This is a genomic window from Buttiauxella agrestis, from assembly GCF_900446255.1.
Lineage (GTDB): Bacteria > Pseudomonadota > Gammaproteobacteria > Enterobacterales > Enterobacteriaceae > Buttiauxella > Buttiauxella agrestis.
The window spans coordinates 1,033,466-1,148,808 of the sequence record NZ_UIGI01000001.1; the positions used below are offsets into that span (position 1 = coordinate 1,033,466).

General features: G+C 50.2%; 96 protein-coding genes, 7 tRNA genes, 3 rRNA genes, 1 other RNA gene, 3 pseudogenes and 1 other annotated feature (2 of these 111 running past the window's edge). Of the genes and pseudogenes, 52 read left to right on the forward strand and 58 right to left on the reverse strand.

What is annotated here, in order from left to right; all coding sequences use genetic code 11:
* Positions 1-89, forward strand: the 3' portion of a protein-coding gene (rpoS, locus tag DY231_RS04920; protein ID WP_115627494.1) for an RNA polymerase sigma factor RpoS. Its footprint begins 904 nt before the window's first position; only the last 89 of its 993 coding nucleotides appear in the window; its start codon lies beyond the left edge, outside the window; its stop codon occupies positions 87-89.
* Between the two features lie 106 nt (positions 90-195).
* Here the strand turns inward: rpoS and mutS are convergent, their stop codons facing one another.
* On the reverse strand, positions 196-2,757 hold the full coding sequence (gene mutS, locus DY231_RS04925) for a DNA mismatch repair protein MutS (protein WP_115627495.1): 2,562 nt from the start codon (positions 2,755-2,757) through the stop codon (positions 196-198).
* A gap of 250 nt (positions 2,758-3,007) precedes the next feature.
* Here mutS and mltB point away from each other — a divergent pair, with 250 nt between their 5' ends.
* From mltB to luxS, 18 genes are all read left to right on the forward strand, one after another.
* Entirely contained in the window at positions 3,008-4,081 is a 1,074-nt protein-coding gene (gene mltB, locus DY231_RS04930; RefSeq protein ID WP_034497930.1) for a lytic murein transglycosylase B, read from the forward strand.
* Between the two features lie 238 nt (positions 4,082-4,319).
* Positions 4,320-5,033 (forward strand): metal ABC transporter ATP-binding protein, encoded by a 714-nt coding sequence (locus tag DY231_RS04935; protein ID WP_256682640.1) that lies wholly within the window; start codon positions 4,320-4,322, stop codon positions 5,031-5,033.
* Positions 5,030-5,914 (forward strand): metal ABC transporter permease, encoded by an 885-nt coding sequence (locus tag DY231_RS04940; protein ID WP_115627496.1) that lies wholly within the window; start codon positions 5,030-5,032, stop codon positions 5,912-5,914. The genes DY231_RS04935 and DY231_RS04940 overlap by 4 nt, the downstream gene beginning before the upstream one ends.
* Positions 5,911-6,789 (forward strand): metal ABC transporter substrate-binding protein, encoded by an 879-nt coding sequence (locus DY231_RS04945; RefSeq protein ID WP_115627497.1) that lies wholly within the window; start codon positions 5,911-5,913, stop codon positions 6,787-6,789. The genes DY231_RS04940 and DY231_RS04945 overlap by 4 nt, the downstream gene beginning before the upstream one ends.
* Positions 6,790-6,919: 130 nt before the next feature.
* Complete coding sequence (gene pncC / locus DY231_RS04950; RefSeq protein WP_034497925.1) at positions 6,920-7,429, forward strand: nicotinamide-nucleotide amidase; 510 nt, start codon at positions 6,920-6,922, stop codon at positions 7,427-7,429.
* A gap of 83 nt (positions 7,430-7,512) precedes the next feature.
* Positions 7,513-8,577 carry a recombinase RecA gene (gene recA / locus DY231_RS04955; protein ID WP_034497924.1) on the forward strand — a complete coding sequence of 355 codons (1,065 nt, stop codon included), beginning with the start codon at positions 7,513-7,515 and terminating at the stop codon, positions 8,575-8,577.
* A gap of 75 nt (positions 8,578-8,652) precedes the next feature.
* The gene (locus tag DY231_RS04960; RefSeq protein ID WP_115627498.1) at positions 8,653-9,153 is read left to right on the forward strand and encodes a regulatory protein RecX; all 501 of its coding nucleotides are present in this window, start codon (positions 8,653-8,655) and stop codon (positions 9,151-9,153) included.
* A 161-nt stretch (positions 9,154-9,314) separates the two neighbouring features.
* A complete protein-coding gene (gene alaS / locus DY231_RS04965) occupies positions 9,315-11,942 on the forward strand; it encodes an alanine--tRNA ligase (protein ID WP_115627499.1) in 2,628 nt (875 codons plus the stop codon).
* Between the two features lie 249 nt (positions 11,943-12,191).
* Positions 12,192-12,377 (forward strand): carbon storage regulator CsrA, encoded by a 186-nt coding sequence (gene csrA / locus DY231_RS04970; protein WP_013574027.1) that lies wholly within the window; start codon positions 12,192-12,194, stop codon positions 12,375-12,377.
* Between the two features lie 326 nt (positions 12,378-12,703).
* Positions 12,704-12,796 (forward strand) — tRNA-Ser (locus DY231_RS04980).
* Between the two features lie 4 nt (positions 12,797-12,800).
* Positions 12,801-12,877, forward strand: a tRNA-Arg gene (locus DY231_RS04985).
* Positions 12,878-13,073: 196 nt separating this feature from the next.
* Positions 13,074-13,150, forward strand: a tRNA-Arg gene (locus DY231_RS04990).
* Positions 13,151-13,212: 62 nt separating this feature from the next.
* A tRNA-Arg gene (locus DY231_RS04995) sits at positions 13,213-13,289 on the forward strand.
* Positions 13,290-13,352: 63 nt separating this feature from the next.
* Positions 13,353-13,429: transfer RNA gene (locus tag DY231_RS05000), tRNA-Arg, on the forward strand.
* Between the two features lie 297 nt (positions 13,430-13,726).
* Positions 13,727-14,293: a fructose-1-phosphate/6-phosphogluconate phosphatase gene (yqaB, locus tag DY231_RS05005; protein ID WP_115627500.1), complete on the forward strand. Its 567-nt coding sequence runs from the start codon at positions 13,727-13,729 to the stop codon at positions 14,291-14,293.
* Positions 14,290-14,718, forward strand: a complete 429-nt coding sequence (locus DY231_RS05010; RefSeq protein WP_115627501.1) for a YqaA family protein — start codon at positions 14,290-14,292, stop codon at positions 14,716-14,718. Before yqaB ends, DY231_RS05010 begins: the two co-directional genes overlap by 4 nt.
* A 79-nt stretch (positions 14,719-14,797) precedes the next feature.
* Positions 14,798-16,354, forward strand: a complete 1,557-nt coding sequence (gene gshA / locus DY231_RS05015) for a glutamate--cysteine ligase (protein WP_115631768.1) — start codon at positions 14,798-14,800, stop codon at positions 16,352-16,354.
* 155 nt (positions 16,355-16,509) lie between these two features.
* On the forward strand, positions 16,510-17,025 hold the full coding sequence (luxS, locus tag DY231_RS05020; protein ID WP_115627502.1) for an S-ribosylhomocysteine lyase: 516 nt from the start codon (positions 16,510-16,512) through the stop codon (positions 17,023-17,025).
* 90 nt (positions 17,026-17,115) lie between these two features.
* On the opposite strand, the gene emrB is transcribed toward luxS, so the two are convergent.
* The 15 genes from emrB to DY231_RS05090 all read right to left on the reverse strand — a co-directional run bounded on the left by emrB (position 17,116) and on the right by DY231_RS05090 (position 32,355).
* The gene (gene emrB, locus DY231_RS05025) at positions 17,116-18,654 is read right to left on the reverse strand and encodes a multidrug efflux MFS transporter permease subunit EmrB (RefSeq protein WP_034497913.1); all 1,539 of its coding nucleotides are present in this window, start codon (positions 18,652-18,654) and stop codon (positions 17,116-17,118) included.
* Positions 18,655-18,669: 15 nt separating this feature from the next.
* On the reverse strand, positions 18,670-19,842 hold the full coding sequence (emrA, locus tag DY231_RS05030) for a multidrug efflux MFS transporter periplasmic adaptor subunit EmrA (protein WP_115627503.1): 1,173 nt from the start codon (positions 19,840-19,842) through the stop codon (positions 18,670-18,672).
* Between the two features lie 134 nt (positions 19,843-19,976).
* Positions 19,977-20,507, reverse strand: a complete 531-nt coding sequence (gene mprA / locus DY231_RS05035) for a transcriptional repressor MprA (RefSeq protein ID WP_034497909.1) — start codon at positions 20,505-20,507, stop codon at positions 19,977-19,979.
* A gap of 84 nt (positions 20,508-20,591) precedes the next feature.
* Positions 20,592-20,933, reverse strand: coding sequence for an L-valine transporter subunit YgaH (gene ygaH, locus DY231_RS05040; protein ID WP_115627504.1), 342 nt, complete (start codon positions 20,931-20,933; stop codon positions 20,592-20,594).
* The gene (locus DY231_RS05045) at positions 20,930-21,670 is read right to left on the reverse strand and encodes an AzlC family ABC transporter permease (protein WP_115627505.1); all 741 of its coding nucleotides are present in this window, start codon (positions 21,668-21,670) and stop codon (positions 20,930-20,932) included. The genes ygaH and DY231_RS05045 overlap by 4 nt, the downstream gene beginning before the upstream one ends.
* Before the next feature lie 124 nt (positions 21,671-21,794).
* Positions 21,795-22,970 (reverse strand): MFS transporter, encoded by a 1,176-nt coding sequence (locus DY231_RS05050; protein ID WP_115627506.1) that lies wholly within the window; start codon positions 22,968-22,970, stop codon positions 21,795-21,797.
* Positions 22,971-23,167: 197 nt separating this feature from the next.
* Positions 23,168-23,293 (reverse strand): hypothetical protein, encoded by a 126-nt coding sequence (locus DY231_RS25345; RefSeq protein ID WP_256682641.1) that lies wholly within the window; start codon positions 23,291-23,293, stop codon positions 23,168-23,170.
* Between the two features lie 385 nt (positions 23,294-23,678).
* A complete protein-coding gene (proX, locus tag DY231_RS05055; RefSeq protein WP_115627507.1) occupies positions 23,679-24,671 on the reverse strand; it encodes a glycine betaine/L-proline ABC transporter substrate-binding protein ProX in 993 nt (330 codons plus the stop codon).
* 59 nt (positions 24,672-24,730) lie between these two features.
* Positions 24,731-25,813, reverse strand: coding sequence for a glycine betaine/L-proline ABC transporter permease ProW (gene proW, locus DY231_RS05060; protein ID WP_115627508.1), 1,083 nt, complete (start codon positions 25,811-25,813; stop codon positions 24,731-24,733).
* On the reverse strand, positions 25,810-27,009 hold the full coding sequence (gene proV, locus DY231_RS05065; RefSeq protein WP_034497895.1) for a glycine betaine/L-proline ABC transporter ATP-binding protein ProV: 1,200 nt from the start codon (positions 27,007-27,009) through the stop codon (positions 25,810-25,812). The genes proW and proV overlap by 4 nt, the downstream gene beginning before the upstream one ends.
* Positions 27,010-27,351: 342 nt before the next feature.
* Entirely contained in the window at positions 27,352-28,314 is a 963-nt protein-coding gene (gene nrdF / locus DY231_RS05070) for a class 1b ribonucleoside-diphosphate reductase subunit beta (protein WP_115627509.1), read from the reverse strand.
* A 9-nt stretch (positions 28,315-28,323) separates the two neighbouring features.
* Positions 28,324-30,471 (reverse strand): class 1b ribonucleoside-diphosphate reductase subunit alpha, encoded by a 2,148-nt coding sequence (gene nrdE / locus DY231_RS05075; RefSeq protein ID WP_115627510.1) that lies wholly within the window; start codon positions 30,469-30,471, stop codon positions 28,324-28,326.
* A complete protein-coding gene (gene nrdI, locus DY231_RS05080) occupies positions 30,444-30,854 on the reverse strand; it encodes a class Ib ribonucleoside-diphosphate reductase assembly flavoprotein NrdI (RefSeq protein WP_115627511.1) in 411 nt (136 codons plus the stop codon). Before nrdI ends, nrdE begins: the two co-directional genes overlap by 28 nt.
* Complete coding sequence (gene nrdH / locus DY231_RS05085) at positions 30,851-31,087, reverse strand: glutaredoxin-like protein NrdH (protein WP_034497886.1); 237 nt, start codon at positions 31,085-31,087, stop codon at positions 30,851-30,853. Before nrdH ends, nrdI begins: the two co-directional genes overlap by 4 nt.
* A gap of 839 nt (positions 31,088-31,926) precedes the next feature.
* Positions 31,927-32,355, reverse strand: a complete 429-nt coding sequence (locus DY231_RS05090; RefSeq protein WP_115627512.1) for a carboxymuconolactone decarboxylase family protein — start codon at positions 32,353-32,355, stop codon at positions 31,927-31,929.
* A 132-nt stretch (positions 32,356-32,487) separates the two neighbouring features.
* On the opposite strand from DY231_RS05090, the gene pdxR reads away from it, so the two are divergent.
* Positions 32,488-33,819: a MocR-like pyridoxine biosynthesis transcription factor PdxR gene (gene pdxR, locus DY231_RS05095; protein WP_115631769.1), complete on the forward strand. Its 1,332-nt coding sequence runs from the start codon at positions 32,488-32,490 to the stop codon at positions 33,817-33,819.
* Positions 33,820-33,924: 105 nt separating this feature from the next.
* Here pdxR and DY231_RS05100 read toward each other — a convergent pair whose 3' ends face one another.
* Positions 33,925-34,251, reverse strand: coding sequence for an ElaB/YgaM/YqjD family protein (locus DY231_RS05100; RefSeq protein ID WP_034497868.1), 327 nt, complete (start codon positions 34,249-34,251; stop codon positions 33,925-33,927).
* Between the two features lie 159 nt (positions 34,252-34,410).
* Between DY231_RS05100 and DY231_RS05105 the strand changes: the two genes are divergently transcribed.
* The gene (locus DY231_RS05105) at positions 34,411-34,752 is read left to right on the forward strand and encodes a DUF2002 family protein (protein ID WP_034497867.1); all 342 of its coding nucleotides are present in this window, start codon (positions 34,411-34,413) and stop codon (positions 34,750-34,752) included.
* Positions 34,753-34,797: 45 nt separating this feature from the next.
* Here DY231_RS05105 and alaE read toward each other — a convergent pair whose 3' ends face one another.
* A complete protein-coding gene (gene alaE / locus DY231_RS05110) occupies positions 34,798-35,253 on the reverse strand; it encodes an L-alanine exporter AlaE (RefSeq protein WP_115627513.1) in 456 nt (151 codons plus the stop codon).
* A 332-nt stretch (positions 35,254-35,585) separates the two neighbouring features.
* Between alaE and DY231_RS05115 the strand changes: the two genes are divergently transcribed.
* Positions 35,586-35,873 (forward strand): DUF2623 family protein, encoded by a 288-nt coding sequence (locus DY231_RS05115; RefSeq protein ID WP_115627514.1) that lies wholly within the window; start codon positions 35,586-35,588, stop codon positions 35,871-35,873.
* Between the two features lie 50 nt (positions 35,874-35,923).
* Here the strand turns inward: DY231_RS05115 and DY231_RS05120 are convergent, their stop codons facing one another.
* From DY231_RS05120 to DY231_RS05140, 6 genes are all read right to left on the reverse strand, one after another.
* Positions 35,924-36,103: a GDFGVC terminal motif YodC-like protein gene (locus tag DY231_RS05120; protein WP_034497878.1), complete on the reverse strand. Its 180-nt coding sequence runs from the start codon at positions 36,101-36,103 to the stop codon at positions 35,924-35,926.
* 72 nt (positions 36,104-36,175) lie between these two features.
* Complete coding sequence (locus tag DY231_RS05125) at positions 36,176-36,700, reverse strand: rhodanese family protein (RefSeq protein WP_115627515.1); 525 nt, start codon at positions 36,698-36,700, stop codon at positions 36,176-36,178.
* 108 nt (positions 36,701-36,808) lie between these two features.
* Positions 36,809-37,954, reverse strand: coding sequence for a methionine adenosyltransferase (gene metK, locus DY231_RS05130; RefSeq protein ID WP_115627516.1), 1,146 nt, complete (start codon positions 37,952-37,954; stop codon positions 36,809-36,811).
* A 52-nt stretch (positions 37,955-38,006) separates the two neighbouring features.
* Complete coding sequence (gene cfa / locus DY231_RS05135; protein WP_115627517.1) at positions 38,007-39,155, reverse strand: cyclopropane fatty acyl phospholipid synthase; 1,149 nt, start codon at positions 39,153-39,155, stop codon at positions 38,007-38,009.
* 33 nt (positions 39,156-39,188) lie between these two features.
* Positions 39,189-39,458 (reverse strand): hypothetical protein, encoded by a 270-nt coding sequence (locus tag DY231_RS25120; RefSeq protein ID WP_147295629.1) that lies wholly within the window; start codon positions 39,456-39,458, stop codon positions 39,189-39,191.
* Entirely contained in the window at positions 39,398-39,793 is a 396-nt protein-coding gene (locus DY231_RS05140; RefSeq protein WP_115627518.1) for an FUSC family protein, read from the reverse strand. Before DY231_RS05140 ends, DY231_RS25120 begins: the two co-directional genes overlap by 61 nt.
* Before the next feature lie 367 nt (positions 39,794-40,160).
* Between DY231_RS05140 and DY231_RS05145 the strand changes: the two genes are divergently transcribed.
* On the forward strand, positions 40,161-40,997 hold the full coding sequence (locus tag DY231_RS05145) for a helix-turn-helix transcriptional regulator (RefSeq protein WP_051873734.1): 837 nt from the start codon (positions 40,161-40,163) through the stop codon (positions 40,995-40,997).
* Positions 40,998-41,060: 63 nt separating this feature from the next.
* On the opposite strand, the pseudogene DY231_RS05150 reads toward DY231_RS05145, so the two are convergent.
* Positions 41,061-42,650, reverse strand: a pseudogene (locus DY231_RS05150) (NAD-dependent malic enzyme); the annotation flags it as partial.
* Between the two features lie 648 nt (positions 42,651-43,298).
* On the opposite strand from DY231_RS05150, the gene DY231_RS05155 reads away from it, so the two are divergent.
* The gene (locus DY231_RS05155) at positions 43,299-43,790 is read left to right on the forward strand and encodes a hypothetical protein (protein ID WP_115627519.1); all 492 of its coding nucleotides are present in this window, start codon (positions 43,299-43,301) and stop codon (positions 43,788-43,790) included.
* 77 nt (positions 43,791-43,867) lie between these two features.
* Here the strand turns inward: DY231_RS05155 and DY231_RS05160 are convergent, their stop codons facing one another.
* The 4 genes from DY231_RS05160 to DY231_RS25550 form a co-directional block, all read right to left on the reverse strand.
* The gene (locus tag DY231_RS05160) at positions 43,868-44,728 is read right to left on the reverse strand and encodes a PA4780 family RIO1-like protein kinase (RefSeq protein ID WP_115627520.1); all 861 of its coding nucleotides are present in this window, start codon (positions 44,726-44,728) and stop codon (positions 43,868-43,870) included.
* Positions 44,729-44,895: 167 nt separating this feature from the next.
* Complete coding sequence (locus tag DY231_RS05165) at positions 44,896-45,540, reverse strand: Qnr family pentapeptide repeat protein (protein WP_115627521.1); 645 nt, start codon at positions 45,538-45,540, stop codon at positions 44,896-44,898.
* 135 nt (positions 45,541-45,675) lie between these two features.
* Positions 45,676-45,963 carry a helix-turn-helix domain-containing protein gene (locus tag DY231_RS05170; protein WP_115627522.1) on the reverse strand — a complete coding sequence of 96 codons (288 nt, stop codon included), beginning with the start codon at positions 45,961-45,963 and terminating at the stop codon, positions 45,676-45,678.
* Between the two features lie 85 nt (positions 45,964-46,048).
* Positions 46,049-46,150: an ash family protein gene (locus tag DY231_RS25550; protein WP_115627523.1), complete on the reverse strand. Its 102-nt coding sequence runs from the start codon at positions 46,148-46,150 to the stop codon at positions 46,049-46,051.
* Between the two features lie 291 nt (positions 46,151-46,441).
* On the opposite strand from DY231_RS25550, the gene uraH reads away from it, so the two are divergent.
* From uraH to DY231_RS05195, 4 genes are all read left to right on the forward strand, one after another.
* Positions 46,442-46,843: a hydroxyisourate hydrolase gene (uraH, locus tag DY231_RS05180; protein ID WP_115627524.1), complete on the forward strand. Its 402-nt coding sequence runs from the start codon at positions 46,442-46,444 to the stop codon at positions 46,841-46,843.
* Positions 46,844-47,228: 385 nt separating this feature from the next.
* Positions 47,229-47,579, forward strand: coding sequence for a hypothetical protein (locus tag DY231_RS05185; protein ID WP_115627525.1), 351 nt, complete (start codon positions 47,229-47,231; stop codon positions 47,577-47,579).
* Positions 47,580-47,981: 402 nt separating this feature from the next.
* Complete coding sequence (locus DY231_RS05190) at positions 47,982-49,235, forward strand: HlyD family secretion protein (protein ID WP_115631770.1); 1,254 nt, start codon at positions 47,982-47,984, stop codon at positions 49,233-49,235.
* Positions 49,235-51,409, forward strand: a complete 2,175-nt coding sequence (locus DY231_RS05195; protein WP_115627526.1) for a peptidase domain-containing ABC transporter — start codon at positions 49,235-49,237, stop codon at positions 51,407-51,409. The genes DY231_RS05190 and DY231_RS05195 overlap by 1 nt, the downstream gene beginning before the upstream one ends.
* Positions 51,410-51,468: 59 nt before the next feature.
* On the opposite strand, the gene DY231_RS25190 is transcribed toward DY231_RS05195, so the two are convergent.
* The 9 genes from DY231_RS25190 to DY231_RS05240 form a co-directional block, all read right to left on the reverse strand.
* Positions 51,469-51,687, reverse strand: coding sequence for a hypothetical protein (locus DY231_RS25190; protein ID WP_172588653.1), 219 nt, complete (start codon positions 51,685-51,687; stop codon positions 51,469-51,471).
* A gap of 196 nt (positions 51,688-51,883) precedes the next feature.
* On the reverse strand, positions 51,884-52,447 hold the full coding sequence (locus tag DY231_RS05205; protein ID WP_115627527.1) for a DUF8453 domain-containing protein: 564 nt from the start codon (positions 52,445-52,447) through the stop codon (positions 51,884-51,886).
* 103 nt (positions 52,448-52,550) lie between these two features.
* A complete protein-coding gene (locus DY231_RS05210; protein ID WP_115627528.1) occupies positions 52,551-54,881 on the reverse strand; it encodes a primase-like DNA-binding domain-containing protein in 2,331 nt (776 codons plus the stop codon).
* Positions 54,882-54,891: 10 nt separating this feature from the next.
* Positions 54,892-55,215: a DUF5375 family protein gene (locus DY231_RS05215; protein ID WP_115627529.1), complete on the reverse strand. Its 324-nt coding sequence runs from the start codon at positions 55,213-55,215 to the stop codon at positions 54,892-54,894.
* Positions 55,212-55,469, reverse strand: a complete 258-nt coding sequence (locus DY231_RS05220; protein WP_115627530.1) for a hypothetical protein — start codon at positions 55,467-55,469, stop codon at positions 55,212-55,214. Before DY231_RS05220 ends, DY231_RS05215 begins: the two co-directional genes overlap by 4 nt.
* A 67-nt stretch (positions 55,470-55,536) precedes the next feature.
* On the reverse strand, positions 55,537-55,974 hold the full coding sequence (locus tag DY231_RS05225; protein ID WP_115627531.1) for a hypothetical protein: 438 nt from the start codon (positions 55,972-55,974) through the stop codon (positions 55,537-55,539).
* 2 nt (positions 55,975-55,976) lie between these two features.
* Positions 55,977-56,216, reverse strand: a complete 240-nt coding sequence (locus DY231_RS05230) for a derepression protein (RefSeq protein ID WP_115631771.1) — start codon at positions 56,214-56,216, stop codon at positions 55,977-55,979.
* Positions 56,217-56,268: 52 nt separating this feature from the next.
* Positions 56,269-56,823, reverse strand: coding sequence for a host cell division inhibitor Icd-like protein (locus DY231_RS05235; protein ID WP_115627532.1), 555 nt, complete (start codon positions 56,821-56,823; stop codon positions 56,269-56,271).
* Positions 56,820-57,086, reverse strand: a complete 267-nt coding sequence (locus tag DY231_RS05240) for a helix-turn-helix transcriptional regulator (RefSeq protein ID WP_115627533.1) — start codon at positions 57,084-57,086, stop codon at positions 56,820-56,822. Before DY231_RS05240 ends, DY231_RS05235 begins: the two co-directional genes overlap by 4 nt.
* A gap of 562 nt (positions 57,087-57,648) precedes the next feature.
* On the opposite strand from DY231_RS05240, the gene sid reads away from it, so the two are divergent.
* The 4 genes from sid to DY231_RS05260 all read left to right on the forward strand — a co-directional run bounded on the left by sid (position 57,649) and on the right by DY231_RS05260 (position 62,424).
* Positions 57,649-58,389: a capsid size-determining scaffold Sid gene (sid, locus tag DY231_RS05245; protein ID WP_115627534.1), complete on the forward strand. Its 741-nt coding sequence runs from the start codon at positions 57,649-57,651 to the stop codon at positions 58,387-58,389.
* A complete protein-coding gene (locus DY231_RS05250) occupies positions 58,389-58,619 on the forward strand; it encodes an ogr/Delta-like zinc finger family protein (protein WP_115627535.1) in 231 nt (76 codons plus the stop codon). Before sid ends, DY231_RS05250 begins: the two co-directional genes overlap by 1 nt.
* On the forward strand, positions 58,612-58,878 hold the full coding sequence (locus DY231_RS05255) for an ogr/Delta-like zinc finger family protein (RefSeq protein WP_172588654.1): 267 nt from the start codon (positions 58,612-58,614) through the stop codon (positions 58,876-58,878). The genes DY231_RS05250 and DY231_RS05255 overlap by 8 nt, the downstream gene beginning before the upstream one ends.
* A gap of 660 nt (positions 58,879-59,538) precedes the next feature.
* Positions 59,539-62,424, forward strand: a complete 2,886-nt coding sequence (locus tag DY231_RS05260; protein WP_147295631.1) for a TrlF family AAA-like ATPase — start codon at positions 59,539-59,541, stop codon at positions 62,422-62,424.
* A 42-nt stretch (positions 62,425-62,466) separates the two neighbouring features.
* On the opposite strand, the gene DY231_RS05265 is transcribed toward DY231_RS05260, so the two are convergent.
* From DY231_RS05265 to smpB, 7 genes are all read right to left on the reverse strand, one after another.
* A complete protein-coding gene (locus tag DY231_RS05265) occupies positions 62,467-63,651 on the reverse strand; it encodes an integrase domain-containing protein (protein WP_115627538.1) in 1,185 nt (394 codons plus the stop codon).
* 205 nt (positions 63,652-63,856) lie between these two features.
* Positions 63,857-64,220: a transfer-messenger RNA gene (gene ssrA, locus DY231_RS05270) on the reverse strand.
* 57 nt (positions 64,221-64,277) lie between these two features.
* Positions 64,278-65,441 (reverse strand): HlyD family type I secretion periplasmic adaptor subunit, encoded by a 1,164-nt coding sequence (locus tag DY231_RS05275; RefSeq protein ID WP_115631772.1) that lies wholly within the window; start codon positions 65,439-65,441, stop codon positions 64,278-64,280.
* Positions 65,442-65,448: 7 nt separating this feature from the next.
* The gene (locus DY231_RS05280) at positions 65,449-67,644 is read right to left on the reverse strand and encodes a type I secretion system permease/ATPase (protein ID WP_115627539.1); all 2,196 of its coding nucleotides are present in this window, start codon (positions 67,642-67,644) and stop codon (positions 65,449-65,451) included.
* Positions 67,641-69,044, reverse strand: coding sequence for a TolC family outer membrane protein (locus DY231_RS05285; protein WP_115627540.1), 1,404 nt, complete (start codon positions 69,042-69,044; stop codon positions 67,641-67,643). The genes DY231_RS05280 and DY231_RS05285 overlap by 4 nt, the downstream gene beginning before the upstream one ends.
* Before the next feature lie 140 nt (positions 69,045-69,184).
* On the reverse strand, positions 69,185-82,240 hold the full coding sequence (locus DY231_RS05290; protein ID WP_115627541.1) for a BapA/Bap/LapF family large adhesin: 13,056 nt from the start codon (positions 82,238-82,240) through the stop codon (positions 69,185-69,187).
* 782 nt (positions 82,241-83,022) lie between these two features.
* Positions 83,023-83,505, reverse strand: a complete 483-nt coding sequence (gene smpB, locus DY231_RS05295; protein ID WP_115627542.1) for an SsrA-binding protein SmpB — start codon at positions 83,503-83,505, stop codon at positions 83,023-83,025.
* Positions 83,506-83,659: 154 nt separating this feature from the next.
* On the opposite strand from smpB, the gene DY231_RS05300 reads away from it, so the two are divergent.
* Entirely contained in the window at positions 83,660-84,097 is a 438-nt protein-coding gene (locus DY231_RS05300; RefSeq protein WP_034497807.1) for a type II toxin-antitoxin system RatA family toxin, read from the forward strand.
* Positions 84,087-84,377 (forward strand): RnfH family protein, encoded by a 291-nt coding sequence (locus DY231_RS05305; protein ID WP_115627543.1) that lies wholly within the window; start codon positions 84,087-84,089, stop codon positions 84,375-84,377. Before DY231_RS05300 ends, DY231_RS05305 begins: the two co-directional genes overlap by 11 nt.
* Before the next feature lie 61 nt (positions 84,378-84,438).
* Here the strand turns inward: DY231_RS05305 and bamE are convergent, their stop codons facing one another.
* The 3 genes from bamE to nadK all read right to left on the reverse strand — a co-directional run bounded on the left by bamE (position 84,439) and on the right by nadK (position 87,595).
* Positions 84,439-84,780: an outer membrane protein assembly factor BamE gene (gene bamE / locus DY231_RS05310; protein ID WP_034497803.1), complete on the reverse strand. Its 342-nt coding sequence runs from the start codon at positions 84,778-84,780 to the stop codon at positions 84,439-84,441.
* A gap of 188 nt (positions 84,781-84,968) precedes the next feature.
* Positions 84,969-86,630: a DNA repair protein RecN gene (gene recN, locus DY231_RS05315; RefSeq protein ID WP_115627544.1), complete on the reverse strand. Its 1,662-nt coding sequence runs from the start codon at positions 86,628-86,630 to the stop codon at positions 84,969-84,971.
* 86 nt (positions 86,631-86,716) lie between these two features.
* Complete coding sequence (nadK, locus tag DY231_RS05320; RefSeq protein ID WP_034497800.1) at positions 86,717-87,595, reverse strand: NAD(+) kinase; 879 nt, start codon at positions 87,593-87,595, stop codon at positions 86,717-86,719.
* Positions 87,596-87,725: 130 nt separating this feature from the next.
* Here nadK and grpE point away from each other — a divergent pair, with 130 nt between their 5' ends.
* Positions 87,726-88,310, forward strand: coding sequence for a nucleotide exchange factor GrpE (grpE, locus tag DY231_RS05330; RefSeq protein ID WP_034497825.1), 585 nt, complete (start codon positions 87,726-87,728; stop codon positions 88,308-88,310).
* Positions 88,311-88,380: 70 nt separating this feature from the next.
* Here grpE and DY231_RS05335 read toward each other — a convergent pair whose 3' ends face one another.
* Positions 88,381-89,667 (reverse strand): HlyC/CorC family transporter, encoded by a 1,287-nt coding sequence (locus DY231_RS05335; RefSeq protein WP_034497798.1) that lies wholly within the window; start codon positions 89,665-89,667, stop codon positions 88,381-88,383.
* Positions 89,668-89,692: 25 nt separating this feature from the next.
* Positions 89,693-90,481, reverse strand: a complete 789-nt coding sequence (locus DY231_RS05340) for a cytochrome C assembly family protein (RefSeq protein ID WP_034497796.1) — start codon at positions 90,479-90,481, stop codon at positions 89,693-89,695.
* A 296-nt stretch (positions 90,482-90,777) separates the two neighbouring features.
* On the opposite strand from DY231_RS05340, the gene ffh reads away from it, so the two are divergent.
* The 5 genes and pseudogenes from ffh (at position 90,778) to rplS (ending at position 94,297) form a co-directional block, all read left to right on the forward strand.
* Positions 90,778-92,139 carry a signal recognition particle protein gene (gene ffh / locus DY231_RS05350; protein ID WP_115627547.1) on the forward strand — a complete coding sequence of 454 codons (1,362 nt, stop codon included), beginning with the start codon at positions 90,778-90,780 and terminating at the stop codon, positions 92,137-92,139.
* Between the two features lie 137 nt (positions 92,140-92,276).
* The gene (gene rpsP / locus DY231_RS05355) at positions 92,277-92,525 is read left to right on the forward strand and encodes a 30S ribosomal protein S16 (protein ID WP_034457320.1); all 249 of its coding nucleotides are present in this window, start codon (positions 92,277-92,279) and stop codon (positions 92,523-92,525) included.
* An 18-nt stretch (positions 92,526-92,543) separates the two neighbouring features.
* Positions 92,544-93,092 carry a ribosome maturation factor RimM gene (gene rimM / locus DY231_RS05360; RefSeq protein ID WP_115627548.1) on the forward strand — a complete coding sequence of 183 codons (549 nt, stop codon included), beginning with the start codon at positions 92,544-92,546 and terminating at the stop codon, positions 93,090-93,092.
* 45 nt (positions 93,093-93,137) lie between these two features.
* A pseudogene (trmD, locus tag DY231_RS05365) lies at positions 93,138-93,906 on the forward strand (tRNA (guanosine(37)-N1)-methyltransferase TrmD).
* A 40-nt stretch (positions 93,907-93,946) separates the two neighbouring features.
* The gene (rplS, locus tag DY231_RS05370; protein WP_034457314.1) at positions 93,947-94,297 is read left to right on the forward strand and encodes a 50S ribosomal protein L19; all 351 of its coding nucleotides are present in this window, start codon (positions 93,947-93,949) and stop codon (positions 94,295-94,297) included.
* A 57-nt stretch (positions 94,298-94,354) separates the two neighbouring features.
* On the opposite strand, the gene DY231_RS05375 is transcribed toward rplS, so the two are convergent.
* Complete coding sequence (locus DY231_RS05375; RefSeq protein WP_172588655.1) at positions 94,355-94,726, reverse strand: DUF2799 domain-containing protein; 372 nt, start codon at positions 94,724-94,726, stop codon at positions 94,355-94,357.
* A gap of 289 nt (positions 94,727-95,015) precedes the next feature.
* Between DY231_RS05375 and aroF the strand changes: the two genes are divergently transcribed.
* The 3 genes from aroF to DY231_RS05390 all read left to right on the forward strand — a co-directional run bounded on the left by aroF (position 95,016) and on the right by DY231_RS05390 (position 98,169).
* Entirely contained in the window at positions 95,016-96,086 is a 1,071-nt protein-coding gene (gene aroF / locus DY231_RS05380) for a 3-deoxy-7-phosphoheptulonate synthase AroF (protein WP_034497787.1), read from the forward strand.
* An 11-nt stretch (positions 96,087-96,097) separates the two neighbouring features.
* Positions 96,098-97,219: a bifunctional chorismate mutase/prephenate dehydrogenase gene (gene tyrA, locus DY231_RS05385; RefSeq protein ID WP_115627551.1), complete on the forward strand. Its 1,122-nt coding sequence runs from the start codon at positions 96,098-96,100 to the stop codon at positions 97,217-97,219.
* Positions 97,220-97,293: 74 nt separating this feature from the next.
* Positions 97,294-98,169, forward strand: a complete 876-nt coding sequence (locus DY231_RS05390) for an SMP-30/gluconolactonase/LRE family protein (RefSeq protein WP_115627552.1) — start codon at positions 97,294-97,296, stop codon at positions 98,167-98,169.
* A 29-nt stretch (positions 98,170-98,198) separates the two neighbouring features.
* On the opposite strand, the gene pheA is transcribed toward DY231_RS05390, so the two are convergent.
* The 4 genes from pheA to bamD all read right to left on the reverse strand — a co-directional run bounded on the left by pheA (position 98,199) and on the right by bamD (position 100,960).
* Positions 98,199-99,359 carry a bifunctional chorismate mutase/prephenate dehydratase gene (pheA, locus tag DY231_RS05395; protein ID WP_115627553.1) on the reverse strand — a complete coding sequence of 387 codons (1,161 nt, stop codon included), beginning with the start codon at positions 99,357-99,359 and terminating at the stop codon, positions 98,199-98,201.
* Positions 99,360-99,380: 21 nt separating this feature from the next.
* Positions 99,381-99,507, reverse strand: a sequence feature (Phe leader region).
* The gene (gene pheL / locus DY231_RS25315) at positions 99,459-99,506 is read right to left on the reverse strand and encodes a pheA operon leader peptide PheL (RefSeq protein WP_193216298.1); all 48 of its coding nucleotides are present in this window, start codon (positions 99,504-99,506) and stop codon (positions 99,459-99,461) included. (Overlaps the previous feature by 48 nt.)
* Positions 99,508-99,611: 104 nt before the next feature.
* The gene (gene raiA, locus DY231_RS05400) at positions 99,612-99,950 is read right to left on the reverse strand and encodes a ribosome-associated translation inhibitor RaiA (protein WP_034457302.1); all 339 of its coding nucleotides are present in this window, start codon (positions 99,948-99,950) and stop codon (positions 99,612-99,614) included.
* A 272-nt stretch (positions 99,951-100,222) separates the two neighbouring features.
* Entirely contained in the window at positions 100,223-100,960 is a 738-nt protein-coding gene (gene bamD, locus DY231_RS05405) for an outer membrane protein assembly factor BamD (RefSeq protein ID WP_115627554.1), read from the reverse strand.
* A gap of 130 nt (positions 100,961-101,090) precedes the next feature.
* On the opposite strand from bamD, the gene rluD reads away from it, so the two are divergent.
* The 9 genes and pseudogenes from rluD to DY231_RS05455 all read left to right on the forward strand — a co-directional run bounded on the left by rluD (position 101,091) and on the right by DY231_RS05455 (position 112,788).
* Complete coding sequence (gene rluD, locus DY231_RS05410; RefSeq protein WP_034497779.1) at positions 101,091-102,071, forward strand: 23S rRNA pseudouridine(1911/1915/1917) synthase RluD; 981 nt, start codon at positions 101,091-101,093, stop codon at positions 102,069-102,071.
* Positions 102,068-102,799: a purine nucleoside phosphorylase YfiH gene (yfiH, locus tag DY231_RS05415; RefSeq protein ID WP_115627555.1), complete on the forward strand. Its 732-nt coding sequence runs from the start codon at positions 102,068-102,070 to the stop codon at positions 102,797-102,799. The genes rluD and yfiH overlap by 4 nt, the downstream gene beginning before the upstream one ends.
* A gap of 130 nt (positions 102,800-102,929) precedes the next feature.
* Positions 102,930-105,503, forward strand: coding sequence for an ATP-dependent chaperone ClpB (gene clpB / locus DY231_RS05420; RefSeq protein ID WP_115627556.1), 2,574 nt, complete (start codon positions 102,930-102,932; stop codon positions 105,501-105,503).
* Between the two features lie 474 nt (positions 105,504-105,977).
* A 16S ribosomal RNA gene (locus DY231_RS05425) occupies positions 105,978-107,517 on the forward strand.
* Positions 107,518-107,586: 69 nt separating this feature from the next.
* A tRNA-Ile gene (locus DY231_RS05430) sits at positions 107,587-107,663 on the forward strand.
* Between the two features lie 113 nt (positions 107,664-107,776).
* A tRNA-Ala gene (locus DY231_RS05435) sits at positions 107,777-107,852 on the forward strand.
* A gap of 206 nt (positions 107,853-108,058) precedes the next feature.
* Positions 108,059-110,967 (forward strand): 23S ribosomal RNA (locus DY231_RS05440).
* A 112-nt stretch (positions 110,968-111,079) separates the two neighbouring features.
* Positions 111,080-111,195: ribosomal RNA gene (gene rrf, locus DY231_RS05445) — 5S ribosomal RNA — on the forward strand.
* Together the 16S, 23S and 5S rRNA genes with 2 tRNA genes alongside form the textbook arrangement of a ribosomal RNA operon.
* Positions 111,196-111,483: 288 nt before the next feature.
* Positions 111,484-112,788, forward strand: a pseudogene (locus tag DY231_RS05455) (MFS transporter).
* On the opposite strand, the gene DY231_RS05460 reads toward DY231_RS05455, so the two are convergent.
* The 3 genes from DY231_RS05460 to DY231_RS05470 all read right to left on the reverse strand — a co-directional run.
* The gene (locus DY231_RS05460) at positions 112,785-113,108 is read right to left on the reverse strand and encodes a YfiM family lipoprotein (protein ID WP_115627558.1); all 324 of its coding nucleotides are present in this window, start codon (positions 113,106-113,108) and stop codon (positions 112,785-112,787) included. The pseudogene DY231_RS05455 and the gene DY231_RS05460 sit on opposite strands and share 4 nt — an antisense overlap.
* Positions 113,109-113,168: 60 nt before the next feature.
* Positions 113,169-114,524, reverse strand: a complete 1,356-nt coding sequence (pssA, locus tag DY231_RS05465) for a CDP-diacylglycerol--serine O-phosphatidyltransferase (protein WP_115627559.1) — start codon at positions 114,522-114,524, stop codon at positions 113,169-113,171.
* A gap of 114 nt (positions 114,525-114,638) precedes the next feature.
* Positions 114,639-115,343: the 3' portion of a bifunctional acetate--CoA ligase family protein/GNAT family N-acetyltransferase gene (locus tag DY231_RS05470; RefSeq protein WP_115627560.1), read on the reverse strand. It continues 1,956 nt past the right edge of the window; only the last 705 of its 2,661 coding nucleotides appear in the window; the start codon falls outside the window, past its right edge; its stop codon occupies positions 114,639-114,641.

The following is a 115,343-nucleotide window of genomic DNA, read 5'->3' on the forward strand; positions in this document are numbered from 1 at the left end:
TTCGTCAGATTCAGGTTGAAGGTCTGCGTCGTCTGCGTGAAATTTTGCAGACGCAAGGTCTGAATATCGAAGCATTGTTCCGCGAGTAAATGTTCCGCGAATAATCGACTGTTCAAATAAAGAAGCGGTGACCCAGGTCACCGCTTTTTTTATGTTTTTTGTAGGCCGGGTAAGCGCAGCGCCATCCGGCGTTTTCTACACCAGACTCTTCAAGCGATAAATCCACTCCAGCGCCTTACGCGGTGACAGCGAGTCCGGATCTAATGCTTCCAGCGCCTCAACCGCAGGCGAGGTTTCCTCTGCGACAGACAACAGCGACATCTGTGTTCCATCGACCTGTGTCGCGGCGGTGTTGTTAGAAAGCGTTTCCAGCTCGCGCAGTTTTTGACGCGCACGTTTGATCACTTCTTTTGGCACACCTGCCAGCGCGGCAACGGCCAGGCCATAACTTTTGCTCGCTGCACCGTCTTGCACGCTGTGCATAAACGCAATGGTGTCGCCATGTTCAATCGCATCAAGGTGAACGTTCGCTACACCTTCCATTTTTTCAGGCAGCGTTGTCAGCTCAAAATAGTGCGTGGCGAACAGCGTCATGGCTTTGATGCGATTAGCCAGGCTTTCTGCGCACGCCCAGGCGAGCGACAAGCCATCATACGTGGACGTTCCACGGCCAATTTCATCCATCAGCACCAGACTATGTTCGGTGGCGTTATGCAGAATATTGGCGGTTTCGGTCATTTCCACCATAAAGGTCGAACGCCCGGATGCCAGGTCATCTGCGGCACCGACACGGGTGAAGATACGGTCGATTGGGCCAATTTCCGCCTGCTGTGCGGGAACAAAACTGCCGATGTAAGCCAGCAACACAATCAGCGCAGACTGGCGCATATAGGTACTTTTACCGCCCATGTTCGGGCCAGTAATAATCAGCATACGGCGTTGCGGAGCAAGGCTCAGCGGATTAGCGATAAACGGTTCGCTCAGCACTTGTTCAACTACCGGATGGCGGCCCCCGACGACTTTAATACCAGGCTTATCGCTTAATTGCGGACAGGTGTAGTTCAGGCTGTAGGCACGTTCAGCAAGGTTCACCAGCACATCGAGTTCCGCGAGAGCGGTCGCACTTTGTTGCAACGCTTCAAGATGAGGCAACAACGCGTCGAACAGTTGATCGTAGAGTTGTTTTTCGAGCGCTAATGCTTTCCCTTTGGAAGTCAGAACTTTGTCTTCGTACTCTTTCAGTTCAGGAATGATATAGCGTTCGGCATTTTTCAGCGTCTGGCGGCGCACGTAGTGAATCGGCGCGTGGTGACTCTGGCTGCGGCTAATCTGAATGTAATAACCGTGCACGCCGTTGAAACCGACCTTCAACGTATCCAGACCGAGTTTTTCACGCTCGCGGATTTCCAGTTTATCGAGATAATCTGTCGCGCCATCCGCCAGCGCACGCCACTCGTCTAACTCTTCGTGATAACCCGGCGCAATCACGCCGCCATCGCGCACCAGCACAGGAGGCGACTCCACCACCGCGCGCTCGAGCAATTCACGCAATTCGGTGAATTCGCCCATGTTTTCACGCAGCGTTTGTACATAATCAGTCGGGACGTCGGCCAGTAACTGACGCAGTTCCGGTAACTGTTGGAATGCGTGGCGCATACGCGCTAAATCACGCGGACGCGCGGTGCGTAACGCCAGGCGCGCCAGAATACGTTCGAGATCGCCGACCTGACGCAATACCGGCTGAATTTCAGCGCTACGGTCTTGCAGAGCGGCGATGGTCTGCTGGCGTTTTTGCAGCACATCAACATTACGAATCGGCATATGCAGCCAGCGTTTCAGCATACGGCTGCCCATCGGCGTGACGGTGCAATCCAGCACTGAGGCGAGCGTGTTTTCAAAGCCGCCAGACAGGTTCTGGGTAATCTCCAGATTACGGCGCGTGGCGGCATCCATAATAATGCTGTCTTGCTGGCGATCCATGGTCACTGAACGGATGTGCGGCAGTGAAGTACGCTGCGTGTCTTTGACGTATTGCAACAGGCAACCAGCAGCACATAACGCGTGATGGGCATTTTCGACGCCAAAACCGGTGAGGTCGCGGGTGCCGAATTGCATATTCATCTGCTGACGGGCTGTAGAGATTTCAAATTCCCACAGCGGGCGGCGACGTAAACCGCGGCGGCCTTCAATCAAACGCGTTTCGGCAAAATCCTCTGCGTACAGCAGTTCAGCAGGATTGGTTCGCTGAAGTTCGGCGGCCATGGTTTCGATATCTTCTGGCTCGGACAGGCGAAAACGCCCGGAGCTGATATCGAGCGTGGCATACCCGAAGCCTTTGCCGTCTTGCCAGATGGCGGCTAGCAGGTTGTCCTGGCGCTCTTGCAGCAGGGCTTCATCGCTGATAGTGCCTGGCGTAACGATGCGCACGACTTTGCGCTCGACAGGCCCTTTGCTGGTGGCCGGATCGCCAATCTGTTCGCAAATGGCGGCAGATTCACCCAGATTCACAAGCTTAGCTAAATAGTTTTCGATGGCGTGATGTGGCACGCCAGCCATAGGAATCGGTTCCCCGGCGGATGCGCCGCGTTTGGTCAGGGAAATATCAAGCAGTTGAGACGCACGTTTTGCATCGTCATAAAACAACTCGTAAAAGTCACCCATGCGATAGAACAACAAGATGTCGCGATGTTCTGCTTTGAGGCGCAGGTACTGCTGCATCATTGGGGTATGGGCGTCGAAGTTTTCCGTTGTACTCATAATGTTTTTCTTTTTAATCCATTGAATTAAAAGTTAATTGCGATTTTTTATTATTGTTAGGGGTCACATTATCGCATGAAGCTGATTCACCGTGAAAAGCTTCGCTATTACACCATAGAACCACTCGATGACATATCGCCAAACCGCAGGAAAACTTCGCGTCGGCTCGCAGAGTCTGTTACTCCCGCTGTGATTTTGATTTACCATAAGGAATACACATTCGTCGTTAGTCATATGGATATCTCAACACATGCGTTACTCCGTCGCGTTACTTCCGCTTATTGTTTTGCTGGCCGCATGTAGCAGCAAACCGAAAACTGAAACTCCGCAGCAGCAAGCCGGCACGCCTTCGGGTGGTTTCCTGTTGCAGCCGCAGCATGATGTCTTTATGCAGACGGGGGATTTTGCCAATAATCCTGAAGCCGAGAAGTTCATCAATAAAATGGTGAGCGAGCATGGCTTTGACCGCCAGCAATTGCATGAAGTGCTTTCTCAGGCGAAAAGATTAGATTACGTGCTGCGTTTGATGGATCAACAAGCGCCAACCACCGCGCCGCCTCCGGGTCCAAATGGCGCATGGTTACGTTATCGCGCTAAGTTCATTACGCCAGATAACGTGCAAAATGGCGTCGCGTTCTGGAATCAATATGATGACGCGCTGAAACGTGCTTTCCAGGTTTACGGCGTGCCACCGGAAATTATCGTCGGAATTATCGGTGTGGAAACCCGCTGGGGCCGCGTGATGGGTAAAACGCGCATCATTGATGCACTGGCGACGTTGTCATTTGCTTATCCGCGTCGTGCGCAATACTTCTCGGGCGAACTGGAAACCTTCCTGCTGATGGCACGTAATGAAGGCGATGATCCGCTGGCATTGAAAGGTTCGTTTGCCGGGGCGATGGGCTACGGTCAGTTTATGCCATCCTCCTTTAAAGAATACGCGGTTGATTTCAACGGCGACGGCCATGTGAATTTATGGGATCCGGAAGACGCCATCGGCAGCGTCGCGAATTACTTTAAAGGTCACGGTTGGGTGAAGGGCGATTTAGTTGCGGTTCCGGCCAACGGCCAGGTCCCTGGGCTGGCGAACGGTTTCAAAACCAAATATTCGGTTTCTGCGTTGCAGCAGTCCGGACTTACCCCACAAAGTTCCCTGGGGAATCATCAGGAAGCCAGTTTGTTGCGCCTGGATATGGGTGACAGATACCAGTACTGGTACGGCATGCCGAACTTCTACACCATCACGCGCTACAACCACAGCACGCATTATGCGATGGCGGTCTGGCAGCTCGGTCAGGCAGTAGCGCTGGCTCGCGTTCAGTAAGCTTTTCCCCGCCTTATTCTGAGGCGGGGTTTTCCCCTCGTTTATATCGTGTAGGTTTTTCCTGATCGTCGATCAGGAATTTACATCGCATTCAATTTGATTTATGTTATGTTATAACAAATCAAGATTGAATGGTTTATCCCGCAATGCTTCCTTCACGGACACTCTTTACCATGGCTGCTCCGGTACGATTTTGTGCCGTCTTAATTTTGCTTGCTGGTTTATGGCTGGCAATTTTATGGGCGATAGCACTGCCATGATCTCGCTAAATCAATTAGTGCTGGGCTACCAGGGACAGGGCGTAACAGCGCCATTAACCGGCCATATTACGCAAGGCAGCATGACTGCCATCATCGGTGCGAACGGCACTGGGAAATCGACCTTACTCAAAACGCTGCTGAAGCTTCAGCCACCGGTCTCCGGGCAATTATTATTTACGGATGGATGCGCCCCCCGCATTGCGTGGTTGCCGCAGCTCGCCGAGATGGAACGGCAGTTCCCTACCACCGTTTACGATGTGGTTTGCATGGGGGCATGGCCTGCGCGTGGTCTGTTTTCTGCGTTGAATCGCAAAAATCGTCTGCAAGTAACCGATGCTATTGAGCGTGTTGGTTTAGGCGCTTACAGCAAAAAACCTATCGAAATGCTGTCCGGCGGTCAGTTTCAAAGAATGTTATTCGCGCGGCTGTTGGTGCAAAACGCGCCGCTGGTATTGCTGGATGAACCCTTTACCGGCGTTGATTCACAGACCAGTGATTTTTTGATGACGTTAATCTGCCAGATGCACCAGGCAGGGCAAACGGTAATGGCGGTATTGCACGATAACGAACGTGTCAGCAGGCATTTCCCGCAAGTTTTACTGCTTGAGCAAGAAAATTTCCATTGGGGGGATGCTGCTCAAGTGTTGCCTCGTTACTCGCAAACAGGCACACCTCTGGCGTTATCCGCATGATTTATCACTTTTTAATCGAACCATTTATCGACTACGGCTTTATGCGCCGGGCGCTGGTGGCGTGCCTGGCGTTATCTATTAGTACCGCGCCGTTGGGGATTTTCCTCTTACTACGACGCATGAGCCTGGTGGGCGATGCGCTGTCGCACGCGATTCTACCCGGTGTTGCCGTGGGGTATTTATTGGCAGGTATGTCGTTGATCGCCATGGGTATTGGTGGTTTTGTGGCGGGCGTGCTGGTGGCGTTAATCTCAGGCCTGGTGAGTTCACGAACCAATCTAAAAGAAGATGCCAGTTTTGCCGGGTTCTATCTCGGCTCGCTGGCGCTGGGCGTCACGCTGATATCGCTACGGGGTTCCAGTGTCGATTTACTGCATCTATTGTTCGGTTCCATTCTGGCGGTGGATAGTCAGGCCACTCTCTTTGTTGGCGTGATTGCGAGCGTGACGTTGCTTATTCTGGCCGGGTTGTATCGAGGGCTGGTGATGGAAACCTTTGACCGCAGCTTTTTGCAGGTTAATAACCGCTTTGCTCCCCATCTTATACACGGTGTTTTTCTCGCGTTGCTGGTGCTTAATCTGGTCGCGGGATTTCAAATTCTCGGCACGCTGATGTCTGTCGGATTGATGATGCTGCCCGCTGTTTCTGCGCGTTGCTGGGCGAAAACGTTACCAGGCGCGATGCTGATTGCCGTGATTTGCGGCCTGTTATCTGCCTGGCTTGGGCTGGCGTGGTCTTTTGCTGCAGCACTTCCCGCAGGCCCGGCTATCGTATTAACGGCGAGCATAGGCTTCTTTATCTCAATACTTTTTGGTTCGCGTAGCGGACTGGTTCGGAGCCTTGGTAGAGGCTGGATAACAACAAGCAAGGGGATTAAATGAAACGTTTTGGGATGATGATTGCATTGGTGCTGGCTTGCTCCAGCCAGGCGACACTCGCTAAAAACCTCAATGTGGTTGCCAGTTTTACGGTGCTGGCTGATATGGCAAAACAGGTTGGCGGTGAGCATGTGACGGTGAAAAGTCTGGTGGGGCCAGATGGTGATCCCCATAGCTTTGAACCTTCACCACAAGACAGCGTCGCGTTAAGCAAAGCTGACGTGGTTATTGTGAGCGGGCTGGGTATGGAAGGGTGGATGGACCGCCTGGTGAGTGCGTCAGGATATAAAGGCAAAGTGATTGTCGCTTCCGAAGGCGTTTCCACTCGTAAAATGGAGGAGGAGGGTAAGCAAGTTACCGACCCGCACGCCTGGAACAGTGCCGAAAACGGAGCTATCTACGCACAAAATATTACTAAAGCGCTGATGGCTGCCGACCCTGAAGATGCGGCAACAATTAGCGAGAGCGGCACCGAGTATGTCACCCGCTTGAAGCTGCTGGATAGTTGGGCGAAAACGTGTTTTGAGTCTATTCCAAAATCACACCGCAAAGTGCTCACCAGCCACGATGCATTCGGGTATTTTGGCCAGGAGTATGGCGTCACTTTCCTGGCGCCAGTGGGTTTTTCAACAGAAGCTGAAGCGAGCGCCAGCGATGTTGCGACACTCATTAAGCAGCTTAAAAACCAGCACATCAAAACTTACTTTATTGAGAATCAGACCGACCCTCGCCTGGTAAAACAAATTGCTGCGGCCAGTGGCGCGCAGCCGGGTGGCGAGCTTTATCCTGAAGCACTTTCACCCGCAGGCGGCCCAGCCAGCACCTATGAAATGGCGTTTAAACACAATGTGGACGCCATCGCTAACAGCATGAAGTGATTTAATCGGCCAGCAATCGCTGGCCGTTCTGTTTTTTCTGGAACCGCCTCGTATTATCTAATGTAATCCTCTGAAAGCGTCGTTAAGTGCTATCGTGTAAGCCTGCGATATGTCTACAATCGGAGCCAACATGACAGAGAAAACATTGCGTCAATTAAGTCACCAGGTCGGTGAAGCACTGGGTCAGCTCGGTGCCACTCTTACCACTGCTGAATCTTGTACTGGTGGCTGGATTGCGAAAGTGATTACTGATGTTTCGGGCAGTTCCGCCTGGTTTGAACGCGGCTTTGTTACCTACAGTAATGAAGCAAAACATCAGATGATTGGTGTTGACAGCGGCACCCTGGAAACTCACGGCGCAGTGAGTGAAGCCGTAGTGCGCGAAATGGCGCAAGGGGCGTTATACGCGGCCGCAGCTGACTTCGCGGTTGCCGTCAGCGGAATTGCCGGGCCAAATGGCGGCAGTGCTGAAAAACCAGTCGGTACGGTGTGGTTTGGTTTTGCTTCAAAGAAAGATGGAACGGTTGCACACCATCAATGTTTTGATGGCGACCGTGACTCAGTTCGCCGCCAGGCCACGGAATACGCACTGCAAACTCTGTGGGAAGAATTTCTCAAAAATAAGCTTGATACTGTATGACCATACAGTATAATTGGCACAACAAAACAGCATAGTAAGCAGTGTGGCACATCCGTGTATCACCCTGCATGACAGGAGTAAAAATGGCTATCGACGAAAACAAACAGAAGGCGTTAGCGGCAGCACTTGGCCAAATTGAAAAACAATTTGGTAAAGGCTCCATCATGCGTCTGGGTGAAGACCGTACCATGGACGTGGAAACGATCTCTACCGGTTCACTTTCACTGGATATCGCTCTGGGGGCCGGTGGCCTGCCAATGGGTCGTATCGTTGAAATCTACGGGCCAGAGTCTTCTGGTAAAACGACGCTGACTTTGCAAGTTATCGCCGCCGCTCAACGTGAAGGTAAAACGTGTGCGTTTATCGATGCCGAGCACGCTCTGGACCCGGTTTACGCTAAAAAACTGGGCGTAGATATCGACAACCTGCTGTGCTCCCAGCCAGATACTGGTGAGCAAGCGTTGGAAATCTGTGATGCCCTGGCACGTTCTGGTGCTGTAGACGTACTGGTTGTTGACTCCGTTGCTGCACTGACGCCGAAAGCTGAAATTGAAGGCGAAATCGGTGACTCTCACATGGGTCTTGCGGCACGTATGATGAGCCAGGCCATGCGTAAACTGGCAGGCAACCTTAAGCAATCCAACACCCTGCTTATCTTCATCAACCAGATTCGTATGAAAATTGGTGTGATGTTTGGTAACCCAGAAACCACTACGGGTGGTAACGCGCTGAAGTTCTACGCTTCTGTCCGTCTGGATATCCGTCGCATTGGCGCGGTGAAAGATGGTGATAACGTGGTAGGTAGTGAAACCCGCGTCAAAGTCGTTAAAAACAAAATTGCTGCACCGTTTAAACAAGCTGAATTCCAGATCATGTACGGCGAAGGTATTAACTTCTACGGCGAACTGGTTGATCTGGGCGTGAAGCACAAGCTGATTGAAAAAGCGGGTGCATGGTACAGCTATAATGGTGAGAAGATTGGGCAGGGCAAATCAAATTCCAGTAACTTCCTGAAAGAGAACAAGCCAATGGCTGTCGAAATCGAGAAGAAACTGCGTGACATGCTGCTCAATAACCAGGATGGCACACCAGACTTCGTCGTTGATGACCACGACAAAGACGTTGCCGAAACCAAAGAAGACTTCTAAATCCCATAAGGGCTGCTACGGCAGCCCTTGTTTGTTTCTGCGTAACAACATTTTCTTTTAAACAGGTTATCCGCTATGCCTGCTGAATCTACTTCCCGCCGCAGCCCATATTCCCGATTATTAGACAAAGCCACTCGCATTTTGGCGATGCGCGATCACAGCGAACAAGAACTTCGTCGCAAACTGACGGCCCAGCCGACTTTTCCCGGAAAACCAAAAACAGACGAAGATCCTTTTACGCCAGAAGATATCGAAAAGGTAATTGCCTGGTGTTATGAACATCGCTGGCTGGATGACGAACTTTTCGCAACACGCTTTATCGCCAGTCGTGGCCGCAAAGGTTATGGCCCGCAGCGTATTCGCCAGGAATTACAAAGCAAAGGTATTTCGCGAGAGACGGGGGAAGCCGCTATGCTGAATTGCGAAATAGACTGGCAGGTGATGGCACAAGAAATTGCTGAGCGAAAATTTGGTGAGCCGCTTCCAACAGAATGGAAAGAACGAGCCAGGGTGCAGCGCTTTCTTCTATACCGCGGATTCTTCATGGAAGATATCCAGGGCGTTTATTCACGGTAAATATCTAAATTTTGCCGATTAGGGCCACGCGGGATTTTACTTCCCCGATAAGAAAACTTATCTTATTCCCACTTTTTCCAGGCAAACAGGTCAAGACCAAAGCACCAAAATTGGCTATGACCGGTTTGCTAACTCCTCGTTAGCTTGATTTCAGGATAATTATGAGCAAGAGCACCGCTGAGATCCGTCAGGCGTTTCTCGATTTTTTCCATAGTAAAGGTCACCAGGTTGTAGCGAGTAGCTCCCTGGTTCCGAATAACGATCCTACTTTGCTGTTTACCAATGCCGGGATGAACCAGTTCAAGGATGTATTCCTTGGTCTCGACAAACGTAATTATTCCCGTGCAACAACGTCCCAACGTTGTGTCCGCGCAGGTGGTAAACACAACGATCTGGAAAACGTCGGTTACACTGCCCGTCACCACACTTTCTTTGAGATGCTGGGTAACTTCAGCTTCGGCGATTACTTCAAGCATGACGCCATCAATTTCGCATGGGAATTATTGACCGGCGAGCAGTGGTTTAACCTGCCAAAAGACCGTTTGTGGGTCACGGTATACGAGACTGACGACGAAGCGTTTGAAATCTGGGAAAAAGAAGTCGGTGTTCCGCGCGAGCGCATTATCCGCATTGGCGATAATAAAGGCGGCGCTTACGCATCTGACAACTTCTGGCAGATGGGTGACACCGGTCCGTGCGGCCCATGTACCGAAATCTTCTTTGACCATGGCGACCACATTTGGGGCGGCCCTCCGGGCAGCCCTGAAGAAGATGGTGACCGCTATATCGAAATCTGGAACCTCGTGTTCATGCAGTTCAACCGTCAGCAGGATGGCACTATGCTGCCACTGCCGAAGCCGTCTGTTGATACCGGTATGGGTCTGGAGCGTATTGCCGCTGTGCTGCAACACGTTAATTCCAACTACGAAATCGACTTGTTCAGCAAGCTGATTCAGTCTGTTGCCAAAGTCACTGGCGCAACCGATCTGACCAGCAAGTCGCTGCGTGTTATCGCTGACCATATTCGTTCTTGCGCATTCCTGGTTGCTGATGGCGTTACTCCGTCGAACGAAGGCCGTGGCTATGTGCTGCGCCGCATCATTCGTCGTGCGATTCGTCATGGCAACATGTTGGGTGCGAAAGAAACCTTCTTCTACAAACTGGTTGGCCCATTGGTTGAAGTAATGGGTGCGGCGGGCGAAGAACTGCAACGCCAGCAAGCGCTGGTTGAGCAAGTTCTGAAAACTGAAGAAGAGCAATTTGCTCGTACACTTGAGCGTGGCCTGGCGCTGCTGGATGAAGAACTGGCAAAACTGACCGGCGACACTCTGGATGGCGAAACCGCTTTCCGCCTGTACGACACCTACGGTTTCCCGGTTGACCTGACAGCAGATGTTTGCCGTGAACGTAACCTCAAGGTAGACGAAGCAGGCTTTGAAGCTGCTATGGAAGAGCAACGCCGTCGTGCACGTGAGTCCAGCGGTTTTGGCGCTGACTACAACAGCATGATTCGCGTGGATTCTGCTTCTGAGTTCAAAGGCTACGATCACACCGATTTGACTGCGAAAGTCACCGCGCTGTTTGTTGACGGTAAAGCGGTAGAGCAAATTACTGCCGGACAAGAAGCGGTTATCGTACTCAACGAGACGCCATTCTATGCAGAATCTGGCGGCCAGGTTGGCGACAAAGGTGCGATTAAAGCGAACGGCGTAGATTTTGCTGTCAGCGATACGCAGAAGTATGGCCAGGCTATCGGCCATCTGGGCAAGTTAATTGCGGGCGTTGTGAAAGTCGGCGATAGCGTAAAAGCTGAAGTTGATGAAGAGCGTCGTTCTCGCATTCGTCTGAATCACTCTGCGACTCACTTGCTGCATGCGGCATTGCGCCAGGTTCTGGGCACTCACGTTGCGCAGAAAGGTTCACTGGTAAACGACAAAGGCCTGCGTTTTGACTTCTCTCATTTTGAAGGGATGAAACCAGCTGAAGTGCGTGCAGTAGAAGATATCGTGAACGCCCAGATTCGCCGCAACTTGCCAATCGAAACCAACGTCATGGACCTGGAGTCGGCTAAAGCGAAAGGTGCGATGGCCCTGTTTGGTGAGAAATATGATGATCACGTGCGTGTTCTGAGCATGGGTGATTTCTCAACCGAACTCTGTGGCGGTATTCACGCCAGACGTACTGGCGATATTGGCCTGTTCCGTATCGTTGCTGAATCAGGTACTGCTGCGGGTGTTCGTCGTATTGAAGCTGTTACGGGTGAGGGCGCGCTGGCAAATCTTCATGCGCAGAGCGAACAGTTGCAGGATATTGCGCAGTTGCTTAAAGGTGACAGCCAGAATCTGAATGAGAAAGTGCGTTCAGTACTGGAGCGTACCCGTCAGCTTGAAAAAGAATTGCAGCAGTTGAAAGAACAGCAGGCGGTGCAGGAGAGTGCAAACCTTTCCAGCAAAGCTGTCGATGTGAAAGGCGTTAAACTCCTTGTGAGTGAGCTTGCCAACGTTGAACCGAAGATGTTGCGTACCATGGTTGATGACCTCAAAAATCAGCTTGGCTCGGCAATTATTGTTCTGGCGACGGTATCAGAAGGCAAAGTTTCTTTGATTGCTGGTGTATCTAAAGATGTGACCGACCGCGTCAAGGCGGGGGAACTGATTGGAGTCATTGCCCAGCAAGTTGGAGGCAAAGGGGGCGGTCGTCCAGATATGGCTCAAGCAGGTGGTACAGACGCGGCAGCATTGCCAGGCGCTCTGGCCGGTGTGGAAGCCTGGGTCTCGGCGAAGCTCTAAGTAAAAAAATAAAGTGCAGACAGACGCCATAGCTCATTCAGGTTATGGCGTCTTACTAATTTGCACACACTCAATAATGATAAAGTCAGGTTAAAGTCCCGTATATCGGCTAGACTTAGTCATAACAGAATGTAGTGTCGTGGCCGTTCACACTTTATGTGTTTGTCACTACTTACTTTTTGGCGTATATGATGGAGAATGCCGGGATACAGAGAGACCCGACTCTTTTAATCTTTCAAGGAGCAAAGAATGCTGATTCTAACTCGTCGAGTTGGTGAGACCCTCATGATTGGGGATGAGGTGACCGTGACAGTACTTGGGGTAAAAGGTAACCAGGTTCGTATTGGTGTTAACGCCCCTAAGGAAGTTTCTGTTCACCGTGAAGAGATCTACCAACGTATCCAGGCTGAAAAATCGCAACAAACGAGTTACTAAAGTTACTGCGTCTCGCTAACCACTAGCGAGACGCTTCGTTTTACAGGCTTATTTTCTTCGCATTACCTCGCAATACCTCCCATGTTTCCTGTCATCATCATAAATTCTCACTTGCCCTAATCGCTTTCTTTTCGCCATTACCCCTATCTTGCTTGTTGATAAAACACTCTTTTTGCCGTGAATTCGCCCGAATTGTGTGTGAAGTGTGCAATTAAAAATTAGTTGGGAAAAATTGTTTGACTTATAAGTGCGGGAAAGTAATATGTGCGCCACGCAGTGCCGATGAGCAGAAACAAGTTCAACGGTACACCTCGAAAGAGGCGTGTGGTGAGGTGGCCGAGAGGCTGAAGGCGCTCCCCTGCTAAGGGAGTATGCGGTCAAAAGCTGCATCCGGGGTTCGAATCCCCGCCTCACCGCCATTTTGCACCCATAGCTCAGCTGGATAGAGTACTCGGCTACGAACCGAGCGGTCGGAAGTTCGAATCTTCCTGGGTGCACCATTCTTCCTCCTACCACGTAGCACTGGTAGTGTTCCAAAGAAAGGTAATTTCTTAGCGAGCAGCAGGGAGAAAAACGTTGCTCACGCAACGGCCCGTCAGGGCAAGCACCGCGAGTAACGCTCCGGATGCACCATCTTGTTGATGTTGTTTAGAACAACAAACAGCATTAAGTCAGCAGTAAAAGAAGTAATCCTGTGCACCCATAGCTCAGCTGGATAGAGTACTCGGCTACGAACCGAGCGGTCGGAAGTTCGAATCTTCCTGGGTGCACCATCTTCTTCGATGTTACGGCAAGTTCAGTGACATTGATTCAGAAGTCAAAGCAGTAACCCGATGCACCCATAGCTCAGCTGGATAGAGTACTCGGCTACGAACCGAGCGGTCGGAAGTTCGAATCTTCCTGGGTGCACCATTCTTTTTCGATGTTACGGCAAGTTCAGTGGCATTGATTCAGAAGTCAAAGCAGTAACCTGATGCACCCATAGCTCAGCTGGATAGAGTACTCGGCTACGAACCGAGCGGTCGGAAGTTCGAATCTTCCTGGGTGCACCATATTCCCCCCAAATACCAGCAATGGTAGCGCTTCAGAGAAATTCAATTTCTCAGCAAGCACAAGGGAAGATAACGTTGCTTCAGCAACGGCCCGAAGGGCGAGCCTTCGGCGAGTAATCCTCCTGGGTGCACCATATTCCCCCCAAGTTTTACCTCCTGAGTTTCAAAAACAAAATCCCCAGTAACACCACACAAAACCATTAGTTACCTTCTGAACTATCTCAATTACAAATAAGCGACAATATTATTGGTTTACGCTAAAGTAACGCCTCAATATTGTGTGATGTGAGGGATGAGATGTACGAACGTTACGACGGTCTGATTTTCGATATGGACGGAACCATCCTCGATACCGAGCCAACACATCGTAAGGCGTGGCGTGAAACGCTAGCGGGTTATGGTATGCAGTTCGACGAACAGGCAATGGTTGCGTTGAATGGCTCCCCAACCTGGCGTATTGCGCAGGCGATTATCGAACTCAATCGTGCAGATCTTGATCCCCACCGTCTTGCGCAGGAAAAAACGCAGGCCGTAAGAGCTATGCTTCTTGATACGGTACGCCCACTTCCCCTCATTGATGTCGTTAAATCCTGGCATGGTCGTCGGCCAATGGCCGTGGGAACAGGCAGCGAAAGCGATATTGCCGAGGCGCTGCTAAACCACTTAGGTTTACGTCAGTATTTCTCCGCAGTTGTCGCGGCCGATCATGTTAAAAATCACAAACCCGCTCCTGATACTTTTTTGCTATGCGCTGAATTAATGGGCGTTGCGCCGCAAAAATGTGTGGTGTTTGAAGATGCCGATTTCGGCCTCGATGCTGCGCGAGCGGCTGGAATGGATGGTGTGGACGTCCGTTTGCTGTGAGTGAGGCGCTTTCGCTTTTTTCGTTATTTACCAGCAGTTTTCTTAGCGCTACTTTATTGCCAGGAAGTTCAGAGGCGGTGCTGATTGCGCTATTAGTTTCAGGCTCAGGGCCGACCTGGTTACTCATCGTGATAGCAACAATGGGTAATAGCCTTGGAGGCCTGACTAACGTTATTCTGGGGCGGTTTTTCCCGTTACGGGAAACGTCGCGCTGGCACGGAAAGGCAAGTGCGTGGCTGGAGCGTTTTGGCCCGGTAACATTATTACTCAGTTGGATGCCTGTAGTCGGCGATCTGCTGTGCCTGTTAGCTGGCTTATTAAGAATGAGCTGGGGACCGGTAATCTTTTTTTTATGCCTTGGTAAAGCGCTTCGTTATATCGTTGTAGCGGCTGCAACGGTTCAAGGCATGGCGTGGTGGCACTAATTGAGTGGAATGATAATTATCACCCCCACCTAAAACAATTATGCTTAATAAAAATGAATTCGACAGGCGGGAGGTCAATTTGATCCCGAACGTATCACAGGCGCTGGCCTGGCTGGAAAAGCATCCTCAGGCAGTAAAAGGTATTCATCGTGGTCTTGAGCGTGAAACGCTACGAGTCACCCCAGATGGCCAGTTGGCAACAACCGGACACCCGGAAAGCCTTGGTTCAGCGCTGACACACAAATGGATAACCACCGATTTCGCCGAAGCACTGCTGGAGTTTATCACTCCAGTTGATGGCGACATCGACCATATGCTGACGTTTATGCGCGATCTCCATCGCCATACGGCCCGTGAACTGGGTGACGAGCGCATGTGGCCGTTGAGCATGCCGTGTTACATCAACGATGGTCAGAACATTGAGCTTGCGCAGTATGGCTCATCCAACAACGGTCGTTTAAAAACGTTATATCGTGAAGGTTTGAAAAACCGTTACGGTGCGTTGATGCAGACCATCTCTGGCGTTCACTACAACTTCTCGTTGCCGCTGGAGTTCTGGCAGGCACGTCTGGGCGTAGAAGATGCGCAGAGCGGTAAAGAAGCGATTTCTGCCGGATACTTCCGCCTGATTCGTAACTACTACCGTTTTGGTTGGGTCATTCCTTATTTATTCGGTGCATCGCCTGCAATCTGTTCATCCTTCCTGCAAGGGAAGGAAAGCGCATTGCCGTTTGAAAAAACCGAATGCGGCATGAATTACTTACCGTATGCGACTTCATTGCGCCTGAGCGATTTGGGTTACACCAATAAATCCCAGAGCAATCTTGGCATCACGTTTAACGATTTGGAGACTTATGTCGCCGGATTGAAACGTGCCATTAAGACGCCATCGGAAGAATACGAGCAGATGGGGTTAGAGAAGGACGGCAAGCGTCTTCAAATCAACACCAACGTGCTGCAAATTGAAAATGAACTCTATGCACCGATTCGCCCGAAACGCGTCACAGGGCCGGGTGAGTCGCCTTCTGATGCGCTGATGCGTGGCGGGATTGAATATATCGAAGTGCGTTCCCTCGATATCAACCCATTCTCGCCAATTGGCGTTGACGAGCAGCAGGTTCGTTTCCTTGATCTGTTTATGATTTGGTGTGTGTTGGCTGACGCACCTGAAATGAGCAGCGACGAATTGTTATGTACCCGCAAAAACTGGAATCGTGTGATTCTTGAAGGCCGCAAACCGGGCCTGACGCTGGGTATGGGTTGTGAAACTGCGCAACATCCGCTGCCAAAAGTGGGTAAAGATCTGTTTGCAGATTTACGCCGCGTTGCCGAAACGCTCGATGGCATTGCCGGAAATACAGAATATCAGGATGTGTGCGACCAACTGGTTGCTTGTTTTGACGATCCAGAATTAACGTACTCAGCACGTATTCTGCGGTCTATGATTGATAATGGTATTGGTGGTACAGGGCTTGCGTTAGCAGAGCAGTACCGTCAGGTTCTGGTACAAGAGCCGCTGGAGATTTTGACTGAAGAAGTATTACAGAAAGAGTGTGATGCTTCATGGCAGCGCCAGCGCGATATCGAGGCCAGTGATACTGAGCCGTTTGATGTCTGGCTTGAAAGTCACTCTTGATACAAAAGAAAAAGGCCACAATGAGTGTGGCCAAAATATTCATCTCTGAATCAGGGATGATGATAACAAATGCGCGTCTTTCATATACTCAGAGTAGCGTAGGAAAGAATGGTTCATTTTATTTTTAAAAAAAATCACTTATCGGAGGTTGTCAGATGCCGTTGTTGGATAGCTTCACCGTTGACCATACCCGCATGGGCGCACCAGCAGTGCGTGTGGCCAAAACGATGCATACGCCTCATGGCGATACTATCACTGTATTTGATCTGCGCTTTTGTATCCCGAACAAGGAAGTGATGCCAGAAAAAGGGATTCATACTCTTGAGCACCTTTTTGCTGGATTTATGCGTGACCACCTGAACGGGAATGGCGTAGAGATTATAGATATTTCACCAATGGGCTGCCGTACAGGCTTCTACATGAGCCTGATTGGTGTGCCTGAAGAGACTCGCGTTGCTGATGCATGGAAAGCGGCAATGGAAGATGTACTGAAGGTGAAAGAGCAAAACCAGATCCCTGAGCTGAACGTTTACCAGTGTGGTACTTACCACATGCACTCGCTGCAAGAGGCGCAGGATATCGCGCGTCATATCCTTGAGCATGGCGTGAGCGTAAACAGCAACGAAGAGCTGGCTCTGCCGAAAGAGACACTCAAAGAGCTGCACCTGTAGGTCGGATAAGCAACGCGTCATCTGACAATAATGAGTAAATGCAAAAAGGGGCCAATCGGCCCCTTTTGTATTTCTGACATTCTGTCTGACTTAGTGCGCTCCACCGCCGCCGCCACCGGCACCAAACGGTGGTTTGGCAAACCACACCAACCCCAACAGCAGAATAAAGACTCCCGCTGAGAACCAGAAAATCTCATTGGCCGAAATAATCAGCCCCTGGTTGGTAATCTGCTGCGCAATATAGCCAGAGGCTTGTTGCGGCGACATACCGAGATTTTCGAGCTGCGAATACATCTGCTGCGCATTCGGGTTAAATGGCGTGACCGACTCCGTTAACTGCGCGTGGTGCAACGCTTCGCGGTTAGTCCAAAGCGTCGTGGTTATCGACGTACCAATCGAACCGGCAAGGGTTCGGGTAAAGTTCGACAAACTTGATGCTGCCGCCATGCGCTCAGGCGGTAAACCGGAAAGGGTAATCGTCGTCAAGGGCATAAAGAAACAGGCCACAGCGAAGCCCTGAATGAATTGCGGCCAGGCTGACCCGCCAAAATCCATTCCCGGTTCAAAGGTATAAGCACGCCAGTAGAAACAGACGGCGTACATAATAAAGCTGAACGTCACCAGCCGCCGCATATCGAGCTTGTGAGCAAAGCGCCCGATAATCGGCGATAGCAGAACCGGAATGATCCCGACCGGTGCCGACGCCAGACCCGCCCAGGTTGCCGTGTAGCCATATACCTCCTGCAATAGCTGCGGCAGCAAAACAATTGCGCCGAAGTAGAGCATATAGGCGAGACTGATACACAGACACCCGATGGTAAAGTTTCGCGATTTAAACAGCGACAAATCAACGATCGGATTGTCGTCCGTCAGCTCCCAGACAATCAAGAAGCTTATCGCCACCACCGCGACGACAGTCAGAACCACCACTTCGGTTGAGTTAAACCAATCCAGCTCTTTACCACGGTCGAGCATGATTTGCAGGCTACCAATGCCCACAACCAACAGCGCAAGGCCGATGGCATCAATGCGACGATGCTCGGTTTTAGTTTCGCGCCCACGAAGCGTTTGCAGCGTCAGCAGAACCACCACCGCACCGATCGGCACGTTGATAAAGAAGATCCAACCCCAGTGGTAGTTATCACTGATATAACCACCGAGAATTGGCCCACAAATTGGCGCTACGATAACCGTCATCGACCACAGCGCCAGAGCGATACTTCGCTTAGCAGGCGGATAGTTGTTCAGCAGCAGACTTTGTGAGAGCGGAATCAACGGCCCGGCAACAATCCCCTGGATAACGCGGAAGAAAATCAGCATCTCCAGGCTTTTGGACACGCCGCATGCCCATGATGCCAACACGAACAGAATCGTTGACCACATGAACAGCTTCACTTCACCAAGGCGCTTGGCGAGCCACCCGGTTATTGGAATGGAGATGGCGTTCGCTACCCCAAACGAGGTAATAACCCAGGTTCCCTGGCTCAATGATGAGCCAAGGTTCCCGGCGATAGTCGGAATTGCCACGTTGGCGATGGTAGAGTCCAGCACCTGCATAAAGGTCGCCAATGACAAGGCGATGGTCATAATGACCAGTGGAGCACCTTCCAGCGGTTTCTGCTGTTTCATACAAGCTCCGCTTTGTTAACCCGCATTGGCCTGGATGATGTTATTGATAAGCTCGTTGGCAGGCGCAAGATTCAGCTCGCGCGCATTGCTTTCATACACCGGAGAGTGACGAGTTGTGTTTGCCAGCATACTGCCTTCGCGATTACTGGTATCCACAGTCACCAGCGTCGACAAACCGATACGCAGCGGATGTTGCTCAAGCTGCCTGGCATCCAGTTCAATACGCACAGGCAAACGCTGAACGACTTTGATCCAGTTACCCGTCGCATTTTGTGCCGGGAGCAAAGAGAACGCGCTGCCGGTGCCCATATCCAGGCCGACAACTTTACCGGTGTACTCAACTTTATCGCCGTAAATATCACTGACGACAGTCGCCGGTTGGCCGATACGCATATGCGCAAGTTGGGTCTCTTTGAAGTTTGCATCCACCCACAAACCGCTCGCAGGCACGATGGCCATCAACGGAGTCGTTGGGCTAATTTGCGCGCCAACTTGCACGACACGGCGTGAAACATAGCCGGTCATTGGGCTGACGATTTTGGTACGTTGCAGCGCCATCCAGGCATTACGCAACTCGGCTGCGGCCTGCTTAACGCTTGGCTGCTCTTCGAGTTTTGTGCCCAGGATCATCGCCTGATTGGCATTATATTGCTGAACGGCAACATCCAGTTGCGCTTGAGCCGATGCGACGGCATCACGGGCGTGTTGCAATTCCTCACGACCAATCAGGTTGGCATTCCCCAACGGTACGCGGCGATTCAGGTCGCTTTGAGCTTGTGCAAGAGAAGTCTTTTGCAGCTCAATATTGGCCTGATATTGCTTGCTGTTAATCATTAACTGACGTGTCTGACGAACACTTGAAGCCAACACGGTTTGTGCTTGCTCAAAGGCTTGCTCTGCATCAGCCTGGTCCAGCGTCACCAGCACATCGCCTTGTTTAACGAAGTCGGTATTATCAGCCCAAACCTTGGTTACGCTTCCGGAAACCTGGGACATTATCTGTACCTGATTACCGGCCACATACGCATCATCCGTATTTTCGTAGTGACGTAATACTAAAAACCAGTAAATCCCATATGCCACAGCAATAATGACAAACAGCAGGGTCAACAGGAGTAAGGCACCTTTACGTTTGCCTTTCTTGTTACCCGGCTGCTGCGGGGTTTGAGTCTCCGCATGTGCGCTCATGCTTATCTCCACACTTTTTTATTATAGTGATCGGCTGAGCCGACCTGTTAGACCCAACAGGCCAGCAAGGTGAGTTGCTGGCCTGTCGGTATTCATCTTTTTTGGGGCACTACGATTTCACGCGATGACGGCACTTAGCGCACGGCTTCAAGTACGGTCTGGTTCTCATCCATTTCATCCAGGCGGGTCAGCAGTTTGCGGGTAATATTTTCCAACTGCTCTTTCTCTGTACCGCTCAGTGAAGACCACAGCTCATGCAAGCAGCGGTGTTGCGGCGGTAACACCTGACGTAAGAATTCGTGACCTTTTTCGGTCAAATGCAGATGCAGGCAGCGGCGATCGTTATCGCTTTCACGGCGTTCAATCCAGCCACGCTTTTCCAGTTCATCAGCAATACGGGTCGCGTTGGTACGGGAAGAACCCAGAGCACAGCTCAATTCTGAAGGCTGAATGCTATGGCTTTCCTGCGACTCAAGAGTGATCAACGCCATAAATAGCGTCTCGTTAATCCCTTGAGCTTTCAGCATTTTATTGCGGTTTTCCAAAAGCTTGCCCTGCATATGCATGCACAGGCGGGTCAGAAGAACTTCCTGGTATGGGAATTCCTCGTAGCGTTTGGCGCGAAATTTTAGCATTTGTTCAATGGGCGTAAACGAACTATCCATTTTGGCATAACCTCATTAGTTGCGGTCGATATAATAACGATGGTGACAAATAAAGTAAATGTATTGTTTATACGTTTTTCATCGTCAGACGGTGATCACCATCATGAGTTTCCAGGTTAATCCATAACCCAGAGCACTTAATAACGTCGGGATAATAATGCTGCGAGTTTTGTAAAAGCTCAGCCCGAGAATGATAAATCCCATTAACGTCGGGACCAGACGCTGCGCGTCATGCATGATTTCAGGCACGCTGGAAACCACCAGCAAAGCGCAAATTGACGCAATGCCAATGCTATCGAGCAGAACACCTGTCGCCCCACGTTTTGCCGGGCGTGTCGAATTTGCCCGGATGCGCAGAGGCAAATAGCGAAACATATAGTTGGCAAAGCCGACCAGCAGACCCAGCAAAAGCACTTGTGTACTCATTCTGGTTCTCCCTGATAAAACGCCTGCACTAATGCCGCCAGGCATCCACACGCAATGCCCGCAAAAATCGCCGCAGGAATAGAAATCAGCGTGACGCCCAGTAATGCGCCCGCAAGCGAAGCGGTCACCGTCCATGACTGCTTACGCTGGAACGATGCCAGTAAGAAGCTCATAAAAAGGGCGGGTAACATAAAGGTTAACGCCGCTTCCACAGCAGGGAAGTTATCCAGCAAACCATTCCCGGACCATGAACCTAGCGCGGTGCCCAGTATCCACGAAAACCAGGAGCTGAATGCGATGCCGATCATCCAGTTTTCGCTCCAGCGGCGGTTATCGCGCACCAGTTTCGCAGTGGCTGCGGCAAAAACTTCGTCGGTCAGGCCAAAAGCCCAAATCGCGGTTTTAGGTTTGCTCAACTGACGGGGAATTCGTTGGCGCAGGGAAGGGCCGTATAAGACGTGGCGCACATCCATTGCCATTACTGTTAATGCGGCCACCCACAAAGAACTGCCAGCAGCCAATAATGCGGTAATCACAAACTGGCTGGCACCAGCATAAATAATGCAGGAGAAAAACAGGCTTTCAAATGGCGTGAATCCCAGCTTGGTCGCATTCAATCCAAATGCGAATGCTACCGGAATATAGCTGATGACAATCGGTAAACTGTCTTTCAGCCCTTCAACCCAGGTAGCATCGTTTTGTTTGTTATTTAGTGGAACTGTTGCAGGACTATCCATATTAACTATTTATCTATTTCTGACGTTAATGTCACTCGAATGAACAAACAGGGATAACCTTAACAGACTGGTACGACCCTTAATACCCCAAATTATCCGCAGGGTTTGTAAAGGATTAGTGGCATCACGGCTGACGGTGATAACCGCGCCACCACACTACCAAATTTAGTAGGGCAATGATGGCACCCGCCGCGCACACGCCATTCCATCCAGCATGTTGATAGGCGCTGGCAGAAATAATCGAACCTGCGGCCCCGCCAATAAAGTAGCTGGTCATATAACCGGCGGTCAGGCGATTTCGCGCGTCCGGCATCATGCGGTAGATAACGGTTTGGTTGGTGATGTGCACGCCCTGCACCGTTAAGTCCAGAACCAGAATGCCAATGATAAGTGCGATGATTGAATACTGCCCCATCGCGATAGCAATCCACGACAGCAACAACAGCACAAGCCCGATGGTCGTCGTAAGATGTGCTTTGCCTTTATCGGCAAAACCGCCCGCCGGACGCGCACCCAAAGCACCCGCCGCACCAGCCAGGCCAAACAGGCCAATCATCCCGTCCGAGAAGTTAAACGGCGGTGATGCCAGCAGAAATGCCATTGATGTCCAGAGAATGCTGAAGTTCGCAAACGTCAGGCAGCCCAACAATGCACGGGTACGCAATAGCGGGTTTTTGATAAACAGGCCGAATACCGAAGAGAGCAATTGCGGGTAATTCAGGTGCGTTTCAGACTTCACTTTCGGCAGTCCGCGCCACAGCGCTATAGCCATAAAGATCATGAGTACACTCGCCACCCAGTACACCGTCCGCCAGCCACCGAGACTTGCCAGTAATCCGGCAACAGTACGTGCCAGTAAGATGCCGAGCAACAGCCCGCTCATAATCGTGCCGACGACCTTGCCGCGCTTTTCTGGCTCGGCAAGCGTAGCCGCCAGGGGCACGAGAATTTGCGCCACCACCGAGAACAACCCGGTCAGTGCAGTGCCGAGGATCATCACCCACAGCGTTTGGCTTAGTGCCGTGATGACCATACCGCCAGCCGCCAGCAACGTCATAAACACAATCAGCCCGCGGCGCTCAAACATATCACCCAGCGGCACCAGCAGCAGTAAACCTGCGGCATAGCCAAGCTGTGCGGCGGTCACAATAAATCCGGCCTGATTGATGGAGAGCGAAAACGCATTCGCGATAGTGTCGAGCAGGGGTTGTGCGTAGTAGTTGCTTGCAACGGCCAGACCCGTGGCGATAGACATCAGGACGATGAGCGCTGGGCTAAGTCCCTGGGAGGTTTTATTCATTCTTATTCTTCGGTTGGAAATGACAGGACGGGAATAATAGCGAAAATTAATGGGATTAGGGGACGGATTGTGCGGTTTGATTTGATTGGAATGACTTGCCACTTTCCTTATCGCGCAGGGAGATCTGTGAGTATCGCTGAATTTCCGTTCACCCGCGCGTGCAGTTATCTCTTTAATTCCAGAAAACGGTGAACGTATCAAGGAGATAACGCCATCTCCTTGATAATCCTGGCGTCCGGCAAGTCAATCGCCGCTGCGCGGTAAACACCGTTTTTCACCCAACATTCGCGGTCGTTCGCGACTCGCTCCCGGCGATCGCTCACTCACGTGGTTCCAGACCACGTGACCCCGACTGATGAGTAAAAACCGGCGCGATTGAGGCCGGGATCAAGGTCAAAACCGGTTTGGCTTTTGACTTTAGCTTTTGAAGTTGACCTTTGAGTCCGGCATAAATCGCTTCCATTTTGACAGTAACGAGCGGGTCTCGTCGTCAGGAACGGCGAGAGGTTGTGAGCGCAGGGAGCGCGTCGCAACCGACCCAGGGAGTGAAAAGAAAAATGGAGGTTTACCGCGAAGCGGCGATTTAAACGCCGGGAGTCAGGGTTCTTAGGGTGACGACGGTGGTCACCCTAAGTCGTTCACCGTTTCGGTGATAACAGGGATCACTGAACGTTTAGTGAACGGAACCTTCTCTGCTTCGGCAAAGACTTACTTAACTGCCAGTGCCTCATTCACCCAGCCATCGAACTCGGCCTGGTGAGCTTTAATCCAGCCATCAACGTGACCCTGAATATCAGCTTCTGAAGCATGACCGCTGTGCATCATCGCATTCTGAGCATTAATATCCGCCAGCGGTAATTTCATCAGGCTGAACAATTTCGCGGCCTGCGGGTTTTTCGCAGCCCAGGCTTTGTTCGCCACAATGTGCATGGTATTCACCGGGAAACCGTAGTTCGCGCCATTCGGCAGTTTGGTATCAATGTCTTTTTGCTCACCCGGCAAAGAAGAGAACGGTACTTGCAACCACACCACATCTTTCCCCGGCTTGAGCACATCGCTTACCCAATATGGCGTCCAGGTGTAATACAGCACCGGCTTGCCTTCTTTGAAGCGCGCAATCGTGTCAGCCATCATGGCGGAATAGTTACCGTGATTCACCGTGACGGTATCAGCCAGTTTATACGCTTCGTTCTGGTGATTAATGACCGCTTCACAACCCCAACCCGGTGTGCAGCCCATCATGTCGGCTTTGCCGTCGCCGTTGCTGTCGAACAGTTTGGCGATTTTGGGATCTTTTAGCTGCTCAACATTGGTAATGTGATACTGGTCAGCGGTTTTTTTATCAATCAAATAACCCTGTGCAGCGCCGGTAACATACACACCTTCACGATAGAATTTCTTATCGCCACCCGCCGCGGCATACATATCGTCATGCAAAGGCTGCCAGTTCACTGCGGTAAATGTAGCATCGCCAGAGGCAATTGAGGTGTAACCGACGTTGTAATCGACTTCACTTGGCTTATTGACGGTGTAACCCATTTTTTCCAGCGCCCGGCTGACCAGTTCAGTCTGGAACGTTTCTTCAGAAATGGTGCTTTGAATGGGCTGAACGGTAATGCCTTTACCCGGCAAATCAGCAGCAAAAGTGGTGGTAGTAACGAGTGTGGCAAGAGCTGTAGCTAATAGAGTTGTGTGTCGCATCGTCGTTATTCCTGATTGTGGTGATGGGGCGAGGGGCGGCACGAATGCCGCCGCCAGGCTTATTTAATGAAGGGACGGGTCACTAAACCAATTGGACCTGAGTTGTACCAACGGCGGTTGCCACGGCTGCGTGAATCGCGGCCAATGGACTGAGTTAAGCGGTCGAGAATAATGGCAAGTATGACAATACCGACGCCGCCGACGGTCGCAAGACCCATATCGAGACGGCCAATCCCGCGCAGTACCATCTGACCCAGACCGCCAACGGCAATCATCGAGGCGATAACGACCATTGAAAGTGCGAGCATCAGCGTCTGGTTCACACCGGCCATAATGGTTGGCATTGCCAGCGGAAGCTGAACCTTGAACAGCATCTGGCGCGGGCTTGCGCCAAACGAGCGTGAAGCTTCAATCAAATCTTCCGGCACCTGCTTAATGCCCAGGATCGTCAGACGCACGATTGGCGGCAGGGCAAAGATAATCGTGACCACCACGCCCGGCACATTACCGATACCGAACAACATCACAATCGGCACCAGATAAACAAACGCCGGAGTGGTTTGCATCGCATCAAGCAATGGACGAATGATCTTCGCGGCACGTTCGCTGCGGGCAAGCCAAATCCCAAGCGGCAGGCCGATTATCATGCAGAACAGCAGGGCGGTGAGCACCAGCGCCAGCGTCACCATGGCTTGCGACCAGGCACCAATCGCGCCAATCGCCACCAGCGAAACCAGTGTTGCGATACCCATCCCGAGGCTCGACATCTGCCACGCAATCAGCGCGAACAAAATGATGGCGACGGGGGCCGGCATGCCCAGCAAGAAGTGCTGGAAACCGCTCAGGATGTAATCCACCGGGACGCGGATCCCCTGGAACACCGGGCGGAAATGCATAACGACCCAATCGATGCCGCTTGTCACCCAGCTATCGAGCGGAATAAGCGTCTTATGAAAGGGATCGAGAATATTAAAATGCTCGGCTTGCGGAGCAGGCGCTGAATTCAGCCAGTCTGCGCTGCTGCTTGCTGCGGGTGTTGAAGCGGCCTGGCTTCCCCACGCATCGGCAGTTGAAGCCGCTTGTTGTGTTGTTGCGTCGGCAGCCGCTGCGCTGCCGGTATCCCACGGATTTGATGCACTCATTGACTTACCCCTTCACGATCTAACGCCTGTAGCAGCACCCCTTTTGAGATGATGCCCACGTACTGACTCTCTTCCCCAATAACCGGAACCGCGCACGGAGCCTGGCCGACATGGGTAAGTAAGTCACTCAGTGACGTTTCTGCGGAAACGGCCGCAGGAGATTCGAGGTAAGCTCCATCCAGACCTTCACCCTTAGCGAGTGCGGCTTTCAGAGAATCGGTTGAGACAATGCCGAGGAATTTTTGCCCGCGCTCGATGACATAACCATATTCACGGTCTTCATCCTGGAGCAGTTTAAGTGCAGAACGAGGACCAAAACCTGCGGTTTTACGCAACAGCCCTGCCGGGCTACGACGGGCAATATCTTTGGCACTAAATACCTGGCTAATATCCACACCACGGAAGAAGGTGCGCACATAATCGTTCGCCGGGTTATTCAGAATTTCATCCGGTGTCCCGACCTGCACCACTTCGCCGCCCTGCATAATGGCAATTCGGTCGCCAATACGCATCGCTTCATCCAGATCGTGAGAAATAAATACAATGGTACGCTGATGTTTCGCCTGCAATTTAATTAACTCGTCCTGCATTTCAGTACGAATTAAAGGATCAAGTGCGGAGAAGGCTTCATCCATCAATAATATATCCGGATTAATAGCCAAAGCACGGGCCAAACCCACACGTTGACGCATACCACCAGAAAGCTCATCAGGGTAAGCATGGGAATAATTTTCAAGCCCCACCTGACGTAACGCATCAAGCGCTTTTTCCTGACGTTCTTTAACCGGGATGCCAGCTAATTCCATGCCGAATGCGGCGTTATTTAACACCGTCATATGGGGCATCAGAGCAAATGACTGGAATACCATAGAGATTTTATTTTTGCGGACTTCACGAAGTTCTGCGTCGGATATTTTAGCAATATCAACGCCGTCAATGAGTACCTGCCCACGGGTTGGTTCAATCAGGCGATTGAGAAGGCGAACCATGGTGGATTTACCGGAACCCGATAACCCCATGATGACAAAAATCTCGCCTTCTTCAATGGCCAGACTGGCGTCTTTTACGCCAAGCGACAGCCCTGTTTTCTCCAATAATTCAGACTTTGAAATACCTTTCTCTATATATTTGAATGCACGCTGTGGATGCTCGCCAAATACCTTATATAAATTCTTTACTTCAAGTTTAATTGCCATGCAATAAAGTTATTCCTGTATTTATATATTTATACACAATTCCTGATGGAAATATTCACTGCATATACCCTAACATACTCAGAATCTGAGACAACCCTCGATTTCCGATATATCCAATATCCATGTGGCTTGAGTGGGCAGAATTTCCCATGAGTAAAGGGCTGAGGGCAAATCAGAGAAAGATGATATTTTTTGTAAGCGGATGGGGAATTCGGTTGAATGAGAGGCGATCATCAATAATATGTAGGGTGGATAAGCGACAGCGTCATCCACCAATTTTTACATTTATTAATGTCGGATGACGCGATGCTTATCCGACCTACATTAAGGTTATATGCTTATTTAAAAATCCCAATCCTCATCAGCGGTTTCCACCGCTTTCCCCATCACATACGACGAACCTGAACCTGAGAAAAAGTCATGGTTTTCATCTGCATTAGGCGAAAGAGCGGCCAGTATCGCCGGGTTAACCTCTGCCATTTCTGGTGGGAACAGCGCGTGATAGCCCAGGTTCATCAATGCTTTATTGGCGTTGTAGCACAGGAATGCTTTCACCTCTTCTTGCCAGCCCACGCCACCATATAGCGCATCGGTATACGCCACTTCGTTATCGTAAAGATCCATCAGCAAATCGAGGGCGAAATTCTGTAACTCAGTCTGGCGTTCAGCGCTTTGTTGGGTCAGCACTTTCTGGAATTTATAGCCGATATAATAACCATGCACCGCTTCGTCGCGAATAATTAAGCGAATGAGATCTGCGGTGTTGGTCAGCTTGCCGCGACTCGACCAATACATCGGCAAATAAAAGCCTGAATAAAAGAGGAATGACTCCAGAAATACACTGGCGATTTTCTTCTTCAATGGGTCATCGGCATGATAATGGGCGAGGATAATTTGTGCTTTGCGCTGCAAGGGTTCGTTCTCTTCACTCCACGCATAAGCCGCATCCACATCTTTGCTCTGGCAAAGTGTCGAGAAAATCGAACTATAAGAACGCGCGTGCACCGCCTCCATAAAGCTGATGTTCGACAATACCGCTTCTTCATGTGGCGTAATCGCATCACTCATCAGTACCGGCGCGCCAACCGTATTCTGAATCGTGTCGAGTAACGTCAGGCCGGTAAACACGCGAATAGTGAGCTGCTGCTCATCGTGACTTAATGATTGCCAGGCCGGAATGTCATTCGACAACGGCACTTTCTCTGGCAGCCAAAAATTACTGGTCAGGCGATTCCAGACTTCGAGGTCTTTTTCATCCTCAATAATGTTCCAGTTGATGGCGCGCACGCGGGTTAACTGATTCATCTTCTCTCCTTATAAAGCGCAGGACACGCAGCCCTGGACCTCTGTTCCTTCCAGCGCCATCTGGCGTAAGCGAATGTAATACAGTGTTTTAATGCCTTTTTTCCAGGCGTAAATCTGCGCCTTATTAATATCGCGGGTGGTGGCGGTATCACGGAAAAACAGCGTCAGCGACAAGCCCTGGTCGACATGGCGCGTGGCCTCGGCGTAGGTATCGATGATTTTTTCCGGGCCGATGTCATACGCATCCTGATAAAACTCCAGATTGTCATTGGTCATAAACGGGGCGGGGTAGTAAACACGCCCGGTTTTGCCTTCTTTGCGGATCTCAATACGCGAGACAATCGGGTGAATGCTCGAGGTCGCGTGGTTGATATAAGAGATAGAACCGGTCGGCGGAATGGCTTGCAAATTCTGGTTATACAGCCCGAACTCCATCACATCATCACGCAACTGCTGCCACTGCTCGCGGGTGGGAATGGCGACTCCGGCCCTGGCAAATAAAGCGCGCACTTTCTCGGTTTTTGGCTGCCAGTTTTCTTGCAGATATTGGTGGAAATATTCACCACTGGCATAACGCGATTGCTCGAAGCCTGCGAAGCGCTGTTTACGTTCGCGAGCCAGCAAATTCGAGGCGCGGACGGCGTGCCATGTGACGGTGTAGAAATAGAAGTTAGTGAAATCCAGCCCTTCCGTCGAGCCATAAGCAATGCCTTCCCGGGCCAGATAACCATGCAAATTCATCTGCCCAAGGCCGATGGCGTGGGACGCGGCATTTCCGGCTTCAATCGACGGCACCGAGCGAATGTGGCTCATATCAGAAACCGCCGTCAGGCCGCGAATCGCGGTTTCGATGGTCCTGGCAAAATCAGGCGAGTCCATGGTGTGAGCGATATTCAGCGAGCCGAGGTTACAGGAAATATCCTTCCCAACTTGCGCATAATCGAGATTTTCGTCGTACGTCGATGCGCTATTAACCTGGAGAATTTCCGAGCATAAATTGCTCATGTTGATGCGGCCAGCAATCGGGTTTGCACGGTTTACCGTATCTTCAAACATGATGTACGGATAGCCAGATTCAAACTGAATTTCCGCCAGGCGCTGAAAGAATTCGCGGGCATTAATAAAGGTTTTGCGGATGCGCTCATCCGCCAGCATTTCTTCATAGCATTCGCTAATCGAAATATCGCTATAGGGCTTGCCGTAAATCCGCTCGACATCGTAAGGCGAAAACAGCGCCATCGGCTGATTATCTTTAGCCAACTGGAAAGTGATATCTGGGATCACAACACCTAGCGAAAGCGATTTAATCCGGATTTTTTCGTCAGCGTTTTCGCGCTTGGTATCGAGGAAACGCAAAATATCCGGGTGATGGGCGTGGAGATAAACCGCCCCCGCGCCCTGGCGAGCACCCAGTTGATTAGCATAAGAAAATGCATCTTCTAGCATTTTCATCACCGGGATCACGCCGGATGACTGGTTTTCGATGCGTTTAATCGGCGCGCCCACTTCGCGTAAATTTGAGAGTAAAAACGCTACGCCTCCACCGCGTTTTGAAAGCTGCAACGCAGAATTTACCGCACGCCCAATGGACTCCATATTGTCTTCAATACGCAGCAAGAAACAGGAAACCAGCTCACCACGCTGCATCTTTCCGCAGTTAAGAAATGTCGGTGTCGCAGGCTGAAAGCGTCCGCTGAGCATTTCATCCATTAATTGCACAGCCAGCTTTTCGTCACCCTGAGCCAGCGTTAACGCCACCATACACACACGGTCGGGGAAGTGTTCCAGATACTCTTTGCCATCGTAAGATTTCAGCGTGTAGCTGGTGTAATACTTCCACGCGCCGAGGAAAGTCTGGAACCGGAACCCACTGTGGTGTGCTTTCTCAAACAGGCCGACCACAAAACTTCTCGGGTAGCGTTGCAGTACCGCATTGTCGTAATAGCCCTCAGCCACCAGACACTCCAGGCGCGCCTGCGGATTGGCAAACTGGCGCGAGCGGGGCAGCACATATTGCTGATGGAATTGCTCCACCGCCAGGTGGTCTTTCTCGAACTGAATGCGCCCCTGGGAATCATAAAGATTCAGCATGGCGTTGAGCGCGTGATAATCCGCGCTTTCGTTCGCCGTCAGGCGGATAGCTTCTGTCGTTGCCAAAATTCGTTGACTCCCTTACGCACGTTTTCAATGTCCTGGTCGGTGCCGAGTAACTCAAAACGATAGAGATACGGCACCTGGCATTTTTGGGCTATCACATCGCCCGCCCGGCAAAACCCTTCGCCGAAGTTTCGATTACCGCTGGCGATGACGCCGCGCAGTAATGCCCGATTGTTGGGGTTATTTAAAAATCGGATCACCTGCGCGGGTACGGCCCCGGCAATTCCGCCACCGCCATAACTCGGCACAATCAGGATGTAAGGCTCCGTCACTTCCAACCGTTGTTTGAAATCCAACGGAATGCGCAACGCGGGCAATCCCAGGCGTTCGATAAAACGCAGAGTATTTTCCGAGGTGCTGGAGAAGTAGACGAGATGACTCATGCTGTGGCTCGGGTTTGCAGGCGGTTAATCATATCCGGGCGAAATCCGCTCCAGCTTTCCTGCTCGGTGATCACAACCGGCAACTGGCGATAACCCAAAGCACGCAAATCGTCGGCCGCCTCCGGGTTTACGTCGAGATTAATCATCTCAAACGTGAACCCACGGCTTTCGATAGCACGCCTGGTAGCATGGCACTGAACACAGTCATTTCGAGTGTATATGGTAATGCGCATGATTCTTATTCTCTCTGTGGTTGAGAATATGAATACTAGATGTGGGCGAGAAAATTATCAACCATACAAGATATAGTATTTTTAGATAAGGGAGGAATTGGCTCTCACCACAGCTTTCTCCCCCTGAGAGGGAGAAAACCGAGCGCGTATCCCTCCCCAGGGAGCTGTCTCTTAGTCACATCTCTGTGAGTCGCGGGACAGTTCCGTTCACCCGGTGTTCAGTGTTTTATATAGCCACTGAACCGGTGAACGACTTAGGGTGGCCACCGTCGCCACCCTAAGAACCCGGACTCCCGGCAAATCAATCGCCGCAAGCGGTAAACCTCCATTTTGCCTCCGTGTCCAGGTCGGTTGCGATTCGCTCCGGGCGATCGCGCCCTCCAGCCGTTCCCGACGGCTGGACCCGGCCACCTGGAGTCAAAATGGAGGCGATTGAAGCCGGAACCAGAGGTCAACGTCAAAACCGAAAGATCACACCGAGCCGGTTTTGACCTTGTTCCCGGTATAAATTGCCCCAGTGTTCCCCATAAGTCAGGGTTGAGCTGCCGGGAGCAGCGAAAGAGAGCGATCGTCGGGAACGAATCGCGAACGACCCTGATGTTGGGGATAAGCTGGGGTTTACCGCGCAGCGGCAATTTAATGGCCGGGCGCCTGGATTATCAAGGAGAGGGCGTTCTCTCCTTGATACGTTCACCGTTTTCGGGAAATAAAGAGATAACTGAACACACGGGTGAACGGAAAATCAGCGAGGCTTAAAGATCTCACCCTGACAAAATTACCAGGGCGAGTTGTGACTAAGAGACAGCCCCGAGGGAGAAGGCCGGGGTGAGGGCGATAAACTACATACGCATACCGATCGCTAAACGGTTAAACGCATTCATCAGGCTCGCCGTAAACGTCAAATCACTGATCTCTTGTGCCGTAAAGAATTGCAGCAGCGGCTGATACACCGCATCTTCCGCCCCTTCGGTAATCAGCGTCACCGCTTCGGCCCAGGCCAGCGCTGCACGCTCTTTGTCGCTGAAGTGATTACTCACCTTCCAGCCTGCAAGGGCATCCAGTTTGGTCTGCTCCACGCCATCTTTGCGCAAGGCTTTAGAATGCATTTCCAGGCAATAGGCGCAGCCGTTAATTTGCGAGACGCGCAGGAAAACCAGTTCAATCAGAGTTGAGCCGAGCGAGCTGGATTCCAGACCTTTCAGTGCCTGAAGCATTGGCTTAAACACGGCAGGAGAAAGGTCGTAGTAAGGTTGGCGTAATTCAATCATGGTTTTATTCCTCGTGTTGGTATGCCGATAATTTAGCACTATGATGGACTACTAAAGAGAGCCATAAATTAACTAATAAAGCAGGCCATAATGGCAAAGTCGATCGAACCGATAGTAAGCGCTCACCACGCAATCCCGCGTTACCAGCAAATAGCACGGCAACTAAAACAAGCCATTAGTGATGGGGAACTCGCCGCCGGTAGCCGCCTGCCTTCCAGCCGGACAATGGCGCTTGAACTTGGTGTCGCGCGGGCAACCGTCGAAAATGCTTATGGTGAATTAGTCGCGCAAGGTTGGCTGGAAAGACGTGGCCAGGCGGGAACATTCGTTAGCCCGTCCGCCACCAGTGGAGCCAATAATCTCGCGACGCCAGCCAGCCAACCACAAGGCGCACCGCGCCCATTCCAGATGGGATTACCGGCTCTGGACGCTTTTCCTCGCGCACTCTGGTCGCGCGTTATGGGGCGACGACTGCGCCTGCAAACGCGTTTCGATTTGCTCTTGCCGGAAGCGAATGGCGAATCGACATTGCGCCAGGCGATTGCAGATTACCTGCGTTTTTCGCGCAGTATCGACTGCCAGCCAGAACAGGTTTTCATCACGTCAGGATTTCAGGCCGCCATGCGTCTGGTGGCCCATACGCTGGCAAAACCCGGAGATGGCATCTGGCTGGAAGATCCCGGCTACCGCTATGTGCGCCCGGTTTTTGCTGAAGCGGGAATGTCGTTGCATCCGGTTCCGGTCGATAGCGAAGGGATGCACATTGACTACGGCATTAACCATTTCCCGGATGCTCGTTTTGCATTGCTGACGCCCGCGCATCAAAGCCCATTGGGGGTTGCGCTGTCGCTTAATCGCCGTCACCAGTTGCTCGACTGGGCAGCGGAAAATCAAAGTTGGGTGATAGAAGACGATTATGACAGTGAGTTTCGCTACCACGGCAAACCGCTGCCACCGATAAAAAGTCTGGATGGGCCGCAGCGCGTTATTTATGCAGGAACATTCAGCAAATCGCTCTTTCCCGCGCTACGCGTTGCCTGGCTGGTGGTGCCGCAGCAACAGGTCGAGGCATTCTCGCAACACACGCATTTCTTGCCCTGCACCGCGCCGTTACTTGTTCAGCAGACCATTGCCGATTTCCTTCGCGAAGGCCACTTCTGGCGGCATCTGAAAAAGATGCGGTCGTGCTACAGCGAGCGGCGGTTATGGCTCGAACACGCACTGCAACAGCAGGGGTTTGATGTCGTTCCCCAGGCGGGAGGTATTCAGATGGTGATGCGTGTAAACGGTGATGACCGTGCGTTAGTTGCAAAAGCGAGGGCATCGGGGCTTGCGGTGCAGGCGTTAAGTGACTGGCGCATAGTTTCAAACGGGGAAGGGGGAATATTGATGAGTTTTACTAATCTGACATCGCAGGCCATGGCGCTGAAAGCCGCAAAACAGTTACGTGACGCGATAGCGTGACCCCAGAAACTAAAAACCCCGGGCTGATATCACCCGGGGTCAGACGCATATTTATTATCACTACACTTTATGAAAGCCGAAGTGACTCTGTAACAGTCAAACTGACTATCGACGCGACGCTAACAGAGCGCCGATGAAAATACCGACAGCGGCGCTAATACCCACGCTCTGCCACGGTTTATCGCGGACATAGGTGTCGGCGCAACCGACCGCGTCGCAGGCGGCCTGTTTGACTCGAGTGCGACCCTGAAGGCGAGCGCGCGTCTCTTTCAATAGAGACTCCGCTTTTTTGCGGGCGGCTTCCCCTTCCTCTTTAACATCGCTACCGAATGATTTAAGAACCTCTTCCAGCGTATCGGCCAGTTGGTTCACGTCATGGTTGATATCGTCAACACCTTCATCTACATCATTTCGATTTACTCGGTTAAACATTGTTTTCTCCTTTTTGCGATGTACTTTTCAGTGTAGACCATAATTTTTAGTAATGACTGAGTTCACGCTCTTACCTGGTCTTTATGGACTAATCTGAAAGCGTTGCTAATGCTGGTTATTGTAAGGTTGCGCTGCAATAGAAGATGACGAGGAAAAATTATGTATTTACGACCTGATGAGGTGGCCCGCGTTCTTGAAAAAGCCGGTTTTACCATGGATATCGTGACACCAAAAACCTACGGCTATCGCCGTGGCGAAAACTACGTTTACGTCAATCGCGAAGCGCGCATGGGGCGCACCGCTCTGATTATTCACCCAACATTAAAAGAACGAAGCCAGACCCTTGCAGATCCTGCGACCGACGTGAAAACCTGCGACCATTACCAGCAATTTCCGCTCTATCTGGCGGGTGAAACGCACCAACATTACGGCATTCCACATGGTTTTAGCTCACGCATTGCGCTGGAGCGTTATCTTTCAGGCTTGTTTGGCGAGCACTAATTGGAAGAGGCGTTGTGGTGAGCCACGCCTCCATACTGCTAAATATCAAACTCCCGCTTTTGCATTCCGATAACCACTGATGCGGAATAAGCGGCGGCAATAATCGAGAAAATAGCCGTAAGCCGCGCCCATCAGCATTGAAACCACAATATTCGAGCTGACCGCTGCGACGATTTGGTTCCAGTCCGCACCCACCGACCACAGAATGACGACATAAACGGGTGACTGAAACGTAATGTAAGCCAACACATCGGCGAGATTCTTCGCCCAGCTTGCGTTGCTGTAGCGTTTGGTGAAACGCATAAATGCATCACGATAAAAGCCATACGGCCAGGCAATCAAAATATTGACCGGAATAGCGACCAGACGCGAAGAGAGTGACTGTTCAAAGCTCATGCCTGAGAGAAATATCTCAATCACCATGTTCACAACCGAGCAATACACTACCATCGCGAAAGTATCAGCGACGGCATGGCGCAAGCGTGACTCAGGAGAAAACATTATTCTGGCTCCGAACGGAAAGTAGCGATAAACACTGAATTAACATGTTAATTACAGTGTGAATGGTCAGGTTGTTGATCGTGAGTAGGTTATATCTCTGCAAGTAAACAGGCAATTAGCGATAAATTTTTATTTAATCGCATTTGGTCGATAAAATGCGCTAAATGAGACATAACAGGCAGTGTTTCCTGATTTTGTCGCTCCACTATTGTTTTTTTATTTTAAATCATAGGGTTAAAAATTCATTTGTTGCCGATGTTTTTGGCTTTCTCTGGCCAGAAAAAACGTTATATAATTATTTATATAGCGATGTGGAAAACAGGAGCATTTAAGTGGAAAACCATTTTGGTAAGGGATTGATGGCAGGGCTTAAAGCCCGTGAAGCTGGCAGTGTCACCATTGTGGCTCGCTTCTGCCCCGACTATAAGCGCGGGTTTGTGCTTGGATTCACCCATCGCATCTCAGAGCAGACCGGCGACCGCCAGCGTGCGGCATGGGAAGCGGGCGTTTTGACGCGCCGCTACAATCTCGATAAAGAGCTGGTGGCTGACTTTTTTAAAGAAGTGAATGCGGACACTGCGGTGAAATGCTTCTTCGCAGGATATGAAAGGGGTTACTGATTTTTCGGCGTATTCAGGCGGAAAAAAGTACCCGCCTGAATAAATGGCCTCTAGCAAACACCGAAATCACCGTCTTCTTTATATAGCGCAACGTCTTCAGCTTTTAGTGTGACGGTTTCACCGGTCAAAATACTTCTGGGCGTGCAGAACAACATATCTCCCTGGACATCCAGAACTTCGTATTTCGGGCCGCCTTTTTTCGGTTGCACCAAATCGCCTGCTTTAAACACGCTTGTTTTAGACATAGCCAACCTCGTTATGATGAACATCTATAAGGTTAACCATAGTCGAAAGCAGTCGAGTTAACGCTGATTCCAGGGCATTTTTTCCAGTAAGCGAGCCATACCGCAAAAGCCACTGATCCCTGCAAACAGCAAGCCCGCACCGACAAAACCGGACAGTAAAAAGAACCCCTGATGAATGCTAAAGCCGAGTACCACACCGGCCAGCACCAGTGACCCTGCGGCGATTTGCACCTGGCGCATTAACGGCAGGGGTTGTGATTTATCCGCATGTATTTCCTGCCCGTCTTTTTTCCAGGCATTAAGACCGCCCTCGAGCAGAAAGACTTTTGCCGGTGCTACGGCATCAACCAGCTTCTGCGCATTTTGCGCAGTTCGCGCACCAGACTGGCAATGAAAAATCACGGTATCGAAGGGATCGAACGGGCCGAGGCGGTCGCCATTTTCAATAGCGGAAAGCGACAGTAAATGGGCCTGCGCAATATTCTCGCGGGCATATTCATCACGTTCACGGATATCAATCAGCGCGGCACCTTGCGCGACCAGAATCCTGGCTTGTGCCGGGGAAATACTCTCAATAGTCATGCTGCTCCTTGCTGCCACTCAGTAACCTTACACGCGCAGATAATCCCCCGATTTTGACGTGGCAGCAAATAAACTAGCGAAAATTCTGATCGTATAGCGCTGGAATATTCAAAGGAAACGGCACAGCAGGTCCGCTTTATCGGTCTGTTCCCAGCTAAAAATATCGCGTCCAAAATGGCCGTAGGCCGCGGTTTGCTGATATATCGGTTGCAGCAAATTCAACGAGCGAATTAACCCATGTGGGCGAAGATCGAAAAACTCGCGAATAAGCATAATGAGTTTTTCATTATCCAGTTTCCCGGTACCGAATGTTTCCACCATGATAGAAGTCGGCTCTGCAACACCAATGGCATAAGAAATCTGAATTTCACAGCGGTCAGCTAAGCCTGCGGCAACAATATTTTTGGCGACGTAGCGGGCAACATACGCGGCTGAACGATCCACTTTTGAAGGATCTTTACCGGAAAATGCACCGCCGCCGTGGCGCGCCATACCACCGTAAGTATCAACAATAATTTTGCGACCCGTCAGCCCGCAGTCACCCATTGGCCCACCAATGACAAATCGACCGGTTGGATTGATAAAATATTTGGTATTACGCGTTAGCCACTCAGGCGGCAAAACAGGCTTGATGATCTCTTCCATCACGCCTTCACGCAGAATTTGCTGAGTGACGGCTTCACTGTGTTGCGTGGAAATAACCACGGTATCAATACCGATTATTTTGCCGTTCTCATAAGCAAAGGTGACCTGGCTTTTCGCATCAGGGCGTAACCATGGCAATAAACCGTTTTTGCGCACTTGCGCCTGACGTGCCATTAAACGGTGAGCAAAGGTGATAGGTGCGGGCATTAACGCATCGGTTTCGTTGGACGCATATCCAAACATAAGTCCTTGATCACCCGCGCCTTGATTCGCTTCATTGTCACGATCTACGCCACGATTAATATCAGGAGACTGTTTGCCAATCGCACTTAAAACCGCACACGTGTTGGCATCAAAACCCATTTCTGAGCTGTTATAGCCGATGTCGTGAATCGTGCGACGCACAATCTCTTCTATATCCACCCACGTGTCGGTGGTAATTTCCCCACCAACTAAAACCATGCCCGTTTTTACCAGCGTTTCACAGGCCACGCGTGCTTTGGGGTCTTGTTCAATAATCGCATCGAGAATGGCATCAGAAATTTGGTCGGCTATTTTGTCGGGATGCCCTTCAGAAACAGATTCTGAAGTGAATAATTGTTGTGACATACGAAGATCCTTAAATTAATAACGTAGTGATTCAGTCGGGATAATGAAAATTTCAGCGATAAACGTACATGCCGCCTTCGACGCCGCGGCTAAATAAGACTTGCCAGAGCTGAATATCACGCGCACGGAAAGCACCCGCGCATGTCATCAGGTAATAATTGAACATGCGTTTAAACGACTCGGAATAATTATCCTGAATCTCTGGCCAGAAACTATTAAAACGCTGGTGCCACGCCATTAATGTCAGGTCGTAATCCGAGCCGATATTGTGCCAGTCTTCGACGACAAAATATGGCTCAGATGCGCTGGCGATTTGTTTTACCGAAGGCAGACATCCGTTAGGGAAAATATATTTGTTAATCCACGGATCGACATTGGTATTTGATTTATTTGCTCCGATGGTATGCAGTAGGAACATTCCGTCCGGTTTAAGGCAACGGTTCACCACTTCAAAATAGGTATCGTAATTTTTTGGCCCGACATGCTCGAACATGCCGACGGAAACGATGCGGTCAAAATGACTGTCGAGGTCGCGATAATCCATCAGCTTGATGGAGACATCCAGCCAGGTGCAACGGTCCTGCGCCATTTTCTGCTGTTCTTCCGAGATGGTCACGCCAGTCACATGGACGTTGTAATGTTCGGCGGCGTACTCCGCCAGACCGCCCCAACCGCAGCCAATATCCAGCAGTTTCATACCGGGTTGAAGCTGCAATTTTTCGCATAACATTTTTAATTTTGCTTCTTGAGCCTGGCGTAAGTTAGCGGCTTCTTTCCAGTAACCGCAGGAATACTGCATATACGGATCGAGCATTTTAGCGAACAGATCGTTGCCGATATCGTAATGCTCTTTGCCGACAATCCAGGCACGTTTACGTGTCTGTAAATTAAACAAACGCATCCCGGCGATGCGAGCTAAATCCCTGAAGTTTTTTGGTGCTTTCTCATCGAGTTTTGCACGAAGGATTTTCTCGAATAACACTTCCAGTGCAGCGCAGTCCCACCAACCTTCCATGTAGGATTCACCCAGGCCAATAGAACCTTCCTGCAAAACTCGTTTATAAAAGTCAGGATTGTTGACTTGAATATCCCAGCGGCGGCTGCCGTTAAAACGGACATCAGCCTGATTTACAAGATCTTCTGCAATCCGATACCAGTTGTCTTTGTGTACAACAGGTGCATTTTCAACTTCAACACTCATATCTCATCCTCAGTAAAAGCCTAAGTCAGTTTTCTACTCGACTATCAGAACTCGTTTATATTTCGTTAAAAGGGCGGCCAGGCGTTCCACGTTTTCCACAATTTCGGTGGCGACGCCATGGACATAAAGTTTGTCGCGGTAAATACAAATATCCTTTTTCAGGCGCTCGATATGCAGACGCCGCGCCGGTTCATCTTCCGCCTTCAATATGAGCTGCGCGGCTTCACGCAGGCGCTCATGAATCAGAGATAAATCTTCGTCCTGGGGTAATTCGCACTCAAGACTTCTGAGACGCGGAACCATGCCAGAATTGCCCCCATTTCCGGGCGCAGATAAATGGCGCTGACAATGGTTAGTGCGGTGATGCCTGCAAGCCCCAACGCGTAAGAGTTTTCGATGCGTATTACGGTGGCGGCATAACAGCAAACTCCAGTCCATACCGCGCCTATTATTAACATTGTGAGCGGAGACCAGATAAACACCCAGACGATAATCAGCGCGGATGAGCAGCCGATTATTGTTCCTGCAAAACGTAATAATCCACGATGGCGCAGCGCTCCAGTTAAGGGTTCGCCGCCTGCAATAAACGCCGGAGCGGTGGTAATAATAATTGCAGTCACTACCGCCCAGCGCGGCATATCCAAATCAAATCCAATCCAAAACCAATAGCCAAAGAAAGCGCAATGGCAAAAGTCAGTTTGAAAGCGAAACGCAAATGATGTAGTGATATGCGATAAAAAGGACGGCTCATTAACGGGGGTCCCGGGTTGTTATTAATTCACAATTCATTGTTAAGAAAATACAGGTATTTCAATTTGTTCTTTTATTTTAAAAATAGCTATCCCGCTCGATTTAAATATATCCGAGTGTTGATTGGGTTAATCGTTATTTAAATAGGGTCATTAATCTGCTGGGCTTATGAATTAATTATCGCAGCAAACACGGTTTGTGTATCATGAAGGGATGCCAAGTTGTGTCGATCAAGCGTCAATTTAGGTGGGATAGATGGTTAAAGCAAAAAAGATACTGCACTCGTTCCGCTACGAAGGCGATGCTGAAGGGGCTAAACTCGCTCGTCCCGTTTTCTTCCGTTCGTTTATGCTAGCTGAGAATGTGCAATCCGAGCTTCATTCTCACCCTTTCATTCAGTTCCACTATGCGCGTGAAGGCTCCTTATACATTTCCGTGGAGAATAATTCGTACATCATTCCGGCCTGCTACGGTTTGTGGATACCGGCTTTTATGCCTCATAGGGTGCAAACCGCCAGTGAAGTGATGCTGGAAAACCTGGATATTGACCCTGACTATTACGCGTCCACGGGATTTAAAGCCGAACTGAAGTTAGTGACAGTCTCTGATTTTGCCCGCAGCTTCATCCACCATGCTACGCATACTATCCCTGAATTTTATGATGCCGATGGCAAAGAAGGGCGGCTGGTTTCCACATTGATCGATGTGCTAAACGATCTCCCGGCCGCAGGCTTTGCCATGACCTGGCCTACGGCACCGGCACTGCTGGAAATGTGTCAGATAATCAGTGAATCACCAGATTTACCGCATTTAATGGAAGACTGGGCTGAGAAAGTGGGTATGTCGCCACGCACCTTTTCACGACATTTCATCAAAGAAACGGGCATAACGTTTAGTAACTGGAAACAACGGCATCGTTTGCTGCATTCCATTATTTTATTACGCCAGTCGCGCAGCGTGACCGAAATTGCATTAATGCTGGGATATGGCAGTACATCAGCTTATACCTACGCATTCCGCCAGTTATTTGGTGTTTCACCTTCACGCTATGAAGCCGCACCTCCACCACCGGATGCGATTTTATATGATTAAAACTACGGATAATAAAAAACCGGAAATCAGAGAACATTTCCGGTTTTAGTTTTTTCTAATCTATCAGAACGAAATACGTCTGTAATTCTGATATTCGGGTTTCCAGAACATATCCTCTAGCTTATCTTCTAATTCAGATTCCATCATTCTTGTTGCCACACCATCTTCTGCCCCGGCAAGTGCAACGGCAATGGCAATTTTCTTAGATATTTCATGGATATTGGTCAGTTCAGGTAACAGCGCGCCATGTGGGTCTTTGAGTAAAGGTGATGAGAGCGCAAGGACTTTACTGGCGGCCAGGAACATATTTTCGGTCACACGTTTAGCATTTGACAGCAAAACTCCCAATCCAAGGCCTGGGAAGATATAAGAGTTATTGCACTGGGAAATAATGTGACGATGGCCTTTGTACATGACCGGCGCGAATGGGCTTCCCGTAGCAATGATTACATTACCTTCGGTCCACTCAATAATATCCTCAGGTAACGCTTCCACGCGGGATGTTGGGTTCGATAGGGGGAAAATAATCGGCGTGGAAGCGCAAGAATGCATCGATTTAACCACTTCCTCCGTAAACAGACCAGGTACACCGGATACCCCAATTAATATCGATGGTTGAATGCAATTAATCAGCGCCGCGATATTTTTGCCATCAGGCGAAAACGGCAAGGTTTCTCTTGCATGAGCGAGTCGATACTGGAAATCAGTTAATGCAGGTGTATCTTTTAATACCAGGCCATCTTTGTCGACAAGGAATATATGGCTTCTGGCAACGTCCTCATCGACTCCATCAGCTTTAAGCGCAGAAACAATGAGTTCGGCAATACCGCAACCTGCGGATCCTGCTCCCACGAACATAATACGTTGATCAGAAAGTGATGTCTTATTATGCAGGCAAGCCGCGAGAATAGAGCCTAATGCGACGGCCGCTGTTCCCTGGATATCATCATTAAAACAACATAATTTATCCTGATATTCTTTGAGCAATGGTGTGGCGTGTTGCAGTGCAAAATCTTCAAACTGCAACAAAACGCCAGGCCAACGGCGTTCAATTGCAGAAACCACAATATCAATAAACTCAAAATATTCTGCTTCTGAAACGCGCGAGTGGCGAGCACCCATATACAATGGATTGTTTAATAACTCTTTATTATTGGTGCCCACATCTAACATGATAGGGAGACACTGGTGTGGCGCGATGCCGCCGCATGCGGTGTACAGAGACAATTTTCCGATAGGAATGCCCATCCCACCGATTCCCTGGTCACCCAGCCCAAGAATGCGCTCACCATCGGTCACGACAATGATCTTAATATCATCACTCAGGACATTTCGCAGGATGCTTTCAATATTGTTGCGGTCCTCCCAGGCGATAAAGACGCCTCGGTTTTTACGCCATATCTCTGAAAAGTGTTGGCAGGCATAGCCCACCGTCGGGGTATAAATTAACGGCAGCGAAGCCTCAATGTTAGATGTGATGTAATGATAAAAAAGAACCTCATTTGTATCTTGCAGGTTACGCAAAAAAACATGTTTGTCTTCATCAGTAATGAAGTTATTTAGCTGGAAACGTATCCGATCGCTTTGCTCGCCTATAGTTTCTACAATGGTCGGGATAAGCCCATGTAAATTAAATTCATTACGTTCACTATCACTAAATGCGCTTCACTTATTAAAGGTCGTGTTACTTAGCAGGGATTGCCCGGAAAGATGGGTGTATCGCATTTTACTCTCACTTGGTTTAATGGCTGACTGGTGAACATTGCCGGGAGGTATATTCCTAATTATTTTTTGATGCAAGTGAGCTAAATGACTCCTCGAATAGCTTATTCAAATAGGTTATATGCTTTTCGCAATACTGAAATGGTTGAGAATAATAAAAACAAAAAACTAACAACTATAATTCTCAAAGAATTTATCTGAAACAATGTGCTGCACAAAAGAAACAACATTAAGACAGGTGTATTATTTTAAGGCGAAGTGCAACAAAATATAACTGGAAGGTGAGCGTTTATTTAATCAACAGCAGTAGCACCTTTCATTATGTGGAGTATTAATTTGCACTGGTCAGCCTGCACGCATAGCTAATGCTTTACTGACGACAACATTGTGCACTTTTTTGTCTATTGCGCTTTTAACGCTATGTCCATTTTTGTCTATTTCAGGGAATGTATTTAATATTTTAGTGGGCGTATGATTAATATTCAGAATAAATCCCTAAGTTGATGCATTTTTATTTTATAAATGTATCCCGTGGTTACTTTAACGGCTATCTAACTGTATTGCGAGGATGTCATCAATATGTTTAAAAAAATCTCTTTTCACATTATCCCGATACAAATTTTTCTTGGTATCTTTTGGTTTAAAAACGGATTCATTGATAAGGTTTGCGGTATTTTCAATGGACTGATGTCGCCAGAAACGGCTTACCATGGGGATACCTGGGCAGGCTGGAAGGAGTATATCGTTGGTACCTGGGACAAGAGCCAGGTGGGTCATATTGTATTAAGCCCGCTGTTTGATGCACTTTTCCCGGTCTTAATTATTCTTCAGTGCCTTCCTTTCATCTTCATTATTGTTTCTATTTTGAAACTGGAGTTTTTGACAGATGCCAAAGCCCGTCCATGGTTGATGAAGAGTGCTGTAGCTTCATTATTTGTTACCAGCGTGATGTTGTTTAGCCAGACACTGTCCGGCGCAAGCGATGGTGAATATCTCTGGCATCTTCTGGCTGCGGGAATGGTTCTGATCATGTATATCAAAAATATTAATACGATCACCGGCAAAGCATAAGCACTGCGCTGTAAATTAAGCGCCTATCAGACACAAAAAAGCCCGCCTGATTTACACCTGGCGGGCTTTCAATTTCATTATTCGTATTGCTGATCGCGCTCTTTGGCTGCTCGCTGACGGTCGTAATATTCATCTTCTGCTGTGATGATCTCATCCATCAGAGAATCCATATCCACGTCATGCTGTTCTTCAACGAAGAGACCGGTTAACACGGTTTCTGGCGTGAGCTTTCCATCTTCATACAACGCCCAAATTTCTTTCGCATATCGCGTTTTCAATAATTGCGGGGCGAACTGGCCATAGTATTCGGTGATGTTATTCACATCGCGTTCAAACATGGACTCGGCGTGGTTATTGGCGGCGGCGTCAACGGCTTGTGGCAAGTCGATAATGACCGGGCCGTGGGCATCGAGCAGCACGTTAAATTCCGATAAATCACCATGCACCAAACCTGCGCACAACATGCGTACGATATTGCCGATCATGGTGTTGAAATCCGCAATCGCGCTTTCTTCGTCGAGGGTGACGTCGCTCAGACGTGGTGCGACTGCGCCGTCAGCATCGGTGACCAACTCCATCAACAACACACCGTCGATACACAGGTAGGGCTGCGGCACGCGAACCCCCGCGTTTGCCAGACGGAACAACGCCTCGACCTCTGCCGTTTGCCAGGTTTCTTCCTGTTGCTTGCGCCCGAACTTCGAGCCTTTTTGCATAGCACGAGCATTACGGCTATTCCGGACTTTACGCCCTTCCTGGTATTGCACCGCCTGCTTAAAGCTACGTTGCGTCGCTTCTTTGTACACTTTGGCGCATTGGATTTTGTCACCGCATAAAACAGTGTAAACGTCAGCTTCTTTACCGCTTTTCAGGCGCTGAAGAACATCGTCTATCAGCCCGTCATCAACCAGCGGTTGGATTCTATTTGGGATTTTCATGCCGCTTTATACCTTATTTCTGACGCTTTTCGTACCAATAGCACCGTTGAGGATACGAGAAAATGTGGGAGATTTTCAGGCCGCATCGGTAGGAATACCGTAACTATATGTATTTTATTGCTTGTCCGCAGGTGAGCATTTAATTGAACAGGTGCCATGAAATGAACCTAGCCGATAATTGTGATCCCCAAGCGATCCATTATCTGTATTACCTGATAATTATCCAGCTTAACGCCTTGTAAATCGGTGCCTCGCACGTCCAGGTCACCCAGTTCTGAATTGGTCAAATCGCAATGGGTAAAATTGGCTGCGCGCCAGTCAAATGAAGAAAATTCACCGCCGGAGAGATCGGAACCGCTAAATGTCGCGCCGAGTATCTGAGCGCCATTCCAGCGGTTTTCCCATAGCTCGCACTTCTCAAGCACCACCTTTGAAAAGTTGGCGTAGCTCAAGTTGGTTTTGGTGATATAGGCACTGCAAAACCAGCTGCGAGTTGTGATCATATTCATAAAACTTGCGCCGCGAAAGTCCGCGCCCTGCGCCCGACACTCGCGGATTTCAATACCCAGTGCGCTGGCGTTTCTGAAATCTGCCATTGATAAATCACAGCTTTTGAAGGCCGCATCTTTCAGGATTGCCCGGTTAAAATTGCCACCTTGCTGGCTTTCTCTGTCATAAAACTGGCAGCCAATAAACTCGGTACCGGTCAGGTCCGAGCCTGAAAAGTCACAATTAAAGAAAGTGCTGTTCTCAATTTTCGCACCGGTAAACTGATTACGACCCACTTTTTCGCCATTCAAAGCCAGATTCATTGCAATTAACCTGTTTATTTATACAGTCAATGATTGATTGTAACTGAATTGAGAGAGGGGGAAAACGGTTTGAGGGACGTTTTTTGTATGGAGCGTTGCGCCACTCGCAATAGACTGGTGAATGGCGCCAATCGTTTATTTCGGATGACGTGCGCGCATTAGCCTTGTGACAGGCGCGTGGGTCTGCGGATCAAAATAGCGGCTCGGCCAGATGGTTTCGGCGGGCACGCCAATCGCTTTGCTTATTAGCAGTTCCCCTTTTGCCCACGGGCGTGTCAGTGCGTTGGCGAGCGTCGATGAACTTAAACCCGCGGCGCGGGATTCGGCTGCCAGTGAGGTGCCTTTTTTACGCAGTGCGGCGATGATGTCGGCTGGGTGCCAGTCCTGAAAGGGCAGGAAAGTGGGGCTGTGTGAAAGTGTCATTTACATCTCCTTGTAGTGATAACGACTACCACCGGAGCTGCGAAACTCTTTTGGTGGTAGCTCAGACAAGGTTCGCAGTACCGGCCTACAAGGACACCGGCCAGCCCGAAGGCTGCCCTGCCTGAGCCACCATTGAAGTTGTGAGTACAGTTTTTGAACTGTGCATCCAACAGGTGTGCGGAGACATTCACACTCAATGTAGAACATTAAGTGATCCTTGTAGGTTTGACCGGGCTGCGAAACCCGGCTGCGGATTTTGCCGCAGCGGTGGCGACTATATCGTAAATCAAAGATGTTAACCAACCCGCTAATAGACGGAATGCGAGTTGTTTTCCAAAGAATTTTTCTGCGTTGCAGGAATTGCAAGGGAGTCGCGCCAGTCGCAGGCTGCAAGCCGCAGACATATAACAAAAAGTTTAATTTTATTATATGGATAGGTTCATATAATCCGTTAACAAATTCACAACAGGTTAACGCGATGAAAATTTTAGCGGCTTCTATCCTCTCCTTGATCAGCTTCAGCGTACTTGCAGCACCCGAAGGAACGCTTAGTGTTCATATTCTCAACCAACAGACTGGTTTACCTTCGCAAGGCGTAGTCGTCGAGTTGGACAAACAAGAGAGTTCTTCCTGGAAGCACCTTGCGACTTCGAAAACGGATACCGGCGGCAGAATCAAATCACTTTTCCCGGACGCTGGTGATATGGAACCTGGCATCTATAAAGTGACCTTTAAGGTGGGGGATTATTTCAAAGCAAATAATCAGGAAACATTCTTCCCGTCAGTTCCTGTGATTTTTAACGTCACAAAGACGAATCAAAAGCTCCATATCCCTTTGCTGTTGAGTCAATACGGTTACTCAACTTACCGGGGGAGTTAAGATCAGTTATCGTTAATTGCCTGAGTTTATTGATGGCCACTGGCATTTGCTGGTGGCTTTTTTATGGGAGGGAATCTATTCCGATCACAATCTTAACTAGAAATCTGTCATGGTTATAATTGAATGTCGTGATCCGATGCGCATTTTAAAGATATTTACCCTGGAAAAAGCTCACTGCTGAGATTGTTCCTGCTTCGAGAAAATCAATAAATAAGATATTTCATTTGAAAATCTGTGATGCTTGTTCATTTAATTATTAATAATGCTAAATTACATAACTTTACATTTAATGCGTAAAAAAATACAAAAAATATACTTTCCCTTACATTTTTTGTGTGTGATATTCAGATAGCACTTTTTGCACAATTTAATTGAGAGGGATTTTATGTCTGGAATCAGAGAATTAAGTTTTGATGAGATTGCATTAGTAAGCGGTGGTAGCGCGAATGGTCAGGATGCGGGTGAACGCAGCAACTACGGGAATAATAATGCCCGAACTAGCTACGGCGGTCAGGCTAACGGTTTTCAGCCTAACTATGCAGCAAGCGGACATGGCTTACTCGATGGTGTATCCCGTGACTGTTTAACTTCTATGGCTATTGGTACTGCAAATGTAGTTGCCGCAGGTGCAAGCCGTAGCATTACTGGTTTTGGCACCGCAGCTGCATCAGCACTAAATGATATTGGTAAAACCTGTAACGATAATAATTCACGCAGTGGGCCTCCGTTTCATTAAATGTATTGAATGTTAAAATGGGAAGTATAATGAATATTAGCAATTGCATAAGATTTTCAGTGAAGGTTATTATAGGGTGCGTGCTTATATCATATTTATTTGAAATTACTGGATATAACCATGTGAATAACTTCGTTAACAAACTAGCTTTGTCATTATTTGTTACTTATGGCTCAATTAAGCTAGCAAAAGAAATATATGATTGGTCACTTTCTCTTTTGAAATGGTTAACTAAATCGCCAGTTTCAAAACCTTTTAATTAATTAAAAATAAATAGTTAGTGAGTTTGTCTCACTAACTATTTACAGTGGTTTCATGCCTAGCCTTCAAGATAATCACAAGAGTTAGTTATTTTGCAGTCATAGTTTTCCTTTAAAGAAAACAAGAAAATTATAAATGAAAATGAGTCTGTTTCGAAAGGAAGCTGTAGACCATCAAAACGATGCAGGACATGGAGATATCATTATTCCGACATCGTTTGGTATATCGTTCAGCGCAACAGCAACGATCGGACTGATAGCTTTAATTTTTACTTTCCTTTATTGGGGTCAGTATACCCGTAAAGCACACCTGTCCGGCATTGTAATGCCCTCAACCGGGCTGATAAAAATAACACCTCAATATCCCGGATACATCACGGACTTAACGGTTTCGGAAGGTCAGCACGTAGCTGCCAGCGCCCCTCTTTATCACATCAGTGGTGAACGCTATAACGGGCAAGGAGCTGGAACGCTGGCAGCCATGAGCCTGTCACTGAAAACACAGTATTCGATGCTGACTTCACAGCAGACACTCGAGCAGCGTGATAACAGTCAGCAACAGCAGGCCACCCGGCAACGCATTTCCTCCCAGCAGCCACAGCTAAAAAGTGCAGAAGAACGTCTCACTCATGCTGAACATCAGGTGCAGTTATCCGCTTCCGTTATGAGTCGCTATCAGAAACTCGTCGCCACCCATTACGTTTCAGATATCGAGTATCAACAGAAACAAATCGAGGTCTCTGCAGCACAGGAAAACGTCGAAAACCAGCGTCAGCAGCTTCTACAGCTACACACCACGCTGGATACGGCCGAAGACGATCTGAAGCACCTCATCACACAGGGCGAAAGCCGGCAGGCAGAGCTCGACAGACAACTTCAGGGGATCCGACAACAACAGCTTGAGCTGGCGGGCCAGGCAAATTTCACACTGACCTCACCAGTATCCGGCACCGTGGCCGCCATACTCGTCAGACAGGGGCAGTCAGCCAAAGCGGCAGAGCCGGTCATGACTCTGATACCGGATAATGCCCGCCTGCAGATAGAACTCTATGCATCCAGCCAGCATGCCGGCTTTATCCAGCCGGGGCAGCGCGTGGCCCTCCGGTTTGCGGCTTTCCCTTACCAGAAGTTCGGTGTTCAGTATGGAACTATCCGCGAAATCAGCCGGACGACGCTGACCGCCTCCGATTTACTCTCCGTATCCCCGGTAACCTGGAAGGAAAACGAAGGCCACTATCGTGTGATTGTGGTGCCTGAACATACGTTTATCCTGGCTTACGGGCGAAACGAACCGCTGAGACCCGGCATGACCCTTGAAGGGGATGTCAGCCTTGATACCCGCCACCTGTGGGAATGGCTGACCGAGCCACTCTGGAGCCTTAAAGGAAAACTGTAATGGATGTACTGAAATGGACGGGAAGAAAGCATCTTCCGGTGATCCGCCAGACGGAATCGGCCGAGTGTGGTTTAGCCTGTCTGGCGATGCTGGCCTGCTGGCACGGTCTGCAAACCGATTTACCCACACTACGTGAACGTTTCAGCATTAGTACGCAGGGAATGACCCTTCAGCGTCTCATAGAGTGTGCTTCCGGTATTCGCCTGTCTCCCCGCGCTGTCAGGCTTGAGCCTGACGATCTGAAATCCCTGACGCTGCCCTGCATTCTCCACTGGAACATGAACCATTTTGTCGTGCTTAGCCAGGTTCGGGGAAACAAGCTGGTAATACACGATCCTGACCGGGGAAAACTCACACTTTCCCTCCGAGAAGTGGGTAAATACTTTACCGGGATCGCCGTGGAGATGACGCCAGCTGGCGATTTTTCGCCACGTAATGAAAAGAAAAAAATCCGCCTCCGCCAGCTCACCGGGAAAACCCCCGGTTTATTTCCGGCAATGTTACGGATCATCGTTTTTGCCCTGGCGCTGGAAATATTAGCGCTTGGTACCCCTTTACTTAACCAGATGGTGATTGATGAAGTGCTGGTTGCGGCCGACCAGAGTCTGCTGACCATTATCATTATCGCCCTGCTGCTGCTGTCCCTGACACAGCTGCTGTTATCACTGGCCCGCCAGTGGGCCAGTATCACCTTATCCGTCAATTTTAATATGCAGTGGACCGCCCGGGTGTTTCATCATCTGATACGCCTTCCCCTGACCTGGTTCGATGCCAGAAGCAAAGGGAGTATCAGTGCCCGCTTTGACGCTGTAGATACCATACAGCAGGCTTTAACCACACAGATTCTCGAGGGGATTCTGGATGTGCTTCTTGTTGTGACATCCCTCGGCATGATGTTGCTGTACAGCCCGGAAATGACACTGATAGCCGCTGTGGTGTCTGTTATCTATGCCCTGCTGCGAGCGCTCTGGTATCCGTCTCTGCGACAGTCCGCAGAAGATACCTGGGATGCCGGTGCCCGGGAGTCCGGCCATTTTCTGGAAACCCTGAACGGGATCCTGAGCCTGAGGATCAACGGTGTGATTGCCCAGCGTGAAGCCGCCTGGCTTAACCTCAATGTCACACGCAGGAACACGCAGCTACGTCAGAACAGACTGACCATGTGCTATGACATTGCACATACGCTGACAGCCAGTCTGGTATCCGCGATTATTCTGTGTAAAGGGGCCGGTGAAGTCCTTAACGGGACATTTACGGTCGGCATGCTCGTTGCTTATTTATCCTATCAGGGGCGTTTTTCTGCCAGCATCAGCAGCCTGACAGACAAATTTTTTTCGTGGCGCATGCTGGATATCTATAATGAACGGCTGGCCGATATTGTGATGAGCCCTGCGGAAGGGCATCAGCCACATGACGAGTCGCTTGATAACAACATGCATGACATAACACCGAAAGTTCAGAGGGTTGTCTCAGATGAGACACTTCCCCCGTTGTCGCTGGAACACATTATTTTCAGCCATAAAGGCAGTAATACTCAGATTATCAGTGATATATCACTGACTCTGAATCCGGGTGAGGTCGTGGCCATCACGGGGAAGTCCGGTTGTGGGAAATCGACACTGGTCAAACTTATCCTGGGTATTCATACCCCTGACGAAGGTGTGATCCGGACTTTCGGTATTCCTCACAACCATCCGGATTATTTTCAGGTTCGCCAACGGATCGGAACGGTACTGCAGGATGATCACCTCTTCCGGGGCTCTGTCGCGGACAACATCATTTTCTTCAGTGAAGAGCGCTGTCAGGAACGCATGATGCAGTGTGCCCGGCTTGCACTGATTGACAGCGATATTATGGCCATGCCAATGGGTTACCAGACATTAATTGGTGAAACCGGTGGTGGGCTTTCAGGAGGACAAAAGCAACGGATCCTGCTGGCCCGGGCATTGTATAAGCAACCCGGTTTTTTATTGCTGGATGAAGCCACCAGTCATCTGGATGTGGAAAGCGAAATCATCATCAGCCAGACACTGAGACAGTCCGGCATATCGGTGCTGCTCATTGCCCACCGACCAGAAACACTGGCTTCTGCTGATCGCATCCTCATTATGGATAAAGGCACTATTTTTCAAGAAATCGCAGGAAATCACACATTCATTGTTAGAAAAAAATGAATAGTATTTTAGGTTCGGCGGATTAGATTTCCTTTTATCGCAGACACAAAAAAGCCCGCTTAACTTTCGTTAAGCGGGCTTTCGACTTCATCATATGGCTCTGGTAACCACTGACGGAGATTTTGGTGGGCTGGGGGAATCTGAATAATTCTCTTAATTTCTTGTTTATATTGAATTTTTATTAATTCAACTTTCAATGGTATACCTAAGCGTATACCAATGGCGTATCCCAGTGAGTCTGATGTTTGTTTTTCAACCAGTTTACGTTGTTCATACATTTTGAATTTCAGAAAAAAACTTTTTTTTGGTTTAACTACTCACTCTGTTCACCATGAGTATTTATGTTTTAAAATCATATTGTTAGGTGATGATTAGACGGTGAAGGGTGAATAATCCATTCTTCACCCGATCAGAAGGTATTCTCTAGCTAAAATGCGTTCTGAGCTTAGTTCAATCAAAATATTTAATGCTAGGTTAAGTCTGTTTTGTGATTTTTGTTATTGATTTATTTATGTTTTTTAGCTCGGAAACAATCTTGCTTCCTGAGCTATTATCTCCCGCTGAATTTCTTGCGAAAGAATGAACTTCAAGATAACTAGTATTTACAATGGCGGATTTGCGGAAAGACCTACTATTTGCTTTGTAAAAGGTTGTCTTAACACTGACGACTTCACCCTTAAGCCAATCTTTCAATCCTTGATAATTTCCTAGCATGGATACTCTTGATGCGCCGGGGGCCAGGAAAGGAATTCCAGTGATTAAGGCTCCCTCAGTCATTTCTGGAGGTAACTCGCCAGCATATGCTCTCTGAGGAAGTTTTTTGTCTGTACTAAACTTGACGTCCTTAGCTGGACTTTTACCAATATTTTTAATAACAAGATTGATAACAGTTTTAGCATCTTTATCTTGTTCAAGATAAACGATTATGTCAGGGCTTGAATTGTCTTTATATATTAAGTAACTGATAAATGAAGAAATTATTGCAACTAGCATCATCAATAAATTAACTATCAAACCGCCTGTTTGAATACTATCCATTTAATAATTCCCGACGTTTTAAAAATGTAGTTATTTTAATATGTTACCTCTGTAAAGCACAAAATACGATCCTAAAAAAACCGGCTTGTGCCGGTTTGTCAGGTTAAATCGCGAGTGTGTCATCGCACTTGGGTAGCCAGTCGGAGTTACTTTCATCCGTCAGCGTGATGTTAGTTTGTGTCCCCTGTCGGGTATGGCGTTTCTCGTAGTTCACCCCGTACTCTTTGAGCATCATCGGCAGTCCCAGCCCGAACATTTTCAGGCTCAGCACATTCTTGTAGCCGTTCGCCTCCATATAAGTCAGGTAGGCATGGTAAAGATAGTTACGGGGCTGTCGCGGGACGATATTGGCGTTACCCATATACATGCCGTTCGGCTGTTCCAGTGCTTCGAGGTAGCCGCAAAAATCAAATACCGGATCAGCATCGCGCTTGATGTTAATCGCCTCGTCAGAGTTCTGCTGTGCCTGGAGCAAGTTGCGCGCCGTCGCCGGTTGGCTGAACTGCTGCATAAGCTGGCGCACGATAACAGCCAGCTCCCGCGAGATTTTATCCCTGAGTTGCGGGTCGCGTTCTTCCGGGGCAATCTGCTCCGGGAAATGCAGAATGACACGACGACGGGAAACACCGCCGCTGCGGTCGGTAAAACGCATCGGGTTGTTGTTCACGGCCAGTATCACCGCCGGGATATGCGTCGAATAGGCGTCGCGGTATTTCGGGTCGACTGAGACCGCATCCCCGCCGGTGATGGCTTTAATCCCGGCACCGTCACCGCTCCATTTCTCCTGGTCAGGAAGAATAATCAACGAGTAGCCAATGACCGCCGCACGTTCGCGGGATGATTCCAGCGTCTCGATGGTGGCTGAGGTGGTGTTGTCCTTCCCGGCGAGCATAGTGGCAATTTCGGCCATGATACTTTTCCCGCTGCCCCCTGGTCCGGTCACTTCGAGAAATAGTTGCCAGTCGTAGCGGTTCGCCAGCACCATAAACAGGGCGGCGAGAATAATGTCGCGCTTCTGTGCGTTCCGTCCTGCGGCACGGTCGAGCCACTGCCAGAAATGGGGTGCATCGCGCTCCAGCGTTTCACCGGCCACCGGCGGGGTGAAATCCACATCACACAGGGTGCGCAGCCAGTGCGTTTTGCTGTGCGGATTAAAGATGCCGCTGGTCGTATCGAGTACGCCATTACGAAAACCGATTAAACGCCGTGCCGGGGCTTCGTGCTGGGCGAGAATCAGTTTCAGCGTATCGACCACCGCCGAGATTTTCCCCGATGAGAAACCGGCGCCGATACGCTGGAACAGTGCCGCCACATCGCGGGCAAACTGCGTGGACGGCAGCACTTTCCATGCCCCGGCGTCATAGCGGGAAATAATCTCGCCATTCGGATCAACCGCCAGCGCGTGGCCGTAATGCTCTGATACCCGCATCGCCTTTTCACTGGTACTCATGGCGGTAAATTCGGCCTCGCTCATTTGCTCGAACGGGCTGACCGCCGGTGCTTTTACGGTTTCCTGCAATGCGCTGCGGGTAGCTTCTTCCCCGTGCTGCATAAATGCATCATTCCAGTCACCAAATACCGGCGGCAGCGCGACAATTCCCTGACAGGCACTGGCGGCGGCTGCGGCTTTGGTCTGTCCGTCGCCGTTGAGGTCACGGTCGGCGGCAATGATGAGCTGCTGCGCCGGGTGGCGCTCCCGGACAAGGCTTGCCAGAGAAAGAAGGTTCACGGACGAAAGCGCCACCAGAACGGTATCGCCGGTGAGCTGGTTCACCGTCAGGCCGGTGGCGTAACCCTCCACTAACCAGAGCCGTTTTGAGGCGGTGTTTTTCCCCTCGATGGTGTGGCAGGTGCCTTTCACCTGACCGCCTTTGAGCGTGCGTTTGGTGCCACCGGCGTTGATGAGCTGGAGGTTAACCAGTTCCCCCTCCGGGGTGTGCAGCGGCACAAGCACATCACCGGCGCGGTAAGTGATGGTCGCCACTTTATGCGTGGTGGTCAGCACCTGACAGGCTCGCTGTGCTAACCCCTTGCGGGTGAGATAGGCATTGCCGGTGGTCGTGCGGCTCGCTTCCAGTAAACGGGCGGCCAGCGCGGCGGCCTCTTTCATCGCTTTCTCGCTGTCCGGGGCACTGGCGACTTCATCCGCTGGCACCGGCGGCAGATTGCCGGTCACGCTGTTGACCTGGCTTGCCGCTTCCGCAACCGACACGGCCAGCGCTTTTGAGACCAGACTCAGGCCGTCACCGGCTCCGCACTGGTTACAGTACCAGGTGCCGCGCCCGTCTTTGTCGTCAAAGCGAAAACGGTCTTTACCCTGACACACCGGACAGGGCTGATGGCGGTTAAGCACCACATTCACGCCCAGCGCCGGGAGGATGTGCGGCCACTGACCTTTAGCGGCGTTCACGGCTTCGGTAACTTTCATGTTCATTGTTTTTTCCTTACGGCTGCGCCGGTTGCGTTAAGTGGCGGGTGCAGAGTTCATCCATGACGGCCAGCCCGAGAAACGACAGCGCCGGTGTGGTTTTCAGTGCGCCGCTTTCCAGTAAGTCCTCCAGTAACGCACAGGCAATTTCCCGGCCTTTCTCCAGTCCGTGCTGGCGCAGATAAAACCCCTCCAGTTCACCGGCAATGGCATCCTCCACCACGCCGAGCGTGAGCTGTGGAAAGCGTTTCTGACACTGGCAGACGGTCAGCCAGGCACAGGCCACGGCGCGACGGTAAAGCGCTGCACGCAGAACGGGTGACAGTGGCATTCTTTTCATTGGTTTTTCTCCGGAGCCATCCAGCTCATATTGCAGCGTTCAACCACACCGTCGAGCTGGGTAGTCATCAGAAACAGCAGGGAAGCGAGTTGCGTCTGCTGTGCGGGTGGTTGTTTCAACACGGTGCATTCCTGATGCTCCAGCAAATCACCGGCGAACTGGCCGACACGTAATAAATGCTCAAGGCAACGCAGGTCATCATGCGTAATGGTGGCGTTAATTCCTGATGGTGTTACCGGCTGCGTGATATCCATGATTCGGTCTCCTGAGGGGGTGCGAAGCCCTGTGCAGATACGCACATAAATTGAATGAGTGATTTAATTACAGATAATGGCGGTAGCTGGTATCCGGTTCCGGGCGGGGAATATCACGCCACGAATACGCCACCGGTTTATTTTTAATAACCGGTCTGTTCTCTTCCGGATAAATATCAATATTCCGTTTACGCCAGATTTGTAATACCGTGTCATTCGTTATTATTTTCAGCACGGTATAACGGTTCTCAGGGTTTCGCTTAAACACGTCAGGACGAATACAGGTAAATTCCCGCAAAAAACGCCCGAGCGGTATTTCAATCACCTGCCCGTCAGACTCAATACGGATAAGGATGGTGTAAGGCTTGCGGAACGGGTTCCAGACCATATCCGGGCAGCGGTAAGGCAAATCCCACGGAATGCCATCGGCCAGAATGCCCACCACCGTCACAGCGGCATAAATATCCGTGCGGTATCTTTCGCCCGGCTGAGGAAAATCAAACATGTTTATTCCCCGCCGTGTATTTCAGTTAAACCGCTTTGCGACAGAAATTCCTGGCACAACCCTTTCGCTTTTAATTCCTCCAGCACAAAACTGATGTCCTCGTGCAGATAGCTGAATATCTGCGGAATATAGAGCTGGTGTAAGCCATTCATTTCCCGACGCTGTAAATCACCGCCGACAAACTGCGATACGGCACTGGCGCGGTTGAGTTTGTGGTACGCCTCGATACTCAGATGAGCCATGACTTTTTTTTCGTTATCACGACAGGCAGAGACATTTTTAATGGGGGTTGCGTTATGCATGCGCCACCTCCGCAACAGGCAGACGGGCGGCAAAGGAAAGAATGTAATCACGGACAAGGGAAAGACGGGCGGCTTGCTCATCACCGGCGACAGTGCGGAGCATGGAAACACGGGGCTTGCGCTCGGTACGACGAACGGCGGCAAAGACAAAGACGAACTGTGGGTGAGTCGGGGCGAGGGTCGAAGCCATAAGGGCAACCTCCAATAAGTAGCGGTTATTGCCACCACCGGAGTTCCTACACTCATGGGTGGTAGCCCGGACGGGGGTAGGAATACCGGCCTTATTGGAAACCGGCCAGCCCGAAGGCTGCCCCGCCCGGGCCACCATTATTTGACCTGAACCAGGGTGTAAACACCACAGTTCAAAAAATGGGTATGCCTGAGCAACGACGTAAAAAAAGACGCATGGCGCGTCTGGTGTCGCCAATAAGTAACACGGGTTCCTACGCCCGACTGTCGATTTTGCGACAGCGAGAAAACTATAACCGCAAACCTGGAAGGGATGCAAGCCAGGGAAAGGGGCTTTTTGAAAACGGGGCTGATTCATGCGTCACATCCCCGGTTACGTTCTGCGATACGTTCTGACATCCACACGGTGACTTCTGACTGAAGCCAGGCGACATTTTTACCGCCGAGGGAGACCTGCGCCGGGAACGCATTGCGGGCGATTAAATCGTAGAGGGTGGAGCGGGACAGACCGCACTGGTGAATGACTTCCGGGAGGCGTAAAAAACGCTCCTGAGTCGGGGCAAAAACAGGTGGCAGATGCGCGGTTGGCGCGGAAGATGGTGCGGAAAAAGCGGTGTGCATAAAGCTACCTCATAACAGTCCATAGAGATCCGGTCGTGTCCGTCCGGTTTCGGGTAGCTCTCTATTTTGTGAATATTTTCCCTCAATGCAACAAGGGCTTTTGTGTCATGCCACCACACAACATTGATGAAAAAAACACCACCTGCTGAATACTGTTGAATATGAGTCAATATTGGGGAGCTGACTGTGTTTTGAGAAAGTAAAACTACTTTTATCAATTGATTACAGGATTATTAAAAGGAATAAACATTCAAAAAGAGAATGAATTAGCAGGGAACATTTATCAAAGGGTGAACAGTGGTGAACAGACGGTGAACAGTCAGACTTCGATTGTTCACCCTCTAATATACTGTATTACTTATCTTTTTTTTAAAGGTGAACAGAGTGAATAGTTAATAGTAAAAAAATAATAAAAGAGGGGGGGTATGTTCCTGCGACCTTTCCTCTGGCAAGCCGCTTTAGGGTCTTTCTGTGTCGCGGCTGGTACATCCTCAATCGCTCCTCTTGTTGTCTGAGCGCTCGCATAATCGAAATCACTTCCTGACAACGAGAGCAGAGCATTATGCAAAATAAAACAACCCGCCAGCAGCGCGTACAACAGGCCATTGAGCATTACGATACGGCCAAAAAAGAACACACCAAAGTTGTGACTGAGATGGAAAATATTGTCGCCTCCATTACCAGTTGCCGGGAGCAAAAACAGACTGCCGAGGCGCAAAGTCAGCAGGATGATACCGGCTGGCGCGAGCTGTTCCGTAAGGCGCGTGGAGTGATGACCGGCGAGCTTAAACAGCAACACATCGAGCGTATTGCTAACCGTGAAATGATCACCGAACTGGATTCTCTGATTCAGGAGCTGGAACTGGATGAAGAGAAACATAAAATTATGTGCAGTGGTTACGGTGCTTCTTTGCGCGGTGCGCATACCAATGCGCTTGTCGCACTGGCAGACAAGGAAATGAGTCAGTCACTTAGCGCACTGGATGGCGTCGTGCGTGCCGTAAAATTAAAACGCATGGCGCTGTCGGCAGAACAAGCCCGTACGACGCACAATGGCCGTTTCAGCGAGTACGAAATCGATATTGATAAAAGTGTTTATGCGGAGATCCGGGCGTACCTGGAGCCACGTGTGACGAAGTATGCCTTTGATATGGCCAGTGAGCCGGAGTTGTCAGTTATCGGCCTTTCGCCAGCGCTGAGCAAATACATGGATGAGGCACTGGCCTCACCGGCGAAACGCCAAGTTGCCTTTAACGAAATTAAGCGTAAGGAGAGCCTGCTTAAAGAAAAAGGGGCGCTCTGATGATGCGCTGTCCTCTGTGCAGCACCGTCGGGCATACGCGGGAAGCCACGTATCTGGAGGATGGCAGCAAGGAGACAATAGTGCAGTGCCAGAATGTTTACTGTTCCGCGACCTTCATAACTCATGAGTGCTTTTATATGGCCCTGGAAAATTCCCCTCTGAAAGCAGACTACAAATCTCGTCTGGTGCAGGCTGATGCGGGAGCTGAGCAAGGGAGCAATAATGGCTAAAGTGAAAATTGGGTTTAAATGCCCCCGCTGTCAGGGAAACTCTTATATAAGAACGTCGAAAATTGAATCCAGCGAGACAGTCGTTCGTTATTACATCTGTCAGGAAGCTGCATGCGGATTTGTGTTTAAAACGTTTCATGTATTTACCCGGTTTATTTGCAGACCTGTTCCATCCGACAGCATTGAGCAGGCACCAGAGCAGCCAGTCACACGGCCTGCACCGGAAAAAACGGTGAGTCACACCATGCGACTTGAATAATAAAAACCGCCGTGTTTAGTGTTGTTTTACTGGCTCTAAATGCGGCGTTTTATCGCATTAAAATCCCTGCATTAACACCGCCATTTAACGTCATCCATCCCTGCAAAAAACACACTATTTTCTGATTATTTGTCTGCATTTCTGTGCATGGGTTTGCATGCAAAATCCCGTATTTTTCACACGCGACGACCCCAGAGCTGGCGTGGCTCCGGGGTGGTCAGGCACCTGCATTAAAACCGACCCATGAAGCGGGCAGGCGTGGCGGGGAGAGCATTGCGCGCGAATAGTAAAATCTATTTTCATTTTAAACGTTTTGAGGTCGCAGTTTAATAGCCATCCTAAAGTACAAATCTCAGCACCTAGGGCTAGTCTCTGGGTCGGGGATACTCTTAGGTTGTGGACACGTACAGAATAGTAGTCTCACCCTCTTTTCAAGTTGATTCTAATGATTTAAGTCTTTGCTTATTCGAATGATTTCAAAAAAATTAGCTATTACACTGATGAAGAAATAAATCGCATTCTTGTACATGAGGATGTAAGGTTATTCCTATTCAGTGTGTACTGAATACTGTTTATATAAACAGTGCATTGGGATGTGCATCTAAAAGAGAAGTAGAGCAATTCTGATGCATCAAATTCATCTTTTTTTGGGAATTCATTATGGAATTATCAAGAGGGTCTGAATGGCGGAAATGGGATCTTCATGTGCATACGCCAGCATCAGTGTTAAATAACCAATTTGGAGATTGGGATTCATATGTAAAAGAATTGTTTAAAGCAGCCATTAGGGAGGATATACAAGCAATAGGTATAACAGACTATTATATACCTGAAGGATATAGAAAATTAAAAAAAGATTACCTTCAAAATGAGAGTAAATTAAAAGAGTTATTTACAGCCTCTGAAATAGAAGCTATAAGTAAAATTTATTTATTCCCAAACATTGAATTCCGGATAAGTAAGTTACTTACAAATGATAATAAAGTTAAAGATTGGGGCAATAAATTTAACTACCATCTTTTGTTATGTGGGGATTTAGATATTGATGATATAGAAAGTGATATAATATCTCAGCTCAGCATTGAATATAATGCGAATATAGGCGAAGGAACAGAAAAAAGACCTTTGACTAAAAGAAATATAGAAGAGTTTGGTCGGCGTCTGAAAGCTGAGCATTCTGGATTCAAAGGGAGTGATTTTTTTATTGGGGCATGCAATGCTTCAATTAATGAGTCTGATTTGGCATGTATATTAAAGAACAATAGTCGATTTAATAATAAATATATGTTAGGAATTCCCAGCGATGAAGATCTTAGTGAAGTTAGCTGGAACTCTCAAGGTCACAGCATAAGAAAAAATCTAATTAAGCAATGTCATTTTATTTTTAGCTCAAATGCTAAAACAATTAGTTTTATGCTAGGAGAGTACAATAAAGAACAACATTTAAATGAATTTGGTGCAATTAAGCCATGCCTATGGGGGTCAGATGCACATTCTCTGGAGCAACTCTTTAAGCCAGATTTAAATAGATATACTTGGATTAAGGCTGATCTTAGTTTTTCGGGATTGAAACAAGTTGTTTATGATCCTGAGTCTAGAGTAAAAATTCAAGAAAACAACCCACAGCAGAAAAGTGATTATCAAATTATAAAACGGGCTAGATTTGTTGAGAGAACATCAAATAAGATTTTTACTGATGAATGGATTAATTTCAATGCTGATTTGACTACCATAATTGGAGGTAAATCATCTGGCAAGTCCCTGTTGTTATATAATCTAGCAAAAGCTAACAATAAAAATGAAGTTCGTGAAAAACTGGCACTTGCTAAGATGCAACCTTACTCGCAATCCCATCATTATGATTTTGAAGTTGAATGGAACAACGGTGATGTATGTAAATTATCTGATGAGATAACAAAACCCATAACTTATATACCACAATTATATATCAATCAGCTTGCAGAAAGAGAAGGGAAAAATGATTTAAATGAATTAATTAGCAAGGTTTTATGTCAGAGAGAAGCCTTTAAATCAGAGTCGGATTTAATTCACAATACAATTTATGAACATAATATTAATATTTCGACTAGATTAAGTGAGCTTTTTTCATGTATAGAACAATATAATAAATTGAAAAAAGAATCTCTTGAAATAGGTGTTAAGGCTGATATAGAAAAAGAAATTAAGGAGTTAAATAGACAGGTAGAGGATCTTAGAAAAAAATCAGGCTTTACAGATCACGAGCAGGAAATATATTCCAAGCTGATTGTTCGTAAATTAAACATATCGAATCGCAAAGACTTTTTAATAGATTTTGATAAAATTACAAATGAATTTATTGCATCGTACGAAAAGAATTCTTCAATTTCATTTTCAAATTTGATGTCATCTATTAAGAAAGATATTGCTTATGACACTAGCTCTAAAGCAATGGATAGTTATTTTGAGTTTGTGAATTCCTCCTTAGACTCTGTATACACAATTATACAGGCAAAACTCAAAAATAAAATTATTAAAATCCCTTACTGGCTAGATAAAATTACAACTGAAAATGCCAAGCTAGAGGAAAAATTGCTTCCTTTTACCGCGAAAATAAAGGAGCAGTCTAAGCTAAAAGATATAACAGAAAAAGTTACCGCTGAAAATGCTAAGTTGAAGCGTATAAGTGAAAAAGATTCTGAAATCAATAAGCAAACTCAAATTGGAATAGATGTAAAGACGTCTCTTCAGGCTAGTTATCAATCAGTAATGGAATGTTATGGTTCTATTGTTACTCTAGTAAATGATCCTGTTAATTCATTCGACAATGAAATTACAGTTCGAGCCGAGGTTACTTATGATAATGAGCAGTTTAATGCTTTCGTAGATTTATTTGACCGTAGGGCTAATTTAGTTGATTTCATGGAAGGGCTATTAGATGTAAAAGGAAATATTCAATATAATCATGAAAAGCATGCTCAAAAAATAACGACAATTTATGATAAGATTAGATTAGGAAAAGATTTACCTAATCTAAAAAGCGGCGTGACGACGCAAGATCTTTTGAATAAATTGTATTCTGATTGTTTTAGAATTGATTATTTCGTTTTCTATAAGAATGATGAAATACTCCAAATGTCACCTGGCAAAAGGGGTTTGGTTCTTATGAGTATTTTGTTGCATTTAAGTAACTCTAAACATCCTATTTTAATAGATCAGCCTGAAGATAATCTAGATAACAGGACTATTTATGATCAGCTTAAAAATTATATTAGAAGTAAAAAAAATGACAGGCAAATAATTATGGTTACACATAATGCAAATCTAGTCGTCTCGACTGATTCTGAATGTATCATTGTAGCTAATCAAGCCGGTCAGCAAGCTGGGAATGAGAATGAGAAATATCAATTCGAATACTGTTTCGGTGCTTTGGAAAATAATGCAATAAATAAGCATCGGAAAGGAATTCTTTTTGAAAGCACAATTAAAGATCATGTGTGTCATATTCTTGAGGGGGGTGTAACCGCTTTTAAAGAAAGAGAAATTAAATATGGCATGAAACACTAATTAGAGAAAGTGACTATGAATAATAGTCACTTTTTTTTCATTTTACCTAACGAAGCTTCCCCACCAGTTCATTAACTCGATTCTTTTATTTAGATAGGTGGAGCGATTGTAAGCTCGTCTGACTTCATTTTTATCGCTATGTGCCAGAGCAGCCTCGATTACATCCGCATTAAAGCCAGCCTCATTCATTGCGGTACTAGCAATAGATCGTAATCCATGAGCAACTAGCTTTCCACCATATCCAATGCGCTTAATAGCAGCATTAGCCGTCTGGCTATTCATCGCTTGTTTTGGATCATTTCTACTTGGGAATACATGTTCTCGGTGAGAGCTAATAGGCCTCATTACCTCCAGAATCTCTAATGTCTGAGGAGATAAAGGAACAACGTGCTCGCGTTTGCCCTTCATTCGTTCTGCTGGAATAGTCCACAGCTTGGTATCGAGATCGATTTCCTCCCATCTAGTACCGGAAGCCTCCGCAGGGCGCACAAGTGTCAGGAGCTGCCATTCAATCAAACAACGAGTCGAAACCGAAAGGTTAGACATCACTAGTGAGCGCATCAGCTTTGGAAGTTCTTCCGGTCGTAAGGTTGGCATGTTTTGCTTTTTAGGCCGCTCAAAAGCCATACCAACACCGGATGCCGGGTTTGAATCAATCAAACCGGTGTTAACCGCATATATCATTATTTCATTAATGCGCTGTACCAAACGGCGAACTGTCTCAAGTGCTCCACGCGCTTTGATGGGTTCAAGTGCTTCAACTAACGTTCTGGCTTTGATTTCCTGAACAGGGATCTCACCAATGGCTGGGAACACGTCTTTATCCAGAGAACGCCAAATATCCTTCGCGTAATCTGCTGTGACGCTTTTGCTTTTGAGCTGGAACCAGTTAGCGGCCACGGTGGAGAAAATACTGTCGAGGGCTATTTGCTGCTGTTCCTCTGTGACCTCTGCTTGAACCTGTGGGTCGATGCCTTTGGCTAACAATGAAAGATATTCAGCTCGTAATGCTCGGGCATCCGCAAGCGAAAGGGCAGGGAAGGAACCTAAACCAACCATCGTTCTTTTTTTGGTGGTCGGTCTTTGATACCGAAAACGCCATAGCTTTTTTCCGCTCGTCTTAACGATAAGGAATAAACCTTCGCCGTCATGAAGCGTCAGCTCTTTCTCGCCTGCTTTAGCTCGTAGAACTTCGGTGTTAGTGAGGGGGCGCGTTGTCCGTGCCATATGGCCGCTCCTTCGTGAATTGGTATACGTTTTTAGGCCTACATCTTACCGTATACCTAAACGTATACCAATTATCACTGGATTCAGGCGGATCTTCTCGGATGGTTGCGGACATATAACAGATACAAAAAAGCCCGCAAGGCTTACGCTGTGCGGGCTTTCAGGACTTCCTCGGACGACTCTGGTAATCGTTGAGGGAGAATTTTGGTGGAGCTGGGGGGAGTTGAACCCCCGTCCGAAATTACTACGCCGTCGGTACTACATGCTTAGTCTATCTTTACATTCGCCGGGCAACTGCGGGTAGACACGCCATTACCAAACTATCCTGATTAGTTTTAATGCTTCAACCCCAGGCAAGGTATCCACACGATCTCTTTTGGGTTTGACTTCTCTTTGATCCCCGTCTTAAGAGCGGAAGCTAGGGAGAGAAGGCTCTTAGCAGGTTATTAAGCTGCTAGGGCGTAGTTTTCGTCGTTTGCGACTATTTTTTTGCGGCTTTTTACGAGGCAAACCGCCCCTCGGCATGCACCTTGGGTTTCGCGAATCCCGTCGAATCCAGAATCAGCCCCACAAGTGTTTTGTAAGTATAACAGAGTTGTAGCGCCACTTACCACCCCTCATGTGCGCTAACGTTCACGCAGCGCTTCGCGGGCGCGGTTAAACGGTTTTATCAGGTAATCGACGATGGTTTTTTGCCCGGTTTTGATGTCCACGGTGGCGACCATCCCCGGCGATATTGAAAAATGATGCCCGGCTTTGTTCACCAGATAATCCTGATGGGTGCGGATAAATACCCGGTAATAAACGATTTCTGGCTTAACTTTGTCCTGAATGGTGTCCGGTGAAATGGTTTCAACTTCGCCCTCCAGCCCACCGTAAATGGCGTAATCGTAGGCGGTGACTTTCACCAGCGCACGCTGGCCGGGGTGGATAAACGCAATATCGCGCGGGGAGAGACGAGCTTCAATCAGCAAATGATCATCTACCGGCACGATCTCCATCATTTCACCGTTGGGTGGGATAACGCCGCCGATTGTAGTGACCTGGATGTTTTTCACGATGCCACGCATCGGCGAGCGCACGGTCATGCGGCTCACGGAGTCTTCACGGCCTTTGATAATGGCCGATAACATATCGACTTCAGCGTTCGCTTTGGAAAGTGCCTCGCGAGCCTGGACGTAATATTGCGAGCGCAGGTCGGTGATTTTGAGTTGCAGATCGCTTTTTTGCCGCTGTAAACGCAGCACTTCGACGTTACTCGCCGCGCCGCTTTTCGCCAGCCGTTGCGTAATCGCCAGTTCCTTGTTCACCGAAACCAGCGCATCCTGGATGTCGGATGCGGAGTCGTTGAGCTGTGCGCGGCGGCTTTTATACAGGCGCGTTTCGGATGCGATAAGTTCCGGCCAGGCTTTGAGCGAATCGGGGAAAACCAGCGGCAAATCGTTCACTTCCGCGTTAAGCCGCACGCTGGAGGCCAGGGAAGCGCGGTAGCGCGCAGCACTTTCGCCCACGTTTGATTCCGAGCGGGTCGGGTCGAGGCGGGCGACGATTTGCCCGGCTTCAACTTTGTCGCCTTCGTGGACCAATACTTCGGTGACGATGCCGCCATCCATCGACTGAAGTACCTGTTCACGCGAACTCGGCACCACTTTACCGGTGCCGGTCGAGACTTCATCGAGTGTGCCAAACCACGCCCACACGCCGAGCAAAATAAACAGCAGCACGCTGATGATGATGATACGGCTGGCACCGGAAAACTCGCGCTCGCGCTGAATATCCGGGTCGTCCATGGCGACGTCACGCTGATTGGTTTTCATTTTTCCACTCCCGCCCATTTGGCTGTACGGTGGCGCGGCTGTTGTTACTGTTACTGAGCGCCTGAGCTTTCGGTGCATCCATCACCAGTTGGCCTTCCTTGAGAACCAGCACGCGCTCGACCAGTTCAAGCATCGGCACGCGGTGAGTGGCGACAATCAATGTGCGATGCCCAAGCCAAAGACCCAGGCGCTGAATGAACTCGCGTTCGGTGTGGTCGTCGAGCGAGGCCGTCGGTTCATCGAGCAGCACAATGTTGGGCGAGCGTAACAGCATTCTAGCGAGCAAAATCGACTGCCGCTGTCCGCCGGATAAACCGGTTCCGCCTTCCATAATGGCGTGGTCGAGTCCTTTTGGCAGGCTCTTAACAAAGTTGCCTGCACCGCTGATTTCCAGCACCTCGAAGATATTTTCGTCGCTGGCATTCGGTGCGCCAAGCGTGAGGTTTTCGCGCAGCGTGCCGTAAAACAGACGGGCGTTCTGGCTCATAAAGCCGATGTTGCGGCGTAAATCCGCCATATCAATTTGCGTCATGCTCAGGTTGTCGAGCCGCGCATCACCGCTGATTAAATCGACGCCGCCCGCTAACGCCTGCAATAGCGTGGATTTCCCCGCGCCGTTGCGCCCTAAAACTGCCACGCGCTCGCCTTGCTGGATCTCGAGGCGAGTAATGCGTAAAGGGATGCGCTGGTCTTCGTTGTGGTAACGAAACTGCGCGTTTTCAAACAGATAATGGCCGTGGAAAATATCCTGATGCACCAGGCTTTCGTCGCGCTGGGTTTCCACCGGCAACTGCATAATGCTGTCCAGTCCCTGTTTCGCGGCTTTGACCTGCTGCCAGCGAGCCAGCACGCCGCACAGGTTTGCCATCGGGGCAATCATTCTTGAGGCTAACATTGAGGCGGCAACCATCGCACCGGTGGTCATATCGCCTTCGATGACCAGCGGTGCGCCGAAGAGAATTACCGCCGCATACACCAGGCTTTGTACCGTCATTCCCCAACTAATCAGCCCTTGCGAAAGCTGGCGGGTGCGCAGACCAGACTCCGCCGTAATGCGGATGTAGCTGTTCCATTGTTGCAGGAAACGGTTCTCCGCCTGCATCAGTTTGATGTCTTCCAGCCCTTGAACACTCTCCACTAATACCGCATTACGCAGCGTCGCTTCATGGGCCGACTGGTTGGCGAGCATCGCCAGTTTTTTCTGTAGCAGGATGCCCGGCAGCACCATCAGTACGGCGGCGACCGGCGCAATCCACGCCAGTTGCGGGGCAATAATCGCCAGTACGATGATGAACATAAAGAAGAACGGCAAATCGACGATCGTCGAGATCGTTGATGAGGTGATCATTTCGCGGATCTGTTCGAGTTCGCGAAGCTGGGAAATAAAGCTGCCGGTGGAGCGGGGGATGGCGCTGTTGCGCAGGCGCAGCGCGTGACTGAATACGCGATCGGAAACGCGCATATCCGCCCGTTTGCCGAGCACATCCATAATATGGCCACGCGCCACGCGCAGCACAAAACCAAATATCACCGCCAGCAACACGCCGGAAGCCAGCACATACAGCGTGGGGTACGACTGTGCGGGGATCACGCGGTCATAAACCTGCATCGAGAAAAGGATGCCGGAAAGCGACAGCACATTGATGAGGAATGCCGCCAGCATCACCGGCCCATAAGGGCGCAGATCCTGCATCACCAGCTCTTTTAGCCAGTCCGGGCTAAAGCGTGAAATATACGCATCAACGCGGCTGTCTTTGAGCGCCGACAGCGGGCGAAGGGCGGCCACAAAACGGATTTCCGGCAGCAGCGTTGCGAGCGATACCCGGTTGGTCTGGCGTTCGCCGTCAATAACGCAAATTTCAACCGTATCCTCGCCGTCGAAATGTTCGATGACCGCCAGTTGCCCGTTGTTCAGGCTCGCCGCGAGAGGCAACCGCCATTTGCCAATCGCCAGTTCCGGGGCGCTCATCATATGAAATGAAAGCCCCGCCTGGCGCGACAACTGTGTGAGTGCCGAGAGCATGTTTTTGTCTTTAAACCACGGCGCGTTTGCCTGGAGGGTGCCGGGCGAGCAGGCGACGCGATAATGCGCGGCGACGTGGCTAATCAACTGCGCCCAGTGGCTTAGCGCATGTTCAGTCAGGTGTTCATCAACAGGAGGCAGTGTTTGGCTCATGGCTGGATCTCCAGTGACTGGATGGTGCGGTGCTCCAGGCCAAATGCGTTGCGTAAGCGGCCAGAGTTATACAAACAGTTGAGCTGCAATTGATGAAGTTGGCTTAGGATTTGTAGCTGCGCGAAACGGGCCTGAAAAACTTCCTGTTCCGCGTTGAGGACGTCGAGCAATGGGCGCGAACCTAAATCCAGATATTGCTGTTGATAGAGTTCGCGGGTACGCGCACTTAATTGTTCCTGGCGTTGCAGCACCTGAACCGCGCCCATCAGCCCGAGCGCCTGGCTGCGCGATTCCATCAGTTTCTGGCGAATGTCGAGGCGGGTGCGTTGTACTCCAGATTGTGCCGCTTCCACCGCGTGGCTGGCCGCATTGCGACGCGCCGTTAAGCCGCCGCCCTGGTAAAGCGGCATTTCGACTTTGATAAACGCGGAATATTGGGTGCGATCCAGCACTTCGTGGCTGGCGTATTTGTCGTTCAGATAGTGCTGAACCTGCGGCTCGAGCGAGATGGTTGGCGTCATCTGCGCGTTGGCGTAATCAAGATTGGCTTGCGCGACACTGGCCTGCGCCCACGAGGCGAGAACGGCAGGGACTAAGCGGTCATCCGGTTTGGCGATGTCACAGCTTTTTGCCAGCTTATCAGGGAACTCGTTGCTGATACCGTTGAGGTTGTTCCAGCCCAGCCAGCTCGTTAATGTGGCCTGGGCGCTGTCGAGATTGGACTGATATTGAATGAGTTGTGAACGAGCAGATTCAATACGCGCGTTGGTTTGCACCACGTCCGACATCGACGTGGCCCCTTCATCGTTGCGCTTCTCGGTTAACTTCCCAATCGCGCTCAGGGCATCTAATTGATCTTTGGCGATATCAACCATTTGTTGCCACATCTGCACCTGAATCATGGCGTTAGCGGTGTCGTGGCCGACATTGTCGATGCTCACCAGCACGTTCGCTTGCTCTTGTGCCACGCCTGCGCTTTCGGCCCGTACCTGGCTTGAGACTTTGCCGAAGTCATACAGCATCTGCGAAACGGACAACACCAGCGATGGGCTAAAACCGCTGTCGGTGTAACCGTTGCTGTAGCCGTTATTCATGCCCGCCGTGACTTGCGGATAGTATTTTGATTTTGCGACGTTGACCTGTTCAGATTGCCCGGCCAGTTTGCCGATGGCTTCGTGAATGCTCGGATGCCAGGTAACGGCGCGGTTGACCGCATCATTGAGGGTCAGCGTTCCCGGCGCAGGGGCGTCCAACGGTAGGCTGGAGGAGCCATCCAGTGCCGGCAGTTGTTGCTCAGAGAGTTCCTGAGTGCTGATAAATTGTGGCGTGTCATCGGCATGCGCCTGGGCTACACACAGGCTGCATGCCAGCCACAGTGCAAACGGCTGTAATTTTCCCATAGTCAGTCCCTTTTAAAAGTCACTACGTTCTAATTGGTATGGCTTACCTGCTTTTGTCGGATGACGCTGCGCTTTTCCGACCTACATTTTTGATTTTGTAGGGAGGGATAAGCGTTAGCGTCATCCACCATTTACGCCGTTCAGGTAATAATATGGTGTTGCTGTACCAACTCATCGAGCGTGGTGTGCGTGTTCTCCAGTGTCACGAGCGTGGTGGGTGCGGTGTAGGTTGTGCCTGTGCCGTCACGGTCGATGGAAATCACCGTGTTATTGCCGCTGGTGGTGACGTTCAGGTAGTTGGCGATGTTGGAGCTTGCAGGGTTCCAGCCCACTAACAAATCGTGGATATCTATTTTGTCGCCCTGCGCGAGTGAGAAGTTGTGCCAGGTGTCAGCCCCGTTCCCCCCCGTTGCGCTGGCACTGGTCAGCAGGTGATAAACCAGCGTGTCGCCATAAGCCGAGCCGGTTATCACATCGCTTAATGCGGTGCTGACGAATTGCGGGTTCATATTGATGGTTAATGTTGCACTGTCGGAATGACCGTTCTGGTCGTTCAGCGTGTAGGTGAATGTCTCCCTGGTGGTGATCGACGCCGGGTTAATCCCGCTATTGAGCGTGTAGGTATACGCCCCGTCGATGCCAATTTGCAGCGTGCCGTAATGCCCCTGAATGGTGGCGGAGGCGCTGCTGTTAGTGAGTGGATCAAGCGTTGCGGTGCTGCCGTTAAAACCGGTAATACTCAGAAGCGTATGAACCGTTCCCAACTGATCAATCGCGCCTGAGGAGTCCGTTCCATCGTACAAGTTGCCGTGAACGGTGCTGCCGCCTTGCGTTAAATAATTATCCAGATCAATGGTGGTGCCGGTGACGGTTGGGGTGATGCTTACCTGGCCTAATGCCAGCGGCCCCATGCTCCCGGTGTAGTTCAGGGTGTAGGTGCCAGCCTGAAGATCCAGCCCGGTTAAGTTAATATCTGCTACGCCACCGAGCAAAATACCGCCGCTAAACGAACCGTTTCTGACCACCGCGCCCGAGCCATCAGTGATATTCCAGGTCACGTTTAATCCGCCCAGAGACAGCAACGACGCTACGTTGAAATGCAGAACTGGATTGTGCAAAACGTCATTCGCGCCGACGACAAATGTCCCACTGCCGCTTTTGCTGGTTGACGAAAGCAATGCTGCGTTCCAGACCGCCGAACCCACCGTGGTATCGGAGTAATTCGCGGTTGTTTGCGCGGTGCTAACCGCCATTGCCGTACTGATATCGTCAATCGCATTCACCGGGGTCGGTGTAGCTGTGACATTTAACGACGCGGTATCGGTGTCGCCATTTGGCGCAGTCACGGTATAGATGAAACTATCCGGCGTTTTGATGCTGTCAGCGCCCACACCCGCATTCAGTTTGTAGGTGTAGTTGCCGTTGGCATCAATCGTTAGCGTGCCGTATTCGCCAACAATGGTGGTGGTTCCGCTGGCTGCAACAGCAACGCCGTTGACCTGTGTGATATGGCTATTCACCGGAGCCACATCGTCTGCCAGCACGTTACCCGTCGTCGAGGCGGTAACGCTTTCCACCGCATAAGTATGATCCTGCAAAATGTTCAGCGTGTAGCCCGTCAGCACGGTGACGCCGCTGGCATTATTGAGCAGGAACAGGTACTCGCCACCCGGCAGGGTCAACGTTAATTGCCCCGAAGTTCCGCCCAGCAACGGCGCGGTCAGCCAGGTATTCACCACTTTATATTGCTCAAACTGCTGGGTGACATCGTTGAACTTGTAGATGTACAGGTCGAAGGTTGACAGCAATGCCACGCCGCCTACGCTTGCCTGCAACGTCATGGTGCGCGTCGAACCGTCATCAACATCAAAGATTATCGGGTTCGTCATGTTCGCCAGCACGTTGAGGCTCAGGACATTCCCAAGACCCACGCCGACCACCGAGAAACCTCCCTGCGATGACGGCCCGTGGTTGACCGCTTCGACGTCGGTGTTGTAGGTCAGCGACGCGGTGTTATCCGTTGCGGTAACGGTGTTCGCCGGAGCGCCATTACCCAGCGTCACGACCAGCTGCGCCGAATTGCTCACGCCGTTGAAGGTGATGGTGTAGGTGAAGTTTTCCGTATGCCCAAGAACGGTGGCGGACGTGTTGGTCAGGGTGTAGGTGTAGCTGCCGTCCTGGTTGATATGCAGCACGCCATACTGGCCCTGAATATCAGCCCCGCCTGCACCAATCTGGGTGGTGACGCCCTGCGCATTGGTGACGGAACTCACCACCGTTCCTGCCGGAGCGGTGTCTGAACTGCCCGTCGGGCCTGCGTCGATGATCACGTTGCCCGGATGTGTGGTGCCGCTGGTGATCGTCCCCGCACTGGTTTGCACCACGGAAACGTCGAGGTTGGTCAGCGAACCCGTCGCCAGCAGACTGGTGTTGTAACTCAGAACACGGTACGAACCCTCCGGCAGCCCGGTGATATTCATCGTCACGCCGCTGGCACCCAACGTTAGCAGGTTGGCAAACTGTGGCATCGACGAGTCGATAATGGTGCTCCATGTCCCGGTCACTGAGTCGTATTTCTGAACCGCGACTTCCAACGTATTAAGCAGCGAAAGCACAACTCCCGTGGCGGAGGCATCAATGGTGATATTGCCGCTGCCACCCGCGGCGATGTTAAAGCCAACCTGCGCGGTGTCATTGCCGAGAACTGACGCCACATTACCCAGCGCGCCCACCAGCAATACGCCGTAGTCGCTGGCGTGCGAAGTTGTCACTTGCGCATTGGTGGTTAACGCCAGGTTCACCACGTTGTCGTCTGCCGCCAGTGGCAGAACCGGCGCAGTCGCCGTAATGGAAGGCGAGGTGTTCCCCGCCGCATCGGTGGCTTTGACGGAAAGCACTTCCCCGCCAATTTCACGCGTCGGCAGCGTCAGGCTATAACTGCCCCCGGCGTTGGCGGTGGTGGTGACGGTTGTGCCGCCAGGCAATGTGATGGTCACGGTGCTGTTGGCTTCGGCGGTGCCGCTGATGGTTGTGCCGTCGCCGCTGATCGTCGCTGTTGGTGCCAGCGGTGCGACGGTATCCACAACGACCGTTGCCGGAGTGGATGCGCCACCGGTGCCGTTGACGTTGGTGGCCGTCGCGGTAAAGGCATGGGAGCCTTCACTTAACGCGCCTGTTGGCGTATAGCTCCAGACCCCGCCGACTCCCGCAACAGTGGTGCCCATCAGCACACCATTGTTGTAGACGTTGACGGTCGCTCCGACATCCGCGATGCCGTTGATGGTTGGTGTGGCATCGTTAGTGCTTTGCCCGTTGGCGACATTCCCGGTGACTGCGGCGAAGTCATCCACCACGCTGGTGATGACCGGCACGCCAGGCAACGCCGTTGAAGGTGCGGTCACGCTGGCGGCGTTACCTGTGTTGCCCGCCGCATCCTGAGCAAAGGCTTGTAGGACTTGCGCATTGGTTTGCGCCGGAGAAATGGCGATTGTGAACGCGCCTGTACCGTCCGCCGTTGCGGTCCCGAGCACCGTTCCGCCGCTGGTGGTAATCGTCACGGTGCTGCCCGCTTCGGCAGTGCCCGTTACGCTGGTGCCGGTTGCGTTAACCGCCAGCCCGGTTGGCAACGCTGGCGGTGTGACATCGACTACAATCGCCGCAGGCTGCGAAAGGGCGCTGATGTTACCCGCTAAATCGGTAGCGGTGACGGTGAAGGAATGCACCCCTTCAGAAAGTAGCTGCCCGGCAGGCGGCGTATACGTCCAGACGCCGCTGCCATTGGCGGTAACGGTGGTGTACAGCACGCCGTTGTCATAAATGTTCACTGTGGCATTGGCTTCCGCCGTGCCGTTAAGCGTTGGCAATCGGTCGTTGGTCGCCTGGTTATTCGCGATCGAACCGTTAAACACGCCACCCGCTACATCATCGACAATCGAGGTGATAATCGGGGCAGTCGGCGCGGTGGTATCAACCACAATGGCAAAGCCCGCGCTGGTGGGGCTGATGTTACCCGCCGCATCCGTTGAGGTGAGCGTAAAGGTATGCAGACCTGTTGTCAGTGGTGTGGTCGGGGTGAATGACCAGTTGCCGCCAGCAGGAACCGTCACGGTGCCAATTTGTGTCGCGCCATCAAAGATGGCAAGCGTGCTGCCTGCTTCTCCGGTGCCATTAAGCGTAGGCCGCGCATCGTTGGTGACTTGCCCGTTGCCCAGCGAACCTACTGCGCCGCCAGCCACATCGTCCACTACCGTGGTGAGCGTTGGCGTGGCCGGTGCAAAGCTGTCGATGTTGAGCGTAAAGGTGCCTGATACTGCCCCCAGGTTGCCTGCCGCATCGGTAGAGGTGGCGGTGAACACATGCGTCCCTTCGCTCAAATCGCCAGAAGGAGTGAAGCTCCAGGTGCCGTTCGGCAAAGCAGTGACGGTGCCGATAGGTGTGGTGCCACCGTTGTCGTAAATATTCACCGTGGAGTTGGCTTCAGCCGTACCACTGAGTAACGGCTGTTTGTCGTTGGTGGTTTGCCCGCTGACTAACGGTCCCGTAACCGGGCCGACATCATCGAATGCCTGAATCACGATTGGGGAAGTTGGCGCCGCGGTATCGACCACGATATTAAACGCGACTGATGGAGGGCTGACGTTGCCCGCCGTATCGGTCGCTGTAACCGTAAACGCATGATTACCGTTGCCCAACGCGGCGTTTGCTGGTGGGGTGAAATTCCACACGCCACCCACTGCGGTAGTGGTGCCAATCAAGGTGCCGTTATCGTAGATATTTACGGTTGAACCCGCTTCCGCCGTGCCTCTCAGCGCCGGACGGGTGTCGTCCGTGACCTGGTTGTTGACCAAATCACCGGTGGCTGAACCGATATCGTCAACAATATTAGTAATCGCTGGCGCGGTGGGAGCCGCGACATCAACCACGACGTTAAAACCTGCTGATGGCGCACTGACGTTCCCGGTGGCATCGGTGGCGGTAACGGTCAAATTATGCGACCCGCTGGTGAGCGGCGTGCCTGGTGTAAAGCTCCAGGTTCCGCCTGCACCCACGGTGGTCGTGCCCAGCACCTGGTTGCCGTCAGACACCGTAATGGTCGCACCCACTTCCCCGGAGCCGGTAATCACAGGTCGAGTTTCATTGGTTGGCACGCCGCTGGTGATTGGCCCAAGGTTTGGCGCAGTGTTGTCGGTGACGGTCACAATCAACGGTGCAGTAGGTGCCACCGAGTCAACGACGACAGAAAATACGCCGGAAGGATTGCTGACGTTGCCAGCGGCGTCCGTGGCGGTGACGGTCAGGTTGTGGTTTCCCTGACCGAGCGCGGAGGTCGGATCCAGTGACCATACCCCCGCGCCATTCGCGGTCGTAGTGCCAATAATGGTATTGCCATCTCTTAGGGTAATAATGGCATTTGCTTCACTGGTGCCACTTACCGTCGGCAATGTGTCTTTCGTGGCTTGCCCACTGGTTAATGTCACATCACCAGCCTGGGTCTGGTCGTCCACCACCAACGTTATCGCCGGGACGACAGGTGCGGATGTGTCTATCACTGAGTTAAAGGTGGTCGCCGGGCTCACGTTCCCCGCCGCGTCGGTGGTGGTGAGCGTGAGCGGGTGGCTGCCTTCGGTCAGCGCTGGATTTGGTGTCCATGTCCAATTCCCCGTTGCATCAACAGGAATCGTCGCAACCACCGTACCGTTATCGCTAATAATCAGCGTGGTATTGGGTTCAACGGTTCCGCTAAAGGTTGGCGTGTTGTCGTTGGTTGGTTGACCAGAAACCACCGCTCCTGGGGTGGCGCCATCGTCTGTCACGCTGCTAATCACTGGTGCAAGCGGCGCGGTGGTATCCACGTTTAATGAGAAACCTGCAGACGGTACGCTGACGTTCCCGGCGGCATCGGTTGAGGTGACGGTTATTGGATGCGAACCGTTGCCCAAATCCACCGTCGGCGTAAAGGTCCAGGTGCCCCCAGCGCCTACTACGGCGGTGCCAATTGGCGAGCCGTTATCCAGGATGGTGATTGTCGAGCCTGTTTCCCCGCTGCCGGTAAGGGTTGGGCGCGGATCGTTGGTCGCCTGCCCGCTGGCGATGTCACCTGTGACTGGTGTGACGTCATCGGTGACGGTGGTGATGGTCGGTTGCGCTGGTAAAGCGGTATCAACAGTGACAACAAAGTTCGGTGATATGCCGCTGGTGACGCCGCCGACGGTCTGACTTACCGCGAAGGTATGCAGGCCGTCATCCAGTGGCGTGGTGAACTGGAAACTCCACGCGCCGTTTATATCGGCCGTAATCGGTGTCTGGGCGACGCCGTCAATATAGAGTGTGACGGTAGCGTTGTCGGCAGCCTGGCCGCTGAGCGTTGGCAAGTTATCGTTGGTGCTTTGCCCGCTAGTCAGATCGCTAATGTTAGGCGCGACATCATCCAGCACCTCTATAGTTGGCGGGTGAGGGATGCCGGAAGTGACGGCGATAATATCCGCCGCCGTACTCTGGTTGCCCGCCGGATCCTGCGCAATTGCGGTTAATGCTTCGCCGGTCGTTTGTGCAGGCGAGATGGTGACGGTAAATGCCCCGGTCGTGCCATCGGCTAATCCTCTACCAATTTCGTCGCCGTTTGCGTCACGGATGATCACCGTACTGCCCGCTTCAGCCGTCCCGCTGATTAATGTCCCCGTCTCTTCCAGCGGCGTTGTGATAGTCGGCATGGCTGGCGGAGCCGTATCTACCGTAATCAAAATGGGTGCGGATGGCCCAACCGAGTTACCCGCCGGATCGGTTGCGCCAATCGTCAGCGAATGCCCGTTTTCGGCCAGCTCAGGCAACGTCACGCTCCAGGTGCCATTCGCGCCAACGGTTGTTGTCGCAATCGGCACGATTCCGCCGTTGTCATAAATATTAATCGTGCTGCCAACGGTGCCCGTGCCGTTGAAGGTCGGGGTTTTGTCGTCGGTAACGCTGCCGCTTGTCAGCGGAGTTTGAATGACGCCTTCGTTATCAACAATTTCTGTCACCACCGGAGCGGTGAGCGGCGTGTTATCAACGGTCAACGTAAAGTTTGCCGACGGGCTGCCGACGTTCCCCGCCGGATCGGTTCCGGTGGCGGTCAGATTCAGCGTGCCGTTCGGCAATGCGGTAGCAGGCGTAATTGTCCACACACCGCCAGCCACGACAGCGGTGCCTAGCACGGTGCTGCCGTTGTACAGCGTGATGGTATCGCCATTGATGCCGGTGCCGTGGAAGGTCGGCGTATTGTCATCGGTGACGCCATTGGTCAGCAATGTTTGTTGCACCGCACCGACGTTATCGTCCGCTGAATCAATGGTTGGCGCAGCAGGCGGCTCGGTATCGAGGGTGAAGTTAATGGCGCCTGATGCCGGACTTTTGTTACCCGCCGCATCGCTTTCGGTCACGCTGATTGAATGGTCTGGCGTGGTGAATGGCGTATCCGGGGTAAAGCTCCAGCTGCCATCTGCCCGGACGGTCGTGGTGCCAATAGGATCGCCATTATCGAGGATCGTGATGGTATCGCCCGCCGTTCCCGTGCCGGAGAAGGTTGGAGTGGTGTCGTTGGTGCTGCCGTTATTGGCGATGGTTCCAAGCCCTGGCGACACATCGTCAGTCACGGTTGGAATGCCCGGTGTGGCAGGGATCGAGGAGTCCACGGTTAACGTAAAGCCCGCCGATGGTAGGCCGACGTTACCTACCGGATCGGTTGCCACGGCGGTGAGCGTATGAGCGCCTTCAGTCAACGCCGTCGTTGGGGTAAATGTCCAGTTTCCGCCAGCCGGAACGGTAATCGTGCCAATAGGCGTGGTGCCGCCATTATCGTAAATCCTGATGGTGGCCCCCACTTCCCCGGTTCCTGAAAGCGTTGGAGTCCCGTTTTGTATGCTGCCGCCGCTGACCAGTGTGGCGCTGGCACCGCCGACTTCACCCACGGCGTTAACAATCAACGGTGCAGCCGGAGGCGTGGTGTCTATCGTCAGAGTAAAGTTGGCCGCAGGGCTGGCGTTGCCCGCCGCATCGGTCGCCACCGCGGTAAGTGCGTGCGCTCCCTCCGTCAGAGGTTGCGTTGGCGTGATATTCCATTGGCCATCGATTCCGATGGTGAATGAGCCGATGGCTGTTGCGCCATCGTAAAGCGTGATGGTTGAGCCTGGTGCCCCGGTGCCGTTGAATTGCGGACGGGTATCATCGGTGGAAGCGTTGTTGCCAAGCGGGGCGGTTACGCTGCCGATATCATCCGCCGCGCCAGTAATGACCGGGGTTGCTGGCGGCGTGGTGTCTACCGTAATCACAAACTCTGCAGACGGAGCAATGACGTTACCCGCGGAGTCAGAAGCCGTGACCGTAAAGCGGTGCTCGCTTTCGCTAAGCGCGGTGGTCAGCGTGTAACTCCAGGTGCCGGAGGCATCGACAGTAAACGTCGTCAGCGTCGTTGTGCCATCGAGCGTCAGAATGACCGTTGAGCCAGGTTCACCAGTGCCCTGGATTGTCGGCGTCGTGTCGTTGGTGACGCCATTATTCGGCACGGAACCGGTAATTGTTCCAAAATCATCGCTCACTAAAGTGATTGCCGGAGCGAGCGGGGCGATGGAGTCGACAGTCAGGCTAAACGATGCGGCTGGGCTGGTGTTGTTATCGGCATCGGTCGCGGTGAAGGTCAGGTTGTGCAGCCCTTGCCCCAGCGCAGTCGTTGGCGTGAAACTCCAGATGCCGCCAGGGTCGGCGATAACAGTGCCGATTGGCGTGGTCCCGCCGTTGTCATAGATGTTGATTGTTGCACCTGGTTCGGCGGTGCCTTGCAGTGTCGGTTTGTTGTCGTTGGTGGTATCGCCGTTGTTCAGATTGCCCGTGATATTGGCAACATCGTCAATCACAGCGCCGATCACCGGAACCGCTGGTGGCGTGGAGTCGGGGGCCTCAACCGGCGCTTCCGGCCCGGTGTTACCGGCTTTATCCGTGGCGGTGACTTCCAGCGTTTCGCCGTTGGTTTGTGCAGGCGTTATGGTGACGCTAAAGCTGCCGTCATCCCCGGCTTTTCCATCACCCAGCGGGTTGCCGTTGCTGTCGCTAACCGTCACGGTACTGCCGGGTTCGGCGTTACCCGTGACCACGGTTCCTTCGTCGTTAACCGCCAGATTGGTCGGGGCGCCAGGGTCGGTGGTGTCCTGGGCGAGTACGCCGGTATTCGGGCCTTTGTTACCTGCCGCATCTGTGGCGCTGACCAACAGCGCTTCGCCGTTAGTTTGCGCCGTCGTCAGCGGAGTGACATCGAATGCGCCATTGATATCCGCAGTACCCGTTCCCAGCACCAGACCATTCCCGTCGGTGACGGTAATAATGCTGCCGGCTTCCGCCGTGCCGGTGACATGCAGACCATCCGTTGTGACCAGCAATCCGGTTGGGGCAGCGGGTGGAGTGGTATCAACAATCACGGTGTAGGTATTTGATACTGTGCTGACGTTGCCCACGGCGTCCGTGGCGGTGACGGTGAAACTGTGGCTGCCTTCACCCAGAGCCGTCGGCGTGTAGCTCCAGGTCCCTGTTCCATCGACAAGAATTGTGCCAATGACGGTGCCGTTATCGCTGATGGTAATGGTGGAGTTAGCTTCTCTTGTTCCGCTGAGAATCGGGGTGGTGTCGTTGGTCGATTGCCCGGAGAGCACCGGTACTTGCAGGGTGTCATTATTATCAACGGCACCCGTGATAACTGGCGCAGCAGGTGCGGTCGCATCAATATCAATCGTAAAACTTGTCGATATGCCACCGACGTTACCGGCCAAGTCCGTCGCCTGGGCGGTAAAGATATGCGGTCCATCAAGCAGATTAGAGCCAGGTGTGAATGTCCAGGTTCCGTCGGTATTGACGACAGCGGTGTCCAGCAGGACACCATTGTCGAAAATGGTCACTGTTGTACCCGCTTCACCGGTGCCGTGAATGGTTGGACGCGGATCGTTGGTCGCCTGATTGTTTGTTAGCTCACCCGTTCCCGGCGTGACGTCATCAACCACGCCAGTGATCGCAGGCGCGCCAGGTGCCGTTGTATCAATCGTGACGGTAAAGTCGACGGTAAATCCGCTGGTTCCCGCGACGGTTGTTTGAGTTGCCGTGAAGGTATGTTGGCCCTGTAGCAATGGTATAAGGGGCTGGTAGCTCCAGTTTCCACTGCCGTCCACTGAGATAATTATCGGGAGTGGGTTGTTATCAATGTAGAGATTCACGGTCGCACCAGGAGCTGCCGTACCGCGAACTTCTGGCTGCGTGTCATTGGTAGATTGCCCGTTGGTGACATTCCCGCTCACTGGGTTCACGTCATCAACAAGCAGCGTGATGACAGGTGGCTGCGGCAGGCCGGAGTTGCTGGCAGTAAAGCTGGTTGAATCGCTGGTATTTCCGGCAAGATCCTGGGCAATAGCCGTCAGCGTTCCCCCTGCGGTTTGCGCCGGGGAAATATTGATATTGAATGCGCCGGTGCTACTGTCAGCCGTCCCTCTGCCGATTTCAGTCCCACCTGCATCTTTAATAATGACGGTGCTGCCTGCTTCGGCAGTGCCGCTAACCTGCGTCCCGGTGGTTTCAACGGGCAGAGTGATTCCTGGCGCAGGCGGCGGTGTGTTATCGACAGTAATGACAATCGGTGCGGATGGCCCGACGGAATTACCCGCAGGATCGGTCGCACCGATAGTCAGAGAATGCTGCGTTTCGCTAAGTTCCGGTAGCGTAATTGACCAGCTACCATCCGGGGCGACGACGGTGGTGCCAATCGGCGTGGTTCCACCGTTATCATAAATATTAATCGTGCTACCCGCGGTGCCTGTGCCGTTAAAGGTTGGCGTTTTGTCGTCCGTGAAACTGCCATCGGTCAGTGGGGTTTGAATCGCCCCTACGTCATCCACAATGCCCGTTACCACAGGCTCGGCGAGCGGGGTGGTGTAAAGGGTCAAGGCAAAATTGGCCGAAGGATCGCTGACGTTACCGACTGCATCGGTCGCGGTTGCGGTCAGATTTAATGGGCCACCTGCCAGCGCCACGGTTGGGGTGATGCTCCAGACTCCGCCTGAAACGGTTGTGATGCCAAGCAATGTGCTGCCGTTGTAGAGCTTGATGATATCGCCATCGACACCCGTTCCGTGGAAGGTGGGGGTCGTGTCGTCAGTAATACCGCCGTTGAGCACTGGTTGCTGGAGATCACCGACATTATCGTCGGCATTCAAAATGACTGGCGCGTCGGGTGCGGTGGTATCGACCGTAAAGGCGAAGCCCGTAGAAGGCTGGCTGACGTTGCCTGCTTCATCTGTGGCGGTAAGGGTCAGATTATGGCTGCCATTTCCCAGCGGTGCGGTTGGGGTGTAGCTCCAGTTCCCTGTTCCATCAACGGTGATAGTTCCAATAACCACACCATTGTCTTTGAGGGTGAGGGTGGTGTTAGCTTCGCCTAATCCTTTGAGAGAAGGGTGATTTTCGTTGGTATCGCGGTTGGCAAGAATAGGTATCTCCAGCGAACCGTTCTCGCTGTATACGCCTGTGATTGACGGTAGCGCTGGCGCTGTCGCATCAATAGTCACTGCAAATCCTGGCGATGTTCCGCTTAGATTACCCGCAGCATCCGTCGCGCTGGTGGTGAAAACGTGGCTTCCATCGCCCAGGTTTGTGTCTGGCGTGAAGTTCCAGGTTCCATCGGCCTGGACCTGAGTGGTGCCCAGCAATGTTGTTCCATTATCGAAAATCGCCACGGTACTACCGGCTTCGCCAGTGCCATTAAGAGTTGGACGAGGATCGTTACTCAGTTGGCCGCTAGTCAGGTTGCCAGTTACCGGCGTGACATCATCCACTACGCTGGTAATCACCGGCGTGGATGGTGGGAGGGCGTCGAAAGCGGTGAATTCAGCTTCTGCGCCCGTATTCCCAACAACATCGACAGCAACGGCGAAGAGTGTTTCACCCGCTGTTTGTGCTGGAGAAAGGGTGATGGTGAATATACCTGTCGTGGCATCTGCCATTCCTTCGCCAATTTTGTTGCCATCGGCGTCGGTAATTATCACCGTACTGCCCGCTTCGGCGGTGCCCGTTACCGTTGCACCATCTTGCGAAACATCAAGATTTTCGGGGGCGGCAGGCCCCTGGCTATCAATAGTGACGGTATAGCTGCCGGATGGATCACTTTCACCTTTTTCATTGGTGGCGGTGGCGGTGAAGTTATGTGTTCCATCTGCAAGGGGAGTGCCTGGTGTAAAGCTCCAGTTGCCGTTGGCATCAGCGACGACGGTGCCAATTTGCTGACCGTTGTCGAAGATACGCACCGTGGAGTTTGCCAGTGCAACGCCTTCTATGGTCGGGGTATTATCGTTCGTCGATTGTCCGTCCAAAACCAGGCCGGTGGTCGGTTCCGCGTCATCATTTACAGCGGTTACAACGGGTTCGACAGGATCGGGAATCAGCGGCGCGGTGACTGTGGCATCAGGGCCAGTATTTCCTGCGGGATCGGTGGCGTGCGCTGTGAGATCTTCGCCGTTAATTTGCGGATTGGTCAGTGGGATTGAAAAATTGCCATTACCATCAGCGGTGCCTGTTCCGATAACCTGGCCTGCGCTATCGGTAATGGTCACGGTACTGCCAGGTTCAGCGCTGCCGGTAATAGTTTTACCGTCAGCCGAGACGTTCAGATTTGTCGGTGCTGCGGGTGGGGTGGTATCAGCCGCTGGTGGCGCAGGGTTTGGAGAGCCAGGGCCACCGTTGCCGTTAGAGTTGTCGCTCCCACCGCCGCCGCCGCCTCCGCCAGCAGCAAGGGCAATCCCCCCAGCAACGGCGACTCCGCCCAGCACCCAGGGCCAAATCGCTCCGCCGCCGTGAGATTCGGCACCTGTGGCGGCCATCAGCTCATCAATATTGGCGATGTGTTCGAAGTGAAAAGCAGAGTCGGTATCCTGCACCCACCACAGCGCACCTTTGCTATCTTCAAGAACTAATTGGTTGCCGCCCTGATCGGCAAACGCATAGAAATTTTTAACGGTAATTACTTCGCCATCTCGCAGAGTGATAACCATATCCTGATTAGTGCGAGCAATACTGGCGATATCAGCACGCTCGGCCCTGAGTTCTACAATTGAAGGAGCATTCAGCGTGATTTCTGAGCTTTCAACATTATTCGTTACGCCAGTCAGTTTTGAGATGATTGATATTGAACGCATTATTATCACTCCATTCAATGTGAACGTAGGGGCTTTGACACAGCTGATGCACGCAAATAACTTCCCCTGAACAAAGTATTAAAATGATTCCATTGATCTATAAATTTGAAGCGAACGAATCCGGACATCAGAATGATGACGACTAGCGTTATTGATAAATTAGGTTTTCTTCCGGGTCACATATTTATATAAATGGAAACTTCATACTTTCTTATCATTTTATTTCAGGGTTATTGAAAATATAGACAGGAAAGCATGAAAGCGCAAATTAAGGATTGCTAAAGAAAATCTTTAGTATCGATGAACTATCATTTTGCCGAAACATGAGTTATCAGGGCAAGATTCCTGGGATTTACCTGAAGGGTGGCTATACGGTTTTTCTCGATTAAATTTGTTTTTATTCAATGTATTGCATGATTTATTTGTGTTGGGCTATGACGGCTTTAATCAATTGAAGGCGCTGTTTTTATAAGGTTATTTTTCCGGAGAGAAAGCTGTTCATTTATCTGTTTGAGTTGAAATAGAGGAGAAAAATTTTGCTTTTATTAAGCAGGGTTTATCCAACGAAGCGGGTTGTTGCGGATAATACTGAATGGGTTTATGAGAGGTAGCACACAACTAATAAATGTGCGGAATATATTTTCCATAAATAACTCACCGAAACTAATTATTCAGAATGACAATTTTATATTTAACTTATTTATAAAGCAGGAATATAAAATACATTACCGATTCTTAGTAATAAGAGCCGGTAATGATATCTATAGGTTATAGAATAAGGGTTATCGACCTGCGTGTTTCATAATGCGTGCTTTGTCTACCGCCCACTCTTTATCTTTCAAATCGTTACGCTTGTCGTGTTGTTTCTTACCTTTTGCTACGCCGATTTTGACTTTACACCAGGCATTTTTCCAGTACATCGACAGAGCCACGACGGTATAACCATCACGATTAATGCGCCCGTAAAGATTGTCCAGTTCGCGCTGGTTAAGCAGGAGTTTACGCGTGCGTGTAGGGTCGCAGACCACATGGCTTGAAGCCACATTTAACGGGGTAAAGTTGGCGCCGAACAAGTATGCTTCGCCGTCTTTCAAAATGACGTAGCTATCACCTATGTTGGCCTTCCCGGCACGTAGAGATTTTACTTCCCAGCCTTGTAGCACTAGCCCCGCTTCATACTCATCTTCGATAAAGTATTCATGGCGGGCGCGTTTGTTTTGCGCAATGGTGGCTGAACCTGGTTTGAATGCTTTTTTCTTTGTCATAGTGCTGCTCAGTATATGTAATCCAGGAGTTCAAATACACCCCGCTTCGCTGCGAGGATGAAGGCATATCTTAGCACGGCTCCAGGCTAAGAGTTTTTCTTTGCGTGATGATAAATGTTATTATTTGCCCGTTTTGTGACTCTCAGGAAATGCTATGCCTCAGATTACCCGTACTGCGCTAGTGCCTTACAGCGCGGAGCAGATGTATCAATTAGTGAACGACGTGAAATCCTATCCAGATTTTTTACCGGGTTGCACAGGCAGCCGGGTGCTTAACGCGTCGGCCGAACAGATGACGGCGGCGGTCGATGTTTCCAAAGCTGGGATCAGCAAAACTTTCACGACGCGTAACACCCTGACCAGCAATCAAAGCATTTTGATGCATCTTGTTGATGGGCCGTTTAAGTCATTAATGGGGGGCTGGAAGTTCACGCCATTAAGCGCTGAAGCATGCCGTATTGAGTTCCAACTTGATTTTGAATTTACCAACAAACTTATCGAGTTGGCATTTGGGCGTATCTTCAAAGAGCTTGCGGGTAACATGGTTCAGGCGTTTACCGTGCGTGCGAAAGAGGTCTACAGTGTCGCCTGAAATTAAGGTCGAAGTGGTTTATGCGCTGCCTGAAAAGCAGTACTTGCTTAAAGTCTGGCTGGCGCATGGAAGTACCGTTGAGCAGGCGATTGCCGCATCGGGCATCCTTGAATTGCGTACCGATATTGATTTGACGAAGAATAAGGTTGGGATTTTTAGCCGACCGGTAAAACTGACCGACACGCTTAACGACGGAGATCGGGTGGAGATTTATCGACCGCTCATTGCTGACCCGAAAGAGTTAAGACGCCAGCGCGCTGAAAAGGCTGCTCAGAAGTAGACAAAAAAGTAGTCGAAACAGTAGCAAAAACAAAGGTGCCGATTGGCACCTTTTTTGTTGGTTATTCTTTTTCCAGCTTCGGCTTGTTGTCGATGTTGGTCAACACACCGCTGCTGTTGAAACTCAGAGTGAGTGTTTGCTGAGTTACGCCTTCATGCCCTGGTTGCTGGCGGAAGACATAGAACCAGGTACTTGTACCGAATGGATCGGTCATCATTGGCGTACCCAGAGCATACGCAACTTGTTGTTGAGTCATGCCAGTACGAATCTTTGACACATCGTTCTGTGTCAGGTAGTTCCCCTGGTTAATGTCGGGGCGGTAAACCACTCGCTCCAGAGTGGAACAGCCTGCGGTCAGCATAAGAAGAACCGCTGCGGCAGCAGTCAGCGTTTTACAGCGCATAGTGATTTGATTCCTTTTCGGGCCCGAGCAGCACATGGCTCATTCATAATATGCCGATGATAATAAACCTTTACGCAGTTTAAAACATTAAGGCGCTTAACTCTGACCCTGGTACGGCAAAAAAGTTGGCTTAAAACCTGCTCAATTAACAATATGCTAGCTGATTGGTGTTTTTTTGAACGATGAGGTTATGCCGCCAACAACTCTTTTGCGTTAGCCAGAGTATTACGAGTGACTTCGCTGCCACCAAGTAGACGAGCCAATTCTTGCAAGCGTGAGCGCTTATCGAGCGGCTGCATGTGAGTTTCTGTCATTTCACCGTCGGTTTCTTTACTGACAAAGAAGTGATGATGGCCACAGCCTGCAACTTGCGGCAGATGCGTGACGCACATAACCTGGGTTGATTCGCCGAGCTGGCGCAATAATTTACCCACCACTGCCGCTGTTGGGCCGCTGATACCGACATCCACTTCATCGAAAATCAACGCTGGTGTTTCCATTTTACGTGCGGTGATCACCTGAATTGCCAGCGCAATACGTGAAAGCTCGCCACCCGAGGCCACTTTCGCCAGCGGTTGCAACGGCTGACCAGGGTTGGTGCTGACGCGGAAATCAATGCGGTCCGCACCTTCTGCCGTCAGGTGGTTTTCATTGAATTCAACGTCAATGGCGAGTTTGCCGTGCGGCATAGACAAAGAATGCATGCTTTCGGTGATCAGCTCACAAAGTTCCGCCGCGTAGTGCGCGCGACGCTGGTGTAATTCGCGTGCGGTGCTAAGCGCTTGCTGATGATGGATGGCTACCGCCTGCATCAGTTCATCCTGAGAGCTGGCCTGATCGTCCAACTGTTGAAGTTCTTCGAGCAATTGTTGATGAAAAGTGGGCAGCTCTTCCGGAGAAATATGGTGTTTGCGTGCCAGCGAGATTTGCCGCGAGATACGCTGTTCCAGTTCGTACAAACGGTTCGGGTCAAGATCGAGGCGGTCGCAATAGTGGCGCAGCTCGTCACTGGCTTCCGAAATCTGAATGTTAGCTTCTTCGAGCATATTTAATACGCCGGAGAGTTTGCCATCCATTCCCGCCAGTTCTTCCATCAAATGACGAACGGTATACAGCTGGCTTTGCAGGTTATTGTCTTCGCCATCAGCAAGGATCGCTAGCGCTTGCTGGCTGACAGAGATCAATTGCCCGCTGTTCGCCAGACGTTTGTACTCTTCGTCGATTTGCTCAAATTCACCTGCAATCGGTGAGAACTCATTGAGTTCTTTCAATTGATAATTCAGTAACTCGCTGCGGGATGCGCGTTCCTGAGCAAGTTGCTGGTGTTGTGCCAGAGTGCGGCAGCTTTGATGCCAGTCGCGATAATTCTCTGCCATTTTCAAAAGCAGTGCGGATTCACCCGCATAACCATCCAGCAGATTTTTTTGATGCTCTGGTTTTAACAAAAGCTGGTGCGCATGTTGACCATGAATTTGGATCAGCATCTGACCGAGGTCGCGCAGTTGAGAAAGAGGAACGGCAGTGCCATTAATAAAGCCACGTGAGCGACCATCGCTACTGATAACGCGGCGCAGCAAGCATTCACGGCCATCATCAAGTTGATTTTCTTCTAGCCAACGCAGGGCGGCAGGCGTGTCTTTCAAAGAGAAGCGGGCGCAAAGATCAGCGCGGCTGGCACCCTGACGCACCATATCAGCTTCAGCACGACCGCCAAGACACAATCCTAAGGCATCAATAGCAATAGATTTACCGGCACCCGTTTCACCGGTAATGGCGGTCATGCCGTGATGAAAATCGATTTCCAGTTCACGAACGATTGCGAAGTTACTGATGGTGAGTTGTGCCAGCATAATAGCTTTCCTGTATGAAAAGACATGACTGTGTTTTCATACAGTATAAACTGGTTTTATATACAGTAAAGAGCTAGTGGCACTTTTTAGAATAATTTTTTCGACCAGCCAAGCTTTGAGCTTAACGTATTGAAATAACTGTAATCTTTAGGGTGGATGAGATTGAGGTGATAGTCGCAGCGGCGAATTAAAACATCTTCCCCTTCCTGAATTGGCAGGGCAATCTGGCTATCGCAACTGATTTCAAGGTCACTGCGCATATGCGAGAAACGCAGACGGATGGTACTGCTGCTGTTAATGACCAACGGGCGAGCAGAAAGCGTGTGCGGGAACATCGGAACCAGTGTGATGGCATCCAGTGACGGGGTAAGAATAGGCCCGCCTGCCGAGAGCGAGTAGGCCGTTGAGCCAGTGGGGGTCGAAATTATTAGCCCATCAGAACGTTGTGAGAATGCGAAGACTTCATCGATATAGACTTCGAATTCAATCATATGGGCGACTTTGCCCGGATGCAGAACCACTTCGTTGATAGCGGTGCTCAGGCGCGTCGGCGTGTCCTGCTGGCACACCTGTGCTTCGAGTAAGAAGCGGCGCTCGGCGATGTAATGCCCTTCGAGCACATCGGCCAGTTGTTGTTGCGCGTTGTCTGGGTCAAGGTCGGTCAGAAAACCGAGATTGCCACGGTTGATGCCGATGACTTTGATATCGTAACGGGCAAGTACACGTGCGGCACCTAACATATTGCCGTCGCCGCCGACCACGACCGCAAGATCCGCCTGTTGCCCGATTTCCGCCAGCGTGCCAGTTTTCACATTCTGGAGGTTAAGTTCCTGGGCGATTTGCTGCTCGACAATCACGTCGTAGCCTTTTTTACATAGCCAGCGATACAGCATTTCATGCGTGGTGAGGGCCGTAGGGTGACGTGGATGCCCGACAATACCAATGCAGTTGAAATGTTTGTTCATTATGCTGAAGGTCCTTATGCGCAGATATGCCGTCTTATTATGACAATATGTCACGTTCCCTTGAATCCCGGAAACTGATCCCCATAATAAGCGAACCAGCGAGATGAATGCTAAAAACGCGGAGAAATTCATGAGTAGTAAAGATCAGAAAACACCAGACGAGCAAGTCTCGGACGAAATTGCAATGGAAAGCCACGAAGAAGTCGAGGCCGTAGAGGGTGCCGAAGTGGTTGATCCGCGCGATGAACAAATTGCCGATTTAACAGCGCAACTGGAAGAAGTTCAGCAGCGCGAGCGTGACAGCGTGTTACGCAACAAAGCGGAAATGGAAAACCTCCGTCGCCGTACCGAACTCGATATTGAGAAGGCGCACAAGTTCGCTCTGGACAAATTTGTCAACGAGCTGCTGCCGGTTATCGACAGCCTGGACCGCGCTCTGGAAGTGGCAGATAAATCCAACACCGATTTAGCCGCTATGATTGAAGGCATTGAATTAACTCAGAAATCAATGCTGGATGTGGTGCGTAAATTTGGTGTGGAAGTGGTTGGCGAGACTAATGTTCCGTTTAATCCGGATGTCCATCAGGCGATTGCAATGGTTGAGTCCGAAGATGTTGCACCAAACCATGTGCTGATGGTGATGCAAAAGGGTTACACCCTGAATGGCCGCACACTGCGCGCAGCAATGGTTTCTGTGGCTAAAGCCAAAGCGTAATTCGCACTATTGCTTTAAATAAAAAGCCAGCCTTCGCGGCTGGCTTTTTTGTGTCTGCTACAAAAGCGATTTACTCTTGAACACTCTCTCGAAGCGGCGTAACTGGGGTCACGCGGACTTGCTTAATCATGTTGTCCTGCACGTCGAGAATATCAATATCGTAGTGGCTTAAGCGCACACGCGTTTCAACAGCCGGAATCTCTTGCAGCTCTTCGAGCAACATACCGTTGATGGTGCGTGCTTCGTCTTCCGGTAGCGTCCAGTTGAACGCTTTGTTGATTTCACGCACGTTCGCACTGCCTTCGATAATCACGGAGCCATCGTTTTGCGGCATCACTTCTTCGGCGAGTGTTGGGGACATTGACGTGGTGAAGTCGCCGACAATCTCTTCAAGAATATCTTCGACCGTAACTAACCCCTGAATGTCGCCGTATTCATCAACCACCAGGCCGACTTTCTTCTTATTGCGCTGGAATTTTACCAGTTGCACGCTGAGCGGCGTGCCTTCCGGGACAAAGTAAATTTCATCGGATGCACGCAGCAAGGTTTCCTTGGTGAACTCCTGTTTTTCCGTCATCAAACGGTAGGCTTCACGCACACGCAGCATGCTGATGGCGTCATCCAGCGTGTCGCGATAAAGCACAATGCGCCCGTGAGGGGAGTGCGTTAGTTGGCGAACGATAGATTTCCAGTCGTCGTTGATATTGATACCGACGATTTCATTTCGCGGCACCATGATGTCGTCGACGCTCATTTTTTCAAGATCCAGAACCGAGAGCAGCATATCCTGGTTGCGACGGGAGATTTTTGTGTGTGACTCATGCACCAGGGTACGTAATTCGTCTTTGTTTAGCGCACTACTGACGGTGCTGACGTTTTTGATACCCATAAGGCGCATCAACATACGCGTGATGATGTTCAGTAACCACACCAGGGGCATCATCAGGATTTGTAGCGGGCCGAGCAGGAAACTGCTCGGGAAGGCGACTTTTTCTGGATACAGCGCGGCGATAGTTTTTGGCAGCACCTCAGCAAAGACCAGGACCACGAAGGTGAGGATACCGGTGGCGATAGCAACGCCAGCATCGCCGTATAAACGCATGCCGACGATTGTGCCAATGGCTGAGGCCAGAATGTTGACCAGGTTATTACCGATGAGCACAAGGCTAATCAGGCGGTCTGGTTTGCGAAGCAGTTTTTCGACCCGTTTAGCGGCGCGGTTGCCCTGTTTGGCGAGGTGGCGAAGCTTGTAACGGTTAAGCGTCATCATGCCGGTTTCAGAGCCGGAGAAGTACGCTGAAACGACTACCATGATGATCAGTGTGACAATCAACGTAGTCGTTGAGATCTGTTCCAAAAGGATTTCCTTTATAAAGACAACATTAGCCGACGAATTGTTGCAGGACGCGGCTACCAAAATAGGCGAGAGTCAGGATCGCTGCACCCGCGACGTTAAACCACACCACACGGCGGCCACGCCAACCTTCATGATAGTGTCCCCAAAGTAAAACGATGTAGACAAACCATGCGAGAATCGACAACACCGCTTTATCGACGTTTTCGAGGCTGAAAAGATTTTTCAGATAAAACAGGCCGGTGCACAGAGTTAACGTCAGCAGGACCACACCGACTTGGGTGATATGAAACATTTTGCGCTCAATGCTCATCAACGGCGGCATTTCAGCACGGAAGGCGAGTTTTTTATTTTTGAGCTGGTAGTCAATCCATGCCAGCTGTAGCGCGTAAAGTGCCGCAATAATGAGCGTGGCGTAGGCAAAGAGTGACAGACCAATATGCACCATCATACCCGGTGTTGTTTCCAGATGGGTGATGAATTCATTGGGCATAAAGGTGGCAAGCGCCAGGTTGATGAGCGCGAATGCGTAAACAATTGGCAACAGTAGCCAACCACGATTGCGTGACGCAACGATGGTCATCACCGTGCAAATCATCAAACTGACGAGTGAGCCGACGTTAAGCAAGCTGAGGTTCTGCCCCCCGTCGGCGTTAAAAATACGTGCTTCAAGCGCCAGGCCGTGACTTACCAGCGCGATAACAGCAGAGATGATAGCGAAACGCCGCCATCCGCTGTTTTTTGTCAGCAGACTTGGGATAATCAGCGCGAGGCTGCTGGAATAGGCTACAAGCGCAAGGATTGCGAAAACAGGCATATAAAGTGTCGGTCAATTAGCCAGAGATGAAAAAAACCAGTATAACGTTACCTGCCGCCTGCTCCAACTCTAACCGTACATCACACCGAAGGCGGCTTCATGTTATATACCCGTCATACTTCAAGTTATGGGGGTGTTGGCTGCACTCACTTACCCCAGTCACTTACTTTAGTAAGCTCTTGGGGATAAGCTCCCTTGCCGCCTACCCACAACTTGAACTATTTAGGGTATAATCCGCTAAATTCTGTTTTGTGTCGCAAGCTGCGGCCCTAAGTTACCACGTTAGGCAAAAGACAATGTTTGATAATTTAACTGACCGTCTGTCGCGCACACTGCGCAATATCAGCGGCCGCGGGCGGCTGACTGAAGAGAATGTAAAAGAAACTCTGCGCGAAGTGCGCATGGCATTGCTGGAAGCGGACGTTGCGCTGCCGGTGGTGCGTGACTTTATCAGCCGCGTAAAAGAAAAAGCGGTTGGCCATGAAGTTAACAAAAGCCTGACTCCGGGTCAGGAGTTCGTCAAAATCGTGCGCGCCGAACTGGTTGCGGCGATGGGCGAAGAAAATGCCAGCCTGAATCTTGCAGCACAGCCGCCAGCCGTTGTGCTGATGGCGGGTCTGCAAGGTGCGGGTAAAACCACAAGCGTAGGTAAGTTAGGTAAATTCCTGCGTGAGAAGCACAAGAAAAAAGTGCTGGTGGTGTCTGCTGACGTTTATCGCCCTGCGGCGATCAAACAGTTGGAAACGCTGGCTGAACAGGTCGGTGTCGATTTCTTCCCGTCTGATGTCGGTCAAAAACCGGTCGATATCGTTAATGCGGCGCTGAAAGAAGCGAAGCTGAAATTCTTTGATGTGTTGCTGGTGGATACCGCCGGTCGTTTGCACGTTGATGAAGCGATGATGGACGAAATCAAACAGGTTCATGCTGCGATTAACCCAGTTGAAACTCTGTTTGTTGTTGACGCCATGACCGGCCAGGATGCGGCAAATACCGCAAAAGCTTTCAACGAAGCGTTGCCATTGACGGGTGTCGTACTGACCAAAGTCGACGGTGACGCACGTGGTGGTGCGGCTCTTTCCATTCGTCATATCACCGGCAAGCCGATTAAATTCCTCGGTGTGGGTGAAAAGACCGAAGCGCTGGAGCCTTTCCACCCGGATCGTATCGCTTCTCGTATTCTGGGGATGGGCGATGTTCTGTCGCTTATCGAAGATATTGAGAGCAAAGTTGACCGTGCTCAGGCGGAAAAACTTGCCACCAAACTTAAGAAGGGCGATGGGTTTGATCTCAACGACTTCCTTGACCAGCTCAAGCAAATGAAAAACATGGGCGGCATGGCGAGTATGATGAGCAAACTGCCAGGTATGGGGCAGTTGCCGGATAACGTTAAGTCGCAAATGGATGACAAAGTCCTGGTGCGTATGGAAGCGATTATTAATTCCATGACGCTTAAAGAGCGTGCGCAGCCAGAGATTATCAAAGGTTCACGTAAACGTCGTATCGCGATGGGTGCGGGTATGCAGGTGCAAGACGTCAACCGTCTGCTTAAGCAGTTCGACGACATGCAACGCATGATGAAAAAGATGAAGAAAGGTGGAATGGCGAAAATGATGCGCGGCATGAAAGGTATGATGCCGCCAGGTTTCCCAGGCCGCTAATTTCTGTAATTTTTGTTTTGCTTGTAAAACAAAAATTGATTTCCGCTCAGGAATGAGTACAATTTTCGGGCTTTTAATATGACACCAGGCTCCATCCCTCGATGGGGCCTGGTGTTTTATTCACTAAAGAGGATGTTATGGTAACTATTCGTTTAGCACGTCACGGCGCTAAAAAGCGTCCGTTCTACCAGGTTGTTGTTACTGACAGCCGTAATGCACGTAACGGTCGCTTCATTGAGCGCGTTGGTTTCTTCAACCCTATCGCTGGCGAAAAAGACGAGGCAACTCGCCTGGATCTGGATCGCATCGAGCATTGGGTTGGCCAAGGCGCAACCGTTTCTGATCGCGTATCTGCGCTGATCAAAGCAGCAAAAAAAGCAGCTTAATCTGTCACGGTGGTCATGATGAGCAATCAAATCTCCGCAAAGGCACCTGTTAACCCAATCGTATTGGGTAAGATGGGATCCTGCTACGGTATTCGAGGTTGGCTCAGAGTGTTTTCCTCCACCGAAGACGCCGATAGCATTTTTGACTATCAGCCCTGGTTTATCCAGAAGGCGGGTCAGTGGCAGCAAGTACAGCTGGAAAGCTGGAAGCACCACAATCAGGATCTGATCATCAAGCTGAAAGGCGTTGACGATCGGGATGCGGCGAATCTACTCACTAATTGCGAAATTATGATTGATTCAGCGCAATTGCCAGGTCTCGAAGAGGGCGATTACTACTGGAAAGACCTTATGGGTTGCCAGGTGGTAACGACTCAGGGATATCAGCTCGGTAAAGTCATCGACATGATGGAAACCGGCTCAAATGACGTTCTCGTCATTAAGGCAAACCTGAAAGATGCGTTCGGTATCAAGGAGCGGCTGGTTCCGTTCCTCGATGGGCAGGTTATCAAGAAAGTCGATCTCTCTACTCAAACCATTGAAGTAGATTGGGATCCTGGTTTTTAAAACCTCCGGATAAACGGTAAAAGACGGCGTTATGGGGATTGGCTTGTGTTTATTGGTGTAGTTAGCCTGTTTCCAGAGATGTTTCGTGCAATTACCGATTTCGGGGTAACTGGCCGGGCAGTAAAAAATGGCCTGCTGAGCATCCAGAGCTGGAGTCCACGTGACTTCACTTATGACCGACACCGTACCGTGGACGAGCGTCCTTACGGCGGCGGACCGGGTATGCTCATGATGGTAAATCCTTTGCGGGAAGCCATCCACGCAGCGAAAGCAGCGGCGGGGGAAGGTGCTAAGGTTATCTATCTGTCACCTCAGGGACGCAAGCTTGATCAAGAAGGCGTCTGTGAACTGGCAACAAATGAGAAGTTAATTCTGGTTTGTGGCCGTTACGAAGGGATAGATGAGCGCGTAATCCAAACCGAAATTGATGAAGAATGGTCAATCGGCGATTACGTTCTCAGCGGTGGTGAGTTACCAGCAATGGTATTGATTGACTCAGTTTCACGGTTTATTCCGGGAGTTCTGGGTCATCAGGCATCAGCAATCGAAGATTCGTTTGCCGATGGATTGCTGGACTGCCCACACTATACTCGTCCTGAAGTGTTAGAAGGCATGGAGGTTCCGCCAGTTTTGCTGTCGGGAAACCATGCAGATATTCGCCGTTGGCGCCTGAAACAGTCGCTGGGCCGTACCTGGCTTAGAAGACCTGAACTTCTGGAAAACCTGGCTCTGACTGAAGAGCAAGCAAGGTTGCTGGCGGAGTTCCAACGTGAACACGCAAATACAGCAACATAAACATGATGGGATGGCGTAAGCCCCCGATTATCAGTTTACCCAGGATAAGAGACAAAATTATGAGCAACATTATTAAGCAAATTGAACAAGAACAGATGAAACAGGATGTACCTTCATTCCGTCCGGGTGATTCCGTGGAAGTGAAAGTATGGGTCGTTGAAGGTTCTAAAAAACGTCTGCAGGCATTTGAGGGCGTGGTTATTGCAATCCGTAACCGCGGTCTGCACTCTGCATTCACTGTTCGTAAAATTTCCAACGGCGAAGGTGTTGAGCGTGTATTCCAGACTCACTCCCCAGTAATCGATAGCATTACTGTTAAACGTCGTGGTGCCGTTCGTAAAGCTAAACTGTACTACCTGCGTGAGCGCACTGGTAAGTCTGCTCGTATTAAAGAGCGTCTGACTAAGTAAGATTCGCTAACGCGACATCCATATAAAGGGCTGCCATTTGGCAGCCCTTTTTTTTGCTTAATGCATGAAGGAGTCCTGAAAACCTTTCCGACTCGCTTTTTCCCATTGTGCTTGCCGTTCGGCTACATCTGGCAGTGTTTCGCAGCTGGCTGGGAACGACTTTCCACTTTCTCCCAGGATCTCTAAAAATTTAGGATCACAAATCCGCTGCTGGCCACCGGCGTAACCTTTTAACCATTCTTCACGGTCAACATTTTCATCGTTATGCAAATGCGCAATGACAGGATTGCTTCTTATGGGTTGTCCCGACATCGCATCATCCCAGCCAGCCTGGTACCAGTCGGTGGGGGCGGGCGTTGGGGCATGGGTATAGGGGTCGACATAACAGCCAGTCAATAACAAGACAGGAATCAGGGCTAAGTAACGCATTCCGGGGATATCCATTTCAAAGAGTATTCTCTGAGCATAGAGTGGTTATGGTTCACCATGACGTTATTTTTGCAGAATGCATGAATGCGCAGGGAGCTGGCTTGTTTATGCAAGAGTGTATATTTTTATTTACGATTTTTATCTTTAAATGTGCCTTAAGCGGCAATTATTTTGCTTGTGTAACGTATTGTTTACGTAAAATGGATTGCAATCTTTACTAAAGATGATAAGGTAGCTCCATCCTCACTGAGGAAACGACTATCGCAAACGAGCTAACAGGATCGCCATCATGCAAAAAGACGCGCTGAACAACGTTCATATTTCTGACGAACAGGTACTTATCACTCCGGATCAATTGAAAGCGGAATTCCCGCTGACTGCCGCTCAAGAAGCGCAGATTGAACAGTCCCGTCAGACGATTTCCAACATTATCGCTGGCCGCGATCCTCGTCTGTTGGTGGTGTGTGGACCTTGCTCAATCCACGATCCTGAAACCGCGATTGAATATGCTCGTCGTTTTAAAACACTGTCTGAACAAGTCAGCGATAGTCTGTACCTCGTGATGCGCGTCTATTTTGAAAAGCCACGTACTACTGTGGGCTGGAAAGGATTGATTAACGATCCTCATATGGACGGCTCGTTTGATGTTGAAGGTGGTTTGAAAATCGCGCGTAACTTGCTGGTAGAACTGGTCAGCATGGGTCTGCCGTTGGCGACCGAAGCGCTTGATCCAAACAGTCCGCAATACCTTGGCGATCTGTTCAGCTGGTCTGCAATCGGTGCGCGTACTACTGAATCTCAGACTCACCGTGAAATGGCGTCCGGCCTTTCTATGCCAGTTGGTTTCAAAAATGGTACTGATGGCAGCCTCGGTACTGCGATCAATGCGATGCGTGCCGCATCGATGCCGCATCGTTTCGTCGGCATCAACCAGGCAGGCCAGGTTTGCTTGCTGCAAACTCAGGGAAATCCTGATGGTCATGTGATTTTACGCGGTGGCAAAGCGCCTAACTACAGCCCGGCAGATGTCGCGCAGTGTGAAAAAGAGATGGAGCAGGCGGGACTCCGTCCGGCCTTGATGATAGATTGCAGCCATGGCAACTCAAACAAAGACTACCGCCGCCAGCCGGGCGTAGCTGAATCAGCTGTCGCTCAAATCAAAGATGGCAATCGTTCTATTATTGGCCTGATGATTGAAAGTAACATCCACGAGGGAAATCAATCTTCAGAGCAACCTCGCAGTGAAATGAAATACGGTGTTTCCGTAACAGATGCATGCATCGATTGGGAAACGACAGAGACTTTACTGCGTGAGATTCATAAAGATCTGAACGGTACGCTTGCGGCGCGTCAGGCATAAGAGGTTTTACTATGGTGGCTGAATTGACCGCGCTACGCGATCAAATTGACGAAGTGGATAAGGCGTTGCTGGGGCTACTGGCACGCCGCCTGGAACTGGTAGCAGAAGTTGGCGAAGTCAAAAGCCAGTATGGTTTACCGATTTATGTCCCGGAACGTGAAGCTGCAATGTTGGCTTCACGCCGCAAAGAAGCTGAAGCTTTGGGGGTTCCACCGGATCTGATTGAAGATGTTCTGCGCCGCGTAATGCGAGAGTCCTACTCAAGCGAGAACGATAAAGGTTTCAAAACACTGTTTCCTGCGTTACGCCCGGTGGTTATCGTCGGTGGTGGCGGTCAGATGGGGCGCTTGTTTGAAAAGATGCTCACTCTGTCTGGCTATCAGGTTCGTATTCTTGAAAAAGAAGACTGGGCTAAGGCGCCAGAGTTAATGGCTGATGCTGGGATGGTGATTGTGAGTGTTCCGATTCACATCACAGAACAAGTTATCGCTCAATTACCCCGGCTGCCTGATGACTGTATTCTGGTCGATTTGGCATCCGTGAAGAATGGCCCACTGCAAGCTATGTTGGCTGCACATCAGGGACCAGTGCTCGGTCTGCATCCTATGTTTGGCCCAGATAGCGGAAGCCTTGCGAAGCAAGTCGTGGTTTATTGTGATGGTCGTCAGCCTGAAGCGTATCAGTGGTTCCTTGAACAAATTCAAGTCTGGGGTGCGCGTTTACACCGTTCTACAGCTGTTGAACACGATCAGAATATGGCCTTTATTCAGGCGCTGCGCCACTTCGCAACTTTTGCCTATGGTTTGCATCTGGCTGAAGAGAATGTGCAGTTAGAGCAGTTGCTTGCGCTTTCATCGCCGATTTATCGCCTGGAACTGGCAATGGTAGGGCGCTTATTTGCACAAGATCCGCAGCTTTACGCAGACATTATTATGTCTTCAGAAAGCAATCTGGATCTGATTAAGCGCTATTACAAACGTTTTGGTGAGGCTATTGGCTTACTGGAGCATGGCGATAAACAAGCATTTATCGACAGCTTCCGCAAAGTTGAACACTGGTTTGGTGATTATGCCCAACGTTTCCAGAGTGAAAGCCGCACTTTATTACGTCAGGCTAATGATAGCCGCCCGTAGTTGTGAAATAGTTTTATAATTGAAAGCCATCGGGGAAACTCGTTGGCTTTTTTTATTGGCAAAAGGATAGAGAAATGGCACAGCCGCAGGTTCTGTTCGATTACACCGGCCACTTACCTGAATGCCCGACATGGAGTGCAGAAGAAAATTGCCTCTACTGGACAGACATTCTCGAAAATGAAATTCATCGCTATAACATCGAAAGCAAAAAGCACGATGTAATCCAATTTTCAGAGGAAGTCGGCTGTTTTGCTTTATGCGAAACGGGCGGTTTTATTGTTGCGCTGCGAAGTGGAATTTATCTCACCAATCGCACTGGGCTTATCACTCGTAAAGTTTGTGATAATCCCAATAACCCGGCTTTAGCTCGTTTCAATGATGGTGGAACTGACAGAGAGGGGCGTTTTTACGCCGGAACATTTTGGGGACCGGGCGATTACAACGGTGCGTTACTGTGCCGCGTGGACAACGATCTGACGCCGCATGTCATTCAACATGATATTCATGGTGCTAACGGTTTAGCGTTTAGTGAAGATAAAAAATGGATGTTTACCTCCGATACGCCAAACCGAGTGATTTACCGAACCCCTTTAAATGAGCAAGGTGAACCGGGCAAACGCGAAGTGTTTAAGCGTTTCGAGCCGGGGCAAGGAATTCCTGACGGCGCCGCAATTGACGTGGAAGGCTGCTACTGGACAGCATTGTTTGATGGTTATCGGATTGCCCGTTTATCGCCGACGGGTGAAATACTTGAAGAGTACCCGTTGCCGGTTCGATGCCCGACAATGGTGTGCTTTGGCGGCTATGATATGAAAACGTTGTTTATCACCACAACGCGAGAAAATATGGATGATGCAGAAGTTGCTGCGAAGCCATTATCTGGGGCGATTTTTACGCTCGGCGTCGCGGTTGCGGGAATGCCCAAACTGAAGTTTAAACAGACGCTGTAAGCCAGCATGGCGCTGGCTTACAGCTAGTGCTATGCCGGGTCGACTGGCACTACGTTTTCGCTTGGATAGCAACCGAGCACTTTCATGGAGCGAGTGATTTCACCCAGTTCGCGCAGAGCTTTACGCATCGTTTCATCGTTCAGGTTTGCCTGAACATCCAGATAAAACATCTCTTCCCACGGATTGCCGTTAATCGGGCGAGATTCCAGTTTCGTCATAATCAGATTGTGATTACGCAGAACCAGCAGCGCTTCTACAAGAGCACCGGCTTGTTGACCGGTAGCGATCAGCAAGGTCGTTTTGGCTGGGACCTGGTCGGTCACTTCTACCGCTTTACGTGCCAACACAATGAAACGGGTAATGTTTTGTGTCTGGTTTGCCAGGTTGCGTTCAAGAACTTGTAAGCCATAAAGCGCACCGCCGGCTTCGCTGCCTAGCGCTGCAACATGTGGTGAGTTTTCCTGCGCGACTTTTTCCATTGCAGCAGAAGTGCTTTCGCAATACTCAATTTTCCAGTTCGGATAACGGTTAATGAACTGGCTACATTGCTGGAAAGGTTGCGGATGGCTGTATACCGTCTGAATCGTGTCTAAATCGGTAGTACCTTTGACTAACACGCAGTGGTCGATTGGCACGGTCATTTCAGCAACGATAGACAAGCTGGTGTGTTGTAATAAATCGTACACATCATTGATGGCACCAGAGCTGGTGTTTTCTAGCGGTACGACAGCGTAATCGGCCTGGCCCGTTTCAACCTGGTTGAAGATGTCATGGAACTTGGCGCAGCCACTTTCAATAAACTGTTCAAAGTGACGAGCGGCATACTGACGAGCAGCAAGGTGCGAGTAAGAACCTTTTGGGCCGAGGAACGCGATTCGAGCTGACTGCGGATTGGTTTTATTAAGATGCTGCTGCAATAGCGTTTGCTGTGTCAGGACTGAGTCTTCAATGATGAGTTGAAACAGACGAGTGATGTAATGGGCGTCCAGATTATGCGTTTTACCCAGAGTAATCAGGCGCTCCAGCAAATCTCGCTCACGATCGATATCACGTACTGGGCGATGAGTCGCAAGTTTGGCTTTTCCGACTTCTACAGCCAACAAGCGACGTTCTGCCAGCAAAGCCAGCAGTTTTACATCCAGTGCACTGATTTTATCGCGTAGTGCCAGCAATGGGTTTGTCTCACTCATAACGCTACCTTTTTAAATTCCATAAAAAAGGCCTCCCCGCTGGGGGAGGCCTGTTTGTTCGTCTTCGCATTCTTTATCACACGACGAATTGCCTCCCATTCAGGGGAAGGTAAAAAAGAATGCGAAGAAAAACGGAAATAGTTTCATGGTTGGTTCCTGATAAGTCGTACAAGTAAGGTACCCGGTCTGTTTTCGCTCTGTCAATAAAAAACGCGCCCGGAGGCGCGTTGGTATGATTGATAAAGCTAAAATTTACTCTTCTTCAATTTCCGCGATAGCAACGTCTTTCACTGAGCCTGCTGTGCGACGCGCTTCACCTTTGTGTTGCACTTTATTCAACTGCCGCTCCAGTTTGTTAATCAAATCGTTGATAGCCGTATACATATCATCGTGTTTAGCGCTCGCTACGAGCTGGCCGTTTGGCGTATTAATGGTGGCATCAGCCACAAATCCTTTCGGTTCTTTGGACAAAACAATGTGTGGATTAATTAGATGAGTTTGCCACTTGTCCAGTTTAGTGAGACGGTCTGCGACGTGCTGACGAATAGCTGGGGTGATTTCCATTTGCTTGCTGGTAATGTTCATTGTCATAAAGTTACCTCTTGTCTTTCCCGTCTTGGTAACTCCAGCATACCTTTCTGAATGTCAAAATGTGTGATGTGAATCACACTATTTTGTCACTTTTTGTCAGCAAACCCTTTTTGTGAGGCAGGACAGGATCTCTGTTTTTAAAGCTTGTGGAACGAAGAAATAGCGTCCATATTTGATGGGATGACCTGACGCTAAACCGTTTCAGTTTGATGTTTCAGGCAATAAAAATGGCAGCCACCAGGGCTGCCATTTTGTTTTTATAAATCAGTGAATCAGGCTTTGCTGCTGTTAGCCGCAATAATTTTAGCAACTTTATCGGCCTGAGCCGGCATTTGCATTTCGCGGTAAGCATTTTCCATCAACTTCAGACCATCACGAGTGGCCTGAGTATCAGGGAAATCGCGCAACATTCCTTCGACACGGTTAACTACTGCAACCCACGCGCCGCGTTTAGTGTAGTATTGCGCCACCGAAAGCTCATATTTCGCTAAACGATCTTTCAGGAACACCAGACGCTTGGTGGCATCGGTGACATACTGGCTGTTCGGATAACCACGAACCAGTTTAGAGAAATCGTTGAAAGCATCACGAGCATGCTGTGGATCCCGGTCTGAACGATCTACACCGAAGAAACCTTGTAATGCGCTATCATCCAACGCCATGTCCGTCAGACCACGCATGTAAAGTACGTAGTCGATGTTTGGATGGGTAGGATTCAGACGCATAAAGCGATCGATCGCAGCCTGAGCCAGCGGCAAATCAGCGTTCTTATAGTAAGCGTAAATAAGATCTAACTGCACTTGCTGTGAGTAAGGCCCGAACGGATAACGGTTATCCAGCGCTTCCAGTTGCGTTATCGCCGCTTTAAAGTTACCGTCCTGCAACTTTTGCTGGGCAGTCGCATAGATCTCAGAAGGTGGATTATCAGGAACCTCATCCTTGGAACTGGAGCAACCAGCCAAAGCCAGGCTCAACGTGGCTGCTGCCACCAGATATTTCATACGCGTCATGACGTTTTGACTTTCCTCAGAATGTTATCCGGGAGGCTCACAGTACCAGCTCCCGATAAAGACCAGCTACAATAGCACACTATATTAAACGGCATTGCCGTAAAACCCAACGTTAACGAAGAAGCTGTCTATGGCACAACTAGTACAACTCACCGCAACAGTGTCCGAATCTCAACTCGGTCAACGCTTAGATCAAGCTTTGGCCGAATTGTTCCCTGATTATTCACGATCGCGCATAAAAGAATGGATTCTTGAACAACGCGTGCTGGTCAACGGCACGATCAGCGACAAGCCAAAAGAAAAAGTATTGGGTGGCGAGAGCGTCACAATCAATGCAGAAATCGAAGAGGATGTGCGCTGGGAACCACAAGATATCCCGCTTAATATTGTCTATGAAGATGACGATATTCTGGTGATTAACAAGCCGCGTGATTTCGTTGTGCATCCTGGTGCGGGTAATCCTGACGGAACCGTACTAAATGCACTGCTGCATTATTATCCGCCGATTGCCGATGTGCCGCGTGCGGGCATTGTGCATCGTCTGGATAAAGACACCACCGGTTTGATGGTGGTGGCGAAAACAGTACCGGCGCAAACTCACCTGGTTGAGGCTTTGCAATTACGCGAAATCACGCGTGAGTATGAAGCGGTCGCAATTGGTCATATGACGGCAGGTGGCACAGTAGATGAGCCAATCAGTCGCCATTCGACCAAACGTACACATATGGCTGTGCATCCAATGGGTAAACCTGCGGTTACACACTATCGAATCATGGAGCATTTCCGTGTTCATACGCGTCTGCGTCTGCGTCTGGAAACCGGCCGTACTCACCAGATTCGTGTACACATGTCGCATATCACTCATCCGTTGGTTGGCGATCAGCTTTATGGCGGTCGTCCGCGCCCACCAAAAGGTGCATCGGAAGAGTTTGTCAGCGTGCTGCGTAAGTTTGACAGGCAGGCTTTACACGCAACTATGCTGCGCCTTCATCACCCGATCAGCGGTATGTTGATGGAATGGCATGCGCCAATTCCTCAGGATATGGTCGAGTTAATTGAAGCATTGCGCGTTGATACAGAACTTCACAAGGACCAACTGGACTGGCTATGAGTAAATTGATCGTCCCGCATTGGCCGCTTCCTCAAGGAGTGGCTGCGTGCAGTTCGACACGTATTGGCGGCGTGAGTCAGCCGCCTTACGACTCGCTTAATCTGGGTGCTCACTGCGGTGATAATCTGGATGATGTCGAAGAAAACCGTCGCCTTTTCTTTGCCGCAGCAATGTTGCCCTCTAAGCCTGTTTGGTTAGAGCAGGTTCACGGCAAAGAAGTATTAAAGCTGACTGGTGAACCTTATCTGTCCAAACGTGCTGATGCTTCATATAGCTCAACGCCAGGTACTGTTTGTGCGGTAATGACTGCGGATTGCCTGCCGGTGCTATTCTGTAATAAGGCCGGAACGGAAGTTGCGGCTGCTCATGCTGGATGGCGCGGCCTGTGCGAAGGCGTTCTTGAAGAAACCATAGCTTGTTTCAAAGACGCGCCAGAAAATATTATGGCGTGGCTTGGCCCGGCTATCGGACCTGAAGCATTTGAAGTTGGCCCTGAAGTGCGTGAAGCGTTTATGGCTAAAGATATTCAGGCCGACAGCGCATTTCGCCCTTCTGGGGATAAATACATCGCAGACATCTATACGTTGGCTCGCCAGCGTTTGTCAGCTGTAGGGGTTACCCAAATCTATGGTGGCGACCGTTGTACCTACAGCGAAGCGGGTGATTTTTTCTCATATCGACGCGACAGAACCACAGGCCGTATGGCAAGTTTCATTTGGCTGATATAACTTATTGAATCAAGACGATCCAGCGCAGGTAACAAACGCTTCAAATATTTCAGGTCATTAACCTTGAATAATTGAGGGATGACCTCATTTAATCTCCAGTAGCAAATTTGACCTGTTTATGGGAGGAGTTATGCGTCTGGATCGTCTTACTAATAAATTCCAGCTTGCTCTCGCCGATGCCCAATCTTTAGCTCTCGGGCTCGACAACCAATTTATCGAACCCCTTCACTTGATGAGCGCTTTGCTCAATCAGGAAGGCGGATCTGTACGCCCTTTACTGACATCTGCTGGTGTAAATGCCGGAAAACTGCGTACTGAGATCGAGCAAGCATTAAGCCGTTTGCCACAAGTTGAAGGGACGGGCGGTGACGTTCAGCCTTCTCAGGATTTAGTCCGTGCATTAAACCTGTGTGACAAACTGGCGCAAAAACGAAATGACAACTTCATTTCGTCAGAGTTATTTGTTCTGGCAGCACTTGAATCACGCGGAACATTAACTGATTTACTGAAATCAGCGGGTGCTACCACGGCAAATGTGACAGCAGCAATTGAGCAAATGCGTGGAGGCGAGAACGTGAATGATCAAGGTGCCGAAGACCAACGTCAGGCATTGAAAAAATATACCGTCGATCTGACCGAGCGTGCGGAACAAGGCAAGCTCGATCCGGTGATTGGCCGTGATGAAGAAATTCGTCGTACTATTCAGGTATTGCAACGTCGTACCAAAAACAACCCGGTATTAATCGGTGAACCAGGTGTGGGTAAAACCGCCATCGTTGAAGGCCTGGCGCAGCGCATTATTAATGGTGAAGTGCCGGAAGGTTTGAAAGGGCGTCGTGTATTGGCTCTGGATATGGGCTCGCTGGTGGCTGGTGCGAAATATCGTGGCGAATTTGAAGAACGTCTTAAAGGTGTGTTGAACGACCTTTCTAAACAGGAAGGTAATGTCATCCTGTTTATTGACGAGTTGCACACGATGGTTGGCGCAGGTAAAGCTGACGGTGCAATGGATGCGGGCAACATGCTCAAACCGGCACTGGCTCGCGGTGAACTTCACTGCGTCGGTGCGACCACACTTGATGAATATCGTCAGTATATAGAGAAGGATGCAGCACTTGAGCGTCGCTTCCAGAAAGTATTTGTTGCCGAGCCTTCTGTAGAAGACACCATTGCTATTTTGCGTGGGTTGAAAGAACGCTACGAATTGCACCACCATGTGCAAATTACGGACCCTGCGATTGTTGCGGCTGCGACGCTATCGCACCGTTACATCGCTGACCGTCAGTTGCCGGATAAAGCCATCGACCTGATTGACGAAGCGGCTTCCAGCATTCGTATGCAGATTGACTCGAAGCCAGAAGAGCTTGACCGTCTGGATCGTCGAATCATCCAGCTCAAACTTGAACAGCAGGCTCTGAAGAAAGAGTCTGACGAAGCCAGCCAGAAACGTTTAAGTATGCTTGAAGAAGAGTTGGGGCAAAAAGAGCGTGAGTATTCCGTGCTGGAAGAAGAGTGGAAAGCTGAGAAAGCATCCCTTTCTGGTGAACAGACGATTAAAGCGGAGCTGGAGCAGGCGAAAATTGCCATTGAACAGGCTCGCCGTGTCGGCGACCTGGCCAGAATGTCTGAATTGCAATACGGGAAAATTCCGGAGCTTGAGAAAGAGCTTGCAGCTGCCACTCAGAATGAAGGGAAAACCATGCGTCTTTTGCGTAATAAAGTCACTGATGCAGAAATTGCGGAAGTGCTGGCACGCTGGACGGGGATCCCTGTGGCGCGAATGCTTGAAGGTGAGCGCGAGAAACTGCTGCGTATGGAACAACAACTTCATACCCGTGTTATTGGGCAGAATGAAGCGGTTGAAGCCGTATCGAACGCAATTCGCCGTAGCCGTGCGGGCTTGTCTGACCCGAACCGCCCAATTGGTTCGTTCCTGTTCCTTGGGCCTACGGGGGTAGGTAAAACCGAACTGTGCAAAGCGCTGGCAAACTTTATGTTTGATAGCGATGACGCGATGGTCCGTATCGATATGTCTGAGTTTATGGAAAAACACTCGGTCTCTCGTTTAGTCGGCGCACCTCCTGGCTATGTAGGCTATGAAGAAGGTGGGTATCTGACAGAGGCGGTTCGTCGTCGCCCTTACTCTGTCATCCTGTTGGATGAAGTTGAGAAGGCGCACCCGGACGTATTCAACATCTTATTACAGGTATTAGATGATGGACGTCTGACGGACGGGCAGGGTAGAACAGTCGACTTCCGTAACACGGTGGTGATTATGACTTCTAACCTCGGTTCTGATTTGATTCAGGAACGTTTCGGCGAGTTGGATTATGGTCATATGAAGGACATTGTACTTGGCGTTGTTAGCCAGAACTTCCGTCCTGAATTCGTTAACCGTATAGATGAAGTCGTGGTGTTCCATCCTCTGGGTGAAAAACACATCGCTTCTATCGCGCAGATTCAGTTGCAGCGTTTGTATAAACGTCTTGAAGACCGTGGCTATGAAGTCACTATCTCTGAAGAGGCGCTGAAGCTGCTTAGTGAGAATGGTTATGACCCGGTGTATGGTGCAAGACCGTTGAAACGTGCTATCCAGCAGCAAATTGAGAACCCGCTTGCTCAGCAAATCCTTTCTGGAGAGCTGATTCCTGGGAAAGCTGTACATCTGGAAGTCAAAGACAACCATATTGTGGCAGTGCAGTAAGTCACATAAAAGATAAAAACGAGCCCTTCGGGGCTCGTTTTTGTTTAAAAACCAGGCGATGTTAGAGTTTTTAAAGGTGTGTTGCCTGGAAAGTGAGCGGTCGATAAGTATTTTGTATTTTAGTACTTGTCAGCCTCCAGAAAATCCCTATACTGCGCCTCCACTGACACGGCACAACGGCTTACAAACCGGCCCGTCAGCCAGATGAAAAGCGAAAATAAACGCTTGACTCTGAAAGAGGAAAGCGTAATATACGCCACCTCGAGTTAGCAAGCGAAAGCGCCTGACTCACTGCTCTTTAACAATTTATCAGACAATCTGTGTGGGCACTCGCAGGATTGATATCTCAGATACCTTCGGGTATCAAAAAAATATCAAGTCTTGAAGAGTGACCAAGCAGTAATTCATTTAGTTGAATTATTACGAAAGTTAATTTTTGAGCACCGCTTCACGAGTTGAAGCAAATCAAGCTTTTAATTGAAGAGTTTGATCATGGCTCAGATTGAACGCTGGCGGCAGGCCTAACACATGCAAGTCGAGCGGTAGCACAGGGAGCTTGCTCCTGGGTGACGAGCGGCGGACGGGTGAGTAATGTCTGGGAAACTGCCTGATGGAGGGGGATAACTACTGGAAACGGTAGCTAATACCGCATAACGTCTTCGGACCAAAGAGGGGGACCTTCGGGCCTCTTGCCATCAGATGTGCCCAGATGGGATTAGCTAGTAGGTGAGGTAATGGCTCACCTAGGCGACGATCCCTAGCTGGTCTGAGAGGATGACCAGCCACACTGGAACTGAGACACGGTCCAGACTCCTACGGGAGGCAGCAGTGGGGAATATTGCACAATGGGCGCAAGCCTGATGCAGCCATGCCGCGTGTATGAAGAAGGCCTTCGGGTTGTAAAGTACTTTCAGCGAGGAGGAAGGCATTGTGGTTAATAACCGCAGTGATTGACGTTACTCGCAGAAGAAGCACCGGCTAACTCCGTGCCAGCAGCCGCGGTAATACGGAGGGTGCAAGCGTTAATCGGAATTACTGGGCGTAAAGCGCACGCAGGCGGTCTGTCAAGTCGGATGTGAAATCCCCGGGCTCAACCTGGGAACTGCATTCGAAACTGGCAGGCTAGAGTCTTGTAGAGGGGGGTAGAATTCCAGGTGTAGCGGTGAAATGCGTAGAGATCTGGAGGAATACCGGTGGCGAAGGCGGCCCCCTGGACAAAGACTGACGCTCAGGTGCGAAAGCGTGGGGAGCAAACAGGATTAGATACCCTGGTAGTCCACGCCGTAAACGATGTCGACTTGGAGGTTGTTCCCTTGAGGAGTGGCTTCCGGAGCTAACGCGTTAAGTCGACCGCCTGGGGAGTACGGCCGCAAGGTTAAAACTCAAATGAATTGACGGGGGCCCGCACAAGCGGTGGAGCATGTGGTTTAATTCGATGCAACGCGAAGAACCTTACCTACTCTTGACATCCAGAGAATTCGCCAGAGATGGCTTAGTGCCTTCGGGAACTCTGAGACAGGTGCTGCATGGCTGTCGTCAGCTCGTGTTGTGAAATGTTGGGTTAAGTCCCGCAACGAGCGCAACCCTTATCCTTTGTTGCCAGCGGTTCGGCCGGGAACTCAAAGGAGACTGCCAGTGATAAACTGGAGGAAGGTGGGGATGACGTCAAGTCATCATGGCCCTTACGAGTAGGGCTACACACGTGCTACAATGGCGCATACAAAGAGAAGCGACCTCGCGAGAGCAAGCGGACCTCATAAAGTGCGTCGTAGTCCGGATCGGAGTCTGCAACTCGACTCCGTGAAGTCGGAATCGCTAGTAATCGTAGATCAGAATGCTACGGTGAATACGTTCCCGGGCCTTGTACACACCGCCCGTCACACCATGGGAGTGGGTTGCAAAAGAAGTAGGTAGCTTAACCTTCGGGAGGGCGCTTACCACTTTGTGATTCATGACTGGGGTGAAGTCGTAACAAGGTAACCGTAGGGGAACCTGCGGTTGGATCACCTCCTTACCTAATAGATACGAACTTGCGTAGTGCTCACACAGATTGTCTGATAGAAAACGAGCAGTAAAACCTTATAGGCTTGTAGCTCAGGTGGTTAGAGCGCACCCCTGATAAGGGTGAGGTCGGTGGTTCAAGTCCACTCAGGCCTACCAAATTCTCCGCTATCCTGCGTTACAGCATCACTCGCATATTTCAATATGCTTCGTGACGCTGCGCCTTGACTAGCGAATAATTCACGGTAAATCAAAGGTTTTACGAAATCGATGGGGCTATAGCTCAGCTGGGAGAGCGCCTGCCTTGCACGCAGGAGGTCAGCGGTTCGATCCCGCTTAGCTCCACCATCATTTCATGCTCACCCAATACTTCTAAGTGTACTGTTTAACAGTGTGCTGAGAAGTATTTGCTCTTTAAAAATCCGGAACAAGCTGAAAATTGAAACGACACACTGTTTCCTTTCTCCGTAATAAGAAAGGAAAATGCGGTGTGTTCGAGTCTCTCAAATTTTCACAATCACGATTGTGTCTTACGAGACATCTTCGGGTTGTGAGGTTAAGCGACTAAGCGTACACGGTGGATGCCCTGGCAGTCAGAGGCGATGAAGGACGTGCTAATCTGCGATAAGCGTCGGTAAGGTGATATGAACCGTTATAACCGACGATTTCCGAATGGGGAAACCCAGTGCAATTCGTTGCACTATCGTTAAGTGAATACATAGCTTAACGAAGCGAACCGGGGGAACTGAAACATCTAAGTACCCCGAGGAAAAGAAATCAACCGAGATTCCCCCAGTAGCGGCGAGCGAACGGGGAGCAGCCCAGAGTCTGAATCAGTTTGTGTATTAGTGGAAGCGTCTGGAAAGTCGCAGGGTACAGGGTGATACTCCCGTACACAAAAATACACATACTGTGAACTCGAAGAGTAGGGCGGGACACGTGGTATCCTGTCTGAATATGGGGGGACCATCCTCCAAGGCTAAATACTCCTGACTGACCGATAGTGAACCAGTACCGTGAGGGAAAGGCGAAAAGAACCCCGGCGAGGGGAGTGAAACAGAACCTGAAACCGTGTACGTACAAGCAGTGGGAGCCTCTTTTATGGGGTGACTGCGTACCTTTTGTATAATGGGTCAGCGACTTATATTCTGTAGCAAGGTTAACCGTATAGGGGAGCCGCAGGGAAACCGAGTCTTAACTGGGCGTTAAGTTGCAGGGTATAGACCCGAAACCCGGTGATCTAGCCATGGGCAGGTTGAAGGTTGGGTAACACTAACTGGAGGACCGAACCGACTAATGTTGAAAAATTAGCGGATGACTTGTGGCTGGGGGTGAAAGGCCAATCAAACCGGGAGATAGCTGGTTCTCCCCGAAAGCTATTTAGGTAGCGCCTCGTGAACTCATCTTCGGGGGTAGAGCACTGTTTCGGCTAGGGGGCCATCCCGGCTTACCAACCCGATGCAAACTACGAATACCGAAGAATGTTATCACGGGAGACACACGGCGGGTGCTAACGTCCGTCGTGAAGAGGGAAACAACCCAGACCGCCAGCTAAGGTCCCAAAGTCATGGTTAAGTGGGAAACGATGTGGGAAGGCACAGACAGCCAGGATGTTGGCTTAGAAGCAGCCATCATTTAAAGAAAGCGTAATAGCTCACTGGTCGAGTCGGCCTGCGCGGAAGATGTAACGGGGCTAAACCATGCACCGAAGCTGCGGCAGCGACGCTTAGGCGTTGTTGGGTAGGGGAGCGTTCTGTAAGCCGTTGAAGCTGGACTGTGAGGTCTGGTGGAGGTATCAGAAGTGCGAATGCTGACATAAGTAACGATAAAGCGGGTGAAAAACCCGCTCGCCGGAAGACCAAGGGTTCCTGTCCAACGTTAATCGGGGCAGGGTGAGTCGACCCCTAAGGCGAGGCCGAAAGGCGTAGTCGATGGGAAACAGGTTAATATTCCTGTACTCGGTGTTACTGCGAAGGGGGGACGGAGAGGGCTATGTTAGCCGGGCGACGGTTGTCCCGGTTTAAGCATGTAGGCGGAGAGTTTAGGTAAATCCGGACTCTTATCTAACGCTGAGGTGTGATGACGAGGCACTACGGTGCTGAAGTAACAAATGCCGCACTTCCAGGAAAAGCCTCTAAGCATCAGGTAACAACGAATCGTACCCCAAACCGACACAGGTGGTCAGGTAGAGAATACCAAGGCGCTTGAGAGAACTCGGGTGAAGGAACTAGGCAAAATGGTGCCGTAACTTCGGGAGAAGGCACGCTGTCGGTAGGTGAAGTCCCTCGCGGATGGAGCTGAAGGCAGTCGAAGATACCAGCTGGCTGCAACTGTTTATTAAAAACACAGCACTGTGCAAACACGAAAGTGGACGTATACGGTGTGACGCCTGCCCGGTGCCGGAAGGTTAATTGATGGGGTTAAGCGCAAGCTGAAGCTCTTGATCGAAGCCCCGGTAAACGGCGGCCGTAACTATAACGGTCCTAAGGTAGCGAAATTCCTTGTCGGGTAAGTTCCGACCTGCACGAATGGCGTAATGATGGCCAGGCTGTCTCCACCCGAGACTCAGTGAAATTGAAATCGCTGTGAAGATGCAGTGTACCCGCGGCAAGACGGAAAGACCCCGTGAACCTTTACTATAGCTTGACACTGAACATTGAGCCTTGATGTGTAGGATAGGTGGGAGGCTTTGAAGTGTGGACGCCAGTCTGCATGGAGCCAACCTTGAAATACCACCCTTTAATGTTTGATGTTCTAACGTAGACCCGTGATCCGGGTTGCGGACAGTGTCTGGTGGGTAGTTTGACTGGGGCGGTCTCCTCCTAAAGCGTAACGGAGGAGCACGAAGGTTAGCTAATCACGGTCGGACATCGTGAGGTTAGTGCAAAGGCATAAGCTAGCTTGACTGCGAGAGTGACGGCTCGAGCAGGTGCGAAAGCAGGTCTTAGTGATCCGGTGGTTCTGAATGGAAGGGCCATCGCTCAACGGATAAAAGGTACTCCGGGGATAACAGGCTGATACCGCCCAAGAGTTCATATCGACGGCGGTGTTTGGCACCTCGATGTCGGCTCATCACATCCTGGGGCTGAAGTAGGTCCCAAGGGTATGGCTGTTCGCCATTTAAAGTGGTACGCGAGCTGGGTTTAGAACGTCGTGAGACAGTTCGGTCCCTATCTGCCGTGGGCGCTGGAGAATTGAGGGGGGCTGCTCCTAGTACGAGAGGACCGGAGTGGACGCATCACTGGTGTTCGGGTTGTCATGCCAATGGCATTGCCCGGTAGCTAAATGCGGAAAAGATAAGCGCTGAAAGCATCTAAGCGCGAAACTTGCCCCGAGATGAATTCTCCCTGGGAACTTGATTCCCCTGAAGGAACGTTGAAGACTACGACGTTGATAGGCTGGGTGTGTAAGCGTAGCGATACGTTGAGCTAACCAGTACTAATGATCCGTGAGGCTTAACCTTACAACACCGAAGGTGTTTTGGTTGAGAGACTAAGCATTTTATTTTCAGCTTGAACCGAGATTTTAAGTCGATGGTTGTGTGAATAACATGACGGTTGATGAAACAGAATATGCCTGGCGGCAACAGCGCGGTGGTCCCACCTGACCCCATGCCGAACTCAGAAGTGAAACGCCGTAGCGCCGATGGTAGTGTGGGGTCTCCCCATGCGAGAGTAGGGAACTGCCAGGCTCTAAATAAGTGGAAAGCCCTGTACTGACGTACAGGGCTTTTTGCTGTCTGTGAAAAATTTTCGGACATCATTCTGAATGCCATTTATGGCGGCCCCGATGGGGTGAGTATCAGGATGATACGAATAATTTATGCAATTTCCTCGTAATACACTCCAAAAGATTAGCTTGCTCACAATTTTGTAAGCAACTACATCGAAACAGATAACTCTGAGGCGCATCTGTTTTATCTCCTGCTTTACTGGATCTTTGGGCTTTTGCCTATTCAGGAAGACAGGAGAAAATTAAAATGACTGAAACAGTAACAACACAGCAGGATAACGCCGCTCTTACAAGCTCAGATACACGCCGCCGTATTTGGGCCATTGTCGGAGCATCATCGGGGAATTTGGTTGAGTGGTTTGATTTCTACGTCTATTCATTCTGTTCGCTGTACTTCGCCCATATCTTTTTCCCTTCAGGTAACAACACAACCCAACTTCTACAAACAGCAGGGGTATTTGCTGCTGGGTTCTTGATGCGTCCGATAGGGGGCTGGCTGTTTGGCTACATTGCCGATAAACATGGCCGCAAAAACTCAATGCTAATCTCAGTCTGCATGATGTGCTTCGGATCTTTGGTGATCGCCTGTTTACCAGGCTATGAAGCCATTGGCACCTGGGCACCAGTACTGCTTTTATTGGCTCGCTTATTTCAGGGACTCTCTGTAGGAGGGGAATATGGAACAAGTGCGACATATATGAGTGAAGTTGCAGTAGAAGGCCGGAAAGGATTTTATGCTTCTTTCCAATATGTGACGCTTATCGGAGGGCAACTTTTAGCTCTGCTGGTCGTCGTTGTGCTCCAGCAAATTCTCAGTGACGGGGAATTACGTGAATGGGGATGGAGAATTCCATTTGCCCTTGGAGCTGTACTGGCCGTTGTTGCACTATATCTACGTCGTTCGCTGGATGAAACATCAAATAAAACAACGCGGGAACATAAAGATGCCGGTACTTTAGGCGGTCTTTGGAAAAACCGTCGCGCTTTTATTATGGTTCTTGGGTTTACCGCTGGCGGTTCACTAAGTTTTTATACCTTCACGACTTACATGCAAAAGTATTTGGTTAATACAGCAGGAATGCATGCGAATACTGCCAGCGCATTAATGACATTTGCATTGTTTATATTTATGTTGGTACAACCCTTCTTTGGAGCTTTATCAGATAGGATTGGTCGCCGTAATTCCATGCTGTGTTTTGGTGGATAAGCCACGGTAATGACAGTTCCCGTTCTTACCGCTTTGCAAAACGTCACCTCTCCCTACGCGGCATTTGGCCTTGTCATATTCGCTATGTTAATCGTCAGTTTTTATACTTCGATCAGCGGGATTTTGAAGGCTGAAATGTTCCCGCCAGAAGTCCGGGCATTAGGTGTCGGTTTATCTTACGCGGTAGCCAATGCGCTGTTTGGTGGTTCCGCAGAATATGTTGCGCTTTCCCTCAAATCTATTGGTATGGAAACAGCATTTTTCTGGTATGTCTCCGGAATGGGGGCTTTAGCATTCCTGGTGTCACTGTTGCTACATCGCAAGGGTAAAGGGATAAAACTTTAATATCGGGCAAATTGCCATATTGCATAGCCGGTGGCCGCACCGGCTACATCCCACGTGAAATCCTTCCAGCTCCACCCACTTCCTGTATCACGGCTATCCCAAAGCTCTTTGGTTGCCCCAAGGCTGACTGAAAATAAGAAACCAAAATTAGCACTACGGGAATCACTCCAGTTCTGATGATGACCATATTCATTCCCCGCAGCGGACAGAATTGCAGAGGCGATAAAATGTTGAGCTTTATCCTGCCCGTGCCACTGATCTTGCGCCATATGGCTGCAACCACTCAAGAGGAACACTAATGGAAGTAATAAACGTAGCATTCACTCTCCTCTGGCTATAAAAAAACCCTGCAAGCAGGGTTTTATCAGTATAACGATGAATTACAGAATACGACTGATCAAACGGTCGATGCGGATACGTCGCAAGCGGCGAATGAGCTTACGAACTTTTATAGGATATTCCGCAATACTCTGTAAATCGCGATAATGCTGAACAACAGTAGTATGCGTGCGGATCAATTCCAGTTCATGATCGCGTTGTGTGGTGAGCTCGTGCTTAGGATCATGAATCAGAATCGCATTCTCCAGATCCAGCCTCCATGCTCTCGGGTTCAGGTTATTTCCCGTCAGTAGCATCCACTCGTCATCTACCCACATACCTTTCAAGTGATAACTGTTATCTTCATCTTTCCATAAGCGCACAATTAATTGCCCGCTATTAACGTAATATTGCAAACGGCTCAGGAAGCGGCGAAGGTTAATTTCATAGAGATAAGGCAATGCACCGATTATCTTAAACGGCTGATCTTCTGGAATATAAAAATCATTCGCCGTTTTGTCGCCGACAATAATTTCGACCTGCTTACCTTCGCGAAGCAACTGAATAATATTTCGTACCAGTACCGCCGGAAGGTTGAAATAAGGCGTACAGATAACGAGTTTTTGCTCAGTACACGGCATCAAATGATAGATAGTTTTATTGAGCAAGCTTGTTTTGCCCAGGCCAACCAAAGGCGTAACGGCAAGCTGCTCGTTATCGGCATTCCCCTGGAAATGGAAACTCGCATCTCGCAATTCCTGGCGGAACAAACGAATATCATTTTTAATCTCAGGGCTTTTTGGTCTATGTAATCTATCGAGGCGATGTACCGCACGTCCACGCACCAGATTTTGCTGCATCCAGTTATACATAATGTCGGAAAGCTGCGGATTACAGATGACCTGATAGCGGTCATAACGATATTTATCATGCTGATGTAGATAAACGTCATTCACGCTGGCGCCGCTATAAATCACGCAATCATCAACAATAAAGCCTTTAAAGTGCAGAACGCCCAACGCTTCGCGAGTATTCACAGGCACGCCGTGAACAGGGATATCTACACCTGGATGTTCTTCAGCCATGCGATGATACCAGTCGGCATTAGTGTTAGTTGCAGCCGCACCAATTCGGCCTCGCTGAGCGCGATGCCAGTCTACCAGGACAGTCACTTCAATTTCCGGGCGTTGCTGTTTCGCCTGGTAAAGTGCAGCTAACACGGCTTTACCCGCATCGTCTTGCTCAAGATACAGAGCGACAATACAGATGCGGCGAGTTGCACTAGCAATTTTTTGCAGCAGGACTTCACGGAAATCCGCTGGGGAGAAAAGGGTCTCTACATCATCAACTGACTGAGAAAGCTTCGGCAATTGGGCAAGGTGTTGTTGATGTTTATTGCGTTTAAATTTAGACAACATCACAGTGCGTATCTTCTCTATTCATTGGATGGCCTTCTGCAAAATCCAGACGTCAGAACTTGCTGATAATACCACTACTGACCCGTAAAGTGAGTAAGTTTTCCAGTACCTTACTCACGAATCCACGCTTTTAATCAATGGAAGTGTCAGGCTGACAATGCCATCTTCCAGTTGTATATCGACATCGAATCCAAGTTTTCGGGCCAATGAGACCATGCCACGGTTATTTGGCATTGTTATGCCGTTAAGGCGTTGGAGCCCGTGCTCTCCTGTGTAGGCAATAAGCTTCTCCAGCAGTCTGCGGCCTAATCCAAGTCCTTTTAAATCAGATCGCACCAGCACCGCAAACTCGGCATCAATATTATCGGGGTCGGAGATTGCACGGGTTACGCCGATTATCTCGCTGGTACCGTTTTGTTGCCTGACTGCAACGAATGCCATTTCTCGATCGTAGTCGATCTGGGTCATATTGGCTAAATCTTCATGGGTAAATTCGTTGATCTCGCTGAAATAGCGGTAGTAAAGATCTTCTTTGGTGACCAGGGAAATAAACTGTTGTAGCAGCGGTTCATCTTCTGGAAGGATCGGGCGAAACAGGCACTGTTCACCATTCTTGAGGATCACGTTTTCTTCAAGTTGGTAGGGATAAGGACGAATAGCCAGCCGGGTCTCCGGATCACCCTCGAATTCAGCGAGCTGTAAGGTGACATCCAGCAATGTGAATTCGTTTCCAGAAGCCAGAAGTGGGTGAATATCCAGGCGACGGATTTCCGGGCAATCGACAATTAAGTTAGAAACTTGGACCAGAATCTGACTAAT

Bases quoted from the DNA above. Each gene is read 5' to 3' on its own strand.
- DY231_RS04940 (WP_115627496.1), top strand. From the start codon at position 5,030: ATGATTTATCACTTTTTAATCGAACCATTTATCGACTACGGCTTTATG.
- ffh (WP_115627547.1), top strand. From the start codon at position 90,778: ATGTTTGATAATTTAACTGACCGTCTGTCGCGCACACTGCGCAATATC.
- DY231_RS05100 (WP_034497868.1), bottom strand. From the start codon at position 34,251: ATGTTTAACCGAGTAAATCGAAATGATGTAGATGAAGGTGTTGACGAT.
- DY231_RS05260 (WP_147295631.1), top strand. From the start codon at position 59,539: ATGGAATTATCAAGAGGGTCTGAATGGCGGAAATGGGATCTTCATGTG.
- DY231_RS05230 (WP_115631771.1), bottom strand. From the start codon at position 56,216: ATGGCTCATCTGAGTATCGAGGCGTACCACAAACTCAACCGCGCCAGT.
- DY231_RS05275 (WP_115631772.1), bottom strand. From the start codon at position 65,441: ATGGACGACCCGGATATTCAGCGCGAGCGCGAGTTTTCCGGTGCCAGC.
- DY231_RS05210 (WP_115627528.1), bottom strand. From the start codon at position 54,881: ATGAACATGAAAGTTACCGAAGCCGTGAACGCCGCTAAAGGTCAGTGG.
- rplS (WP_034457314.1), top strand. From the start codon at position 93,947: ATGAGCAACATTATTAAGCAAATTGAACAAGAACAGATGAAACAGGAT.
- proX (WP_115627507.1), bottom strand. From the start codon at position 24,671: ATGCGACACACAACTCTATTAGCTACAGCTCTTGCCACACTCGTTACT.
- DY231_RS05240 (WP_115627533.1), bottom strand. From the start codon at position 57,086: ATGCACACCGCTTTTTCCGCACCATCTTCCGCGCCAACCGCGCATCTG.
- DY231_RS05090 (WP_115627512.1), bottom strand. From the start codon at position 32,355: ATGATTGAATTACGCCAACCTTACTACGACCTTTCTCCTGCCGTGTTT.
- raiA (WP_034457302.1), bottom strand. From the start codon at position 99,950: ATGACAATGAACATTACCAGCAAGCAAATGGAAATCACCCCAGCTATT.
- ygaH (WP_115627504.1), bottom strand. From the start codon at position 20,933: ATGAGTACACAAGTGCTTTTGCTGGGTCTGCTGGTCGGCTTTGCCAAC.
- DY231_RS05170 (WP_115627522.1), bottom strand. From the start codon at position 45,963: ATGACACTTTCACACAGCCCCACTTTCCTGCCCTTTCAGGACTGGCAC.
- DY231_RS25550 (WP_115627523.1), bottom strand. From the start codon at position 46,150: ATGTCTCCGCACACCTGTTGGATGCACAGTTCAAAAACTGTACTCACA.
- DY231_RS05390 (WP_115627552.1), top strand. From the start codon at position 97,294: ATGGCACAGCCGCAGGTTCTGTTCGATTACACCGGCCACTTACCTGAA.
- DY231_RS05190 (WP_115631770.1), top strand. From the start codon at position 47,982: ATGAGTCTGTTTCGAAAGGAAGCTGTAGACCATCAAAACGATGCAGGA.
- proW (WP_115627508.1), bottom strand. From the start codon at position 25,813: ATGAGTGCATCAAATCCGTGGGATACCGGCAGCGCAGCGGCTGCCGAC.
- pncC (WP_034497925.1), top strand. From the start codon at position 6,920: ATGACAGAGAAAACATTGCGTCAATTAAGTCACCAGGTCGGTGAAGCA.
- mltB (WP_034497930.1), top strand. From the start codon at position 3,008: ATGCGTTACTCCGTCGCGTTACTTCCGCTTATTGTTTTGCTGGCCGCA.
- cfa (WP_115627517.1), bottom strand. From the start codon at position 39,155: ATGAGTGTTGAAGTTGAAAATGCACCTGTTGTACACAAAGACAACTGG.
- DY231_RS25120 (WP_147295629.1), bottom strand. From the start codon at position 39,458: ATGGTTCCGCGTCTCAGAAGTCTTGAGTGCGAATTACCCCAGGACGAA.
- DY231_RS05290 (WP_115627541.1), bottom strand. From the start codon at position 82,240: ATGCGTTCAATATCAATCATCTCAAAACTGACTGGCGTAACGAATAAT.
- clpB (WP_115627556.1), top strand. From the start codon at position 102,930: ATGCGTCTGGATCGTCTTACTAATAAATTCCAGCTTGCTCTCGCCGAT.
- aroF (WP_034497787.1), top strand. From the start codon at position 95,016: ATGCAAAAAGACGCGCTGAACAACGTTCATATTTCTGACGAACAGGTA.
- DY231_RS05265 (WP_115627538.1), bottom strand. From the start codon at position 63,651: ATGGCACGGACAACGCGCCCCCTCACTAACACCGAAGTTCTACGAGCT.
- DY231_RS05205 (WP_115627527.1), bottom strand. From the start codon at position 52,447: ATGGATAGTATTCAAACAGGCGGTTTGATAGTTAATTTATTGATGATG.
- bamE (WP_034497803.1), bottom strand. From the start codon at position 84,780: ATGCGCTGTAAAACGCTGACTGCTGCCGCAGCGGTTCTTCTTATGCTG.
- alaS (WP_115627499.1), top strand. From the start codon at position 9,315: ATGAGCAAGAGCACCGCTGAGATCCGTCAGGCGTTTCTCGATTTTTTC.
- DY231_RS05050 (WP_115627506.1), bottom strand. From the start codon at position 22,970: ATGAATAAAACCTCCCAGGGACTTAGCCCAGCGCTCATCGTCCTGATG.
- nrdF (WP_115627509.1), bottom strand. From the start codon at position 28,314: ATGAATCAGTTAACCCGCGTGCGCGCCATCAACTGGAACATTATTGAG.
- DY231_RS05340 (WP_034497796.1), bottom strand. From the start codon at position 90,481: ATGCCTGTTTTCGCAATCCTTGCGCTTGTAGCCTATTCCAGCAGCCTC.
- recA (WP_034497924.1), top strand. From the start codon at position 7,513: ATGGCTATCGACGAAAACAAACAGAAGGCGTTAGCGGCAGCACTTGGC.
- csrA (WP_013574027.1), top strand. From the start codon at position 12,192: ATGCTGATTCTAACTCGTCGAGTTGGTGAGACCCTCATGATTGGGGAT.
- DY231_RS04935 (WP_256682640.1), top strand. From the start codon at position 4,320: ATGGGCGATAGCACTGCCATGATCTCGCTAAATCAATTAGTGCTGGGC.
- nrdI (WP_115627511.1), bottom strand. From the start codon at position 30,854: ATGAGTCATCTCGTCTACTTCTCCAGCACCTCGGAAAATACTCTGCGT.
- recN (WP_115627544.1), bottom strand. From the start codon at position 86,630: ATGCTGGCACAACTCACCATCAGTAACTTCGCAATCGTTCGTGAACTG.
- uraH (WP_115627524.1), top strand. From the start codon at position 46,442: ATGAAAATTTTAGCGGCTTCTATCCTCTCCTTGATCAGCTTCAGCGTA.
- DY231_RS05125 (WP_115627515.1), bottom strand. From the start codon at position 36,700: ATGACTATTGAGAGTATTTCCCCGGCACAAGCCAGGATTCTGGTCGCG.
- alaE (WP_115627513.1), bottom strand. From the start codon at position 35,253: ATGTTTTCTCCTGAGTCACGCTTGCGCCATGCCGTCGCTGATACTTTC.
- DY231_RS05225 (WP_115627531.1), bottom strand. From the start codon at position 55,974: ATGTTTGATTTTCCTCAGCCGGGCGAAAGATACCGCACGGATATTTAT.
- emrA (WP_115627503.1), bottom strand. From the start codon at position 19,842: ATGAGCGCACATGCGGAGACTCAAACCCCGCAGCAGCCGGGTAACAAG.
- rpsP (WP_034457320.1), top strand. From the start codon at position 92,277: ATGGTAACTATTCGTTTAGCACGTCACGGCGCTAAAAAGCGTCCGTTC.
- DY231_RS05045 (WP_115627505.1), bottom strand. From the start codon at position 21,670: ATGGATAGTCCTGCAACAGTTCCACTAAATAACAAACAAAACGATGCT.
- yfiH (WP_115627555.1), top strand. From the start codon at position 102,068: ATGAGTAAATTGATCGTCCCGCATTGGCCGCTTCCTCAAGGAGTGGCT.
- nadK (WP_034497800.1), bottom strand. From the start codon at position 87,595: ATGAACAAACATTTCAACTGCATTGGTATTGTCGGGCATCCACGTCAC.
- sid (WP_115627534.1), top strand. From the start codon at position 57,649: ATGCAAAATAAAACAACCCGCCAGCAGCGCGTACAACAGGCCATTGAG.
- proV (WP_034497895.1), bottom strand. From the start codon at position 27,009: ATGGCAATTAAACTTGAAGTAAAGAATTTATATAAGGTATTTGGCGAG.
- DY231_RS05235 (WP_115627532.1), bottom strand. From the start codon at position 56,823: ATGAATCAGCCCCGTTTTCAAAAAGCCCCTTTCCCTGGCTTGCATCCC.
- luxS (WP_115627502.1), top strand. From the start codon at position 16,510: ATGCCGTTGTTGGATAGCTTCACCGTTGACCATACCCGCATGGGCGCA.
- DY231_RS05145 (WP_051873734.1), top strand. From the start codon at position 40,161: ATGGTTAAAGCAAAAAAGATACTGCACTCGTTCCGCTACGAAGGCGAT.
- DY231_RS05280 (WP_115627539.1), bottom strand. From the start codon at position 67,644: ATGAGCCAAACACTGCCTCCTGTTGATGAACACCTGACTGAACATGCG.
- mutS (WP_115627495.1), bottom strand. From the start codon at position 2,757: ATGAGTACAACGGAAAACTTCGACGCCCATACCCCAATGATGCAGCAG.
- DY231_RS05300 (WP_034497807.1), top strand. From the start codon at position 83,660: ATGCCTCAGATTACCCGTACTGCGCTAGTGCCTTACAGCGCGGAGCAG.
- nrdH (WP_034497886.1), bottom strand. From the start codon at position 31,087: ATGCGCATTACCATATACACTCGAAATGACTGTGTTCAGTGCCATGCT.
- rimM (WP_115627548.1), top strand. From the start codon at position 92,544: ATGAGCAATCAAATCTCCGCAAAGGCACCTGTTAACCCAATCGTATTG.
- DY231_RS05250 (WP_115627535.1), top strand. From the start codon at position 58,389: ATGATGCGCTGTCCTCTGTGCAGCACCGTCGGGCATACGCGGGAAGCC.
- DY231_RS05185 (WP_115627525.1), top strand. From the start codon at position 47,229: ATGTCTGGAATCAGAGAATTAAGTTTTGATGAGATTGCATTAGTAAGC.
- grpE (WP_034497825.1), top strand. From the start codon at position 87,726: ATGAGTAGTAAAGATCAGAAAACACCAGACGAGCAAGTCTCGGACGAA.
- tyrA (WP_115627551.1), top strand. From the start codon at position 96,098: ATGGTGGCTGAATTGACCGCGCTACGCGATCAAATTGACGAAGTGGAT.
- metK (WP_115627516.1), bottom strand. From the start codon at position 37,954: ATGTCACAACAATTATTCACTTCAGAATCTGTTTCTGAAGGGCATCCC.
- DY231_RS05195 (WP_115627526.1), top strand. From the start codon at position 49,235: ATGGATGTACTGAAATGGACGGGAAGAAAGCATCTTCCGGTGATCCGC.
- DY231_RS05155 (WP_115627519.1), top strand. From the start codon at position 43,299: ATGTTTAAAAAAATCTCTTTTCACATTATCCCGATACAAATTTTTCTT.
- mprA (WP_034497909.1), bottom strand. From the start codon at position 20,507: ATGGATAGTTCGTTTACGCCCATTGAACAAATGCTAAAATTTCGCGCC.
- bamD (WP_115627554.1), bottom strand. From the start codon at position 100,960: ATGACGCGTATGAAATATCTGGTGGCAGCAGCCACGTTGAGCCTGGCT.
- DY231_RS05460 (WP_115627558.1), bottom strand. From the start codon at position 113,108: ATGCTACGTTTATTACTTCCATTAGTGTTCCTCTTGAGTGGTTGCAGC.
- DY231_RS05160 (WP_115627520.1), bottom strand. From the start codon at position 44,728: ATGAAAATCCCAAATAGAATCCAACCGCTGGTTGATGACGGGCTGATA.
- DY231_RS05375 (WP_172588655.1), bottom strand. From the start codon at position 94,726: ATGCGTTACTTAGCCCTGATTCCTGTCTTGTTATTGACTGGCTGTTAT.
- DY231_RS05105 (WP_034497867.1), top strand. From the start codon at position 34,411: ATGTATTTACGACCTGATGAGGTGGCCCGCGTTCTTGAAAAAGCCGGT.
- DY231_RS05220 (WP_115627530.1), bottom strand. From the start codon at position 55,469: ATGGATATCACGCAGCCGGTAACACCATCAGGAATTAACGCCACCATT.
- yqaB (WP_115627500.1), top strand. From the start codon at position 13,727: ATGTACGAACGTTACGACGGTCTGATTTTCGATATGGACGGAACCATC.
- DY231_RS05255 (WP_172588654.1), top strand. From the start codon at position 58,612: ATGGCTAAAGTGAAAATTGGGTTTAAATGCCCCCGCTGTCAGGGAAAC.
- rluD (WP_034497779.1), top strand. From the start codon at position 101,091: ATGGCACAACTAGTACAACTCACCGCAACAGTGTCCGAATCTCAACTC.
- pssA (WP_115627559.1), bottom strand. From the start codon at position 114,524: ATGTTGTCTAAATTTAAACGCAATAAACATCAACAACACCTTGCCCAA.
- DY231_RS05165 (WP_115627521.1), bottom strand. From the start codon at position 45,540: ATGAATCTGGCTTTGAATGGCGAAAAAGTGGGTCGTAATCAGTTTACC.
- DY231_RS25190 (WP_172588653.1), bottom strand. From the start codon at position 51,687: ATGTATGAACAACGTAAACTGGTTGAAAAACAAACATCAGACTCACTG.
- smpB (WP_115627542.1), bottom strand. From the start codon at position 83,505: ATGACAAAGAAAAAAGCATTCAAACCAGGTTCAGCCACCATTGCGCAA.
- DY231_RS04945 (WP_115627497.1), top strand. From the start codon at position 5,911: ATGAAACGTTTTGGGATGATGATTGCATTGGTGCTGGCTTGCTCCAGC.
- DY231_RS05215 (WP_115627529.1), bottom strand. From the start codon at position 55,215: ATGAAAAGAATGCCACTGTCACCCGTTCTGCGTGCAGCGCTTTACCGT.
- DY231_RS05285 (WP_115627540.1), bottom strand. From the start codon at position 69,044: ATGGGAAAATTACAGCCGTTTGCACTGTGGCTGGCATGCAGCCTGTGT.
- DY231_RS05140 (WP_115627518.1), bottom strand. From the start codon at position 39,793: ATGCCGCGCTGGGCGGTAGTGACTGCAATTATTATTACCACCGCTCCG.
- pheA (WP_115627553.1), bottom strand. From the start codon at position 99,359: ATGAGTGAGACAAACCCATTGCTGGCACTACGCGATAAAATCAGTGCA.
- DY231_RS04960 (WP_115627498.1), top strand. From the start codon at position 8,653: ATGCCTGCTGAATCTACTTCCCGCCGCAGCCCATATTCCCGATTATTA.
- emrB (WP_034497913.1), bottom strand. From the start codon at position 18,654: ATGAAACAGCAGAAACCGCTGGAAGGTGCTCCACTGGTCATTATGACC.